The 112,256-nt window shown below is 70.7% G+C and carries 106 protein-coding genes and 1 pseudogene (2 of these 107 running past the window's edge); 50 read left to right on the top strand and 57 right to left on the bottom strand.

What is annotated here, in order from left to right; genetic code table 11:
• From J8M51_RS46405 to J8M51_RS42535, 3 genes and pseudogenes are all read right to left on the bottom strand, one after another.
• On the bottom strand, positions 1 to 551 hold the 5' end (the start) of the coding sequence (locus J8M51_RS46405) for a tyrosine-type recombinase/integrase (protein WP_086755929.1). 589 nt of this gene lie to the left of the window's left edge; only the first 551 of its 1,140 coding nucleotides appear in the window; the start codon lies at positions 549 to 551; its stop codon lies off the left edge, out of view.
• Positions 551 to 763, bottom strand: coding sequence for a helix-turn-helix domain-containing protein (locus J8M51_RS42540; RefSeq protein ID WP_086755931.1), 213 nt, complete (start codon positions 761 to 763; stop codon positions 551 to 553). The genes J8M51_RS46405 and J8M51_RS42540 overlap by 1 nt, the downstream gene beginning before the upstream one ends.
• Positions 759 to 1,787, bottom strand: a pseudogene (locus tag J8M51_RS42535) (replication initiator); the annotation flags it as partial. The gene J8M51_RS42540 and the pseudogene J8M51_RS42535, both read right to left, overlap by 5 nt.
• A 61-nt stretch (positions 1,788 to 1,848) precedes the next feature.
• On the opposite strand from J8M51_RS42535, the gene J8M51_RS42530 reads away from it, so the two are divergent.
• On the top strand, positions 1,849 to 2,226 hold the full coding sequence (locus tag J8M51_RS42530) for a hypothetical protein (protein WP_267300026.1): 378 nt from the start codon (positions 1,849 to 1,851) through the stop codon (positions 2,224 to 2,226).
• A 570-nt stretch (positions 2,227 to 2,796) separates the two neighbouring features.
• Entirely contained in the window at positions 2,797 to 4,122 is a 1,326-nt protein-coding gene (locus tag J8M51_RS42525) for a serine/threonine-protein kinase (protein ID WP_086755921.1), read from the top strand.
• 480 nt (positions 4,123 to 4,602) lie between these two features.
• On the opposite strand, the gene J8M51_RS42520 is transcribed toward J8M51_RS42525, so the two are convergent.
• Positions 4,603 to 4,731: a hypothetical protein gene (locus tag J8M51_RS42520; RefSeq protein WP_256964744.1), complete on the bottom strand. Its 129-nt coding sequence runs from the start codon at positions 4,729 to 4,731 to the stop codon at positions 4,603 to 4,605.
• Between the two features lie 105 nt (positions 4,732 to 4,836).
• Here J8M51_RS42520 and J8M51_RS42515 point away from each other — a divergent pair, with 105 nt between their 5' ends.
• Positions 4,837 to 5,541, top strand: coding sequence for a hypothetical protein (locus tag J8M51_RS42515; RefSeq protein ID WP_179203107.1), 705 nt, complete (start codon positions 4,837 to 4,839; stop codon positions 5,539 to 5,541).
• Positions 5,542 to 5,546: 5 nt separating this feature from the next.
• Here J8M51_RS42515 and J8M51_RS42510 read toward each other — a convergent pair whose 3' ends face one another.
• From J8M51_RS42510 to J8M51_RS42500, 3 genes are read right to left on the bottom strand one after another with little or no spacing between them, the layout of a single operon-like run.
• A complete protein-coding gene (locus J8M51_RS42510; protein ID WP_143673188.1) occupies positions 5,547 to 6,551 on the bottom strand; it encodes a hypothetical protein in 1,005 nt (334 codons plus the stop codon).
• Positions 6,548 to 8,935 carry a coiled-coil domain-containing protein gene (locus J8M51_RS42505; RefSeq protein ID WP_143673189.1) on the bottom strand — a complete coding sequence of 796 codons (2,388 nt, stop codon included), beginning with the start codon at positions 8,933 to 8,935 and terminating at the stop codon, positions 6,548 to 6,550. The genes J8M51_RS42510 and J8M51_RS42505 overlap by 4 nt, the downstream gene beginning before the upstream one ends.
• Positions 8,919 to 9,071, bottom strand: a complete 153-nt coding sequence (locus J8M51_RS42500) for a hypothetical protein (RefSeq protein WP_179203108.1) — start codon at positions 9,069 to 9,071, stop codon at positions 8,919 to 8,921. The genes J8M51_RS42505 and J8M51_RS42500 overlap by 17 nt, the downstream gene beginning before the upstream one ends.
• A gap of 634 nt (positions 9,072 to 9,705) precedes the next feature.
• Here J8M51_RS42500 and J8M51_RS42495 point away from each other — a divergent pair.
• Both J8M51_RS42495 and J8M51_RS46495 read left to right on the top strand, forming a co-directional pair.
• Positions 9,706 to 10,176, top strand: a complete 471-nt coding sequence (locus tag J8M51_RS42495) for a hypothetical protein (RefSeq protein WP_143673190.1) — start codon at positions 9,706 to 9,708, stop codon at positions 10,174 to 10,176.
• Between the two features lie 102 nt (positions 10,177 to 10,278).
• A protein-coding gene (locus J8M51_RS46495) for an IS630 family transposase (RefSeq protein WP_434976782.1) occupies positions 10,279 to 11,363 on the top strand; the annotation gives its coding sequence in 2 pieces (ribosomal slippage) (positions 10,279 to 10,804 and positions 10,804 to 11,363; 1,086 coding nt in all).
• Positions 11,364 to 12,332: 969 nt separating this feature from the next.
• Here J8M51_RS46495 and J8M51_RS42480 read toward each other — a convergent pair.
• The 3 genes from J8M51_RS42480 to J8M51_RS42470 all read right to left on the bottom strand — a co-directional run bounded on the left by J8M51_RS42480 (position 12,333) and on the right by J8M51_RS42470 (position 15,724).
• A complete protein-coding gene (locus tag J8M51_RS42480; RefSeq protein WP_086764629.1) occupies positions 12,333 to 13,784 on the bottom strand; it encodes an FG-GAP and VCBS repeat-containing protein in 1,452 nt (483 codons plus the stop codon).
• Positions 13,785 to 14,257: 473 nt separating this feature from the next.
• A complete protein-coding gene (locus tag J8M51_RS42475; RefSeq protein WP_086759568.1) occupies positions 14,258 to 14,857 on the bottom strand; it encodes a hypothetical protein in 600 nt (199 codons plus the stop codon).
• A 600-nt stretch (positions 14,858 to 15,457) separates the two neighbouring features.
• Positions 15,458 to 15,724, bottom strand: a complete 267-nt coding sequence (locus J8M51_RS42470) for a DUF6959 family protein (protein WP_086759563.1) — start codon at positions 15,722 to 15,724, stop codon at positions 15,458 to 15,460.
• A gap of 191 nt (positions 15,725 to 15,915) precedes the next feature.
• Between J8M51_RS42470 and J8M51_RS42465 the strand changes: the two genes are divergently transcribed.
• The gene (locus tag J8M51_RS42465) at positions 15,916 to 16,164 is read left to right on the top strand and encodes a DUF7660 family protein (RefSeq protein ID WP_086759561.1); all 249 of its coding nucleotides are present in this window, start codon (positions 15,916 to 15,918) and stop codon (positions 16,162 to 16,164) included.
• 129 nt (positions 16,165 to 16,293) lie between these two features.
• Here J8M51_RS42465 and J8M51_RS42460 read toward each other — a convergent pair whose 3' ends face one another.
• Positions 16,294 to 17,382 (bottom strand): Clp protease N-terminal domain-containing protein, encoded by a 1,089-nt coding sequence (locus J8M51_RS42460; RefSeq protein ID WP_267300025.1) that lies wholly within the window; start codon positions 17,380 to 17,382, stop codon positions 16,294 to 16,296.
• 275 nt (positions 17,383 to 17,657) lie between these two features.
• Here J8M51_RS42460 and J8M51_RS42455 point away from each other — a divergent pair, with 275 nt between their 5' ends.
• From J8M51_RS42455 to J8M51_RS42440, 4 genes are all read left to right on the top strand, one after another.
• Positions 17,658 to 18,380: a hypothetical protein gene (locus J8M51_RS42455; RefSeq protein WP_267300024.1), complete on the top strand. Its 723-nt coding sequence runs from the start codon at positions 17,658 to 17,660 to the stop codon at positions 18,378 to 18,380.
• A 54-nt stretch (positions 18,381 to 18,434) separates the two neighbouring features.
• Positions 18,435 to 18,728: a zinc-ribbon domain-containing protein gene (locus tag J8M51_RS42450; RefSeq protein WP_086763585.1), complete on the top strand. Its 294-nt coding sequence runs from the start codon at positions 18,435 to 18,437 to the stop codon at positions 18,726 to 18,728.
• A 144-nt stretch (positions 18,729 to 18,872) separates the two neighbouring features.
• The gene (locus J8M51_RS42445; protein ID WP_086763587.1) at positions 18,873 to 19,250 is read left to right on the top strand and encodes a glycosyltransferase; all 378 of its coding nucleotides are present in this window, start codon (positions 18,873 to 18,875) and stop codon (positions 19,248 to 19,250) included.
• Positions 19,247 to 21,385 carry an ArnT family glycosyltransferase gene (locus tag J8M51_RS42440; RefSeq protein ID WP_267300023.1) on the top strand — a complete coding sequence of 713 codons (2,139 nt, stop codon included), beginning with the start codon at positions 19,247 to 19,249 and terminating at the stop codon, positions 21,383 to 21,385. The genes J8M51_RS42445 and J8M51_RS42440 overlap by 4 nt, the downstream gene beginning before the upstream one ends.
• On the opposite strand, the gene J8M51_RS42435 is transcribed toward J8M51_RS42440, so the two are convergent.
• The 3 genes from J8M51_RS42435 to J8M51_RS42425 form a co-directional block, all read right to left on the bottom strand.
• Positions 21,386 to 22,228, bottom strand: coding sequence for a hypothetical protein (locus J8M51_RS42435; RefSeq protein WP_216591562.1), 843 nt, complete (start codon positions 22,226 to 22,228; stop codon positions 21,386 to 21,388).
• Complete coding sequence (locus J8M51_RS42430) at positions 22,225 to 22,845, bottom strand: sigma-70 family RNA polymerase sigma factor (protein WP_179203000.1); 621 nt, start codon at positions 22,843 to 22,845, stop codon at positions 22,225 to 22,227. The genes J8M51_RS42435 and J8M51_RS42430 overlap by 4 nt, the downstream gene beginning before the upstream one ends.
• Before the next feature lie 432 nt (positions 22,846 to 23,277).
• Positions 23,278 to 23,517, bottom strand: coding sequence for a hypothetical protein (locus J8M51_RS42425; RefSeq protein ID WP_086754766.1), 240 nt, complete (start codon positions 23,515 to 23,517; stop codon positions 23,278 to 23,280).
• 430 nt (positions 23,518 to 23,947) lie between these two features.
• Between J8M51_RS42425 and J8M51_RS42420 the strand changes: the two genes are divergently transcribed.
• Positions 23,948 to 24,859, top strand: coding sequence for a hypothetical protein (locus J8M51_RS42420; protein WP_267300022.1), 912 nt, complete (start codon positions 23,948 to 23,950; stop codon positions 24,857 to 24,859).
• Between the two features lie 35 nt (positions 24,860 to 24,894).
• On the opposite strand, the gene J8M51_RS42415 is transcribed toward J8M51_RS42420, so the two are convergent.
• Positions 24,895 to 26,151, bottom strand: a complete 1,257-nt coding sequence (locus tag J8M51_RS42415; protein ID WP_267300021.1) for an MFS transporter — start codon at positions 26,149 to 26,151, stop codon at positions 24,895 to 24,897.
• 98 nt (positions 26,152 to 26,249) lie between these two features.
• Here J8M51_RS42415 and J8M51_RS42410 point away from each other — a divergent pair, with 98 nt between their 5' ends.
• The 4 genes from J8M51_RS42410 (at position 26,250) to J8M51_RS42395 (ending at position 30,691) form a co-directional block, all read left to right on the top strand.
• Positions 26,250 to 27,266 carry an ArsR/SmtB family transcription factor gene (locus J8M51_RS42410; RefSeq protein ID WP_267300020.1) on the top strand — a complete coding sequence of 339 codons (1,017 nt, stop codon included), beginning with the start codon at positions 26,250 to 26,252 and terminating at the stop codon, positions 27,264 to 27,266.
• Positions 27,263 to 27,769: a glutathione peroxidase gene (locus J8M51_RS42405; protein WP_236067926.1), complete on the top strand. Its 507-nt coding sequence runs from the start codon at positions 27,263 to 27,265 to the stop codon at positions 27,767 to 27,769. The genes J8M51_RS42410 and J8M51_RS42405 overlap by 4 nt, the downstream gene beginning before the upstream one ends.
• A gap of 120 nt (positions 27,770 to 27,889) precedes the next feature.
• Positions 27,890 to 28,759: a MerR family transcriptional regulator gene (locus J8M51_RS42400; RefSeq protein ID WP_216590827.1), complete on the top strand. Its 870-nt coding sequence runs from the start codon at positions 27,890 to 27,892 to the stop codon at positions 28,757 to 28,759.
• Between the two features lie 159 nt (positions 28,760 to 28,918).
• Entirely contained in the window at positions 28,919 to 30,691 is a 1,773-nt protein-coding gene (locus J8M51_RS42395; protein WP_398857994.1) for a hypothetical protein, read from the top strand.
• Between the two features lie 114 nt (positions 30,692 to 30,805).
• Here the strand turns inward: J8M51_RS42395 and J8M51_RS42390 are convergent, their stop codons facing one another.
• A complete protein-coding gene (locus tag J8M51_RS42390) occupies positions 30,806 to 33,745 on the bottom strand; it encodes a D-alanyl-D-alanine carboxypeptidase (protein WP_409003421.1) in 2,940 nt (979 codons plus the stop codon).
• A gap of 293 nt (positions 33,746 to 34,038) precedes the next feature.
• Here J8M51_RS42390 and J8M51_RS42380 point away from each other — a divergent pair, with 293 nt between their 5' ends.
• The 3 genes from J8M51_RS42380 (at position 34,039) to J8M51_RS42370 (ending at position 36,603) form a co-directional block, all read left to right on the top strand.
• Positions 34,039 to 34,797, top strand: a complete 759-nt coding sequence (locus tag J8M51_RS42380) for a GOLPH3/VPS74 family protein (RefSeq protein WP_059084037.1) — start codon at positions 34,039 to 34,041, stop codon at positions 34,795 to 34,797.
• 487 nt (positions 34,798 to 35,284) lie between these two features.
• Complete coding sequence (locus tag J8M51_RS42375) at positions 35,285 to 36,142, top strand: helix-turn-helix domain-containing protein (RefSeq protein WP_086760709.1); 858 nt, start codon at positions 35,285 to 35,287, stop codon at positions 36,140 to 36,142.
• A 269-nt stretch (positions 36,143 to 36,411) separates the two neighbouring features.
• Positions 36,412 to 36,603, top strand: a complete 192-nt coding sequence (locus J8M51_RS42370; protein ID WP_086760707.1) for a DUF397 domain-containing protein — start codon at positions 36,412 to 36,414, stop codon at positions 36,601 to 36,603.
• A gap of 135 nt (positions 36,604 to 36,738) precedes the next feature.
• On the opposite strand, the gene J8M51_RS42365 is transcribed toward J8M51_RS42370, so the two are convergent.
• Complete coding sequence (locus tag J8M51_RS42365; protein WP_086760705.1) at positions 36,739 to 37,620, bottom strand: hypothetical protein; 882 nt, start codon at positions 37,618 to 37,620, stop codon at positions 36,739 to 36,741.
• Positions 37,621 to 37,709: 89 nt separating this feature from the next.
• Here J8M51_RS42365 and J8M51_RS42360 point away from each other — a divergent pair, with 89 nt between their 5' ends.
• Together J8M51_RS42360 and J8M51_RS42355 are read left to right on the top strand one after the other, a co-directional pair.
• Positions 37,710 to 38,498, top strand: coding sequence for an SDR family oxidoreductase (locus tag J8M51_RS42360; protein ID WP_086760711.1), 789 nt, complete (start codon positions 37,710 to 37,712; stop codon positions 38,496 to 38,498).
• 209 nt (positions 38,499 to 38,707) lie between these two features.
• Entirely contained in the window at positions 38,708 to 40,291 is a 1,584-nt protein-coding gene (locus J8M51_RS42355) for a sodium:solute symporter family protein (RefSeq protein WP_086760702.1), read from the top strand.
• Positions 40,292 to 40,546: 255 nt separating this feature from the next.
• On the opposite strand, the gene cpt is transcribed toward J8M51_RS42355, so the two are convergent.
• The 4 genes from cpt to J8M51_RS42335 all read right to left on the bottom strand — a co-directional run bounded on the left by cpt (position 40,547) and on the right by J8M51_RS42335 (position 45,601).
• Positions 40,547 to 41,080, bottom strand: a complete 534-nt coding sequence (cpt, locus tag J8M51_RS42350) for a chloramphenicol phosphotransferase CPT (protein WP_086763781.1) — start codon at positions 41,078 to 41,080, stop codon at positions 40,547 to 40,549.
• Between the two features lie 52 nt (positions 41,081 to 41,132).
• A complete protein-coding gene (locus J8M51_RS42345; RefSeq protein WP_267300018.1) occupies positions 41,133 to 41,579 on the bottom strand; it encodes a GNAT family N-acetyltransferase in 447 nt (148 codons plus the stop codon).
• A 47-nt stretch (positions 41,580 to 41,626) separates the two neighbouring features.
• On the bottom strand, positions 41,627 to 42,742 hold the full coding sequence (locus J8M51_RS42340; RefSeq protein WP_086763808.1) for an ADP-ribosylglycohydrolase family protein: 1,116 nt from the start codon (positions 42,740 to 42,742) through the stop codon (positions 41,627 to 41,629).
• Between the two features lie 255 nt (positions 42,743 to 42,997).
• On the bottom strand, positions 42,998 to 45,601 hold the full coding sequence (locus J8M51_RS42335) for a tetratricopeptide repeat protein (RefSeq protein ID WP_086763810.1): 2,604 nt from the start codon (positions 45,599 to 45,601) through the stop codon (positions 42,998 to 43,000).
• 129 nt (positions 45,602 to 45,730) lie between these two features.
• Between J8M51_RS42335 and J8M51_RS42330 the strand changes: the two genes are divergently transcribed.
• Positions 45,731 to 46,252, top strand: coding sequence for a DUF2165 domain-containing protein (locus J8M51_RS42330; protein ID WP_086763812.1), 522 nt, complete (start codon positions 45,731 to 45,733; stop codon positions 46,250 to 46,252).
• Between the two features lie 60 nt (positions 46,253 to 46,312).
• Here J8M51_RS42330 and J8M51_RS42325 read toward each other — a convergent pair whose 3' ends face one another.
• The 3 genes from J8M51_RS42325 to J8M51_RS42315 form a co-directional block, all read right to left on the bottom strand.
• Positions 46,313 to 48,925 (bottom strand): bifunctional FO biosynthesis protein CofGH, encoded by a 2,613-nt coding sequence (locus tag J8M51_RS42325; protein ID WP_086763814.1) that lies wholly within the window; start codon positions 48,923 to 48,925, stop codon positions 46,313 to 46,315.
• A 228-nt stretch (positions 48,926 to 49,153) separates the two neighbouring features.
• Positions 49,154 to 50,011, bottom strand: coding sequence for an LLM class F420-dependent oxidoreductase (locus J8M51_RS42320; protein WP_086764223.1), 858 nt, complete (start codon positions 50,009 to 50,011; stop codon positions 49,154 to 49,156).
• A gap of 59 nt (positions 50,012 to 50,070) precedes the next feature.
• Positions 50,071 to 50,946, bottom strand: a complete 876-nt coding sequence (locus J8M51_RS42315) for a serine hydrolase domain-containing protein (RefSeq protein ID WP_267300017.1) — start codon at positions 50,944 to 50,946, stop codon at positions 50,071 to 50,073.
• 175 nt (positions 50,947 to 51,121) lie between these two features.
• Between J8M51_RS42315 and J8M51_RS42310 the strand changes: the two genes are divergently transcribed.
• The 3 genes from J8M51_RS42310 (at position 51,122) to J8M51_RS42300 (ending at position 54,182) form a co-directional block, all read left to right on the top strand.
• Complete coding sequence (locus J8M51_RS42310; RefSeq protein ID WP_267300016.1) at positions 51,122 to 51,529, top strand: hypothetical protein; 408 nt, start codon at positions 51,122 to 51,124, stop codon at positions 51,527 to 51,529.
• 153 nt (positions 51,530 to 51,682) lie between these two features.
• Complete coding sequence (locus tag J8M51_RS42305) at positions 51,683 to 53,221, top strand: CehA/McbA family metallohydrolase (protein ID WP_086761413.1); 1,539 nt, start codon at positions 51,683 to 51,685, stop codon at positions 53,219 to 53,221.
• A 127-nt stretch (positions 53,222 to 53,348) separates the two neighbouring features.
• Complete coding sequence (locus J8M51_RS42300; RefSeq protein WP_086761407.1) at positions 53,349 to 54,182, top strand: SAM-dependent methyltransferase; 834 nt, start codon at positions 53,349 to 53,351, stop codon at positions 54,180 to 54,182.
• A gap of 46 nt (positions 54,183 to 54,228) precedes the next feature.
• Here the strand turns inward: J8M51_RS42300 and J8M51_RS42295 are convergent, their stop codons facing one another.
• Positions 54,229 to 55,095, bottom strand: a complete 867-nt coding sequence (locus J8M51_RS42295; protein ID WP_086761409.1) for an endonuclease/exonuclease/phosphatase family protein — start codon at positions 55,093 to 55,095, stop codon at positions 54,229 to 54,231.
• A gap of 83 nt (positions 55,096 to 55,178) precedes the next feature.
• On the opposite strand from J8M51_RS42295, the gene J8M51_RS42290 reads away from it, so the two are divergent.
• Positions 55,179 to 55,592, top strand: a complete 414-nt coding sequence (locus J8M51_RS42290) for a nitroreductase/quinone reductase family protein (protein WP_086761411.1) — start codon at positions 55,179 to 55,181, stop codon at positions 55,590 to 55,592.
• 18 nt (positions 55,593 to 55,610) lie between these two features.
• Here the strand turns inward: J8M51_RS42290 and J8M51_RS42285 are convergent, their stop codons facing one another.
• From J8M51_RS42285 to J8M51_RS42275, 3 genes are all read right to left on the bottom strand, one after another.
• Complete coding sequence (locus J8M51_RS42285; RefSeq protein WP_267300015.1) at positions 55,611 to 55,910, bottom strand: hypothetical protein; 300 nt, start codon at positions 55,908 to 55,910, stop codon at positions 55,611 to 55,613.
• A gap of 61 nt (positions 55,911 to 55,971) precedes the next feature.
• Positions 55,972 to 56,784: an alpha/beta fold hydrolase gene (locus tag J8M51_RS42280; protein ID WP_267300014.1), complete on the bottom strand. Its 813-nt coding sequence runs from the start codon at positions 56,782 to 56,784 to the stop codon at positions 55,972 to 55,974.
• Between the two features lie 49 nt (positions 56,785 to 56,833).
• A complete protein-coding gene (locus J8M51_RS42275) occupies positions 56,834 to 57,580 on the bottom strand; it encodes a class I SAM-dependent methyltransferase (RefSeq protein ID WP_216591011.1) in 747 nt (248 codons plus the stop codon).
• Positions 57,581 to 57,745: 165 nt separating this feature from the next.
• On the opposite strand from J8M51_RS42275, the gene J8M51_RS42270 reads away from it, so the two are divergent.
• From J8M51_RS42270 to J8M51_RS42255, 4 genes are all read left to right on the top strand, one after another.
• Positions 57,746 to 58,705 (top strand): Vgb family protein, encoded by a 960-nt coding sequence (locus tag J8M51_RS42270; RefSeq protein ID WP_086755671.1) that lies wholly within the window; start codon positions 57,746 to 57,748, stop codon positions 58,703 to 58,705.
• Between the two features lie 126 nt (positions 58,706 to 58,831).
• Positions 58,832 to 59,362: a hypothetical protein gene (locus tag J8M51_RS42265; protein WP_086755672.1), complete on the top strand. Its 531-nt coding sequence runs from the start codon at positions 58,832 to 58,834 to the stop codon at positions 59,360 to 59,362.
• 140 nt (positions 59,363 to 59,502) lie between these two features.
• Positions 59,503 to 59,733: a hypothetical protein gene (locus tag J8M51_RS42260; protein ID WP_143673178.1), complete on the top strand. Its 231-nt coding sequence runs from the start codon at positions 59,503 to 59,505 to the stop codon at positions 59,731 to 59,733.
• The gene (locus J8M51_RS42255; protein WP_086755674.1) at positions 59,709 to 60,029 is read left to right on the top strand and encodes a type II toxin-antitoxin system PemK/MazF family toxin; all 321 of its coding nucleotides are present in this window, start codon (positions 59,709 to 59,711) and stop codon (positions 60,027 to 60,029) included. The genes J8M51_RS42260 and J8M51_RS42255 overlap by 25 nt, the downstream gene beginning before the upstream one ends.
• Positions 60,030 to 60,066: 37 nt before the next feature.
• Here the strand turns inward: J8M51_RS42255 and J8M51_RS42250 are convergent, their stop codons facing one another.
• The 4 genes from J8M51_RS42250 to J8M51_RS42235 all read right to left on the bottom strand — a co-directional run bounded on the left by J8M51_RS42250 (position 60,067) and on the right by J8M51_RS42235 (position 65,353).
• Positions 60,067 to 61,539, bottom strand: a complete 1,473-nt coding sequence (locus tag J8M51_RS42250) for an aldehyde dehydrogenase family protein (protein ID WP_086755675.1) — start codon at positions 61,537 to 61,539, stop codon at positions 60,067 to 60,069.
• Entirely contained in the window at positions 61,536 to 63,266 is a 1,731-nt protein-coding gene (locus J8M51_RS42245; RefSeq protein ID WP_086755676.1) for an N-acyl-D-amino-acid deacylase family protein, read from the bottom strand. The genes J8M51_RS42250 and J8M51_RS42245 overlap by 4 nt, the downstream gene beginning before the upstream one ends.
• Positions 63,267 to 63,378: 112 nt before the next feature.
• A complete protein-coding gene (locus J8M51_RS42240; RefSeq protein ID WP_086755677.1) occupies positions 63,379 to 64,497 on the bottom strand; it encodes an LLM class flavin-dependent oxidoreductase in 1,119 nt (372 codons plus the stop codon).
• 100 nt (positions 64,498 to 64,597) lie between these two features.
• Positions 64,598 to 65,353 (bottom strand): SDR family NAD(P)-dependent oxidoreductase, encoded by a 756-nt coding sequence (locus tag J8M51_RS42235; protein ID WP_086755678.1) that lies wholly within the window; start codon positions 65,351 to 65,353, stop codon positions 64,598 to 64,600.
• A 197-nt stretch (positions 65,354 to 65,550) separates the two neighbouring features.
• Here J8M51_RS42235 and J8M51_RS42230 point away from each other — a divergent pair, with 197 nt between their 5' ends.
• Together J8M51_RS42230 and J8M51_RS42225 are read left to right on the top strand one after the other, a co-directional pair.
• Complete coding sequence (locus tag J8M51_RS42230) at positions 65,551 to 66,288, top strand: hypothetical protein (RefSeq protein WP_086755679.1); 738 nt, start codon at positions 65,551 to 65,553, stop codon at positions 66,286 to 66,288.
• Positions 66,289 to 66,349: 61 nt separating this feature from the next.
• Positions 66,350 to 67,141: a hypothetical protein gene (locus J8M51_RS42225; protein WP_086762579.1), complete on the top strand. Its 792-nt coding sequence runs from the start codon at positions 66,350 to 66,352 to the stop codon at positions 67,139 to 67,141.
• Between the two features lie 244 nt (positions 67,142 to 67,385).
• On the opposite strand, the gene J8M51_RS42220 is transcribed toward J8M51_RS42225, so the two are convergent.
• The 5 genes from J8M51_RS42220 to J8M51_RS42200 form a co-directional block, all read right to left on the bottom strand.
• Entirely contained in the window at positions 67,386 to 68,276 is an 891-nt protein-coding gene (locus J8M51_RS42220) for a hypothetical protein (protein WP_086762577.1), read from the bottom strand.
• A 362-nt stretch (positions 68,277 to 68,638) separates the two neighbouring features.
• Complete coding sequence (locus J8M51_RS42215) at positions 68,639 to 69,415, bottom strand: response regulator transcription factor (RefSeq protein ID WP_086762575.1); 777 nt, start codon at positions 69,413 to 69,415, stop codon at positions 68,639 to 68,641.
• A gap of 125 nt (positions 69,416 to 69,540) precedes the next feature.
• Entirely contained in the window at positions 69,541 to 71,736 is a 2,196-nt protein-coding gene (locus tag J8M51_RS42210) for an eCIS core domain-containing protein (protein WP_086762573.1), read from the bottom strand.
• Between the two features lie 83 nt (positions 71,737 to 71,819).
• Complete coding sequence (locus J8M51_RS42205; protein ID WP_179203444.1) at positions 71,820 to 71,978, bottom strand: hypothetical protein; 159 nt, start codon at positions 71,976 to 71,978, stop codon at positions 71,820 to 71,822.
• Positions 71,979 to 72,157: 179 nt separating this feature from the next.
• The gene (locus J8M51_RS42200) at positions 72,158 to 73,135 is read right to left on the bottom strand and encodes an LLM class F420-dependent oxidoreductase (protein ID WP_267300013.1); all 978 of its coding nucleotides are present in this window, start codon (positions 73,133 to 73,135) and stop codon (positions 72,158 to 72,160) included.
• A gap of 144 nt (positions 73,136 to 73,279) precedes the next feature.
• Between J8M51_RS42200 and J8M51_RS42195 the strand changes: the two genes are divergently transcribed.
• Positions 73,280 to 74,050, top strand: coding sequence for a sulfite exporter TauE/SafE family protein (locus tag J8M51_RS42195; RefSeq protein ID WP_267300012.1), 771 nt, complete (start codon positions 73,280 to 73,282; stop codon positions 74,048 to 74,050).
• A gap of 218 nt (positions 74,051 to 74,268) precedes the next feature.
• On the opposite strand, the gene J8M51_RS42190 is transcribed toward J8M51_RS42195, so the two are convergent.
• On the bottom strand, positions 74,269 to 75,531 hold the full coding sequence (locus J8M51_RS42190; protein ID WP_267300011.1) for an amidohydrolase family protein: 1,263 nt from the start codon (positions 75,529 to 75,531) through the stop codon (positions 74,269 to 74,271).
• A 188-nt stretch (positions 75,532 to 75,719) separates the two neighbouring features.
• Here J8M51_RS42190 and J8M51_RS42185 point away from each other — a divergent pair, with 188 nt between their 5' ends.
• From J8M51_RS42185 to J8M51_RS42175, 3 genes are all read left to right on the top strand, one after another.
• Positions 75,720 to 78,725 carry an AfsR/SARP family transcriptional regulator gene (locus J8M51_RS42185; protein ID WP_256966203.1) on the top strand — a complete coding sequence of 1,002 codons (3,006 nt, stop codon included), beginning with the start codon at positions 75,720 to 75,722 and terminating at the stop codon, positions 78,723 to 78,725.
• Between the two features lie 203 nt (positions 78,726 to 78,928).
• On the top strand, positions 78,929 to 79,120 hold the full coding sequence (locus tag J8M51_RS42180) for a sigma-like protein (protein WP_267300010.1): 192 nt from the start codon (positions 78,929 to 78,931) through the stop codon (positions 79,118 to 79,120).
• Between the two features lie 96 nt (positions 79,121 to 79,216).
• Positions 79,217 to 79,573 (top strand): DUF6247 family protein, encoded by a 357-nt coding sequence (locus J8M51_RS42175; protein ID WP_086762108.1) that lies wholly within the window; start codon positions 79,217 to 79,219, stop codon positions 79,571 to 79,573.
• Between the two features lie 72 nt (positions 79,574 to 79,645).
• On the opposite strand, the gene J8M51_RS42170 is transcribed toward J8M51_RS42175, so the two are convergent.
• A complete protein-coding gene (locus tag J8M51_RS42170) occupies positions 79,646 to 81,304 on the bottom strand; it encodes a fatty acid--CoA ligase family protein (RefSeq protein ID WP_267300041.1) in 1,659 nt (552 codons plus the stop codon).
• 126 nt (positions 81,305 to 81,430) lie between these two features.
• On the opposite strand from J8M51_RS42170, the gene J8M51_RS42165 reads away from it, so the two are divergent.
• Genes J8M51_RS42165 through J8M51_RS42155 form a run of 3 tightly spaced genes read left to right on the top strand, consistent with a single transcriptional unit; the run spans position 81,431 to position 83,800 of the window.
• Complete coding sequence (locus tag J8M51_RS42165; protein WP_267300009.1) at positions 81,431 to 82,579, top strand: lipid-transfer protein; 1,149 nt, start codon at positions 81,431 to 81,433, stop codon at positions 82,577 to 82,579.
• Positions 82,580 to 82,592: 13 nt separating this feature from the next.
• Positions 82,593 to 83,009 (top strand): Zn-ribbon domain-containing OB-fold protein, encoded by a 417-nt coding sequence (locus J8M51_RS42160; protein WP_216591505.1) that lies wholly within the window; start codon positions 82,593 to 82,595, stop codon positions 83,007 to 83,009.
• Positions 83,006 to 83,800 carry an enoyl-CoA hydratase/isomerase family protein gene (locus J8M51_RS42155; RefSeq protein ID WP_267300008.1) on the top strand — a complete coding sequence of 265 codons (795 nt, stop codon included), beginning with the start codon at positions 83,006 to 83,008 and terminating at the stop codon, positions 83,798 to 83,800. The genes J8M51_RS42160 and J8M51_RS42155 overlap by 4 nt, the downstream gene beginning before the upstream one ends.
• A 12-nt stretch (positions 83,801 to 83,812) precedes the next feature.
• Here J8M51_RS42155 and J8M51_RS42150 read toward each other — a convergent pair whose 3' ends face one another.
• The 5 genes from J8M51_RS42150 to J8M51_RS42130 form a co-directional block, all read right to left on the bottom strand.
• Positions 83,813 to 84,337, bottom strand: coding sequence for an FxLYD domain-containing protein (locus tag J8M51_RS42150; protein WP_179203550.1), 525 nt, complete (start codon positions 84,335 to 84,337; stop codon positions 83,813 to 83,815).
• A 111-nt stretch (positions 84,338 to 84,448) separates the two neighbouring features.
• Entirely contained in the window at positions 84,449 to 85,687 is a 1,239-nt protein-coding gene (locus J8M51_RS42145; protein WP_267300007.1) for a CU044_5270 family protein, read from the bottom strand.
• Positions 85,684 to 86,271, bottom strand: a complete 588-nt coding sequence (locus J8M51_RS42140) for an RNA polymerase sigma factor (RefSeq protein WP_267300006.1) — start codon at positions 86,269 to 86,271, stop codon at positions 85,684 to 85,686. The genes J8M51_RS42145 and J8M51_RS42140 overlap by 4 nt, the downstream gene beginning before the upstream one ends.
• A gap of 89 nt (positions 86,272 to 86,360) precedes the next feature.
• Positions 86,361 to 86,555 carry a DUF397 domain-containing protein gene (locus J8M51_RS42135; protein WP_267300005.1) on the bottom strand — a complete coding sequence of 65 codons (195 nt, stop codon included), beginning with the start codon at positions 86,553 to 86,555 and terminating at the stop codon, positions 86,361 to 86,363.
• Positions 86,540 to 87,421 carry a helix-turn-helix domain-containing protein gene (locus tag J8M51_RS42130; RefSeq protein WP_086758055.1) on the bottom strand — a complete coding sequence of 294 codons (882 nt, stop codon included), beginning with the start codon at positions 87,419 to 87,421 and terminating at the stop codon, positions 86,540 to 86,542. The genes J8M51_RS42135 and J8M51_RS42130 overlap by 16 nt, the downstream gene beginning before the upstream one ends.
• A 183-nt stretch (positions 87,422 to 87,604) precedes the next feature.
• Here J8M51_RS42130 and J8M51_RS42125 point away from each other — a divergent pair, with 183 nt between their 5' ends.
• Both J8M51_RS42125 and J8M51_RS42120 read left to right on the top strand, forming a co-directional pair.
• The gene (locus J8M51_RS42125) at positions 87,605 to 88,027 is read left to right on the top strand and encodes an ATP-binding protein (RefSeq protein ID WP_086758053.1); all 423 of its coding nucleotides are present in this window, start codon (positions 87,605 to 87,607) and stop codon (positions 88,025 to 88,027) included.
• A 211-nt stretch (positions 88,028 to 88,238) separates the two neighbouring features.
• Positions 88,239 to 88,427: a hypothetical protein gene (locus J8M51_RS42120; protein WP_086758051.1), complete on the top strand. Its 189-nt coding sequence runs from the start codon at positions 88,239 to 88,241 to the stop codon at positions 88,425 to 88,427.
• A 34-nt stretch (positions 88,428 to 88,461) separates the two neighbouring features.
• Here the strand turns inward: J8M51_RS42120 and J8M51_RS42115 are convergent, their stop codons facing one another.
• The 4 genes from J8M51_RS42115 to J8M51_RS42100 all read right to left on the bottom strand — a co-directional run bounded on the left by J8M51_RS42115 (position 88,462) and on the right by J8M51_RS42100 (position 92,817).
• Positions 88,462 to 88,881 (bottom strand): PIN domain nuclease, encoded by a 420-nt coding sequence (locus J8M51_RS42115; RefSeq protein WP_086758050.1) that lies wholly within the window; start codon positions 88,879 to 88,881, stop codon positions 88,462 to 88,464.
• Entirely contained in the window at positions 88,881 to 89,147 is a 267-nt protein-coding gene (locus J8M51_RS42110; protein WP_086758048.1) for a type II toxin-antitoxin system VapB family antitoxin, read from the bottom strand. Before J8M51_RS42110 ends, J8M51_RS42115 begins: the two co-directional genes overlap by 1 nt.
• 84 nt (positions 89,148 to 89,231) lie before the next feature.
• Positions 89,232 to 91,565 carry an outer membrane protein assembly factor BamB family protein gene (locus J8M51_RS42105; RefSeq protein WP_267300004.1) on the bottom strand — a complete coding sequence of 778 codons (2,334 nt, stop codon included), beginning with the start codon at positions 91,563 to 91,565 and terminating at the stop codon, positions 89,232 to 89,234.
• A gap of 349 nt (positions 91,566 to 91,914) precedes the next feature.
• Positions 91,915 to 92,817 (bottom strand): VOC family protein, encoded by a 903-nt coding sequence (locus tag J8M51_RS42100; protein WP_267300003.1) that lies wholly within the window; start codon positions 92,815 to 92,817, stop codon positions 91,915 to 91,917.
• 314 nt (positions 92,818 to 93,131) lie between these two features.
• Between J8M51_RS42100 and J8M51_RS42095 the strand changes: the two genes are divergently transcribed.
• Complete coding sequence (locus J8M51_RS42095) at positions 93,132 to 93,779, top strand: TetR family transcriptional regulator (RefSeq protein WP_086764877.1); 648 nt, start codon at positions 93,132 to 93,134, stop codon at positions 93,777 to 93,779.
• A gap of 129 nt (positions 93,780 to 93,908) precedes the next feature.
• On the opposite strand, the gene J8M51_RS42090 is transcribed toward J8M51_RS42095, so the two are convergent.
• Both J8M51_RS42090 and J8M51_RS42085 read right to left on the bottom strand, forming a co-directional pair.
• On the bottom strand, positions 93,909 to 94,397 hold the full coding sequence (locus J8M51_RS42090; protein ID WP_086764880.1) for a nitroreductase/quinone reductase family protein: 489 nt from the start codon (positions 94,395 to 94,397) through the stop codon (positions 93,909 to 93,911).
• A gap of 35 nt (positions 94,398 to 94,432) precedes the next feature.
• Entirely contained in the window at positions 94,433 to 95,686 is a 1,254-nt protein-coding gene (locus J8M51_RS42085; RefSeq protein WP_267300002.1) for an acyl-CoA dehydrogenase family protein, read from the bottom strand.
• Positions 95,687 to 95,810: 124 nt separating this feature from the next.
• Here J8M51_RS42085 and J8M51_RS42080 point away from each other — a divergent pair, with 124 nt between their 5' ends.
• The 4 genes from J8M51_RS42080 to J8M51_RS42065 all read left to right on the top strand — a co-directional run bounded on the left by J8M51_RS42080 (position 95,811) and on the right by J8M51_RS42065 (position 98,566).
• Positions 95,811 to 96,992 (top strand): thiolase C-terminal domain-containing protein, encoded by a 1,182-nt coding sequence (locus J8M51_RS42080; RefSeq protein WP_267300001.1) that lies wholly within the window; start codon positions 95,811 to 95,813, stop codon positions 96,990 to 96,992.
• Positions 96,993 to 97,106: 114 nt separating this feature from the next.
• Entirely contained in the window at positions 97,107 to 97,451 is a 345-nt protein-coding gene (locus tag J8M51_RS42075; protein WP_256966072.1) for a type II toxin-antitoxin system RelE/ParE family toxin, read from the top strand.
• Positions 97,448 to 97,786 carry an XRE family transcriptional regulator gene (locus tag J8M51_RS42070; RefSeq protein WP_086761457.1) on the top strand — a complete coding sequence of 113 codons (339 nt, stop codon included), beginning with the start codon at positions 97,448 to 97,450 and terminating at the stop codon, positions 97,784 to 97,786. Before J8M51_RS42075 ends, J8M51_RS42070 begins: the two co-directional genes overlap by 4 nt.
• Positions 97,787 to 97,840: 54 nt before the next feature.
• Positions 97,841 to 98,566 (top strand): pyridoxine/pyridoxamine 5'-phosphate oxidase, encoded by a 726-nt coding sequence (locus J8M51_RS42065; RefSeq protein ID WP_236067911.1) that lies wholly within the window; start codon positions 97,841 to 97,843, stop codon positions 98,564 to 98,566.
• Between the two features lie 53 nt (positions 98,567 to 98,619).
• Here J8M51_RS42065 and J8M51_RS42060 read toward each other — a convergent pair whose 3' ends face one another.
• The 4 genes from J8M51_RS42060 to J8M51_RS42045 are packed head-to-tail and all read right to left on the bottom strand — an operon-like array spanning position 98,620 to position 100,959.
• Positions 98,620 to 99,444: a class I SAM-dependent DNA methyltransferase gene (locus J8M51_RS42060; protein WP_216590743.1), complete on the bottom strand. Its 825-nt coding sequence runs from the start codon at positions 99,442 to 99,444 to the stop codon at positions 98,620 to 98,622.
• Positions 99,431 to 100,042: a GNAT family N-acetyltransferase gene (locus J8M51_RS42055; RefSeq protein ID WP_216590744.1), complete on the bottom strand. Its 612-nt coding sequence runs from the start codon at positions 100,040 to 100,042 to the stop codon at positions 99,431 to 99,433. Before J8M51_RS42055 ends, J8M51_RS42060 begins: the two co-directional genes overlap by 14 nt.
• Positions 100,043 to 100,066: 24 nt before the next feature.
• On the bottom strand, positions 100,067 to 100,510 hold the full coding sequence (locus J8M51_RS42050) for a Zn-ribbon domain-containing OB-fold protein (RefSeq protein WP_267300000.1): 444 nt from the start codon (positions 100,508 to 100,510) through the stop codon (positions 100,067 to 100,069).
• Positions 100,510 to 100,959: a DoxX family protein gene (locus J8M51_RS42045; protein WP_267300040.1), complete on the bottom strand. Its 450-nt coding sequence runs from the start codon at positions 100,957 to 100,959 to the stop codon at positions 100,510 to 100,512. The genes J8M51_RS42050 and J8M51_RS42045 overlap by 1 nt, the downstream gene beginning before the upstream one ends.
• A 251-nt stretch (positions 100,960 to 101,210) precedes the next feature.
• Between J8M51_RS42045 and J8M51_RS42040 the strand changes: the two genes are divergently transcribed.
• The 4 genes from J8M51_RS42040 (at position 101,211) to J8M51_RS42025 (ending at position 106,725) form a co-directional block, all read left to right on the top strand.
• On the top strand, positions 101,211 to 102,443 hold the full coding sequence (locus J8M51_RS42040) for a flavin-containing monooxygenase (protein ID WP_086754892.1): 1,233 nt from the start codon (positions 101,211 to 101,213) through the stop codon (positions 102,441 to 102,443).
• A 256-nt stretch (positions 102,444 to 102,699) separates the two neighbouring features.
• On the top strand, positions 102,700 to 104,970 hold the full coding sequence (locus J8M51_RS42035; protein ID WP_086754893.1) for an acetate--CoA ligase family protein: 2,271 nt from the start codon (positions 102,700 to 102,702) through the stop codon (positions 104,968 to 104,970).
• 67 nt (positions 104,971 to 105,037) lie between these two features.
• A complete protein-coding gene (locus J8M51_RS42030; protein WP_236067912.1) occupies positions 105,038 to 105,904 on the top strand; it encodes an enoyl-CoA hydratase/isomerase family protein in 867 nt (288 codons plus the stop codon).
• 110 nt (positions 105,905 to 106,014) lie between these two features.
• The gene (locus J8M51_RS42025; protein WP_256964269.1) at positions 106,015 to 106,725 is read left to right on the top strand and encodes a flavin reductase family protein; all 711 of its coding nucleotides are present in this window, start codon (positions 106,015 to 106,017) and stop codon (positions 106,723 to 106,725) included.
• Positions 106,726 to 106,981: 256 nt separating this feature from the next.
• On the opposite strand, the gene J8M51_RS42020 is transcribed toward J8M51_RS42025, so the two are convergent.
• Both J8M51_RS42020 and J8M51_RS42015 read right to left on the bottom strand, forming a co-directional pair.
• Entirely contained in the window at positions 106,982 to 108,280 is a 1,299-nt protein-coding gene (locus J8M51_RS42020) for an RICIN domain-containing protein (RefSeq protein ID WP_216590751.1), read from the bottom strand.
• 100 nt (positions 108,281 to 108,380) lie between these two features.
• Entirely contained in the window at positions 108,381 to 109,811 is a 1,431-nt protein-coding gene (locus tag J8M51_RS42015) for an endo-1,4-beta-xylanase (protein WP_086754897.1), read from the bottom strand.
• Between the two features lie 641 nt (positions 109,812 to 110,452).
• Between J8M51_RS42015 and J8M51_RS42010 the strand changes: the two genes are divergently transcribed.
• Positions 110,453 to 111,919 (top strand): non-reducing end alpha-L-arabinofuranosidase family hydrolase, encoded by a 1,467-nt coding sequence (locus J8M51_RS42010; RefSeq protein WP_086754898.1) that lies wholly within the window; start codon positions 110,453 to 110,455, stop codon positions 111,917 to 111,919.
• A 75-nt stretch (positions 111,920 to 111,994) separates the two neighbouring features.
• On the opposite strand, the gene J8M51_RS42005 is transcribed toward J8M51_RS42010, so the two are convergent.
• Positions 111,995 to 112,256, bottom strand: the final stretch of a protein-coding gene (locus J8M51_RS42005; protein WP_256964267.1) for a hypothetical protein. Its footprint extends 287 nt past the window's final position; the window shows 262 of its 549 coding nt (coding positions 288-549); the start codon falls outside the window, past its right edge; the stop codon is at positions 111,995 to 111,997.

Raw genomic sequence — 112,256 nt, 5'->3', positions numbered from 1 at the left:
GCGAAGACCTCGGGCACCGTGAGGACCGGCCGCTCGGGCACGTCGTAGCGGTCCGCCCCTTTGACCCGGCATGGGTTGCGCCGGATCAGCTCATCGTCCACGGCCGTGTTCATCAGGGCCCTCGGGAGTTGGTAAGCCTTGACCACGGTCGGCTCACCGATGCCGGCCGAGAGGAGCCTGCCGCGCCAGCTGCGAACCCGAGCCGTCGTCACGTCGGCCACCGATCCGGCCCCGAAGGTGGGCAGGATGTGCAGCCGCACCACCGACTCGTTCCGCTCTCGGGTGCAGTCGGCGAGCTTCCGGTCCCGTAGCCACGCGGTTGCGTACTCCTCGAAGCTCACCGCCGACGCGTCCGGGTCCGACCACTGCCCGCGCGTGATGTCGGACTCGATGTGCGTGAGAGCGGCTTGAGCATCAGTCTTGGTCGGGTACGTCTCCTCAGCCGGACGCAACTGGCCCGTCTCCGGGTCACGGTAGCGGACCTGCCAACGGCCAGACGGAAGCTGTCGGACCGATCCGAAGCTTCTACGCCGCCCTTTCTTGTTGGCCATCAGGCGACCCTCCGCAGAGAGCCGCGCCGGTAGCCGATCGGCTGCACCGTGTTGGCGTCGATGAAGGCATCCACCGCGCTCTCTGGGATGCGGACGTGTCGGCCGACCTTGACGAACGCGATGTGTCGCTCGGCGATCAGTCGGCGCGGGAAGCGTTCCGTGGTGCCGAGGAGTTCGGCCACCTGCGCCACGGTGAGGTAGCGGTAAGCCACGGGTGGGTTCCCCTTCCGTTCCGGGGGCCGGTGCGAGGGATTCGGCAAGCCAGGCTTCGGTGTCGGAGAGACCGGTTCCGGCGAAGACCCAGTGCGCGAGGACGTACGTCGTCTCGGGCCCGGTGTCGGGTGTGTTGGCTGCGGCTTGTGCTCGGCGCCATTCGGCGCGGGCGTCGCGGAGGGCGCCGAGGGTGGTGGAGTAGCGGCGGGATTTGGTGGAGAAGTGGCCGCGGAAGCCGAGCATGTGGGCCCAGGCGCGTAGGCGGAGGTGTTCGAGATCCTTGCGTGCGCCGAGGAACCAGGCGGTTCGGATGAGTCGGCGGGCGTGGTCGCTGATGTCGAGCTGGGCCAGCTCGGCGGCGAACTTCAGCGGCCGGTCGAGAGCTCCCGTAGCGGTCTCGGCGCCCTTGGTGGCGTACTTGGCGATGTACGCGGCGACGGCGCGTTCGGTGAGTTCCTGGCCGTCGTTGAAGTCGGCGGAGCGGATGGTGCGGACGTCGAGTTGTCGGCCGAAGGTGAAGGTGTGGGTGCGTCCGTCGACGGCCGGGCCCTCCACGCGGACCTTGGCTGCTGCCGTCTCGATGGCATCGGCGAGCAGTTCGGCCGTTGCCCAGGCTGGGGGTGGGGTGTCACCGCCGGTGGGGCCGTCGATGCGGATGACGGCGTGGAAGTGGACGGCGCCGCGCTTCTGGTACTCGGCGACCTTGGCGAAGGAGACGCGGGCGTGGTCGCGAAAGCAGCGTTGTGACAGGCCCGCGCGCTTGGCGACCTCGCGGCGCAGGTACGTGGAGAAGCGTCGCCAGAGCGGACCGGCGTGCGCGTTCCAGAGCACGGCCGCTTCGTAGTCGTACGTGTCCGGGTCGAGCGAGGTACCGAGTACGGCGTCGTCCTGGTCGTGGCGGGTGCCGCAGCGGCAGGGGCGCCCGCTGGAAGGGCGGTTGTGGACCGGGCCGAAGCTCGGTGCGGTGAAGGTGGCGAAGACGCGCGGGTGGGTGGCGACGTGTTCGGGGACGCCCTTGCCGCCGCTGACTTCAAGCCGCTCTACGGCGGCCACCAGCGGTGACGGTCTCCACTAGCGTGGCTCTATGACAGAGACGGGGAAGGCCACACGTGGGCCCAGACAGCTCAGCGAGTTGGCGGATGTGTATGACTTCCTGGACGAAGTCAGGCTTCGCCCGAGCATGTGGGTGCGAGGCAAGTCGCTCCTGCACTTGGAGTCCATGCTGATCGGTTACACAGCGGCCCTCGGCGTCCACGGCATCGACGAGGATTGCGACCTCCACCCTGGAAGTCTGGGGCCGTTCGCTCAGTGGCTTTCGCGCCGCCTGGGGATGACGTACCCCAGCTCACTGGGTTGGGCGGTCGAGATCGAGCGCAGGGCGGAGCAGACCGACGTGCCTGCCATCGAAATGTTCTTCGAGCTACTGGACGAGTTCCGCGCCGCAGGCCACGGTGCCCACTAGGTGAAGCTGGACAGCCCACCATCCACCGAGGCTGAACAGCCTCAGCCGTCCGACTAAGTTACAACTTTCTCTACTGGTTCAAGGCGGCTCGCTCCGCTCCCCGCGCGCAGGCCCGGCCCCCGGCCGGGCCTGCGCTCCTAATGGCGCGGTAAGACGCTGGGCGATCTCTCATCCGAGCGTCTTTGGGTGGGTCGGTATGTGGTGATCCGTAGCCGCTCCTGAGGCCTGACCTCTCAAGACAGAGCCGGCCCCACGTGCCTGCCCGCCCGGTGAAGGGGTACGCCGTGGCTGAGGCGGTCGGCTCCACGGCTTTAGCCACCTACCCGGTCAGGGTCCCGCGTCGAGCAAGACCAGGGGGCCACTCGTGCTAATTGCGGTCAGGCCCAAAGCCTGCCCGAGTTGCCAGCCAGCGTACGGCCCCCTGGTCATGCGACCCCAGACCGGGCAGGCCACCGGCCAAACCCGCTCCGCCGCCCGTGGTTGACGCTGTCTCAATCTCGCAACTCATGGAGGGACCAACTTCCGCTGGAGACCTCGTGGATGCAGCCATTGGCGTCGTAGGCTGCTCCCATGGGGGCTGATGAGACAACCGTAGACCCGCGATCCCTCTACCGACTCGACGGGAAGACTCTCGGGCCAGGCGGATACGCAGACGTGCGACGGGCGTGGCACAGAGGATCAAAAGAAGAGGTCGCTCTTAAACGACCACTCCCAGTCCCTCAAGCAAAAGAGAGGATTCGGCGGGAGATCGAAGCGCAGACCTCACTACACCACCCCAACATCATGCCCATTCGCGATCACGATCCCGGCTACGAGTGGTACACAATGCCAATCGCGGATGGCAGCCTCACAAAACTCAGAGGCGAGCTAGATGAAGAGAACCTGGTTTCAATACTACTGAATCTCGCCGAGGCTCTCGAAATAGCACACAAAAGGAAACTTGTCCATAGAGATATTGCGCCGGGCAACATCCTCGCACTTCCCGAATCAGGAACCGTAAAGAGGCGTTGGGTCGTCGCCGACTGGGGAATGGTTACGCGCCCTTACTCTCCCAATTCTTCTCCGCTGACCCGAACAAATCAAGAAATAGGAACAGACGGGTACGCAGCACCAGAACTCAGCGAAAATCCTCGTGAAGCAACCCCGGCAGCGGACGTCTACAGTCTGGGCCGTGTGGCTGCATGGTTTCTCACAGGTCAACGACCTAAGGCAGGACGACCACTGCTACCTGATGGAACCTACCTCCACTGGCGACCTTTCATTTGGGAATGCACTCAAGAGGAAATCGCTCGCAGGGTGAAAGACATGCCCGCCCTGCGTAAATTGCTTGCGAGAGTTCCCGAGTCTCGCGATGAACCAGTAGAGGCGAGAGCCGAGAAGATAACGGAGGATATCCTGCTCGGGAAAACCACGGAGATTGAAACCCTGGTGACACTGGCAATGGCTTACCCAAATAGTCACGCAATATTTTTCGATAACCTGGCACCACTCACCTCTTCCCTGGTGGCCGAGTGGACGAGAAAAAACCCAGACCGCGCCAGCGAATTGGCAATCACGATGGCGCGACACCTCAGTGAGAGCCCATGGGAAGATCGCGATAGGGACTACATGGGGACGCCTCTCTCTTTCATACACACGATCCTTCGAACTCTGATTAGTGCCAAACAAATCGGACTCGCCCAGGATGCCGCACCCTCATTCTTTGCCGCCGACGCACATTGCGGGTATTTGGAGCAAACCAGGCGGACGACCGAGTGGCTTGACGAGCTAGAGGGGCAGGCGGAACGGGCCATATCTCGGGCGCTGACCGGCTCGGGCTCGACAGTGCTGGCCTACTACGGGGCTCTCGGCTGGACGCCACGAAGCGCAATCCTGGCAACTTTGATTAATCCGTGACGTCCGTATCTCTCAGGAACTGTGTCAGTGGGCACGGCGCCGTGGTGCAATGGAAACGTGTTGACTAACGAGACTCAAGCTGGACAGCAGCTCCTTGCCGACCTCACTCTCGATGCCTCCTGGAAGCCTCAGTCTCTTCCGACCCCCTCATCAGGCCGCGGAAGAGCACACGGTACGAGCAGGAGCGAGCCATTCGATCGCTGGTTCCGGTACCCGGCTGGCTTCGCCTCTGACTACGTCGCCACTCTCCTCTCTCATCTTGAGCTTGATCCAGAGAGTTTGATACTCGATCCATTCGCCGGCTCAGCCGTAACAGGAACGGCAGCTCGCCAGGCGGGCCACTCATTCTTTGGCGTTGAAGCCCACCCACTAATCGCGGAACTGGGCCGGTTGAAACTGCAGGGTCGGCCGCGCGCCACAGATAGGACCCTCGGTGAAGTAGCCCGAACACTAGCTGTCGCAGCAGCCCAGCAGAGCTCTTCAGCGGAGCGCCGAGTCGACCAGGAACCAGACCTCGTAGCGCGCTGTTTCAGTAGCAGCGTCCTCGGGCAACTCGTAGCCCTTCGCGACCTGATTCGCGCCGGAGCAGGTGGGACGTGGAATCTCCACGTTAAATGGGCACTCTTGGGAACCCTCCGCGATGTTGCCTCAGCACGCGTCGGCTGGCCCTATCAAAGACCAGGAACAGAACGAAAGCCTATCCATCGCGATCCATTGGCGCGCTTCGTCCAACGCGCAGAATGGATGGAACAAGACATTCGTGAAACAGTCGATAGCCCCAACCATCTTTCCTACCAAGTTGTTCAGGGCGACTCGCGCGGAAAAATCGCATGGGAAAGTTTGGGGCCTGAGAGCGCTCACGGTTGCGTCTCATCTCCGCCGTATCTCAACAACTTCGACTACGCGGACGCAACCCGTCTCGAGCTCTATTTCTGGGGGGACATCTCTAGCTGGGCTGAAATGTGCACAGAGGTTCGCTCAGAAATGCTGACGGCAACAACACAGCAAAGCAGCGTATCTGCAGCACGCATCGCCGCTGAAAGGCTCGAAGAGTACGGAGAGATCGCTGAATCAGTCCTTGCTATAACCTCTAAACTTTTGGCCGAGCGCAATAAGCGTCCCAGAGGTAAAGAGTACGACCGAGTCCTCCCCGATTACTTCTTGGCCATTGCTCAAGTGCTCGAAAATATGGCCACCGCTTTGAAGCCTGGATCCCCTGTCGTATGGCTCGTCGGCGACAGTGCACCTTACGGAGTATACATCGACACTCCGCGTCTAATTGGCGACATCGCCCAAGGTCTCGGATTCTCATTCGAGAAGGACCTAACCCTCCGCAAGCGGGGCCAGCGATGGCAAAGCAACAATGTGCGGCATGACGTCGAGCTTTCGGAAAGGCTTATCCTCTTCCGTAAAAGCTAGACAATTTATTCACTTTCGCGTTCGTTGCGAGCCCGAGCTTCTGCGAACGCGGAAATGAATTGTGTCTTCAGTCGGCGAGTGTCTGCAGGGCGCTCAAAAATAAGAGACCCATGAGCAAGAGCGTCCCCGGTTTCGCGAAATCCTGCGATCAGTTCATCAAAGGCCTCTGTCAAAGCTTCTTCGGCCAACGAAGACCTTCGCGCCAGATCCGCCGCGAGGTAGAGAATGACCTCGCCTTTGTATTCCGCGGCTACATGGACGAACTCGCCGCTTGATCTCTTTTCAGTCACCAGGCGATGAGCCAGTCGACGTCTGGCTTCGCTGAGGCCATAGCCCCCTTTGAGGCTTCTCTCGCCAGCAGAGCGTGAGCTCTTATTAGGCATTACCACCTCAGCGAACCGCTCTGCCCCGCTGTAGATGGCTGAGTTGAGGCGGCGCCCTTCTGGCGAGTCCGTAGACAACTTTGGAATGGCTCGTTCTGGCGAGTCGGATCGATTAACCAGGAGCGCAATGACTAGACCTACCGAGATCGCCTGCATGACCTCAATGGCCTTGCCGGAACGCAGCGCAATGACCTGATTTAGTCGGGCTGTAGACCACTCGCGATACTTATCAAGTGCGCGTCTCTCCATAGCTGCAATCGACACCGGAGAAAGGACCAAATAGTCTTCTCCCGCGGCGTCTTGCAATAGGTCTAGAAATAGTCGCGCCTCGACTCCGACAATGCATGAGTCGGATCCCACGTCGATTACGAGTGGTTGCGCATATGAAGATCTCCTGATCTTCATAGGTGTTTTCTCAAGAGAGGCTAGCCGCTCACGGAGCGTGCCACCCCGCGCCAGCGGGTCAAAGAACTTCCGGCACAATTCAAGGTCCGACTCCACATCCTTAGGCGGGCTACTGTAGGTCAGCTTCCATAGTGTCGTGAGATCTTCCACGAGCACAGAAATCTCTGATCCAGTAAGAACCGCAGGAACGCCAAAAACTGTGCGATGCCCAGATTCATTCACGTGCGAAGCTCCTCCGCAAAGTAGCCACGCTGTTCCAGACTGCGGATCTGATCCTGGACCACACTGTCTTCGCCACCGCGCCGGCGGGGCGCGTTTTCTTCCAAAGGAAGAATCACGAGTACTTGATCCTTCGTCGTCCCGCGTTCGCGAGACTGTAGAAAGTCAACCAGGCTAGACATGCGATCCCAGTCCAAGAAGGATCCGAACTCATCGAGAGCGATCAGCCTGTTGGCTGCTGGGAGGCCCTCACGATCAAGCTTGGCAACCTGTGCCTGTGTATAGGCGAATACTTGTTGCCCGCTCGAGAAGGCCGAGAGCGGACGACGTTCCTCTTCACCGTCTTCATTAATCCAGCAAATCGTCATGTCGGTCGGGTCGAGGCGTATATCGCTGCCGCCGCCGAAAAGAGCCTTTCGGACGAGTTCATCATCGAACCACTTCCGGACATCCTCGCCCAGCCAAAGACGCACAGAGTGGTCGACTGGCTCGACTCCCGCCGGGAGTCCACCCCTGCTGTCCATGCTGTTATGAAGCTCGCCAAGTGCTCGTCCAGTACCTCTGACCAGCCCATCGATGCGGTGGAGTTTATTCCTTGCCTTCTCCACATTATTCAAAGCAGTCATCAGAGCGGCAGCTTGACTTTCCTCATCAGCGTCGGCGAGGTCAGCAAGGCGTGGCACGGCTTCAACAAGCCAACGATTCTTCGCATCCTGCGTAAGTTGAATGATTACGTTCTTCATAGCTGATGAACGTCTCTCAACTGCTACGCTTGCACGTTCGGCTTGCTGAGATGCCTGTGTATCGCTGCGAGCGATCTCCTCTAGCTTCGCCGCTTCTGTCATTAAGTGACCTTTAACGCGTGAGGCCTTAACATCCATGGTTTGACAGAGTTGCACGAGTTCCGCATTCAGAGACTGCTCATCGAGCCCTCCACCGAGCAACTCGCGCGCGTGGGAAAGCCTAGCGTGATTCGATTGAACCTGTGCCGAATCCTTATCTAGCTTATTTCTGTGCTCCATGAGTTCGTCTAGCGTCCGCGCCGTCTGCTCAGGAAGACTGTCGACCGCATCTTTCAGACGTTTCTTGGCCTTTACCAAACCGGCCTCAGCCAGCTCGAACGCGCCAAGGGCATCGGAAGTTTGCGTCAGATTATCGAGGAGATTACGCGTGTCCGAAATATCCTCATTGAGCTTAGCTGCGTCAGCAGACGGAGTGCGTTTCCGAAGCTTTTCACGATCTGCCGACAAAGAGCGATTCAAAGACGACACGGAGTAGATCTCCGTACCTTCTGAGTTCGTCAGCAGGGTGGCAGAGCCAAGTTCCTCATCCTCTGCTGCAGTCAGACGACGAATCAGGTCGTCGAGAACTTCAAGGATCAGTGGGGCCGAATGCACACTCGGTAGTTGGCTCGTCAACGCGCCGAGGCGTTCGCTGGCTTCGCGTTGTGCCCGCTCTATGACGTCACGCCGAGGCTCGATGCCTGCGCCCGCTGCAGCATTCTCCAGTGAGCGACGTGCCGCTCGCAAGGATCGATCATGTCGATCCAAGTAATTCTGAGCGTTTTTGAATTTTTTCTCGGCCTCTGCATCGCGATGCTTCCGAGCACTAGCATCCGCGATTTTCTGATCTAGCGATTCCTTTTGGCTATCGAGATCAGCAAGGCGCCCCGCAAGTTCGGCGAGTGTCGCGTCCATTTCCGGCCCACGCCCTCGAACCTGAATCAGCCGGTCTGCTACTTCAACCGCCCGCTTGAGAAGCTTCATGCGGCGGCTAGCTTCTGCTAGCTCGCCTGCAATCTTCTCCGCCCGTTGCCTGGAATCGCGCATGATCACAAGTTCTGCTGCGAAATTCTCCGGTCCAGCATCGACAATCAGCTCACGAACAGTGTCGATTGATTCGTCAAGGGCATTTAGGCGCGCCTGACGCTCCGTGGTCCATCCCAGAATTTCTTTTTGCGCTTCCAGGATTCGCGCAGACAGGACATTCTGCGGCGTGTCTGCAGCTAGAATGTGATATACGCGAAGAATCTGCCTTACATCGTTGTGGCTAGATTTCTTCCCATTGATCCAAACGGACCCGATCGCTTCATTGAGTGACTCTGCAGGGTCGAGCGGCCACTGCTCCGGGGTCAGATCCCATCTGATTTCTTCTCCGTTGCGGAGGCCTGAGATCTCTACGCTCCCACCCAAGAGCTGCTCTCTGAAAGACGGCCACGCCGCAGAATCACTGCGAAAGGGTGTTTCGCCAACGCACAATGCTAGCAGCTTGATTGCATTGGTCTTGCCAATACCGTTGTATCCCTGAATCTTGCAAAGCTCGATGTCAGGGATTTCCTCGATTATGCGAAGGCCTCTGCGGCGTTCGGTTTCAATCCTGATGTGCATCAGCCATCAACTCCTTGAGGGTAAGACTCAAGTCGAACGGCTCCGTTGCCAACAGTTTCAGGAGTGCCAATTCATCCGAAGTCAGCGCGTCAGCATCGGGGGCATGGGCCTCGGCCGCTGCCGATACCTCACTCATCACACCCAACATCCGTTGGCCAAGGTTTGACACTGCGCGCCCCCCACTGCCGCAACAATTCGTCAAGTTGGTCAGCCAGTCTACTGCTGCCGGTCGCATCATGGTCCACTACTCGACCCGAATCTGACACATCCTCACCATCCAGCAACTTAAAATAGGCAGAATCGAGAAGATGGCGAGTTTTGCAACTTAGGCATCTTTTGCCCCAAATGCGGCGTTTGGTTTATTTGCGACCTGGTTACTGAAGGGGCAGGGTGTGGAAGGCAGAGCATTCCCATCTGCGGCGTCAGTCACCGAGTCCCCCACGCTCGGATTCGCTCACGCGGGAGGGGCACATCGTGCCGTCGCCATCCTCCGCCTTACAGGGTGCACGCACCCTGCCCGCTCGGGCCGGCCTGCAAGGCACCGCGCCCTGACGCCGCCTGATCCAAACGACAGGCCCTCGCGCGGACATGAGCGGGACGCTGTGGACCATACGCGGACGAGTCACGGAAAGCTGACTCGTTGGACAGCCTTGACGTGCACTTATCTATCTCTGGTTGCGGCCTCCGAGCCGCGTGCCCGCAGGAACCTCCGTACTGCCCCCACAGACATGGCCCGAGCTCTAATCTGAACCGGTCGTTGAGGGGGGAACATGGCCGAGGTCAAGCACACATGCCCACACTGTGGTCACGGCGTCGGCCGCCTGATGCGCGTCAAAGGAGAAGGTGTTTCGAGCTGCGCGAGCTGTCACAAGAGTGACTGGTCCCGCCGGTTCCCCTTCCCCGAACCGGACGCTGTCCGAGCGCAACGGGAGGCGCGCGAAGCCCGCCGTGAACAATTTGAGGCGGTCCACTTCGATTCCTTGTCGAGTGACGAGGAATCCGCCAACGACGAGTTTGCCGACGACGACGGCTTCACCCTTGCGGAACGACGCCAACAGGAGCACGAAGACCTCATCCAGCGCGTCCGCGATGAGGAGTCCATGAGGTGGGCCAAGGGCGTCGTGATCGGGTTCCTCGCGCTGCTGGTTCTGATCGTGTGGTCGCGCGCCAGCGGCAACGAGCGGGGCCACCCCGACGACCCGACCTGTCAGTACGTCGGGAGATCAATGGAGTGCTGGTGAGCACGGTGGTCCCGCGCAGGGGGAGCAGTGAGTGTCTACTGACCTTGCTGGGGTGATGTCGCGGGGGCTGACAAGCGGTGGTTGTCGCGGTAGGCCGGTTGTATGAGGTATCCGCAAGGGGGCGGGCTGACCGCGGAGCGGCGGGTCTTTCGTGAGCGCATCCGGATGCGGGCGGCCGAGTTATTCGCTCTGGGACGCGACAATGCCGCGGTCGCCAAGGAGTTACGTGTCAGCGTGCGGTCGGTACAACGATGGCGCCAGGCATGGGAGCACGGCGGGACGTCAGCGCTGGAGTCGGCGGGGCCGGCGTCCAGGCCCAAGCTGAGCGAGGCGTTGTTTGAGGTGCTCGAGCAGGAGCTGGCCAAGGGGCCGGTCGCACACGGCTGGCCGGACCAGACCTGGACGCTCTCGCGGATCAAGACGCTGATCGGACGCCGGTTCCACAAGAGCATGACGCTGTCGGCCATCGCGCAGATGCTGCACCGGCACGGCTTCAGCCACCAGGTGCCGGCCCGCCGCGCGACCGAGCGTGACGAGGAAGCCGTCACCGGCTGGGTGAAGGAGACCTGGCCGCAGGTGGAAACGCTATGGCGGCGCTCGGGGCCTGGCTCTGCTTCGAAGACGAGGCCGGGTTCTCGATGACGCCGCCCACTGCCCGCACCTGGGCCAGGCGCGGACACACACCCGTCATCCGGGTGCGGGGACGCTCCCAGCGCCGCTTCTCCATCGCCGCTCTGACCTGCTACAAGGAGGGCGAGCGCTCACGGCTGATCTACCGGCCCAAGCGGCACGCCGACCACAAGCGGGGCGGCAGACGCAGCTTCACCTGGACCGACTACCGCGACCTGCTGACCGCCGCCCACCAACAGCTCGGCGCGCCGATCGTGCTCGTCTGGGACAACTTGAACGTGCACAAGGACCGCCGGCTGCGGGAGTTCATCGACACCCACGACTGGATCACCTGCTACTTCCTGCCCGCCTATGCACCGGACCTCAACCCCGTCGAGGGCATCTGGTCACTGCTGCGACGCAGCAGCCAGGCCAACACCGCCTTCACCGACCCCGACCATCTGATGCGCACCCTTCGCCAGGGCCTCCGCCAGATCCAGTACCGCAGCAACCTCGTCGACGGATGTCTCACTGAAACCGGCCTCACCTTGACGACATCACGCCAGCAAGGTCAGTAACTGCGTGACAACGCCAGCGGACAACGGCGAACAACCGCGAACGGCTGCGGACCATCCACGCAGGTGAAAGCCCCGCCATCTCAAGGCCGAGCCCCCGCCCAAGTTGCTTCGGGACGAAGAGGTCCTGGCACTCAGGTCAGCCGTAGGGTGAGCGCGTGCGAAACGATCGACACGACGAACCGCTCTCCGGCGAGGAACTCGAACTCTTCTTGCAGTACCTCCATCGGTTCGTCCAGCACGACGTCGATCAGTTCGCACTCATGGAGGTAGGCGACCCTGAGTACCCCTGCTCCGTAACTCTCTCCCGGGCCCCGCTACCCGGAACCGACCGCGCCGCCTACCGCCGTCCGTAGCCCAAGCAAGCGGCGCCGCCTGACATCCACAGCTGACATCAACGGCGCCGGACGATCACGTACGCCAGCGTCTCTGCCCGGCCGTCCCACCAGTCGCCGGCCGCAGCCGGAACGTGCCCGGATCGAACTCCTAAAGCGGGTGTCGCAGGTTCGAATCCTACCGGGGGCACCGCCTGCACCAGCAGGACAGAGGGTCAGCGGCCTCTCGTTCGCTTCGAACGGGAGGCCGCCTTTCATGATCGACTGCCATGTGGATGCCTCATCCACCCGCCAGGCGAGCTGATCGCGAAGGGGCTCGCGGACGTCGTCAGGGAGCGGCGGGCTGCCGCCCGGCGAGGGCGTCGCCATCGTCGGCAGCGCTCACCGTGCCTTCGCGCAGGTCACCGGCGACGGCCTCATCGAGGTCAGCCGGGACGCCGAGTCGTCGTCCGGCAGATCCCCCACCTTGAGGATGGCGTCAGAGGATGGCCTCATCGGATCCGGCGGTGTGTGGGGTGTCCACCATTGCCGTCGGGGCGCGGTCGCCCGGCGCAAAGTCCCCGCCTGCGGGCTCGGTGCCGGCAGGCGGGGGGCGGCTGTGGACCGCTCTCAGCGGTAGCCGCAGCGGTCAGTGGGCTCAGCGGGCGAACGGGCCGCCCAGGCGGGCGTAGGACAGCTTCAGGGTTGTCACGGAGTATGTCTTGGAGCCCTTCGTCGTGATGCCCGACGTGGAGCCCTTGAGGTGGTGGACGAGGCCCCAGCGGTCCTCGTACCCGAGCTGCTCGTTGGTGTCGATCATCAGGTCGGCGCGGCCGTCGCGGGTGTAGTCGGTGAGCTTGAGGTGGGCGCCGAACTGGTCCTCGGTCTCGGGGGTGCCCGTGACGCCGGAGGTGTCCTGGGTGTAGGACTTGGCGCCGGTGCCGGTCAGGCCGCCCGCGCGGCCGAGCAGGACGGTGACCGAGCCGGCGTTGTGCTTGGTGCCGAGGTCCTCGCCTCGGGCGCCGACGGCGAGGTCCGCGTAGCCGTCGCCGTTGACGTCGCCGGCGGCGATGGCGGAGCCGAAGTAGTCCTCGTTCTCCGAGGAACCGGGCACTCCGGTGGTGTTCTGGCTGAACTTCACCGGCTTGCGGGCCTTGTCGGGGCCGCCGGAGCCGCCGTACTGGACGGTGACATAGCCGCGCTCGCCGTCGCCCGGCTCGTAGCCTCGGCCGATGGCGAGGTCGCCGTAGCCGTCCTTGTCGAAGTCGCCGATGGCCAGGATGTCGCCGCCCTGGTGGCCGCCGTCGTCCGGCACCAGCACATCGCCCGCGCGCTGGGTGAAGGTGCTGCCGCCGCGGTGGAAGTAGGCCCGCAGGTTGGTGCCGTCGTCCGCCTGGAGATCCGAGCCGAGGATGTACAGGTCGGTCGCGGCGTCGGCGGTGACCCGGCCGGCGACGAGGTTGGGGGCGTGCAGATAGCCGTAGCCACCGCCCAGGGAGTCCGAGCCGCTCTTTCCGCCGGTGCGCGTGAAGGGGCCCTTCAGGAGGACAACGCCCACCCGGCTGCTGCTGGTCACGGCGAGGTCCGGGTCGCCGTCGCCGTCGAAGTCGCCCGAGACGACGTCCTCGCCGAAGTGGTCGCCCTGGTTCTCGTACTCCTGCGGGACCGGCGAGTTGAAGACCGTGCCCGAGCCGAGGCCGCCCGCGCCGCCCCAGACGACGGTCAGGCCGCCCCGGGACTGGATGGCGCCGACGTTCTCGCCGGGCGAGGAGACGACCAGGTCGGCGTAGCCGTCCCGGTCGAGGTCGGCGGTGGTGGCGGCGGTGCCCCACCCGTCGTCCTTCTCCACCGCGCCGGGGATGCCGGGCGAGTCCTGGTGGATGGTCTGGACGCGGGTCCCGGGGCCGGTCGACGTGCCGTAGACGACCGTGACCCGGCCGTCCTTGCCGTGCGAGCCGCCGAGCATGACGAAGTCGCGGTAGCCGTCGCCGTTGAAGTCGTCCGACAGCTTGGCGGGGGCCGCCGACACCGCGGGGGCCGTCAGGAGCGGTGTGCAGACCGCTGCCGCGAGGGTCGCGGCAGCGGCGAGGGCGGTACGTCTGGCGCGCATGGGTCTCCGTTGTCGAGCTCGTGCTGTGAGCGACCTGATGACCTGATGATCTGATCGACTGCGCTCTACGACGGATGCTGCGGCCGAATGGTTGTACGTACGCTCGGGGACGTCTCGGGGACGTCTCGGGGACGGGTCGGGGACGGGTCGGGGACGAGTCGGGGACGAGTCGGGGACGGGTCGGGGACAGGATTCGGGAAAGGGCTGCACAACGTGCGGTGCCTGCCCCATACGGTGATGGGCGCTGTGTGTGACCGTTACTGGCGCCCACGGTGGGCTGCTGCTCGGCCGCACCGCATGCGCACCAGAACGAGCGGGGAACAGCGGGGAACAGCGGGGAACAGCGGGGAACGCAGTCCCGCCCGAGGAGTGCGCCGCCTGGATGTTCGCCGAGGTCAGCACTCGAAGCACCGCACATGCTCGCGGCTTCCCAAGCTGAAGGTATCCGCCGTCTGCCCGGACTCCTCGAGGAGTCAGAGGAGGTCCCGCCAGAAGGGGACTGTCGCTCGTGGATTCCAGCTGTCGTCGACCTCGCCCCGCGCCTCGTCGAACTCCTGGTGCACGTAGTCGGCCAGGTCCAGGCCGTAATGGATGATGTCGGTCTGCCACATCGAGAGCACCGGATGCCCGGAGCTTCCTCGGCCGGCAGGCAGGTATCGGTGGGCATACACGGGCACCATCACCGGCGCCTCCGCCAGATGACGCCGTGCCGTATCCAGTGCCGCCGTTCCGTCGACCGGACGATCACCCCACCCCTCGTACCAGAACGCGTTGTGCTCAACATCGAGCAGAACGCCCTCGCCCGGCCAGTCGAGTTGTCGACGCAAGCTGTCCAAGTCGCCGCCGCGCCACTCCGGCCAGGGCCTGGACCAGGTCTGCCCGTCCTCGGGAGGAACGTTGATCGGTAGCCCGGCGGCAAGGAATGCTCGGTGATCGTCCGCGAACTCGAAGCCGTACTCGCGCTCGATGCGCGTGAACTCGCCCTCCGTCAGCCCTGCCTCGAACCCATAGAGACCCGTCCGTGCCAGGCGATGTGCGGCCTCCGCGCCCAGCCGTACTCCCTCCAGAGTCATGCGCGGGCTCCGTCTCTGCAACCCACGCGCGGGCCGCCCATGAACGCAGGTGAACGCCCCTGCACGCGCCCCGATACCCCACCACCACAGTTGGAATCCATACGAGTAAAAGAGCACAGCGTGATGAGCGGAACCGCTACTCCTGGACGGGAAGGTCCGGGTGGGTGGCTAGAAAGATCATGTAGGCGATCGCCGCCGCTCCTCCCAGGAGGGACAGCACACCACCCGCTACGGCTCGCGACCTGCTCGCTCGGCCATGCAGTGACGCCTGGTGCTCGACGTAGGCCCGCACAAGGCCGACCAGGGCCATGGGCAGAGCAAGGTAGCAAACGAGTGTCCAGAAGGGGCAACAGAACCAGCACGCCACGGACGTCCCGCCGAGCCAGACAGCGAGTTCCTTCACCTCTCGGTTCTCGTCCGATGCTCCAACGGAAGTCATGGGCCGATTCAAGCAGGCCCCCTACGGGAGCTCCGCAGCGGGAAGCCGCCGTCGGCGACAGAGATCGGCGTGCCAACGCCACCAGTGCCAATTCACGCTCCAGACGTATCCGTCGAGGTCGGCGCCCGGCCGATGGAAGCTCGAAGCTCTGCGAGGCCCGGTCAGTACGGTCGCTGGATCTCGTGCCGTTCCAACGCCGTGGCGTAGCGCGTCAGCAAGGTGTCGAGGCTCGCCAGCAGTAGAGCGGCCGAATCCCCGGCCTCGGTCAGGTCGCCGCGTTCGCAGGCCTCGACCACCTCGGCCATGTCGCTGCGGAGGATGTGCAGGGAGTCGCCCTGGATCAGCACTCCGGGGAACCTGCGACCGGGCAGGCGAACCACGGCGTCGTTCCCGCCGTCAGTGAACAGCTCTGCCTCGACGTGTTCCATTCGGGCCATCCTGGACCATCCCGTCTGACATCGCCAGCTGCTGTCAACGAGGGCGGACTCAGGCGGCCTTGGGTGGACGCGAACCGTGTGTCGTCCCGGAGGCGGGGCCCCGTGCAAGCCGCCCGATTGGGCTCCTGGAGCGGTGCTCACCAGCCCGGGAGCCCGCGCACGTGCCAAGTAGGGTGCCGCGTATGACCGCTTCTCCTGATCATGTCGACAGCAGGGAAGACCTGGTTGCCTTCTTCCGTGTCCTCCGCCGGAGCCACACCGAGGAGGGTCACTCGTGGGAGAACGCGGATCTCAGGAGTTTCTTGGAGGCGCTGGCCGCATGGATCGATGACGCGGACGGCTGGTACGCCAATGTCGCTCGCGATCTGCCTGCCGACGGTGACTGGAGCTTCTTCGCACAGGCGCTACGAGCTGCGACCAACTACGAGTAAGTACGAGTAGCACGAGGCTCGCGGCAGACGGGCGCGTCGGACGCCCGCGCCCGTGACGAACCGGGCCGCGGGGATCGCCGGGGCAGGGGGCATGCTCGTGCGCTTGGATGCGTCGGTGGAGGGGTTCGGTCAGGGGCTGGGGGGCGTGGTCAGGGCCTCGATCAATTGGCGGGCTCGGGTCTGTTCGGTCAGGAGGGTTTCGAGGAGGGGGCCCGTGCCCGGGTCGGGCCAGGGTTCGTCGGTGGGGGTGGGGGTGGGTGGGGTGGTGGCGGCGTCGAGGTACTGCTTGAGGGGGCGGGCGTCGGGGGACAGGGGGATGCGGGCGGTGGTCAGGGCCTGGTGGACCTTGGCGTGGTCGAGGCCCAGGCGGGCCAGGCGTTCGCCGCCCGCGTAGCGGAGGTCGGGGGTGGGGGCGTTCTCGCGGGTGAGGTGCGGGTGGCGGAGCGCTACCTCGTGGGTGGCCAGGATCGCCAGGAGGAGGTGTTCCGTGCCGAGGGTGCGGCTGCCCAGGCGGCGCGCCTGCTCATGGGTCTCCAAGGCGGCCCACCAGGTGGGCCTCGACGCCCAGTTGACGCCGGAGGCCTTGACCAGCCACCGCTTCCAGAAGGGCAGGTGGCGGTAGTGGGCGCGGCCGAGGAGCATGTCGCGGGTGGGGTGCAGGAGAGGGGGCAGGTCGTCCTCGCGGGCGGTCCGGTCGGCCTGGCCTCCGCTCACGTCCCGTGCGGCTGCGTCCCCGGAGTCGGCCGCGACCCCGTCCAGGTGGGCTCGTACGGCCTCGGGTGTGATGCCGCAGGCCGCCAGCAGTTCCACCGCGTGGTTGTCCTCGGCCAGCAGCGCGCGCAGCAGGTGGACCGTGCCGAACTTCTCCGCCCCCTCCTGGTGCGCCTGCCGCATCGCCGTGGTCAGCGCCCTGGCCGCGGCGCCCGTGAAGCGGTCGCTGCCGTCCTCCCCCAGGACGTCCCGGGTGGCGACGCTCGTCCCGGTGTCGTCGGTGCCGCTCCATGCGGCGTCCCGGTCCCTCCTGTCCCGCAGCACCGCCAACAGCGCGGTGCGGGTGGCCCCTTCGTGCTCCAGCGCCTCGCGCGCGGGCCCCTTGGACATGGTGATGCCGGCCAGCAGATGCTCCGTGCCGATGTCGCCCCCGTCGGCCGCCCGCGCGCCCCGGGCGCCGCCCAGGGCTCCCACGGTGTTCCAGTCGGGCTCCTTGATCGCTTCCATGAGGACAGGTTTCCGGAACGGGGGCACACACCGCATCGCTCCGCAGGGGGAACCCCTTCTGCCTCTCAGGTTGCACTCGGCGGGACCCGGTCGTACGCGGCCGACCGCACGCGACCGCCGCCCCCTCTCACGCCGTCCGCCTTCGTCCTCCTCCCTCGCCCCTCCCCCCGCCGCCTCCTCCTCCGCGCCACCATCACGATCCAGCCACACACTCTCCAAAAAAATGCTCGCGTACGGGATGATTCATCCTTCAACTGCACCATCGTGGGGGGACCATGAGCCACGACATCACGCCACCACCACCGCCACCGCCACCGCCGCCACCCATGCCGGGTTACGGGCCGCCCGTCCCGCCCCAGCCGCCGAAGCCGCCGGGCCGGAACCGGACCAACCTGGTCATCGTCGGCTGTGCCGTCGCCGTCGTCGCGAGTGTCATCGGAACGGGCATCGTGGTGACGAACGACGGCGACGGGACCGCCTCGCCCGCGCCGACGGTCACCGTCACGAAGACGGTCGCGGCCGAGGACGCCGACACCACCGGTGACGACAGCGGTGAAGAGGCCGAGGACTCGTCCGGTGACGTGAGCGACACCTCGTCCGACGACGACGGCGTCTTCGCTCTGGACGACACCGTCGTCTACGACAGCGACGTCGAGGTCACCCTCTCCGGGTTCGAGCGCGGGGTGTCGAACGACTACGCGGCGCCCGAGAACACCCCGTACGCGAAGTTCACGATCAAGGTCGTCAACGGGTCGGACGCCACCGTCGACGCCAACGAGATGACGGTCGACTGCGCCTACGGCGACGAGGGCAAGGAGGGAGAGGCGATCTACGACGACGGGCTCGACGGGCTCCCCGAGACCCGTATCCTCGCGGGACGCTCCCTCACCGTTCCGTGGGCCTGCGAACTTCCCAAGGACGAAACGTTCCTCCAGGTCGAGGTCTCCCCCGACTACGACTCCGAGGAGGCGGTCTTCACCGGCGAGGTGAAGAAGTAAGGGACGGGCACACTGGAGAGCAGTGCGTCGATCGACAGCCCCGGGAAGGATCAGATGTTCATCATCTTCGGCACCAAGGGATACCTGTACCAGCTCGCGATACTGACGCTGGTCTGCGGGCAGTGCGGGAACCCCGCCGCGCACACGCTCAGGAAGCGGGTCACGAAGTTCACGCTGTTCTTCGTGCCGCTGTTCCCGTTCTCGACCAAGTACCAGACGCAGTGCACCTTCTGCGGCGCCGAGCAGAAGATCGACGCCGAGCAGGCCGAACGGCTGCAGCAGCAGAACGCCGGCACCCACGGGGGCCAGCCCCACGGCCAGCCTCAGCAGCAGCCGTACCAGTCATGAAGCCGTGACAGCCGTGACCGCATGGACGGTCATGAGAACGGGCTGAGCCCTCCCGCTGTGGGGAAGCTGTGAGTTCGCTGATTCTCATTCTTCCCTCAGTACTCGCTCAGCGTCGCCCCAGAAGCGGCCTCGACAGTCGCTGCCATGAACGAAATGAACGCGGGAGGCGTCCGGCAGCGCTCGGTCGAGATCGTGGTGCCGGTCCACAACGAGGCGCACGTCCTCGCCGGCGGCATCGGCCGTCTCCACGCATACCTCGAGGCGTCCTTCCCGTTCCGGTTCCCGTTCCAGTTCGGGATCACGATCGGCGACAACGCGAGCACGGACGCCACCCGGGAGTCGGCCCGCGCCCTGGCCGAACGGCTCCCCCACGTCCACACCGTCCGGCTGGAGCGGAAGGGGCGGGGGCCGAGGCGCGCCCCGCACATCGAGGGCACCGCCTGGTTCTTCGACACCGACAGCCGGGTCGACATCGTCCGTACCGCCGTCGACGACCTCAAGGGCATGGAGTACGCGTCATGACGACCCTCGCCCCGCCGCCCGCCACCGGGCGGGACCGTGGCCCGAGGCATCGGGCCGAAGCTCCTTCCGACGGACGCCCCGAAGCCGGCGGTGGTCTCGCCGTCCGGGCACGCCGGCTGTTCACCGGCGCACCGGACGACCCCCGCTGGGCGCGCCCGGCCCTGTGGGCGATCCTCGTGCTCGCCACGGCGCTGTACGCCTGGAACCTGTCCTCGATCACCGGCAACACCTTCTACAACGCGGCCGTCTACAGCGGCACGAAGAGCTGGAAGGCGTTCTTCTTCGGCGCGCTGGACTCGGGCAGCTTCATCACCGTCGACAAGCCGCCGTTCGCGCTGTGGGTGATGGGGTTGTCGGCCCGGGTGTTCGGCTACGGCACCTGGCAGATGCTGCTGCCGATGGTCGCGGTGGGCGTCGGGTCCGTGGCGGTGCTGTACCGCATGGTCAAGCGGGACTTCGGGGCGGTCGCGGGCACGGTCGCCGCGCTCGCGCTCGCCCTGACGCCCATCACGGTCGCCATCACCCGGGACACCAACCCCGACCCCGTCCTCGTGTTCCTGATGCTGCTCGGTGCCGCGGCGCTCACGAAAGCCGTCCGCACCGGCCGGCTGATGCCGCTCGTCTGGTCCGGCGTCGCGATCGGGTTCGCCTTCAACACGAAGATGATGCAGGCGTACGTCGTCCTGCCGGTCTTCTTCCTGGTCTACCTGTGGGCGGCGAACGCCTCGCTCGGCCGCCGTATCCGCAACCTGGCCGTCGGCACGGTCGCGCTGGTCGTGTCGAGCGCCTGGTGGATGGTGGTCGTGGATCTGATCCCCGCCTCCTCCCGCCCGTACATCGGCGGTTCGACCGACAACACGGTCTGGGACCTGGTCATCGGCTACAACGGCTTCGGCCGGATCTTCGGCGCGAGTTCGTCGGTGGGCTCGCAGGGCAACGGGGCGAGCTTCGGCGGCGACGCGGGCGTCTACCGGATGTTCAACGAGATCATGGGCGGCCAGATCTCCTGGCTGATCCCGTTCGCGGTCGTCGCGCTGGTGGGCGGTCTGGTGCTGCGGGGGCGTGCTCCGCGTACGGACGGCAAGCGGGCGGCCCTGATGCTCTGGGGCGGCTGGTTCGTCCTGCACTACCTGACCTTCGCCCTCGCCGAGGGCACCTTCCACCCGTACTACGTCACCGCCATGGCCCCCGGGATCGCGGCCCTCGCCGGTGCGGGCGGGGTCATGCTGTACGGCGCCTTCAAAGAGCGGCCGGTCGTGAAGTGGGGGTGGGTGCTGCCCCTGGCGGTGGCGGTCAGCGCGGTCTGGGCGGTCGTGCTGCTGCAGCGGGTCTCCGGGTCCGGCACGCTCTACACGGTCGCGCAGGTGGTGGCCGGTGTCGCCGGTGCGGTCGCCGTGATCGGGCTGCTCGTCGGACGGTTCATGCGGCGCCGCAAGCTGGTCGGGCTGGCGTCGCTCGCGGCGGTCGTCGCGCTGCTGGCCGGGCCCGCGGCGTACTCGGTCTCGGCCGCCACCACAGCCTCGACCAACGGCACCAACCCGACGGCCGGTCCCAGCACCGGGGGCGGCATGGGTGGGGGCGGTACGGGCGGGGGTGAGCGGCCGAGCGGGGACGCCCCGAGCGGGAACGCGCCCGGCGGTACGGGCAACTCGGCTTCCGGCAACTCAAGTTCGACTTCCAGCGGCTCCGCCAGCCGTCAGGCCGACGGCGATGGCGGTACGGACGATGGCGGTACGGACGGTGGCGGAATGGGCGGCGGCGGAATGGGCGGCGGCTCGCAGGTCTCGTCCGAGATGATCACGTATCTGAAGAAGAACCAGGACGGCGCGACCTGGCTGGTGGCGGTGGCCACCGACCAGACGGCTTCCTCGATCATCCTGGAGTCCGGTCAGCCCGTGATCTCCATGGGCGGCTGGTCCGGCAGCGACGAGGCCATGACCCTCGCCAGGCTCAAGGAACTGGTGAAGGCGGGCGAGCTCCACTACATCGTCGTCGGCGACAGTGACAGCGGCCGGGGCGGCGGCGGCAGCACCGCCGCCTCCGAGATCGCCGAGTGGGTCAAGGCGAACGGCAGCGCCGTGAGCGACTACAGCGACAGCGGGCTGTACCGGCTGGACGCGTCGGACGTCAGCTGATCACCAGCCTCCCTCTCCCCCTGTCCGGGGTCGGCGCGGCAGACGGGGGGAGGTGGGGTGGAGGGGCGGGGGTGTCATCCAGGTGGCCGCGGCCGAGGCGGCGGCCACCAGGATGCTGATGTGCTCGGCGAAGTCGGGCCCGGGGAGGGGGAGTTCGAAGTCCGGGTTGTCGACGTAGCCGAGGGCCACGGCCTCCGGGACGTAGTGCATGACCGCGTCGACGAGTTCGGTGCGGCGGGGCGGAGTGGCGCGGTCGAGGTGGGAGAGGGCGCGCAGGACCGTGGGGAAGCTGGCGTCGTACGCGGTGGGGATGCCCGGGTCCGGGACGGCCATCAGGGGTTCGGGGGCGGGGCGGGTGGCGATGTTCGTCTGCTCGCGCCACCACGCCGCCGCCTCCGTGTCGCCGAGGATCAGATGGTGGAGGTAGAGGCAGTACGAGGCGAGGTCGTCGCCCGCGCCGGCCGCGTACTGCCACCAGGAGCGGGCGCTGTCCTCGGCGTCGGCGAGCTGGAGGATGCAGCCGAGGACGCGGGCGCCGGGCGGCTCCGGCAGGTGCTCGGTGACGAAGTCCTGGAGGGACTCGGGGGTGATGTGGGCCAGGACCGTCTCGCACAGGGTGCGCAGATCGCGGGCCGCCATCGTGCTCGTACGGTGCCGGGCCGCCGTCGTGCCCGTACGGTCCGGGTGGCCGGCCGGCGGCAGCGGCAGCGGGGAGTCCGGGCGGCGGGCGCCGGGGACGACGTCGTGCGGGACGTGCGGCGCGTCGAGGAGCAGGGCGCGGGCGAGGAGTTGGTCCAGCGGGCCGGTCGGGGTCATCGGGGTCATCGGCGGGGTCGGGATCATCGCGGGGTCTCTCCCAGGTCGTTCTCGGGGTGGAGAGGTGGGGTCGGAGGGGCGGCTGCGGCGGTGGCTGTAGCGGTATCGGTAGCTGTAGCTGTAGCTGTGGTGAGAGCTGTGGACAGTGTCTTGCGGGCGTAGCGGTCGGCGGTGTGGACCGAGGCGATCGGGACGCCGAGGACGTCGGCGACGGCGGCGTGGTCCATGCCGCGCAGATAGGTGAGGACCATGACGTCCAGCTGATGGGCGGGCAGTCGGCTGATGGCCTTGAACAGGCCCATCGACTCCTCGATCTGCGCGAACCGCGCCGCGGGCGTGGACACCAGGCTCAGGGCGACGGTGTCGAAGGCGGTGCGGGCCAGTTCGGGGCAGCCGTCCGTGTGACAGGCGCGGGCCATCACGCTCCGGCGCAGCACCGACCACGCGAACGGCACCACGTCCGCGCTGGCCAGCGCCTCGTCCCAGCGGAACCACAGCACGTCGAACGTCTCCGCGACCACCTCGCGCGCCTCCGCCTCGCTCACGAAGAGGCGGGCGTAGGCGAGATAGGGGGCGCGGTTGAGTTCGGTGAACGCCTGGTGCTCCAGCGGGGGGGACGGCCGCGCCGGCCCACAGGCCCGCACCGGGGTGCCGGTCCGGGCCCCGGTCCTGACCAGGGGGGTGCGGCGGGCGGCTCTGGTGGTTCTGGTGGTTCTGATGGTTCTGGATGCAGCCGTCTATCCAGTCCGGCTTCTTCCGCGCCTCCAGCGCGGCGGCCATCCACAGCCGCCGCATCGGCCAGGTGGGTACGTCGAGGACGTCCAGGAGGCCGTAGGTGATCTCCCAGCGCGGGTAACGGCCCGTGCCGCGCAGCAGTTCGGAGATCTTCGACTTGGCCCAGCCCGAACGGTCGCTCAGCTCACCGATCGTCAGCCCGCTGGCCAGGAACCGGCTGCGCAGGGGCTCCAGCCAGGCCCGGTGCGCCCGGCCCACGCCCTCGGCTATCGGCCCCAGCTTCCGGCCCGGCTTGCCCGCCGGCGCGCCCCCACCGGGCCGCCGCGACAGGGACGGCGGGGTCACCCGGCGCGCTCCTCGTCATCCGGTACGCGTACGGGTTGCTCGGCCGTGGCCGTCGTGGCCGCCGCAGTGGTCGTGATCGCCGTCGTGGTCATCGACGTCACGACCTGTTCCGCGCTGAGCACGAGCGCGGGGACCGCGGCGGCTGCCGCGGCCGTCTCGCCGACGGCGACGAGCACCACGCTCCACCCGAGAACCGTCAACAACACCACGACGGATAAGAGTTGCCTTCTGGACATCGGTACCTTCCGAGACACACACGTACGTACATGCATACGTTCAGCCGGACGTCAGCATGGCGGGCCCGGTCCCCCGCACGCCATGGCATCGGTGAATCGCGGAACAATGCGACACCCGTACGACAGCGCGCAAGGACCGGGCGGGAGCCGGGCGGCGGGGCGGCGGGGCGGCGGGGCGGGACGGCTCGCCGGGGGCTTGTGCACGAGGGGCCGGTGGGCCGCCGACTCCCCCAAGAACCGGGGGAAAGAACTACCCGCCCACCCACCCTCCCTGGCCAGGAGGGGCGCGTCACCCGTCCGGGTGACCGGCTTGCAGGCGTGGGAGGCAGGCGGTTACGTTCGCCGCGACAACCGAAGACAGATACGGCCCCCGGCCGGGACTGGCATCCCGATCGAGGGCCTGACCAACCAGGAAGAAAGCACCTTCCCGATGGCTGAATCGCAGTCTAACGCGCGCCTGCGCGCCGACGCCGGAGCTCCGACCTCCGGTGTGATCCATGTACGCACCCGGCTGACGGCCGACTTCACCGTGCTCTCCAACGCCCTCGCGCAGCGGCGCGGCAGCGCGGTCACGGTCGGGGTCGCGGCCTACATCTCCTCGCTGCCCACCGGCACTTGCGTGAGCATCGCCGCCCTGTGCGCGCACTTCGACGAGGGCGAGATCCGCATCTCGCGGGCGCTGAGGGAGCTGGAAGCGGCCGGATACCTGGAACGCCGCCGTGAGCGCACGACCACCGGTCAGGTCCGCACCCGTACGTACTTCCACGACATCCCCGGCATCGCCCCCGAACCGACCCCCGACCCGGACGGAACCCCCGAACCACCCAGGCCGCCCAGGCCGCGTGGGCCCCGGCGGCAGCCCGCCCCCTCCCCCGCGACCGCGACCGCGCGGCGGGAGACGACGCGGGAGGAGCCGCGCGCGCGGGCCGAGGCCGAGACACCCCTCCCGCTCACCGACGCCGACCCCCGAGCCGTCGCCGTCCTCGCCCGCCTTCGCCACATCGACCCCCGCCTCGTCCTCTCCGAACGGGAGGCCGCCCGCCTCGCCCCGGCCGTCGGCCGGTGGCTCGCGGCGGGCCTGCTGCCCACGCACATCACCGACCACCTCACCACAGGGCTCCCGGACCACCTCCTGGTCCGCCCGGCCGGCATCCTCGCCTACCGCCTCAAGGAGACGCCGCTGCCCGCCTCCTTCAGCAGCACCACACCACCCCCGACAGGCCCGGCCCCCACGACCATGCGCAACTGCGACGGCTGCGACCGGGGCTTCCGCTCGACGGACCAGAGCCACTGCCGCGACTGCCGCCAGGACGCCCAGCGACACCTCCCGGACGCGGCCTGAGTCCAGCGCTCCGCTCAACTCGTCCGAAACACTACTCAGTTGGCATGCGACTCGTCGGCACGCTCGGAGAAGTCCGGGCGGATCGAGTCCTGCATCGATTCCTGTGATGAGTCCTGTGACGTGCGGCCCGGCCTCTCGTCGCCTCGGCCCGCCGCCCACAACCCCAGCGTCACCGTCATCGACGCGCCCGCCATCGCGGTCATCGCCGTGGCCGGTGACGTCAGTTGGGCCAAGCCGCCTGCCAGGGCCGCGCTCAGGCCCTGCATCGTGAGCATGCCGGAGGAGTGCAACCCGAGCGCCTGGCCGGTGAGTTCGGGTGGGGTTCGGGCGAGGAGGTGGTGTTGCTGGATCAGGCTCGCGCCGAAGCCGATGGAGGCGAGGGTGGCGCAGGCCGCCGTGATCGGGGTCGGTGGGGTGAGGGCGAAGAGGAGGTAGGGGGCGGCCAGGAGCAGAAGGAGGGGGGTGGCCAGGCGGTCGCGGGTGTGGGGCGGGAGGAGGCGGCCCACCGTCACGTCGCCGATCAGCATGCCGAGCGCCGCGCAGGCGAAGAGGAGGCCCGCGCGGTCGGGGGCGTACGCGATGAACAGGGACTCGCAGCCGACGACCAGACCGTTGGGGACCCACAGGCCCAGGTAGAGGCGGCGGCGCGGGGCCGACGACCAGAGACGGGCGTTGGTGCGCCAGGTCTCGGCGACGGACGGGCGGCCGGTGGCGCGCGGGGCGCGGCGGGTCAGGCCCAGGGCCGTGCACAGGGCCGCCGACGCGTACAGGGCCGCCGACACCAGCAGCGTGATCGACGGGGAGAGCAGTGCCACCAGGGCGCCGCCGGTCGCGTAACCGGTGATCTGGGTGAGGCCGTGCAGCATGTTGAAGACCGAGCGGCCGAGCAGATAGCCGTCCTTCGGGAGGATCTCGTTCAGCAGGCCCCAGCGGACCCCGCCGCCCAGGGAGGCGACCAGGCCCTGGGCGGCGATCACCGCGAAGACCGTCCACAGCGGCAGGCCGGGCAGCGCGAGGCACGCCGTGCTCGCCGCGAAGACGAGGGCCAGACCCGTCGTCGTCGCCCTCGGCGGGAGGCGGTCCGCCGCCGAGAGCAGGGTCGTGGCGCCGACCACCTGGGCCAGGGACGGGCCGAACATGCTGAGGGCGGAGAGGAGCGGGGAGCCGGTCGCGGCGTAGACGGAGGTGCCGAGCGCCAGGCCGCCGATCGTGGAGGCGGCGACCTGGAGGGCCGAGGAGAGGAAGAGAGGGGTGAACTCCCGTGTACGGAAGAGGTCTTGGTAGCTACGCATGGACAAGACCCTCCGGTCCGGCGCACGCCCGCCGTAATGTTTCGCACACAGGCGAAAGCCCCGCCGGAGCCGGGGGGGGTGGGACGGGAGGTGCCCGCATGGGCTGGTGGCAGGTCAACGCCGACACGCTCGCCGGGAGCCGGTTCGTCGTCTCGCCGCTCGCGGAGACGTTCGCGAGCCTGAAGACGCTGCACGCGGGGGCGGGCGTCCATCCCGGGGAGCAGGCCTGGCTGGCGGCCCATCTGCCCGCCTATCGCAAGGAGTTGGCCCGCGATCCCGTCACCGCGTCGCTCGTCCGCGCCGGGCTCGGCAAGGAGTGGATCGCCGACTTCCTCACGCCCACACCGCACGAGGACGAGACCCTCGCCGACGAGATCGCCCGCGTCCGGGCCACCGACCCCGCCGCCGCCCGCGCCCACCTCGCCCTGTCCGTGCGCGGCCCCGTACCCGCCGACCTGTGCCGGGACGACCTGCCGGGCCGCGCGGCCGACCTCCTGACGTATGTGTGGGAGGAGACCGTACGGCCGTACTGGGAGCGGCGGCGACGGGTGCTGGAGGCCGATGTGCTCGCCCGGACCGCGCGGCTCGGGCAGGGCGGCTGGGCGGCGGTGCTGGACGCGATGCGGCCGGGGATGCGGTGGCTCGGCGACAACCGGCTGCAGGTCAATCTGCACGAGTACCCGCCGCGTGAGATCTCCGGGGCGCGGCTGGTCTTCGTGCCGGTCACTCCGCAGCGGACGGGGTGGGTGGCGTGGGAGGAGGGGGAGCGGTACGCCGTCGTCTACCCCTGCTCGGGCGTCCTCGCCGACGGGAACGGCATGGATACGACCCCCACGCCCGCCGCCCTCCGCCGCCTCCTCGGTGACAGCCGTGCCCGGATCCTCGTCCTCCTCGACTCCCCGATGAGCACGACACAGCTGTGCGCGGTGACCGGGCAGGCCCTCGGTTCCGTCGGGCGGCAGCTGCGGGTGCTGCTGGACGCCGGGCTGGTCCGGCGGGGGCGGGCGGGCCGCTCGGTGCTGTATGTGCGGACGGCGGAGGGGGAGGTGCTGGTGCGGGCCGCTCCGCACCCTCGCGGGGGCGAAAATCCTTCCGGAGATAGCATCCGTTTATGACTACAGACAACGCCACCCCCTCCGTCCTCGACGTGGAGATCGGCGCCCTGAAGGGCGGCTCCGCGGACCTCGCGCAGTACGCCGGCCAGGCCGTTCTCGTCGTGAACGTGGCCTCCAAGTGCGGCCTCACCCCCCAGTACACCGGTCTTGAGGCGCTGCAGGCCCGCTACGCCGCGCAGGGCTTCACCGTGCTCGGCGTGCCGTGCAACCAGTTCCTCGGGCAGGAGCCGGGTTCGGCCGAGGAGATCGCGGAGTTCTGCTCGGCGACGTACGGCGTCACCTTCCCGCTGACGGAGAAGGTCGAGGTCAACGGAGAGGGCCGGCACACGCTGTACGAGCGGCTCGTGGACCACGCGGACGCCGAGGGCCACACCGGCGACATCCGCTGGAACTTCGAGAAGTTCCTGATCGGCCGTGACGGCTCGGTCGTCGCCCGCTTCTCCCCGCAGACCGAGCCCGGGTCGGCGGAGCTGGTCGCCGCCGTGGAGAAGGCCATCGGCTGACGCCCGCCGGGGCCTGCCGCAGGGCCACCGTTGACCTTGCCCCTGGGGCAAGGGGCACCGTCCCTCTCGCCGGGCGGAAGGCGCCCGGTGACGGAGGATGACCCGGTGACCCCCCTGGACATGGACGACGATCTGCTCACCATCGGTGCCTTCGCCGCCCGCGCGCGGCTGTCGGCGAAGGCGCTGCGGCTGTACGACCGGCTGGGACTGCTCCCGCCGGCGTACGTCGACGAGGCGAACGGCTACCGGTACTACCGGGCCGAGCAGTCCGGACGTGCCCGTCTGGTGGCCCTGTTGCGGCAGCTCGACATGCCCCTCGCGCGGATCGCCGAGATCGTGGACCTCGGCGAGCGGGACGGCGCCGGGGCGGCCGAGGCGCTGGCCGCGTACTGGGCCGGGGCCGAGGAGCGGTTCGCGTCCCAGCGGACCCTGGTCGCCTACCTCCGTGGACGGTTGACGCATACGGAGTCAGGCATGGAAGAGACGTACGGGACTTTCGCCGTCGAAACGGTCGATGTCGCCCCCCAGGTGCTGCTGACCCAGTCACGGCACACCCTCGCCGACGAGCTGCCGGCGTGGATCGGGGCGTCGCTGGGGCGGCTGGAGGAGGGGGCGGCGGCCTGCGGCGGGACCACCGGCGCGCCGTTCGTCGTGTACCACTCCGAGGTCTCCATGGAGAGCGACGGGCCCGCCGAGGCGTGTGTGCCGGTGGCCGACGAGGGCGCCGCGCGGGCGTGGGCGGCGGAGCACGGGCGGGCCTGGGAGACGAGGGTGCGTGTGGAGCCGGCGGGACGGCTCGTGTACACCCGGATCAGCAAGGCGCAGGTGGCACATCCGCAGATCCTCGCGGCGTTCGAGGCGGTCGAGCGGTGGATCGCCGGGCGGGGCCTGGAGGTCACCGGCCCGTGCCGCGAGATCTACTTCGCGGACTGGGACGCGGCGGGTCCCGAGGACCCGGTGTGCGACGTGGCGTTCCCGGTCGCATCCTGAGCGGTGTGATGCGCGCACCGGCACGGCCGTAGGGGTTTCCCTACGGCCGTGCCGGATCGCACGGCTGCTGTCGGCCAACTGTCAGCGGGTGATTAGCGTCTACACCAACAAACGAGGAACACCCGCCCGCACGAGTCGAAACGGAACGGACGAGCCGCAGTGGCCTTTGCCGAGCTGACCCCACGACGACCGGTCTCGCGTGCGGACAAACCGTCGCCGTCGCGCGAGCCGTGGCGGCAGCGCCACCGGGTCCCTCTCACGGCCGCCCTGTGCGCCCTGCCGCTGTATTTCGTGTGGTGGGCGGTCTTCGCGACCGGCGGCGGCGACCTGGCGGCCCAGGTGGCGTGGGCGGAGTTCGCGAAGACGTACCCGGACTCCGCGGTCAACCTGTTCTGGTACGGGGGGCTGCACGCGGCGAACTACAGCGTGCTCTCGCCGTATCTGATGGCGGCGCTCGGCGTCGTCCCCGTGACGCTGGTGTCGGGGCTCTCCGCGTCCTGGCTGGCCGGCGCGGTCGTCACTCGTACGGGTGTACGTGCGCCGGTGCCGGTCGCGCTGGCGGCGACGTTCTCGCTGTGGTGCCAGGTGGTGTCGGGCCGCTCCACGTTCATGCTGGGCACGGCCTTCGCGATGGGCGCCCTGCTGGCGGTGCTGAGCGGGCGCGGCCGGCGGCAGCTCGCGGCGGCGGCGGTGTGCGCGACGCTGTCCACGCTGGGGAGCCCCGTCTCCGGGCTGTTCCTCCTCGTGGTCGGCGCCGCGTATCTGCTGTGCCGTGAGTGGGGCCGGGCGGCGGCGCTGATCGCGCCGCCGGTGACCGTGGTCGCCGTGACCACGCTGCTGTTCCCCTTCGAGGGCGAGCAGCCCATGGCGTTCAGCCGGATATGGCCGCCGGTCGTGCTGTGCGCGGTGGTGGTGCTGGTCGCGCCGAGCGCCTGGCGGGTGCTCCGCCTGAGCGCCGCGATCTACGCGCTCGGCGTGGTCCTCTGCTACCTCATCCCCACCCCCATCGGCACGAACGTCGAACGCCTCCTGGAGCTGGCGGGCCCGGCGGCGGCCCTGGCGATCTGTCTGTACCGGGGCGAGGCGCGTACGGCCGAGGACCGGCTCCCGCTGTCCTGGTTCACGCCCCGGCGGCGGACGGTGGCCGGCGCGGTGGCCCTGGTGCTGTCCGTGACCTGGCTCACCGGCAAGACGACCGCCGACATCGTCACCAACACCAAGGTCCCCGAGTGGGCGGTGAAGACCGACGGGGTGGTGAAGGAGCTGAAGCGGCTGGGCGCGTGGAAGACCCGCGTCGAGGTGGTCCCGGCCCGCGACCACCGGGAGGCCGCCATCCTCGCGCCGTACATCAACATGGCGCGCGGCTGGAACCGTCAGGCCGACGTCGAGCGCGGCCGGCTCTTCTACGAGGGCCACGGCGGGACCGAGGTGCCCGAGGGCGCGTTCACGCCGTCCGCGTACAAGGCGTGGCTGTCGCAGTGGGCGGTCGGCTTCGTCGTCCTCGTCAACGGCGAGCCGGACGGGCCCGCCGAGCTGGAGCACGCGCTGGTGACCAGCGGGCCGGACTATCTGGAGCCGCTCTGGCAGGACGCCAACTGGAAGATCTACCGGGTGAAGAACGCGACCCCGCTGGTCGACCGGCCGGCCACCGTCGTCAGCGCGGACGGCGCCAACCTCGTCGTCCACATGCCGAAGGCCGGCGAGGTCACCGTCCGGGTCGCCTACTCCCCCTGGCTCTGGGCCGACAACGGCTGCCTCACCGCCGACCGCGAGTCCGACGGCGACCTCACGGAGTTCACCCGCCTGACCGTGCACGAGCCGGGGAACGTCCGGATCAGCTCCCAGTACGGCGGGCCGTCCCGGCAGACGGCCCTGGAGTGCGAGAAGGAGGCGGACGAGAAGGCAGAGCGGGGGAACGGGGCAGAGGAGTAACGGGGAGACGAGGCGAGGAAAGAGGCGGGAAAAGAGGCTGGGAACAAGCCCCGCACACGTCACGGCGCCCCTTCCGACCCTGCGGTCGGAAGGGGCGCCGTGGCGTTCGGCCGGTCAGCTCACTCGGGTCAGCTTGGTGAGAAAGTCGGGCTCGGTGAGGTCCTGCTGGAGGGCGACGGGGACCTCCACGCCCTCGCCGGAGCCCTCGCCGACGATCAGCTTGCCGACCTCGGTGCCGGACTTCGCCTCGTGCGCGATGGTCGCGCTCGTGTCGAGTTCGACCTTGACGGTCTTGCCCGCCCAGCCGACCGCCGAGACGTTCTTCGTGACCACCACCGGGGTCCGTCCGCCGAGCCCGTCGTCCACGTATCCGACGACGTCGCCCTTCTTCAGGATCGTGTCGGAGGTCAGGGCGTCCTGGGCGGCGATCATCGCGGTCTTGCTGACCGCGTTGACCGTGTCGATGATCGGCGGGGTGTGCTGGCCGAGGATCGCACCGACGACGATCACCGTCTCGCCGCCGACCTCCTGGGTGCCCGCGAAGAGCAGGTTGCCGCCGGCGGCCGTGGTGGAGCCGGTCTTGATGCCGATGGCGTTGTTGTACGGGACGAGGGTGTTGTAGTTCCGGTGCTTCAGACCGGAGGGGTCCTTCCACTCGGGGAGCCTGGTGATGTCCGTCAGGGCCTTCATCTTCACCAGCGCGTTGCCGAGCTTGACCTGGTCCTCGGCGGTGGAGACGGTCGTCTCCTTCAGCCCGGACGGGTCGGTGTACGTCGTGTTCGTCATCCCGAGGTCCTTGGCGGCGGCGTTCATCTTCTTGACGAACTCCTCCTCCGAACCGTTGCTGTCCCAACGGGCCAGCAGCCGGGCGATGTTGTTCGCGGACGGGATCATGATGGCCGCGATCGCGTCGTACTGGGTGAGCTCGTCGCCCTCCTTGACGGTGTTGAGCGTGGACTCGCCGTCCTTGTCGTAACCGCCCTCGGTCTCCGCCTTCGCGTCGACGGGGATGGTCGCGCCCTTCGCGCCGGGCTTCATCGGGTGTTCCTTGAGGATGACGTACGCCGTCATCGCCTTGGCGACGGAGCCGATGGCCACGGGCTTCTGCTCGCCGAAGCTGTCCACGGTGCCGATGCCGTTGACGTCCATCCAGCCCTGGCCCTCGCCGGGCCACGGCAGGGTGACCTTCTCGCCCTTGAACGCGTACGACTCGTCGGCGGTCAGGGTGAGCGAGGGGGTGGGGAGCGGACGGAAGTTCTGTGCGATCGCGAATACGATGACGAGCAGGATCGCCAGCGGGGTCCAGATCTTGACCCGGCGGATGATCGTGCGCACCGGGGTCTGGCGCGGCGGGGGTGTGTTCGTCAGCTCCGCCAGCAGGTCCAGCGGCGGCTTCGGCGGCAGCGGCTGCTGTGTCGTCCGCTCCGGGCCCACCTGCGGGAGGGCCCGCGTCGCCTCCGCGGGGGCCGGGGCCGGGGGCCTGGGCGGGGCGGTCCTGTCCAGCGGCTTCAGGGCTACGAATTTGCTGGTGCGCTCAGCGGGGGGTGCGGCCTCGGCGGATGCCGCGGCCTCGGCTTCATCGGCGCCCTTGGCTCCGGCGACAGCCTCGGCCCGACCGGCAGCCTCGGCTCCGGCGCCGCGCTCGGCGCTGTCGGCGCCCTCGGACGTACCGGCACCCTCGGACGTACCGGCGCCCTCGGCTGCGGCGTCGGGCTCGGCTGCGGGCTTCGGGACGCTGCCCAGCTTGAGCATGGTGGTCGGCTGGTCGACCGCGGGCACCCGGGGCGCCCGGAAGATCGCGGTCGGCTGATCGACCCCCCGCCCCGCCTCGGCTCCGCCCTCGCCCTCGGACTCCCCACCCGCACCACCCGTGCGGCTTTCGTCGTCGCCCGCGGGCGGCCCCTGCGGGGCGCCCTCACCGTCGGCGGCCTCCGGCCCGTCACCTGCCGCTCCGGGCCGCCCGGCGTCGACACCACCGGCCTCGGGGGCCTTCGGCGCGGGGGCGGGGGCACCGGCGGAGCCGGCACCGGCAGAGGGCGCGGCGTCCCGGACATCGCCCCGCGCGGCGCCGGGAGCGTCGTCCTCGACATCGGCCGACGCGGCCTCGGCGGCTGCCTGCGCGGCATCGACCGGGGTCACCTCGGAAGCCACGGCGTCACGCGCACCGGGCCCAGCAGCCCCGGCCGCGGTGGCACCGGCGGAGGGGGCGGCATCTTCGACATCGGCCCGCGCAGCGCCGGGAGCCTCGTCCTGGACATCGGCCGACGTAGCCTCGGCAGCCGCCTGCGCGGCGTCGACCGGGGCGTCGGCCTCGGCCTCGGGGCTCGTGCCCTCTCCCGGGGTGGCGTCACCGGCCCCGGCCGTCGGCTTCGGGTCGGCCGCCTCGTCGCCGTCCGCGCTCCGCCCGTCCTCGTCCGCCCGTGCCTCCGGGGAGCCGTCCGAGCCCTCAGGGCCCCCGGCAGAGTCCGTGGGCTCCCCGGTCGAGCCCACGCCGCCACCCGACCCGGCGTCACGCGCGTCCATGCCCGAGCCCTCGGAGCCCTCGGAGCTCTCAGAGCCCTCAGAGCCCTCGGTCGGACCCGTGCCCTCACCGTCGGCCGTATCGGCACCCGTGCCACCGGCAGCCGCACCGCGCCCAGGCGCATCGTCGGCCGCCTCGGCTCGCGCCGGGACCTCAGCGGCGGCCGAAGCCCCGGCCTCAGTCGGCTCGCCCGTGCCCGAGTCCGCGCCCGTGCTGGAGTCCGAGTCCGAGCCCGTGCCACCCGGGTCCGTGCCCGTCCGGGGCTGCGTAGGGGCCGCCGGCTCGCGGGACGCGGAGGTGTCCGGCGTCGTGTCCTCCGGCTCCGTCCGGGCCGGCAGCGAGCGGCGGGTGAAGACCGCGGTCGCCTGGTCGGGCTTCGGGGCGGTGGGGCGGGACATCGAGAGGCGTGGGTCCGGAGCGGAGGGCCGGGCCGGGGCCGCGTCTCCGGGGTCCGGAACCGCCGGTTCGTTCCCCGACGTCGACTCCGTCGACGACTCGTACCGCTTCGACCTGTCGGGGGACGTGCCCGCCACCGATGCCTCCTCCCGCGCGCCGCCCGTCCAGGGAGCGCGCGCCCAACCGAACCGTGAATCCAGCGTCCGCGATCCGGAATCCGTGAAATCCCGCCGCCCCGGACACTAGTCACCGCCGCGCCACCGCGCCGCGCCGCTGTCCGAACCATGTACCAGTGTCCTGTGTGCGGGCTTAACCACTGCGGTAGACGAGAACGACATACCTACCGGTTCCACTACATTCCGGTCACGCACCCTCGACAGACCAATGTGAGAGGGGTCACCCTGTCTTTCATCCACGCGGGGAGGCATGGATGGGCAGGAGCCGCAGAACACTTCCGGAGGAGCTTCTGCTGCTGGCGTTGGACCCGGCCACGGGTACCACCGCACAGCCGCAGTCGCTCGACCTTGGTCTGGCCGGAGCGCAGCTAGTGGAGCTGGCGCTGGCCGGACGGATAGCCCCAGACGGGGATCGTATCGCCGTGGTGTCCCCACGGCCGACTGGAGATCCGACACTGGACTGCGCGTTGGAGTTGCTGCGAAGGCGTGGCGCTCCGGTGCGGGCGGTCCACTGGATAGGCGGGCCCCGTCTCGGGCTCCGCCAGATCTACCTCTCGCATCTGGAGCGGTGCGGCATGGTGCATGCCGTGGCGGGCCAGATGTGCGGAGTGCTGCCGACGACTCGCTACCAGGCGAGTCAGACCGAGATCAGCCGGGAGATCCGTGCCCGGTTGGACTCCGCGATCCGCACCGGCGTACCGCCGGACCCGCGGACCGCGGCGCTCGCCGCCCTGGCGCACGCGGTCGGCCTCGGCAAGCACCTGTATCCGGGGAACGAGGGACGCTCGTCCCGCTCCCGGCTGCGGGACCTGATCCGGCACGACCCCATGGGGGGCCTGGTGGCCCACGCCGTCATGGACGTGCAGAACGGCGTGGCCGCACAGCCGCGCCGCAGCCCGGCACCGACCGGCCGTCAGGCCGCCCCCGGCGCCAGGCCACCCGCACCGGAACCCGCACGCGGTGTTCCGATGCAGCCACGCCGCGGCTCGATGGCCCGCGTAGTGGCGCACTGAGCAGCGGCACGCGACGCGACGCACCGAAGCACGCGCCGACGCACCGAGGTGCGCGTGGGAGCCGGACCCCGGAGCCGCGGGTCCGCGCCCACCGCACCACGTGCGTCATGCGCGCCGCTCGCCCGCGCCGCGCCCGCACAGCTCGCACCGCCCGAACTACTCGCACCGCCCGCACCACTTGCACCTTGCACTTGCACCGCCGGCGCCGAACCGCCGCAGGGACCCCCAGGACCCGGTTCGGGAGCCGCCGGTTCGCGCGGGGCGTGTGCGGCCGTACGTACGGCCGCACACGCCCCGCGCGACCGCATGTTCGCCCCCGTCGGCGCACATGTCCGGCGGAGATCCCTCCACGGCGGAAAAACACCGGCGCGAACAGCGCGTGCGCAGCGCATATCCGCCGTTTTCCAGCGGTACCACGCACCTTGGTGGCAATCTGCTCAGCAGCAGATACGCAAAGCAGAGGCCCGCAGCCGGAGGTGCACGTCCCGTGGCGTCCAATGTCAATCCCACCGTCAGGCGACGCCGGTTGGGCCAGGAGCTGCGCAGGCTCCGCGAGCTCAAGGGCATGACCGCCGAGGAGGTCGCCGAGCGGCTGCTGGTCTCCCAGTCGAAGATCAGCCGCCTGGAGAACGGCCGGCGCAGCATCAGCCAGCGGGACGTCCGCGACCTCTGCGGCGTCTACGAGGTCGAGGACCAGCGTCTCGTCGACTCCCTGATGCAGATGGCCAAGGACTCGCGCCAGCAGGGCTGGTGGCACGCGTTCGGCGACGTCCCGTACAGCGTCTACATCGGTCTGGAGACGGACGCGGAGTCGCTGCGCGTCTACGACCCCCAGGTCGTCCCGGGGCTGCTGCAGAGCCGCGCGTACGCCGAGGCCATCATCCGGGGCGCGCTGCCGGAGACGTCGGCGACCGAGATCGACAAGCGTGTCGAGGTACGGATACGGCGCCAGGACCGCGTCACCACCGACAACAACCCGCTGCGGCTGTGGACGGTGCTGGACGAGGCCGCCCTGCGCCGGGTGGTGGGCTCCAAGTCGGTGATGCGCGAACAGCTGGAGCATCTCATCGAGTTGTCCGAGGTGCCCCATGTCACGGTGCAGGTCCTGCCGTTCGAGGTGGGCGCCCATCCGGGCATCAACGGCCAGTACGCCATCCTGGAGTTCGTCGACGCGGCCGATTCGAGCGTGGTGTACATCGAGGGCGTGACCAGCGATCTCTATCTGGAGAAACCGCACGACGTGCAGAAGTACACCGTCATGTACGAGCACCTGCGGGCGCAGGCCCTGAACGTGGAGCAGTCGCGGCAGTACATCGAGAACGTGGCGAAGGAGTACGCGCGCTGAGCGGCGGGAGCCCGGTGGCAGGAACGGTCACCCTGGACACTCCTGCAAAGCGAGGCGCCGGAAGATACACCCTCCACATACTTCAACGGAAGACCAATATGGAATATGCCACCCGCACGAGTGAATAGTCGCTTCGTCTGCCGATGCTGACGAGTAGCGTCGATCACGCCAAGAGGTCAGCAGTCTTGGCGCAATCCGCACCGCGGGTTCCGGGTGGAACGCGCGGTGCGGCGACAGCAAGTCAGCGACGAAACAGCACCGGAGCAGAAATGGCAATTCAGCAAGGCGCCACGGACGGGTGGGTCAAGTCCTCCTACTCCCAGGGGAACGGCGCTTGCGTCGAGATCAAGTCCCCCGTCCCGTCGGCCATGGCAGTCCGGGACTCCAAGGTCACCGACGGTCCGACCCTCGCGTTCCCCGCCGACACGTGGAACACCTTCGTCACCTCCGTCAAGGCCTGAGCCACCGTTCCGGCCCTCGACCGAGCGCCTGAACGACAACTCCACAAGCATCACCGACAGAGCCCTCTCGACCGGCCCGCCGTCCTGGCCGAGGGGGCTCGGCTTGTGCCCGCGGCGCCCCAAGCTCCGGCCCGGTCAGCGAAGTTCGGCCACATGACGGTCCGTGCCCGGGACCGTCGGGACGAAGGGCGCCAGCAACTCGACCCGGCCGAGGCCGCCTTCGCCGACCGCTTCCGGCAGACCGGCGAAGTGCGACTCCCAGCAGTCGCGGGGGTCCGCCTCCAGGAACCACAGGAGGGTGAGGCGGGTGTCGACGCCCTCGACCTGCTTCACGTACGACATCCGGTCCAGGGGCAGCGGGGTCGGCCGGAAGACGGTGACCATCGCGGACGGCGAGCCGGCGAGCCGCTTCGGGAGGTGACGGGCCCGCAGCCACTCCAGCAACTCCGCGCGCTCCTCGGGCCCTTCGGCGTCGATCACCTGGAGGACGAGGCCCGCGTACGGGTGGTCCAGGGCGTGGAAGTCACGGGGCCCGGCGGCGCCGTCGCGGTAGACGGTCGCCTCGTGGTCCTGGAAGGCCGTGAAGACATGCGTACGGTCCTGGTAGACGCGAGCGTCGCGATTCAGCCGTTTGTTGATGGCGACGGTCCAGCGCATGTGGTCGTCGTAGCGGCCGTCGGTGATCCAGTACGTGGAGAGATAGCAGCCCGCGGTGACCGGCTCGGCGATCGCCGACTTCTCGGGCGTCCGCAGGAGTTGGAGGTCGCGGGTGGCGACCCAGCGGCGGCCCGCGAACATCCAGGGCATGGCCATCGCGCCCGCGTAGTAGTGGTCGTCCTCGTACCAGCGGTTGTACGCGTACTCGTGCCCCGGGTGCGGCTCGACCATGGTGATCAGGGCATGGCCGGGGCGGACGCCGTACGGGCCGACGGCGGCCAGTTCGGCGTACGTGGCGCTGCGGGTGTCCTCACCCGTGCGGTCGCGGGCACGGTCGTACGCGCGGTCGCGGTCGCTCATGTGCTTCCCCTTCCGTCCACCTGCGGTCGCCCATACTCTGACGCTCCGTCAGATAATGCGCCAGAGCCGGGAGGTCCTCGATGTCCGCGATGCCACTGCTCGCCGGAAAGACCGTCGTCGTCTCGGGGGTCGGGGCCGGGCTCGGCCAGCGGGTCGCCGCGGCGGTCGTACGGGACGGCGGGAACGCCGTGCTGGGGGCGCGTACGGAGGCGAATCTCGCCAAGGCCGCGGCCGAGGTGGACCCGGACGGCGCGCACACGGCGTACCGGGCGACCGACATCACCGACGAGGCACAGTGCGCGGCGCTCGCGGCGCTCGCGCGGGAGCGGTTCGGGGGTGTGCACGCGGTGGTGCATGTCGCCGCCTGGGACAGCTACTTCGGGGGGCTGGAGGACGCCGACTTCACCACCTGGCAGGCGGTCCTCGACGTGAACCTGCTGGGCACCCTGCGGATGACCCGGGCCTGTCTGCCCGGTCTGCGGGCGGCGGGCGGCGGCTCGGTCGTCATCATCGGTACCCAGTCGTCGGTGGCCGCGCCCTCGCAGGTGCGGCAGGCGGCGTACGCGGCGTCCAAGGGCGCGCTGACGAGCGCGATGTACTCGCTGGCCCGGGAGCTGGGGCCGGACCGGATCCGGGTCAACACCGTGCTGCCGGGCTGGATGTGGGGGCCGCCCGTGGAGGCGTACGTACGCTTCGCGGCGCACGGTGAGGGCGTGCCCGAGGCGGAGGTGCTGGCGCGGCTCACCGAGCGGATGGCGCTGCCGGAGCTGGCCACGGACGGGGACGTGGCGGACGCGGCGGTGTTCCTGGCGTCCGACCGCGCACGGGCGATCACCGGCCAGTCGCTGCTCGTCAACGCCGGGGAACTGATGCGCTGACCTCGGCCTCGTCACACAGAGCCCTGAAGGGAGGGTGATCCTTTCCGGCCACTCGCCATTCATGTACATGAACCGAGGTCATCGCTCGGAACTTCTTTGCCCCCTCTTGACCTTCCCCTTCCTTGCCGTGGGCATGCCGTCGAATCCAGAGTTCACATGCCTGACCATGCACATGACCGACTCTGGCGGCGGACCCTGGAAGGGGGCCCATGAACAGTCTCGACTGGGCCGTGCTCATCGGCTACTTCGGTGTGATGGTCGCCATCGGCGTCTGGTCGCACAAGCGCGTGGACAACGTCAGTGACTTCTTCACCGCCGGCGGCAAGATGCCCTGGTGGCTCTCCGGTATCTCGCACCACATGTCGGGCTACAGCGCGGTGATGTTCACCGGCTACGCCGGCATCGCCTACACCTACGGCGTCACCTCCTTCGTGACCTGGTCGTTCCCGATCGCGCTCGGCATCGCCATCGGCTCCAAGCTGTTCGCGCCGCGTATCAACCGGCTGCGCTCACGGCTGCATGTGGCCTCCCCGCTCGAATATCTGAAGAACCGTTACAACCTGGGCACCCAGCAGGCGTTGGCCTGGTCCGGGATGCTGCTGAAGATCGTGGACGTCGGCGCGAAGTGGGCCGCGATCGCGACCCTGCTGTCGGTGTTCACGGGCGTCTCCCTGAACCAGGGCATCCTGATCACCGGCTCGATCACCGCCGTCTACTGCACGATCGGCGGCCTCTGGGCGGACGCGCTCACGGAGTTGGGCCAGTTTGTCATCCAACTCCTCGCTGGCATCGCGATGTTCATCGCCGTGGTCGCGAAACTGGGTGACTACGGCGGCTTCTTCGGCGTCTGGGACCGCCCGGAGCTGAAGGGCCACGCCGAACCGCTGGTCGGCCCCTACGGCACGGTCTTCCTGCTCGCCTTCCTCTTCATCAAGCTCTTCGAGTACAACGGCGGCATGCTCAACCAGGCCCAGCGCTACATGGCCACGGCGACCCCGCACGAGGCCGAGCGCTCCGCCCGGCTGTCGGCGGCCCTGTGGCTGGTCTGGCCGCTGGTGCTGTTCTTCCCGATGTGGATGTCACCGCTGCTGGTGACGTCGGAGAAGGGCGACGGCTCCGACTCGTACGCCCTGATGACCGAACAGCTGCTGCCGCACGGGCTGCTGGGCCTCGTCATCGTCGGCTTCTTCTCCCACACGATGGCCATGTGCTCCTCCGACGCCAACGCCATCGCCGCCGTCTTCACCCGGGACTGCGCGCCGGTGATCTGGCGCCGGGCGCGGACGTGGAGCGAGGGGCAGGGGCTGCGGGTCGCCCGGATCACGACGGTCGTCTTCCTCGGCCTGTCGATGGCGGCGGCGACCCAGGTCAACTCGCCCGCCTTCAAGGACATCATCACCGTCGTCATCAAGTGGGTCGCCGGGCTGATGGGCCCGATGGCCATCCCGATGATGCTGGGCCTGCTGCGGCCGTTCCGCCGCTCCGGTCCGACGGCGGCGCTCACCAGCTGGGCGTGCGGGCTGTTCGCCTTCTGGCTGGTGAACTACCCGATCGACTGGAGCCTGGAGGACGGGGTGCCGCTCCAGTACCAGGTGTCCATCCCGTTGGCGGTCTCGCTCGTCCTCTACATCCTCATCGGCTTCGTCAAGCCCGAGGACACGCCCGAGCGGCTCGCCATCATCGAGCAGATCAACTCGGACGGCGACGGGGACGGCAAGGGCGGTGCCGGGGCCGCGGCGGCGGTGCCGGCCCAGGAGGACCAGAAGAACGCGGCCCGGCCCAGCGGGGTCTAGGGCCTGCGTCTTCAAATTCCCGCCTGCCCCGCGACGCCATGCACGCTCCCCCACTCTCGGCTTCGCTCGACCGGGAGGTACCCCCACGACGCCGCGGGGCCGCCCTTCGGGCGACGACGGGAATGTGAAGACAGGCCCTAGAGGGCCCGCTCCGGCGACGACGGGGTCCGCTCGTCCGTGCCGAGCCCGCGAGGGCCGTTCCCGGGAGGTGACCGGGGGCGGCCCTCGCGGGCTGCCGGGGGGCGGTCCCGGTGGTCAGGCGAGGTGGGTGGTGATGGCGCGGGCGCAGATCAGGGGCTCGGTGCGGGTGGTGTCGACTTCGAGGTCGTAGCGGACGCCCTCGTGGACGAGGTCGGCCTGGGCGGCGGCCATGCCCGGGACCCGGTCGCCCCGGGCGATCTCGCGGCCGGCGGCGACGGCGCTGTCGCAGCGGACGCCCACCCAGAGCACGTCCACACCGTCGAGCAGCTTCTCCCAGCGCCGCTGGGACGCGGCTCCGCCGAGGAAGACGTCGTCGACGACGATCCGGGCGCCCGCCCGGGCCATCGCCACGACGCCCTGCGCCCAGGCCTGTTCGAGGGCGCGGAAGTCCGCTCCGATGCTGACCTCGCCGTCGGCGGAGATCCCGATGCCGTCGTCCGCCCGCTGCATCCTCGCGGGCATCGCCTCGGTGAGGGTGTCCACCCCGAACGCCAGCCACTGGTCCGGCAGTTCGGCCTGCAGGCACCGTACGATCGCGGACTTGCCCGCGCTGGAACCGCCGTTGAGGATGATCATCTGAGTGGCCACCGGACCACGGTAGGGCGCGCCGCGCCCGACCGGAAACCGTTTCCGCTACGGCTCAGGTGCCGTCCGGCGCTCGCACCATGAACACGTCCACCGGGTCCTCGGACTCCAGCCGGAAGCCATGGCGTTCGTAGAGGCGTCGGGCGGGGCTGCCGCGGAGGACGTTCAGGCGGACGGGGACGCCGGTGGGGGCGTGGCGGGTGAGGAGGTCGTGGAGTACGGCGGTGCCGATGCCGGTGCCCTGGAGGTGGGGGGCGACGTAGAAGTGCTCCAGCCAGTGGGCGTCCGGGGCCGGGCGGAGCGCCACACAGCCGGCGAAGGCGCCGCCGACCTCGATGATCCAGGTGTGGGACGGGTCGAAGGCGTCGCGGAGGCGCCGGCGGACGCGGTCGGGGTCGTAGCGGCCGAGGCGTTCGAGGTCGGGGCGCATGACCACGGCGCGCAGCTCGGCGACGGGCTCGGCGTCCGCCGCCGACGCCGGACGTGTGTTCCAGTCAGCCATGCCCCTCACGCTATCCGGCGTCCGGACCGTGCCCCGCTGCCGGAGGGTCAGGCGCGCGGGTAGCGGGTGAGCCAGCCCGGGACCGCTCCGCCGGGGGCGTGGAGGGACGGGCCCTGGGTCATCTCCAGGGCGAAGTCGTCGGCGAGGACGAGGATCGTGGGGCGGCCCTCCAGCTCCGCCAGCCAGGCGGGGGGCAGGGCGGTCTCGCCGTGGAGGGCGCCGAGGAGGCCGCCCGTCAGGGCACCGGACGCCCCCGAGGGCCCCCCGTGGTTGACGGCGAGGCACAGACCGTGGCGTACGTCCTCGCCGACCAGGGTGCAGTACACGGCGACGGCCAGTACCCCGGCGGCACAGCCGTCGCCGGCCAGCTGCTCGACCGCGGTGGGCGTCGGTGGGCCCTGGCGCACGGCGGCGAGGGCCTGCTGGAGGGCGTCGGCGACCTGCTGGTGGCCGGGGCGGGCGGCCAGCAGGACCAGGGTCTTCTGCACGGCCGCGTCCAGGCTCTCGCCGCGCGCGAGGGCGTGCACGATGACGGCGTACGAGCCGGCGGCCAGATACGCGGTGGGGTCGCCGTGGGTCTGGGCCGCGCACTCGACGGCCAGCTGGAAGACCAGCTGGGGTTCCCAGCCGACCAGCAGACCGAACGGCGCGGAGCGGGCGGCGGCCTCGGCGCCGGACGCGCCGGGGTTCTTGGGGGCGTCGAGGGTGCCCATGGTCCCGTCGGCGAAGCCGAGGAGGCAGATGAGGGAGGGGTCGCGGCGCGCGTAGAGCCACTCCTCACGGGCGAGCCAGCCGTCGTCCTTGCGGCGTTCGTCGGGGCCCCAGTCTCGCTGGGTCGCGGCCCAGCGCAGATACGCGCGGTGCAGATCGGTCGGCGGGTGCCAGGCGCCGGTGTCGCGGCGGACCTGGGCGCGGATCAGACCGTCGACGGTGAACAGGGTGAGCTGGGTGAGGTCGGTGATCGCGCCGCGTCTGCCGTACGCGGAGGCCAGATCGGTCAGCCACTCCGGGCCGTACGCCTCGCCGATCTGCGCCAGGGTGAGCTGGTCGACCGGCGCGCCCAGCGCGTCGCCGACGGCCGCGCCCAGCAGCGTCCCGCGCACCCGGCTGCGGAAGTCCTGCTGCTCGACCCGCCCCCAGACGGCACCGGCTGTCGCACCCACCCCGGCCTCCTCATGGCCCCTATCGACCCGTACGTCCATACGTCCGTACATCCGTACGCCCGTACGGCTCGACAGTCCAGCACTGTAATCGAACAGGAACGGTCCGTTCAGGGCTCTTGGTGAGCGTTAAACGTCTCTTAGGACACACCCGACCGGGCCGCTCGACCACCGGACGAACAGATCTGAACAGACGGCGTACCAAAGTCCAACTTTCGAAGAAACCGTGCGCCCGCGCAACAGCCAAGGCGGGTCAGTTCACTCCGGACGGTCCGGTCGCGTCGTGGTCGCGCGGGCGGCCCGGTCGTGCACGGCCGTGATCAGCGGGTCGTCGGGGCGGAGCGTGCGCGCCCGCACCGCGTCGGCCAACGCCCGTTCCGGGTCGCCGAGTTCGAGGTGGAGGGCGGCTCGGTGGCGCAGGGCCCAGGCGTAGTCGGGGAGCAGCGCGAGCGCGGCGTCGAGGTCGGTGCGGGCCTCGTCCAGGCGGCCCAGCCCGAGGTGGGTGGCGCCCCGGCTGGCGTACGCGGAGGCGTACAGGGGATCGAGGGCGAGGGCCCGGTCGTAGTCGGCGAGGGCCTCCTCGTCGCGGCCGGCGGCGCGCAGGGCGTCACCGCGTTCGCAGCGGGCCCAGGGGGCGTCGGGGTCGAGGGCGACGGCGTGGTGCAGATCGGCCAGCTGCCGCTGGTGCTCGCCCCGGGAGCGCCGTACGCGCGCCCGGCGCACCAGCGCCCAGACGTACTCCCCGTCCAGCTCCAGGGCGCGGTCCAGGTCCGCGAGGGCCTCGTCGAGGCGGCCCAGCGCGTGCCGGGCGGCGCCCCGGGAGGCCCAGGTCGATCGGCGTACGGGGTCCAGGGCGACCGCCCGGTCGAGGTCGGCGACAGCCGCGTCGGGGTCGCCGAGGAGGCGGTGGTAGTCGCCGCGCAGGACGAGGGTGGTGGGGTCGTCGGGGGCGAGCGCGTCGGCCCGGTCGAGATCGGCCACGGCGGCGGCGTGGTCCCCGGTGTGCGCCCGCGCGACGGCCCGGCCCTGCCAGGCCGTGGCCGACCCGGGGTCGAGGGCGAGCGCCCGGTCGTACTCGGTCACCGCCCGCTCGTGCGCCCCGTCCCGGTGCAGCGCGCGCCCGCGCAGGGCGTGCGCGTACGCCTCCCGGGGGGTGTCGAGGCCGGCCCGGAGCAGCAGCGCGCCGAGCGCGTCGTGGACACCGCCCCGCTCCAGCGCGGTCAGCAGGTCCCGGCCCCAGCGGGCCGCGTCCGCGTCGTCGGTGTCCTGCCCCGCCTGTGCGAGGGCCTCGGCACACCGCCGGGCCACGGCCACGCCCTGCCCGCACGCCTCCACGGCGTCCCGCAAGACCTCGGTGAGCGCCCCGCGCTCCCCCGCGCACAGCCGGTGGTACATCTCGGCCAGCCGCAGCTCACGCCACCGTGCCGCGCTCCACGGCTCCTCCCCCGCCGGCCCGGCTCCGACCTCCGCCCGCCATCCCGCGAACGTCTCCGCCAGGCCCCGGTGCCGCTCGCGCCAGCCCCGCGGCGACCGCATCCGCTGCAAGCGCACCATCGGCGCCCGCACGACCTCGTGGAACACGACCCGGTCGCCGCGGTCGGCGACGAAGGGCAGGGCGCGCAGCCAGGCGAACAGCGCGTCGGTGCCCGCCTCCGGCCCGGCTTCGCCTCCGGCTCCCGTCACGGCCGCCCGGAACACCTCCGCGTCCAGCCAGCGGGGCAGGGCGCAGGTGAGGGCGGCGGCCCGGCGTACCGGGTCCTCTTCCCAGCGCAGGAAGCGTTCCACGGCGGTGGCGCTCGCGTCGCCCGCGTCGGCGAGGTCGTCGAGGCCGGCGGGGCGGGCCTCGGCGAGGGTGGAGACGAGGACGGGCAACCCGCCGGTGAGCCGCAGGACTTCATCGACGACGGGCTCGGCGAGGACGCCCTTGGCCGCGAGGAGGCCGCGTGACTCGGCCTCGGTGAAGGGCCGCAGGGGAAGGTCGAGGACGAAGTCGGTGAGGCCGCCCCAGCGGGTGGCGTCGCGGGGGCGCTGCCCGGCGGTCACGAGGATCAGATTGCCGGGGAGGGGGTCGTGGCGGTCGCCGGAGACGATGTCGTGGAGCCAGGGGTCGAGGAAGGCGCCGGTCCGCTCGTAGGTGTCGAAGAGAAGGACCAGCCAGGGCACTTCGGCGGCGGCCCCGCTCAGCTCCTCCAACAGCGCGGGGGTGAGCGCGAGTTCGGGGTCGAGCAGCAGTCCGGCGTCCTCGTGGCCGCGCGGCCGTACGCCGCGTCCCGTACGCAGACGGTCCGCCTGGCGGGCCAGTTGGGCCGGGTCGACGGCACCGGCGAAGGGGCCGACCACCGGTACGAGGCCGAGCGCGACGAGGGTCGCGCGGGCGGCGGCCATGCTCGCGGCGGAGGGCTCGGCGACGACTCCGCCGGCGCCTCCCGGCGGCCCGGGCTCCCCCGCGCCTCCCGCCTCCCCCTCGGGCAGTGCCACGGCGGCGGCCAGCTCCGCCTCGTACCGGCGCTCGCGGTGGACGGTGAGCAGGCGTTCCAGTTCCTTGAACCGCCGCCCCTGCCGGGCGAACCGGTCGGCGACCACGGCCATGGCCTCCGGCACGCTGCCGACGCCGTCGTCGACGTACGCGGTGAGGGCTCCGTGTTCCTGGGCGATCTGCTCCAACTCCCGCACCAGGAAGGTCTTTCCGATACCCGCGTTGCCGTGGACGTGGAAGAGGAAGCGGCGCCGCTCGTCCTCGATGGGAAGGTCGAAGTTGGCCCGGAACGCCGCGCGTTCGGCGTTCCGGCCGATGAAGCCCTGGCGGGTGCGCCGCCGGATCAGCTCCCGCATCGTGGGAATCGGCGGCTGCGCCCGTCCCATGCGTACCCCTCCGGCCTGTCTCGGTCGCCAGATCTCTCCACGGTTTTCCGCCACCCGCGGCTTCCATTGTGATCCAACGCGCCGAAAAACACCTGGGGATGATCGGGGACCCGCACACATAGTGGGACCATGGCTGAATCCCAGACCCCCCGCGGCTCACTCCTGCCCCTGGCCTCGACCCTGCTCGTCGGCACGGTCGCCCTGTACATGGCGCTCGTGGCGTTCGGCAACATCACCGACTTCGGCACGAACCAGCAGTTCGTCCGCCATGTCCTCGCGATGGACACCACGTTCAAGGACGAGGATCTGATGTGGCGGGCCATCGAGTCGAAGGGCGTCCAGGACGCGGCGTACGTCCTGATCATCGCCTGGGAGACCGTCGCGGCCCTCGTCCTGATCGCGGCCACGTACTTCTGGGCCCGCGCCCTCGGCCACCGCGCCTTCCACACGGCCCGCCGCTACAGCACCCTCGGCCTCCTCATGGTCCTCCTCCTCTTCGGCGCCGGCTTCATGGCCATCGGCGGCGAGTACTTCGTCATGTGGCAGTCCGGCGACTGGAACGGCCTCGACGCCGCCCTCCGGGTGTTCCTGCTGAGCGGAGTGGTGCTGCTGGTCACGTACCTGCCGACGAACGACCGGGCGGTCGACTGAGCGACCGCCCGCGCGTTGTCCGGCCGGCGGCCCGCGCTGCCCACACGCCTGCCGCCGAGCTCACTCCAGTACCGGCAGCAGCTCCGGCAGGTGGCCGTCCGAGACGGCCGCCGCCCGCTGTCGTTCCTCCGGGACCTCGCCGTAGAGGGTGGTGCGGGGGCGGGCGGGGCGGCCCGCCGTGTCGGCCACGGCGATCAGGTCCTTGACCGACTTGTAGGAGCCGTAGGAGGAGCCCGCCATACGGGAGATGGTCTCCTCCATGAGGGTGCCGCCCAGGTCGTTCGCGCCGGAGCGGAGCATCTCGGCGGCTCCCTCGGTGCCCAGTTTGACCCAGCTGGTCTGGATGTTGGGGATGTGGGGGTGGAGGAGGAGGCGGGCCATGGCGGTGACCGCGCGGTTGTCGCGCATGGTCGGGCCGGGGCGGGAGATGCCGGCCAGGTAGACCGGGGCGTTGGTGTGGATGAAGGGGAGGGTCACGAACTCCGTGAAGCCGCCCGTCTGTTGCTGGATGCGGGCCAGCGTGCGGAGGTGGCCGAGCCAGTGGCGGGGCTGGTCGACGTGGCCGTACATCATGGTCGAGGAGGAACGGATGCCCAGTTCGTGGGCGGTGGAGATGACCTCGATCCAGGTGGCGGTGGGGAGCTTGCCCTTGGTGAGGACCCAGCGGACCTCGTCGTCGAGGATCTCCGCCGCCGTGCCGGGGACGGAGTCGAGGCCCGCCTCCTTCGCGGCCGTCAGCCACTCGCGGATCGACATCCCGGTGCGGGTCGCGCCGTTGACCACCTCCATCGGGGAGAAGGCGTGGACGTGCATCCCGGGGACACGGGTCTTCACGGCCTTCGCGATGTCGAAGTAGGCCGTGCCCGGCAGGTCCGGATGGATGCCGCCCTGCATACAGACCTCGACCGCGCCGAGGTCCCAGGCCTGCTGCGCCCGGTCGGCGACCTGGTCGAGGGAGAGCGTGTACGCGTCGGCGTCGGTGCGGCGCTGCGCGAAGGCGCAGAAGCGGCAGCCGGTGTAGCAGACGTTGGTGAAGTTGATGTTGCGGGTGACGATGTACGTGACGTCGTCGCCGACTGCCGACTTCCGGACGTCGTCCGCGATGCGGGTGAGGGCGTCCAGCGCCGGGCCGTCCGCGTGCAGCAGGGCGAGCGCCTCGGCGTCCGTCAGCTTCGTGGGGTCGTCGGCCGCCGTCGCCAGGGCCGTACGGACGTCCGTGTCGATGCGCTGCGGCGCCATCCCCGGAGCCGCCGCCTCCCGCAGGGCGCCCCAGTCGCCGTAGACGGAGTCGAAGTCGTCGCGGCGGTCTGACGTACGGCCCTCGGTGTCGATCGTGGTGTGCAGATCCGTACGGCCGGTGGAGACGAAGACCTCCTCGGGCTCCTGCCACGGGTGGCCCTCGACGACCGCGTCCGGGCGGGCGAGGCCGGTCTCCGGGTCGGCCAGCGCCCGTACGTGCGGGAGCAGGCGCGGGTCGAGCCAGGGCTCGCCGCGCGAGACGAACTCCGGGTAGACGCAGAGGCGTTCGCGCAGTTCGAAGCCGGCGGCGCGGGAGCGCTCGGTGAGTTCCTCGATCTGCGGCCAGGGGCGCTCGGGGTTGACGTGGTCGATGGTGAGCGGGGAGACCCCGCCCCAGTCGTCGATGCCGGCGCCGATCAGCCGCTCGTACTCGCTGTCGACGAGGTTCGGCGGGGCCTGGATGCAGCCCGCCGGGCCCATGAGGAGCCGGGCGACGGCGACGGTGGCGACCAGTTCGTCCAGTTCCGCGTCGGGCATGCCGCGCATCGCGGTGTCCGGCTTGGCGCGGAAGTTCTGGATGATCAGCTCCTGGACGCCGTGGTAGGCGCGGGAGACCTTGCGGAGCGCGAAGAGGGATTCGGCGCGCTCCTCGTACGTCTCGCCGATGCCGATGAGGACGCCCGAGGTGAAGGGGACGGACGAGCGCCCCGCGTCCTCCAGGACACGCAGGCGCACCGCCGGTTCCTTGTCGGGGGAGCCGTGGTGGGGGCCGCCCGGCTCGGACCACAGCCGGGTCGCGGTCGTCTCCAGCATCATGCCCATGGAGGGCGCGACGGGCTTGAGCCGCTGGAAGTCCGTCCACGACATCACACCCGGGTTGAGGTGCGGGAGCAGGCCCGTCTCCTCCAGGATGCGGATGGAGATGGCCCGGACGTACGCGATCGTGTCGTCGTAGCCGTGCGCGTCGAGCCACTCGCGCGCCTCCGGCCAGCGGTCCTCCGGCTTGTCGCCGAGGGTGATCAGCGCTTCCTTGCAGCCGAGGGCGGCACCCTTGCGGGCCACGTCCAGCACCTCGTCCGGCGACATGAACATCCCGTGGCCGGCCCGGCGCAGCTTGCCCGGCACGGTGACGAAGGTGCAGTAGTGGCACTTGTCCCGGCAGAGCCGGGTGAGCGGGATGAACACGCTCTTCGAGTACGTGATGACGCCGGGCCGGCCGGCCGCCTCCAGGCCCGCGTTCCGCACCCGGGCCGCCGACGCGGACAGGTCCTCCAGGGCCGCGCCGCGCGCCTGCAGCAGCACGGCCGCCTCGGTCACGTCCAGCGCGACGCCGTCACGGGCCCGTTTGAGCGCGCGCCGCATCGCGTTCTCGGTCGGGCCGGTGGAGCCGTCGGGGCCGGTGGGTCCGTTTCCAGAGGTCGCGGAAGTCGTCATTCGTCGAGCATACGAGCGACTTGGCTCCGCCGGTGGAGGGGGCGCCTCATAGCTCGGGGCTGCGGGTTTCATCGGCGGGTGCGGGTGCGTGGGGCTTCTCGCGCGGTTCCCCGCGCCCCTGAGAAGCAGGGGCCGCGCCCCGTGCTTCTCGGGACCGCCGCCGGTCGTCCTTCAGACCCGTCGGCGGTCGCCCTCCAGGCCCACCGACGAACCCCGCACCCCGCACCATCAGGCACCCTCCCCCAGGAACGCCTCGAACTCGTCCAGCATCCCCAGCACCTCTCCCTCGCCCGCCGGAGGCAGCTGCAGTACGACCTCCTCGACGCCCAGCTCGGCGTAGTACGCCAGCTTCCCCGCGCTCGGCAGCACCGCGTACGGCACCACCCGCAACCCCCCGGGATCGCGCCCCGCGTCGGCCCACACCTGCCGCAGCACCGGCAGCGCCTCCCCGAGCCCCCGGCCCCCGATCGGCAGCCATCCGTCCGCGTACTCGGCGATGTGGGCGAACAGCTTCGGCCCCGCGGCGCCGCCGATCAGCGTGCGCGGCCCGACCACCGGCCCACGCGCCTTCCGCACCGGCTTGGGGTACGCGGAACTCGCCCGTACGCTCCCGAACTCCCCCTCGTACGCCGTCGGTTCCTCCGCCCACAGCGCCCGCATCAGCGCCATGCGGTCGCGCACCAGCTCCCGCCGGGTGCGCCACTCCACCCCGTGGTCGGCGGCCTCCTCCACGTTCCAGCCGTAGCCGAGCCCGAGGGTGAGACGGCCGCCGGAGAGGTGGTCGACGGTGGCGATCTGCTTCGCCAGGTCGATCGGGTCGTGCTGCGCGACCAGTGTGATCCCGGTGCCGAGCCCCAGCCGCTCGGTGACGGCGGCTGCCTGGCCGAGCGCCACGAAGGGGTCGAGGGTGCGGCCGTACTCGCGCGGCAGCTCGCCGCCCGCCGGGTACGGGGTCGTCCGCTCGACGGGGATGTGCGTGTGCTCGGGGAGGTAGAGCCCCGCGAAACCGCGTTGCTCCAGCTCGCGGGCGAGCCGGGTCGGGGTGATCGTCTCGTCGGTGAGGAAGATCGTCACGGAGATGCGCATGTGTCATCTCTAGCGGCTCGGGACAAGGATGTCCATACCGACCGGTCGGCCCGGTGTCGTCAGCCGTGCTCGGTGCCCTGGGGTGCCGTGGTCGCCAGAAGGGCGCGCTTCGCCAGGGTGCCGGTGCGGGACAGGGTGCCGAGGCGGTGGACGAGGACCCAGCGGCCGTCGTCGTACGCGGCGGCCACGACGGACGAGGCACGGGTGGCGCCGTCGTGCCAGCGGAGCGAGGGGCCCCGCTGCCAGGAGGGCGCCGGTTCGCCGAACCGGCGGTCCACGAGCAGGGCGACCACGAGATCCGCCAGCGTCCGGCTGCCGGACCACAGTCCGCCGGCCGGCAGGATCGCCCCGGTCATCGTCCACAGCGGACGCGGCCTGCCGAACAGGTCGCGCGGCACGAGGCGCCGCTCCTCCGGCGGGCTCCCCGTCATCGACCCCGCCGCCAGCCCGAGCGGCAACAGGACGTGGGTGTCCACGAGTTCCTGGTACGAGCGTCCCGTGACACTCGTGAGCGCGAGCCCGAGCACGGCGTACCCGAGGTTGGAGTACTCCTCCTCTCCCGGCCGTCCGGTCCGCAGCCGGTACACATCGCGCAACTGCTCCCGCAGGGCCGTCTCCGTGAAACCGGCGTACGGGTCGTCCGGGAAGCCGGGGGTCCCGGCGGACGCGTGGGACAGCCGGGGCAGGCGAGGCAGGCCCGAGGTGTGCTCGGCGAGATGCCGGAGGGTGATGCCGGTGCCGCGCGGCACGTCGTCGAGGCACTCCTCCAGCGGGGTGTCGAAGCCGACCCCTCCCCCCGCCTCCAACCGGGCCAGGACGGTCCCCGTGACCACCTTCGTGAGGGAGCCGATCTCCACGAACCGGTCCGCGTCGTGGCCGTGGGCCACCCGGTCGCTGATCCCGGCTCCGCCCAGCCGGCAGATCGGTGTCCGCATGTTTCTGTGTCTCCTGCATCTCCCGCTCGGGCGGGGTCGGATGGATGAAGAAGCGTAGGTGTAGCGGGCTGCACCATCGATCCGGGAGGCCGGTCCCTCGTGACGCAGGGCGGGTGAGGAGATCGTGGTCGTCAGAGATCGCGCAGCCCACGCCTCCCACCGGAAGGTCCACCTCATGCCCGCCAACCGCCCCCGCCGCCGCCGTACCGCCGCCCTCGGCACCGGCCTCGCCGCCCTCGTCCTCTCCGCGGGGCTGCTCACCGGCTGCGAGTTCGGTGACTCGCTGGACTGTGTCTCGAACGCGGACACGATCGCCGAGAGTCTCCGGGACATCCACCGGGCCGGGCTGGAGGCGGCGAACGATCCCGCCCGGACCGGCGAGTCCGTCGACACCATCGAGAAGAACCTCGACGAGATCAGCGGCCGGGCGGCCGACGACGACAGCGAGGTCGACAAGGCGGTGGACGATCTCACCACGGCCGTCAGGGACTACAACCGGTCGGTCCTGAACGGCGACACCGACCCCGACACCAGCCGTATCGACACGGCGGCCGACGAACTCACCGACGTCTGCACTCCGTGACGCACCGGACGACGTCCGCACGCCGTAAGGAAAACCGGCGATTTCCCTCCCTTGTCCCCCAGTTCACCACCGCATAGGAAGGTGGCACGCACCACCTCCGCACCACGCATCACCCACGCCATGTCACTCACGGCCGACCTGGGGAGCAGCAGCATGTGCGACGACCATCACGGGGACGGGAACGGACTGGGAAGGCGCGCGCTGTTCGTGACGTCGGCGGCGGCCGCGCTTACGTTGGGAGGCGTGACCTTTGGGACGAGCGGCGCCGAGGCCGCGCACGGTGACCAGGAGACGAGGGCGATCCGGGGGACGCTTCCCCCCGGCTCCCCCGACTTCGTGTATCTGCCGGTCGAAGTTCCGTCCGGTGTACGGGAGTTGAAGGTCTCGTACAGCTACGACAGACCGGCCGTCCCGGCCGGCACGATGGGCAACGCACTCGACATCGGTGTCTTCGACGAGCGTGGCACGGAACTCGGCGGCAAGGGCTTCCGGGGCTGGTCGGGCGGCGCGCGCACGGAGTTCTTCATCCGCGCGGACGAGGCGACCCCGGGGTACATCCCGGGCCCGGTCCGCCCCGGCACCTGGCACATCGCGCTGGGCCCGTACACGGTGGCCCCGGACGGGCTGCCGTACGAGATCACGATCACCCTCACCTACGGCCGGCCGGCCACGGCGGTGGCCCCCGTCTACCCTCCGGAGCGGGCCGAGGGGCGGGGCCGGGCCTGGTACCGGGGCGACTGCCATCTGCACTCCTGGTACTCCGACGGCCGCCGCACCCTCGGCGAACTGGCGGCGCTGGCCCGCGCGGCGGGGCTGGACTTCATCAACAGCTCGGAGCACAACACCCAGTCCGCGCACGCCCATTGGGCCGAGCACGCCGGTGACGACCTGCTGATCATGCTGGGCGAGGAGGTCACCACCCGCAACGGCCATGTCGTGGCGCTCGGGGTCGACCCGGGGACCTTCGTCGACTGGCGGTACCGGGCGCGGGACAACCGGTTCGGCCGGTACGCGCGGCAGATCCGGCGCGCCGGGGGCCTGGTCGTCCCGGCGCATCCGCACGCCACCTGCATCGGCTGCAACTGGAAGTTCGGCTTCGGCGAGGCGGACGCGGTGGAGGTGTGGAACGGCGCGTACTCGCCGGAGGACGAGGTGGCGCTCGCCGACTGGGACGGCATGCTCGTCGCCGCCGTGCGCGAGGGCCGCCAGGACTGGATCCCGGCGATGGGCAACAGCGACGCGCACCGCGACCCCGATCCCGTGGGCCGCCCCCAGACGGTCGTCCTCGCCGACGACCTGACCCGGGAGGCCATCCAGGAAGGCCTGCGGGCGGGCCGCTCGTACGTCGCCGAGTCCAAGGACGTGTCGGTGGCGTTCACGGCGTCCGGGGCGCGGGGCGAGCACGCGGGCATCGGGGAGCGGCTGACGGTGGACGCGGACGCGCCGGTCACCGTCCGGCTGGAGGCGACGGGTGCCGCCGGCTGCACCATCCGCTTCGTCACCGACCAGGGCGCCCTGTTCACCTCGGCCGAGATCCCGGCGTCCGGCGACGGCTCCGGCTCGGCCCAGTGGCGTACGACGGCCTCGTACGCGGCGTACGTCCGCGCCGAGGTCCGCCGGCCGCCGATCGTGCCGGGCTTCCCGGGCCCGCTCGCGGCCTTCACCAACCCGATCTTCCTCGGGCGGCGATAGCAGCCACCAGGAAGTCCGGGGAGAACCCGCGTACGAAACACCTGTGTTGGGCCTTAGGTTTGGCTCGACACAGTACGTGCGTCTGTATGTGTGACGACGCATCTGCATGGCCAAGGAGACGGCGCCCATGACCGACAACGCGACCACGCCCGACCCGGTGGCTCCGACGGCGAAGGAGAAGGTCGACACTTCGGTGCCCGCCTCCGCCCGCATCTGGAACTACTGGCTGGGCGGCAAGGACAACTACGCCGTGGACGAGGCGGCCGGCGACGCGTACGCCGGCGCCTTCCCCGGCATCGTCACCATCGCCCGCAGCAGCCGCGCGTATCTGCGGCGCAGCATCCGGCATCTGGTGGAGGTGGAGGGCGTCCGGCAGTTCCTGGACGTCGGCACCGGGCTGCCCACGGCCGACAACACCCACCAGGTCGCCCAGCGCAGCGCGCCGGAGGCCCGGATCGTCTACGTCGACAACGACCCGATGGTCCTCGCCCACGCCCGCGCGCTGCTCTACTCCGCCCCGGAGGGCGCCACCGCGTACATCGACGCCAGCCTCTACGACCCGGAGCGCATCCTGGAGGCCGCGGCGGCGACGCTGGACCTGTCCCGGCCGACCGCGCTGATCCTCAGCGGCATCCTCGGGCATGTCGCCGAGTACGAGGAGGCGCGGGACATCGTCCGCCGTCTGCTCGCCGGTCTCCCGTCCGGCAGCTACCTCAACATCAACGAGGGCTCCCGGGGCACCGACCCGGACTACGAGCGGGCCCAGGACGCCTACAACGAGACCGGCGCCGTCCCGTACTTCCTCCGCCCCATCGACCAGATCACCGGCTACTTCGACGGCCTCGACCTGGTCGACCCCGGCATCGTCTCCGTACCGCTGTGGCGCCCGGAGGCCACGGACGCGGACGCGGGCGCGCCGAAGCCGATCGGGCAGCACGGAGGGCTGGGCAGGAAGCCGTAGGACAGGAAGCCGTAGGGCACGTGGACGGGGCGCGCGGCCGGGACCCTCAGCGGGTGCCGGCCGCGCCGCCGTCCGCGAGGTCGGCCACGACCGCCATGTGGTCGGAGGGCCATACACCGCCGACGGGGGCGTCCCCCGCCCTGCGGACGGCGCGTACATGACCGAGTCCGCCGGGGCCCGGCGGCCCGACGTGGATGTAGTCGATCCGCACGCGCGGGCCGAACGACTCGGCGACATACGGGTTCGCGGGGTCCCAGGTGGCGGCGGGCGCGCCCGGTTCGGCGTACTCCCAGGCATCGAGGAAGACCTGCCCGAGGACGGCGGGCGCGGTCCGGTAGCCGCCGAAGAGCCGGACCTCGTCGGAGTCGGGCCAGGCGTTGAAGTCGCCGGTGATCACGGGCGGGTGGGTGCTCCTGTCCCGGTGGCGGGCGACGAGCGCGGCCAGTTCGGTGACCTGGCGGCAGCGCAGCGCGGAGGCGTCCATCTCGGAGCTGAGGTGGGTCGTGAAGAAGGGGACGGGCGCGCCGGGGGCGTCGAGAAGGGCGTAGAGGGCACCGCGCGTGGTGCCGCCGTCCGCCGCGGGCAGTCCGACGGCCTCCCGCTCCAGCACGGGCCACCGGCTCAGCACGGCGGTCCCGACCCCGACGGACGGGTCACCGATCCGGCGCCGCCAGCGCCCGGTGTCGCCGTACTCGCCCCAGGCCCAGTGCATGCCCAGCTCGGCGGCGAGCCACCCGGCGAGGTTCTCCCCGCCGTGCTCCCCGGCGTCCCCGTGCTCCCCGCCGTCCCGCTCCCAGACCTCCTGCAACCCGACCACGTCGGGCCGCAGTTCACGCAGCACGGCAAGGATCGCCTTCTGCCGCTCCTGCCACGGTCCGAACCGCCACCACAGGTTCCATGTCACGACCCGCACCGGCCGACCACCGCCCTCACCCCGTACCCGATCCTGTAACCCGTACCTCCCGTATCTCCCACACCCCGAGGGGAACCAAGCCGATGTCCCACGACACGGATCGCAAACAGCGCGTCGTCACGGCCTTCCAGCGCCATGTCGCCAACCCTGTCCTCCGCCGGCTCCCCCTCCAGACCGTCCTGGAGACCACCGGCCGCACTTCCGGCCTGCCCCGCCGCACCCCCATCGGCGGACGCCGGGTCGGCGACACGTTCTGGCTGGTCTCGGAGTACGGCGAGAAGTCCCAGTACGTCCGCAACATCAAGGCGAACCCGTCGGTCCGCGTCCGCGTCCGGGGCCGCTGGCACGAGGGCACGGCCCGCCTCCTCCCCGACGACGACCCGGTCGCCCGGCTGCGCACCCTGCCCCGTATGAACAGCGCGGCGGTCCGGCTCCTGGGCTCACGGCTGCTGACGGTACGAGTGGACCTGCGCGGGTCCGGGCGAGCCGCGGACTGAGCCCGTGCCGGAGCCCGGTCAGCTCTCCTCGGGCTCCGGCTCGAACGTGAAGTAGACGCTCAGGGTGCAGGGCTCGTCCTCGTCGTGCGCGAAGTCCCAGGAGACGTCGACCAGGAAGACATCGTGCTCCGCCACCCACTCCTGGGCCTTGCGGAAGGCGTCCGCGGCCGTGACGGCCGGGAACAGCTTCCTGGCCATGGGGTGCACCTGGGTCTCGGCGTCGGAGTCGTCGAAGCCTCTCGGAACGCTCAGACAGAGGTCCGGATCGGGAGCGGAAGCGGGGGCGGGGGCGGGGGCGGAAGCGGGATCGCGTTGCATGGACTGCGCCCTTCGGTCGGTGACGTCCGGTAGGACCGCCGCGTCCCCGGGAGGGGTTGCCTCAGCCGGCGCGCTTGCACAGCTCCTCGATGAAGTCCCGTACGGCGTCGGGGTCGCGGAGGGTCGGGAAGTGGTCGGCGGTCGGGAGCCGGACGAGGTGGCAGTCGGGGAGGCGGGCGGCGATCGCCTCGTTGCAGCGGACGACCTCCGGCTGGTCCTGCTCGCCGAGGAGGAGGGCCGCGGGGAGGCCGAGTTCACCGAGGCGGTCGAAGGCGGGCGGTGCCGGGGTGTCGTGGCCGTACGTCGTGAACCAGGCGGGGATCGCCGCCCGCAGCGCCGCCTCGGCCTCGGTGTCGGGGGACGGGCCCGCCGCGCCCCACACGCCCAGCGCGAGCGCCACCAGGCCGTCCATGTCACCCTCCTTGGCGAGTTGCCCGATCCGCTCCGTGAACTCCGCCGACTCCAGGCCCGGGTAACCGCTGACCCCCGGTACGAGCAGCCCGAGCGCCGCCACCCGCGCGGGCTCCTCCAGGGCGAAACTGATCGCGGTCGAGCCGCCCATGCTCGACCCGACGACCACCGCGCGGGCCACGCCGAAGTGGTCCAGGACCGCCCGGAGGTCGCTCGTCTGCGTGTACGACGTACCCGGCCGCGGTGACTTGCCGAAGCCGCGCGCGTCGTACCGGATCACCCGGTGCCGGGCCTCCAGGCCGCCCGACACCACCCGGTCCCAGACCCGCGAGTCCCCGACGCCCGGGTGGAGCAGCACGAGGGGAGGCGCGAGGGGAGATCCGTCCGCTCCGGCTCCCGTGCCCGTGTCCTCCGCCCAGACCTCGCCGCCCTCGACCCTCACCATGCACTCCATGCGCTCCATGGCGATGACTCTGCCCGCCCCGCCGAGACGGCGAAAGGGGCCGAATCGGTCAGAACGCCGATGGCCGACACGCCACGAACACGAACTCCCGCCCCGGGCGGTCAGGGGCGTCCCGTACGTCCTCCAGCTCGTATCCGTGCGCGAGAAGATCCGCCTCGATCTCCTCGCGCTCGCGGAATCTGAGGGTGGAGTCGGAGGTGAGCGCGGTGCCTCCGCCCTCGAAGGCGCAGTGCCAACGGAAGGTCACCAGTTGGGCGGCGACCTCGATCAGCTCCACCCAGCTCTCCACCGTGCCGCACCCCGGCACCCCGGTGGTGACCGTGTACGAGTCCTCGCGGTTCCACGCCTCCCAGGCTCGCGCGGCCGGGTCGCGGGTCTCGAAGACCAGGTGGCCGCCCGGCCGCAGGGCCTCGTGGGCGGCGGTGAGGGTCCGCCGCCAGACCGCCGGGTCCACGATCGCCTGCGCCACGTTGGCCGTCATCGTGACGAGGTCGGTCCGGAGCGGAGGGAGCGGGGCGAGGGCCGTCGCGTCGCCGTGGATCCAGCGGACCCGGTCCGCGCCCGGCTTGGCCCGCGCGACATCGAGGGACGCGCCGGCCGGGTCGAGCCCGACGACCTCCACCCCGCGCTCCGCCAGCAGCAGCGCGAACACGCCCGTACCGCAGCCGATGTCCAGCACGCTCCGCGCGCCGAACTCCTCCGCGAGCGCGAGGTAGGCGTCCAGGTCGCCGCGGTCGGGGTCGAGCGGGTCGTACAGCTCGGCCAGCCGCCGGTCACGGAAGATCTCGTCAGCCATGCGGTTCACGGTAGGGGCGGGGGCGTCCACTCCAACAGCCCGTCCCCGCACCAGAATTCAGGCGACACGGCACGAATGGTCTGAAACCCTGTGCGTCGACGACCTGCCTACCGATCACCGGCTGCCGACCACCGACTGCCGACCACCGACTGGGGAACCGCATCCATGCCCTCTCGCTCGACGTCCCTCGTGTCCCTCACGGAGTTCCCCGTCTCCGACGCCGAGGCGGGGCCCTACGGAATCGCGGCCGGCCCGGACGGCGCGCTGTGGTTCACGCTGGTCCACGCCGGGCGCGTCGGCAGGCTCACGCCCGACGGTGAGGTGACGTCGTACGCCCTCGGATCCACGACCGGCGGGCCGTCGGTCATCACCGCCGGGCCGGACGGCGCCCTGTGGTTCACGGAGTTCCGGGGGCATCGGATCGGGCGGATCACCACGGCCGGGGAGGTCACGTCCTACGCCCTGCCGACGCCGGACGCGGGGCCGTTCGGGATCGCCGCCGGGCCGGACGGGGCGCTGTGGTTCACGGAGGCGGGGGCCGACCGGATCGGGCGGATCACGACCGAGGGGGAGGTCACCGAGTTCCCGCTGCCGCTCGCCGGGGCGTTCCCCTCGGCCATCGCCGCCGGGGCGGACGGCCGGCTGTGGTTCACGATGAACCAGGCGGACGCGATCGGCGCCGTCTCCCTCGCCGGGGAGATCACGGTCCATCCGCTGCCCACGCCGGGTGCCGCGCCCGTGGGTATCACCGCCGGTGGGGACGGGGCCCTGTGGTTCGTGGAGATCGGCGCGGGCCGGATCGGGCGGATCACGGTGGAGGGGAAGATCGACGAGTTCCCCCTCCCCGACCCGGAATGCCGCCCGCACGCCATCGCCGCCGCGGCCGGTGGCGACGGTGACGGTGACGGTGACGGGGGCTGCTGGTTCACCGAGTGGGGGGCGAACCGCGTGGGCCTGATCACCTTCGACGGCCACCACCACACCCTCCACGAACACGACCTCCCCACCCCGTCCTCCGAGCCCCACGGCATCGCCCTGGGCCCGGACGGTTCGATGTGGACCGCGCTGGAGATCGGCGCCCTGGCCCGCGTGACGACCGTGACCGGGGGGCGTTCGACGGGGTGAACCGTCCCGGGGCGCCAACCTCAGATCCTGCTCTGAACCCGCCGCTCCGCCTTGTCGCCGTTCTCGCGCCGATGCCACGATCACGGCCTCGCCCGCCGCCAACGGGCCTACTGACGGGGGTCATTCATGTCACGCGCGTCTCGCACGACTCGGTCGTCCCGCCCCACCGCCGCCGCGCTCACCCTGCTGTCGGCGGCGGCCCTCCTCTCCCTCGCCGCCTGCTCGTCGAGCGGCGACGCCGGGGCGGACAGGGAACCCGTCCGCGCGGCCGAGCGGAGCCCGGCGCAGGCGAAGGCGATAGCGGAGGCGCAGGAGGGCGGCACCCCACGGGAGTTGGCGGAACAAGCCCTCGACCCGCTGACCGACCGCGTCGTCCTGCGTCAGAACCGGACCCGCAACGGCGCCCACCTGGAGTTCGACAAGGCGAGACAGGGCGAGGGCAAGGCACTCACCGTCGTGGTGAGCTGCGAGGGCGAGGGCACGATCGACGTGGCACTCCGCCCCCTGGGCGCCTCCTTCCCCATGGACTGCCTGGAGGGCGAGGTGAGCAGCATCCAGAACGTGTTCGCCGTCGACGAGGCGGCCCGCGCGGGCACGGTCTCCGTCACCGGCCCGTCGAGCGTCCAGTGGTCCCTGGCGATCGGCCGCGACCGGTAGGCGGGGCAGGACCACTTCACCGGGTGACACGGCCCGCACCAGCGCACCCGGCGGGAACGCGGAGAGTGACCAACCACCGACGGACGGTCCGGTCGGCGGTTCGATCATGGCGTGAATCGGGTCCGAGTATGATGCCCGACATGACGGTCAACATGACGATGAGCCTGCCCGACGACGTGGCCGCCTTCGTGAAGGCGAAGGGGAACGCCTCCGCGTACACAGCCCGGATACTGCGCCGGCAGATGCTCAGCGAGGAGCTGGACAGGTCCGCCCGGATGCGGGCCGAGGCCGGGATCACGACGCTCTCGGCGGAACCCGCCGAGAGCGAGGAGGACACCCTGGCACGATGGGCACGGGTGGCGGGCAGGTGAAGCGCGGACACGTCTATCAGCTGTCCTTCGCCGGAGGCCCCGCACACGTCCTGGTGATCTCGTCCGACGCGCTCAACGCGCAGAACAAGACCGCCACCTGCGTCCTGGTCTACCCGCAGAAGGTGCGCGAGGCCACACTCGTGGACATTCCGGTCGGCTCTCCCTCGTCGGGGACGATCGTTCTCGGCGAGTTCCGCACCCTGTCCTCGGCCCGCTTCACCGAAGACCTCGGGCCGGTGGACGAACGCGTCATGGAAGCAGTGGAGATCGGCCTCCGCGCTGTCTTCGACCTGTAGCCCGTATCACCTCACCCGGACCACCACCTGGGCCATCTCACCCCGGCCACACGATCGCCTGCACCTCGCTGTACGCGTGCAGCGCGTACGAGCCCACGTCGCGGCCCACTCCGCTCTGTTTGAAGCCGCCGAACGGGGCCTCCATGTTGCGGCCGACCGTGTTGACGCCCACGCCGCCCGCCCGGAGGCGCCGGGCCACGCGGAAGGCCCGGGCCACGTCGCCGGACCAGACGTAGTCGATGAGGCCGTAGTCGGTGTCGTCGGCGAGGGCGACGGCCTCGTCCTCGTCGTCGAAGGGGAGGACGACGACGACCGGGCCGAAGATCTCCTCGCGGACGACCCGCATGTCGGAGGTGCAGTCCGCGAGGAGCGTGGGCGCGACGTAGAAACCCCGGTCGTACGGCGGCCGTTCACCACCGGCCACCACCCGCGCGCCCTCCTTGCGCCCGAGTGCGACGTACGCCTCGACGCGGTCCCGGTGGGCCGCCGAGATCACCGGCCCCACCACCGTGCCGGGCGCACGCGGGTCGCCCACCGGCAACCGGGCGGCGTACGCGGCCAGTTGGGTCACCAGCCGGTCGTAGACACCGCGTTGGGCGATCACCCGGGTCGGGGCCGTGCAGATCTGTCCGCTGTAGAAGGTGAAGGTGGTGGCGATGCCGGCGACCGCCGCGTCCACGTCCGCGTCGTCGAAGACGATCGCCGCGCCCTTCCCGCCCAACTCCATCAGCTGGCGCTTCATCCCGCGCCCGCACACCTCGGCGATCCGCCGCCCGACCGCCGTCGACCCGGTGAAGCTGACCATGTCGACGTCCGGCGAGTCCACGGCCGCCTCGCCGACGTCCGCGCCCGACCCGCTCACCACGTTCACCACACCCGGCGGAACACCGGCGGCCTGAAGGGCCTCCGCCATGCGGTAGACGGAGAGCGGGTCCTGCGGGGCCGGCTTCACGACCACCGTGTTGCCCATGGCCAGGGCGGGCGCGATCTTGCCCGCCGGGTTGGCCCAGGGGTTGTTGTACGACGTGACGCAGGTGACCACGCCGACCGGCTGGCGGATGGCGAGCGCGCCCATCACGGCCGCCTTCCCGAACGGGCCCGCCTCGTTGATCTGGGGCGCGATCGGCTCCTCCACCGGCTCCACCCGCGCGTACCGCTGGAAACGGGCCGCGCCGATCCCGACCTGCATGCCCCGCGCCGTCCCGGTCGTCGCGCCGGTCTCGGCCTGCGCGAGCGCGGCGTACGGCACGAGGTGGCGCCGTATGTGGTCCGCCGTGCGGGCGAGGATCGCCGCCCGCTCGGCGGCCGGGGTCCGCGACCACGGGCCGAAGGCGGCGCGGGCGGCGGCGGCCGCCTCGCGCACCTGGTCCGGTGTGGCCTCCGGCGCCCACCCGACGACGTCCTCCGTCGCCGGGTCGACCACCTCGTAGTGCCCGCCGCCGGGCTCCACCCAGGAGCCCGCGATGAACAACCGCTCCCGCTCCCGCTCCGCGGACCCCGCGGTACTCACCTCGTACTCACCGTCCGTGTGTCGCGCCCGCTCCGCAGCACCTTGCCGGGCACGGCGCCGGTCACCGTGTCGTCGCGGATCGCTTCGACGCCGTTGACCCAGACGGCCCGTATGCCGATCGCCTTGGAGTCGAGGCGCGGACTGTCGCCCGGCAGGTCGTGCACCAGGGTGGCCTTGCCGGCGTCGACACGCTCCGGGTCGAACAGGACGAGGTCCGCATGCCACCCCTCCCGCACCTGTCCCCGTTCCCGCAGGCCGAAGAGGCGTGCCGGGTCGTCGGTCAGCATCTTCACGGCCTGTTCGAGCCCGACCAGTTTCCGGCCGCGCAGACAGTCCCCGATGAACCGGGTGGTGTACGGGGCGCCGCACATCCGGTCCAGATGGGCGCCCGCGTCGGAGCCGCCGAGGAGGACGTCCTCGTGGCGCCAGGTCTCGGCGCGCAGGGTCCAGGAGCCGGGGTCGTTGTCGGTGGGCATGGGCCACAGGACCGTACGGAGGTCGTCGGCGGCGCAGATCTCCACCAGGCACTCGAACGGTTCCTGGCCGCGCTCGGCCGCGATGTCCTTCACCACCCGCCCGGTCAGGCCCTCGTTCGCCTCGCTGTAGGTGTCGCCGATGACGTACCGCCCGAAGTTGGCGAGCCGCCGGAAGACGCCCGCCTCCTTGCTGTCCGCGCGGCGCAGCATCTCGGCCCGTACGGCGGGGTCGCGCAGGCGCTCGATCCGCTCGGGCACGGGCAGGCCCAGGACCGGGCCCCAGCCGGGGATCAGGTTCAGCGCGCAGAAGGTGCCGAGGGACATGTTCATGGGCGTGAGGATCGGCATCGTCAGGGCGACCACCCGGCCCCCGGCCTTCCGTGCCCGCTCGCTGGCCTCCAGCTGGCGCGGCACGCGCTCGGGGACGGCGGCGTCGATCGTCAGCACGTTCCAGTTGAGGGGACGCCCGGCGACCGCGCTCATCTCCACGAAGAGATCGATCTCCTCGTCGCTGAACTGGTCCAGGCATCCGGCGACGATCGCCTCGATCTGGGTGCCCTCGTGCTCGCCCACCGCCCGGGACAGCGCGATCAGTTCGGCGGGCTTCGCGTGCCGTGACGCGACCGGCTGTCCGTCCCCGTCGCTGTGCGTCGACGACTGCGTGGTGGACAGCCCCCACGCGCCCGCCTCCATCGCCTCGTGGAACAGCCGCAGCATGGCGTCCAGTTGCTCGTCGCTCGGCTGCCCGCCGATGGCGTCCGGGCCCATCACATACCGCCGCAGCGCGCAATGTCCCACCATGAAACCGGCGTTGACCGCTATCCGGCCTTCGAGGGCGTCCAGGTACTCCCCGAACCCGTTCCAGTTCCAGGGCGCCCCCTCCTCCAGCGCGACCAGCGACATCCCCTCGACCTTGGACATCATCCGCCGCGTGTAGTCCGCGTCCTCGGGACGGCCGGGGTTCAGCGGCGCGAGCGTGAAACCGCAGTTCCCGCCCGCGACCGTGGTGACCCCGTGGTTGAGGGACGGTGTGGCGTACGGGTCCCAGAACAGCTGGGCGTCGTAGTGCGTGTGGGGGTCGACGAAGCCGGGCGCGAGCACCAGCCCGGCCGCGTCCTCGGACGTACGCGCCTCCTCGGTGACGCTCCCGACGACGGCGATACGCCCGTCCCGTATGCCCACGTCAGCGGTGTACGCGGGGGCGCCGGTCCCGTCGACGACGGTCACCCCTTTGATGACATGGTCGAGCACCGCGACACCCCTTCCGCACGGTCACTGGAAACGACGGCTGTGCTGCCGCGCCCTTCAGGGGCGCGGGGAACTGCGCGAGATGCCCCACCGGGCCCGCACCCCGCGACGGCGCTCACCCGGCAGCCCGGAAGCGGGACGTCCGGTGCACAGGATCCGTGTCGATCTTCGGAATGACATGCTCCCCGACCAGCCGGATCGTCTGCAGGGTCTCCTCCTTCGGCACCCCCACCGGCAGCCCGAAGCTCAGCTGATCCGCCCCGGCCTGCTCCCACCGCTTGCACTGCCGGACCACTTCGTCCGGGTCCCCGCAGATCAACAGCTCTTCCTCGATGAGCAGTTCGATGAACTCCTCGTTGTACTCGGGCAGCGTCTCCGGCCACACGGGGAACCCGTCGGGCCGGGGGAACGTGTCGTGGTACCGGAAGACCAGCGACGGCAGATAGTGCAGCCCGCCGTTGACCGCGATCCGCACCGCCTCGTCGTGCGTGGGCGCGCAGATCGCGGTGGTCGTCACCATGACGTTGTCGTTGACGAAGTCACCGATCGGTTCGGCGTCGACGATGGCGGTCTTGTACTTCTCCAGCACCCACTCCATGTCGGAGACCTTCTGCACACTGAAGCCGAGCACCCCGAGCCCCTTGCGCGCGGCCATGGAGTACGAGGGCGGCGACCCGGCGGCGTACCACATCGCGGGGTGCGACTTCCCGTACGGCTTGGGCAGGATCTTGCGCGGCGGCAGCGACCAGTGCTTGCCCTGGAAGCCGACGTACTCGTCCTGGAGCCACATCTTGGGGAACTCGGCGATGGTCTCTTCCCAGATCTCCTTGGTGTAGTTCATGTCGGTCACCCCGGGGATGAACCCGAGGATCTCGTGCGAACCGGCCCCGCGCCCGCTGCCGAACTCGAAGCGCCCCTCGCTGAGATGGTCGAGCATGGTCACCTTCTCGGCGACCTTCACCGGGTGGTTGACCTGGGCGAGCGGGTTGAAGATGCCGGATCCCAGGTGGATGCGGTCCGTCGCGTGCGCGAGGTAGCCGAGGAAGACGTCGTTGGCGGAGAGGTGCGAGTACTCCTCCAGGAAGTGGTGCTCGGAGGCCCAGGCGTACTTGAAGCCGGACTTGTCCGCCTGGATGACGTACTCGGTCTCCTCCATCAGCGCCTTGTGCTCCGCGAGCGGGTCGGTCTCGGCCCGCTTGCCCACGTACCCCTGTACAAAGAGCCCGAATTCCACGGAGGTTCACCGTCCCCACGGCCCCATCTGACGGATCGTCAGATTCTGATGGTCCCGACTGTTCCATCGGCTCCATGGACGGTCAAGAGCTGACGCGTCGTCAGACAAGACTCACCCCGGCCAGCCACCCCCCGTCGATCACGAACGGCTGCCCGGTGATGTACGAGGAGTCGTCGCAGGAGAGGAAGAGCGCGAGCCGGGCGACCTCCTCGGCGCGGCCGATCCGGCCGAGCGGGACCCGCTTGCGGTAGAGCCTGGCGACGGCCTCGGCGGACGCCTCGTCGCCCGGGTCGGTCATGGCGGTGTCGATGGAGCCGGGGCACACCGCGTTGACCCGGATGCCCTTGCGGGCCAGCTCCAGCGCGGCGACGCGGGTGAGGCCGACGATCGCGTGCTTGGTCGCGGCGTACGCGCCGACGTACGCCATCCCCGTCATCCCCGTGTACGAGGCGGTGTTGACGATGGTGCCGCCGCCGGCCGCCTCGATCTCGGGGGCGAGGGTCTTGACGCCGAGGAAGACGCCCACCTGGTTGACCCGTACGACCTGCATGAACTCGTCGAGGGGGGTGTCGACGAGGGAGTTGAAGCGCAGCACTCCGGCGTTGTTGACGAGGCCGTCCACCCGGCCGTACGCGCCCTTGGCGGCGGCGACGGCGGCCGTCCAGTCGTCCTCGGCGCTCACGTCCAGGTGGACGTAGAGCGCGCCGATCTCCTTGGCGAGGGCCTCTCCCTGATCGTCGAGGACGTCGGCGACGACGACCTCGGCCCCCTCCGCCCGGAACAGCCGGGCCTCCTGCTCGCCCTGGCCGCGCGCGGCACCTGTGACGAGGACGACACGTCCGTCGAGCTTGCCCATGAGGACTCCCTTCGGGGTGCGTTGGCCGAGGTCAGCGTACCGCCTGATCTGATGAAGCGTCAGATGTCGGTACGTCAGTCGCATATGCAACGCGAAGTGACCCCGAAGTAGGGATATTTGACCCTGCCGAAAAGCCGGGAGTGACCTCAATAATTCTCCAAAGGAAGGCAAAGCCACCCCCAAGGAGAGAACCGGTCATGGCCAAAAGGCGCTTCAGGAACAAGAAGGTCCGTTACGTCACGATCGGCGCCTCCGCCGTGACCGTCACCGCCGTGGTGACCGTCCTGCTGCCGTCGGCCAACGCGGCCGACGAGAAGACGCCCGAGCAGATCGTCTCGATGTGTGAGAGGTCCGCCGTCCTCAATGGAAAGCAGCAGTCGGTGAGGGATTTCGGAGGCGGGTTCGCCGACGGTTTCGCCGCCGACAACTGCGATTTCGTCGAGACGAATTTCGAGACCTTCGACGGCCCCACCGAGAAGGTGACGGTCGACTTCCCCAACTGCGAGCCGAACGCCACCGAGCCGTCCGAGGTCACCACCGAGTTCTCCCAGACGGTCGGCCAGGGCCAGGGCCGCTACACCGCCACCCAGCAGGGCGCGCTCGGCGGTCTGTTCGGCGCCATCGGTCTTTCCTGGGTCAAGCACAAGGGCACCCTCGACATGACCACCAAGTCGGCGACGGCGACCGAGTCCGAACAGCGGCAGGTGCCCGTCGGAAAGGTCCTGCACGTCACGTTCACGCCGAAGATGCAGCGGATGACCGGTGAATGGCGGGTCCGGATCGACGCCAACCCCGGTTCCTTCGCCGTGAACCCCTCCCCCGAGCAGAACTTCGTCGCCCCGGACGTCGTCGAGGGACCGGTCATCAACCCCGGCGCGGCGGGCACACCCGGGCTCGTGGACGGCACCTCCAAGGCCGTACTGACCGACTGCTGATGCCCGGCCCTCCGCTCCCCTCCCCCCTCCTCCCCCTCGAATCCCCGCACAGGAGACACGCATGTCACGCACCGGCCGCAGCGGCAACCACCGGAGCAAGAAGAAGCGCATCACCCTCGCCCTGGCGCCGGTCGTGGCCCTCGGCATGGCCGTCCCGCTGATGTACAGCGCCGGCGCCGCGACCCCCGACGAGGTGGCCACGGACTGCCGTACGGACTCGGACAAGCTGGAGAACTGCCAGTTCGTCCCCGTCCAGAACAAGCGCAACAGCTTCGGCCCCAACGAACGGGTCACCACCGTCACCGACAACTGCGGTTTCGACACCGAGGCGAAGAAGGAATTCGGCGGCACGGCCTCCGTGGCCCGGGTCATCCAGCTGGAGGAGGGCTTCAGCGTCAGCGGCGACACCAAGCTGGGGAACTCGTTCTTCGAGGTCGGTGTCACCTTCAACGTCACGGACTTCAACATCAAGACCGACGAGACGTCGTCCTCGTTCACCTTCAAGCGCAGTGACGTGGTCAAGCCCGACCACATCGCCTTCTTCATGTGGTCCCACAAGCGCACCGACGTGAGCGGCTTCCTGCGCGCCACGTACAAGGACGCCCAGGACGGTCAGACGGTGTTCTTCTCCCCCGGCGAGAACGCCACCACCATCCACGCCTTCTATCCGCAGCTCCTCTCCAACGGCACCCCGGACGGCCGTCTCTGGCTCCGCAATGTGCAGTGCGGCACGCCCCAGGCCAACGGAATCCTCAACAGTGAGGGAAGTGTCCGCGCGGAGCCCGGTTTCGGCGAGGGCGGCACGAACGTGACGGACGTCGAGGTCCCGTTGTCGGATATCGCGGTGCAGTAGAGACCGTGCGGTAGAGACGTGCGGTAGAGACCGAGAAGTGAAGCAGAACGAGCCCCCGTGCGATTGATTGCGCGGGGGCCGTTCCATGTGAATTTCTGACCGATCAGGGTGTTCTCAGTCGCGAACTCCGCGTCGTCGGCGGGGAGACCGAGACGTCGGGCGACATCCTTCGCGGGCGCCGTCGACCGGTCGGGCAGGTCCGGGACGGTGTGCCCCGGACGCCCGACGGTCACGGGCGGTCCGCTCAGGCGCAGTCCGCGTCCGTGACGGGACGGTCCTGCGCACGGATCGCACCGGCGGGGAACCCGTTCTTGTCCAGCACGTCAGCCGTCGCGGACATGGTGAAGCCGGACGAGGTGATACGGACGCTGCCGTTGCCCCGCCAGCCGTCCTGGTTCTGGACGTCGTCGGGGGTGATGAGGGTGAACCTCTCCAGGACCGCGACCGGGGTGCTGGTGACGGTGCGCAGCTTCGGTACGCGTTCGAGGAAGGCGGCGGTGCGCGGTGGCACGTCGATCTTGTCCGTCTTGCTCTTGGTGATCTCCTCGCCGAAGGACCATTCGGTGGTCACCTCGGCGCCGCCGCCGATCCCGAAGACGTCCTTGATGATGCTGAGGTTGAAGTCGACACCGACCGAGACGCTGTGCGTGACACTGCTGCTGGTCGTCAGGCCATGGGTGATCTCCTGGCCCGCCTGGACCGCGTTGCCGCAGTTGATGATCAGGTCGGAGGTGTCGGTGGCGGCACCCACCGAGTCCTTCACGGAGGTCGCCGGGTACTCGCAGTGCGCGGCGACTCGGGCGATCGGCGGTGTGCCCGCAGGGGTCGTGCCCGGATCGCCGACGCCGTTCGTCTCGTCCGGCGTCACCTCACCGGTGTCCAGGTTGATGAAGAAGTTGCCGACGTCCTGGAACGGCAGGTCCGAGGTCGGGCCCGGGCAGATCGCCGCCATCAGCTTGTCGGTGTCGAAGGTCTCGGCACCCTTGAGCTGGAACGGCGTGGAGGCCGGCGCGGGCACGAGGGCCGCCATCGCGGCCGGAACGGCGATCACGCCGCCCGCGACAGCGAGTACCGAGCCGATGCCGATGGCGACGACCCTGGAGCGCTTCTTGTTGCGGGCATGTCCTGTGGCCACGAGCTCGCCCTCCTTGAATGTTCGTGCGGGAACTTTTCTTTCCTTATTCTTAACGTCGGAGGCGGCGTGCCGACAGGGTCAAATATCCCTGCTCACGATTCCGCTCGCCCTACCCGGCGAAAACGTCCGGAAAGCGTCGCCACGGAAAGCCCGACAGGCACGAACCTTCTTCGCGACCGATGCCGCCCACTCCCTCATGGGTCCTGACCTGCACGAATGTCAAGTTACGCCCAGCAGCCCCCTCGCGCATACACGGGGGGCTTTTCCGTCACCGTTCCATGAAGTCGCCGAATCGAGCCGCCTCAGAATCTCGTTCCGCGATTTCACCGCGGCGTTCCGGCGGAGTTTTCCGTAATACCTTTTCAGACACGGACTCCAGCCGTTGTCGCCCCGATCCACCGCAGAACGGCCTCCGTGCTTCCCCGGGCGTCGAGTTTGGCGTAGATGTTGCTGAGGTTGTTGCGGACCGTCTTCTCGCTCAGCGTCAGACGCAGCCCGATCTCCTGGGCGCCGAGGCCGGTGGAGAGAAGCTCCATGATCTGGCGTTCGCGGGGCGAGAGCAGTGAGCGCAGCCGCTCCCTCGCCTCACCGTCGCCGGGCGACTGCTGGGCCTGGGCCGCGTCCCGGAGGGCGGCGCAGGCGGCGGGCGAGAGATAGGTGTGGCCGACCGTGGCGGCGACGACCGCCGAGGAGAGCATGCAGGTGCAGTAGTCGCCCTCGACCAGATAGCCGGCGCCGCCCCGAAACACCTCCACGACCGTCTCGGTGTCCCGCCGCGGGCTGACGACGATCACCGGCGCGCTCATCGGCCCCATCGCCTTCAGCAGCGCCGCGAACGACACCGACGGGTCCTCGCAGCGCAGGACCACGACGTCCGCCTCGGTCCCGGGCAGCGCGCGGTACGGCGGCGGGACGTGCAGGGCGCTGCCTACGTACTGGTCGTCGGGGGCCGGCCAGTCGTCGTGCGGCCACTCTCCCTCGGCGCAGGCGAGCGCGACGGCAAGGCCCGGAGCATGGCCCGGACGGGGCTGCGTCGGTACCCGGGGCTGATGCGCGGAGACACGGGACGGACGTGCGGGCGCGGGTGAAAGGGGGGTGCCTGCGTGCTGGGACGTTCTGACGTGCCGGGGGGATCGCACCTCGTGGGTCCTTCCGCCGAAGCCATGACGCCCTTACATACGTGACTCCCGCGTAAGTTGTTCGAAGATTCAAAGACTTAAGACGGCCCGGTTTCCGGACGGGCCCGCACACCGGTCGGCCGCGGTCAGGACTCCGGGCGGTCCCGTGGGCCGACCAGGCCCTCGTACAGGGCCCGCCGTGCCGCGGAACCGTCCTCGGTCTCCGCCAGCGCGGCGTCCCACTGCTTCTTGATCTCCCCCAGGAAGGTGAGCCAGTCCCCACTGGCATGGGCCTTGCCCATCTCCGCCAGGTCGACCATGCGCTCGTTCTTGCCGAGGCCGCCCGAGCCGACCTTGTCGCCCTTGTGGCCGTGGGCGACCGACTCCGGGTTGGCCGTGGCCTCGCTGGAGCGGAAGTCGTGCCGGTAGCCCACGGGGCTTCTGGCGTGCGGCGCGAGGGTCTCGATGCCGATCTGCAGCGAGCCGTCCTTCTTCGTGGTCGGCCGGTGGTGGACCAGCAGCATGTGGCCGTACGACCCGTTCGGCAGGACCACGTCGCCGTTCCAGTCCTTGGAGCCGAGGCCGCCGCCGGAGATGTTCTGTCCCCACAGGTCCGGGCTGGCGGCACCGACGGACACCACGTTGGTGACCGACGCCAGCAGCCCGCCCTTCTCCTTGAACGTGCCGGGTTTGTCCTGCTTGTTGGCCCCGATGGAGGTGCGGTGGGTGGCGAAGCCGCGGTCGATGACGTCCCCCGCGCGGGTGTCCGTACGGTCGTCCTGGGTCACGCCCAGGAAATGGGGCAGCGCGTAGGCCGGGGCGTCCGCGGAACTCAGGGCGGGGATACGGATGTTGACCCGCCCGCCATGGGCGAGGGCCCGGACGACGTCCTTCTCGTGGTCGACGACGTGCGCCTCGGCCGCCGGGTCGTACAGCTTCAGCCCGTTCCGCAGGATGAGCAGCACCTTGGTGAGCATCTCGCGGGCCCGGTCGTCCTGCTCCCCGAAGCCCGAATCCGTGGCCTTGCCCTTGCCCTTGGCCTTGGCCGTCGCGGGAGGCACCTCGGGGACACCGTCCGGGTGCAGGCGTTCGGGCGCGATGCCGGCCGGGTGCAGGGTGTCGACGACCGTGTCCCGGATCTGCTGGTCGCGCTCCCGTTCCAGGCCCTGCCTCTCCTCCGGCGAGGTGCCGGGGGCCTGGGTGAGCATGAACCGGCCGAGCGTGTAGTCCGGCGAGATCGGCGTGGCCCGGCCCGCCTCGCGCACGTCCGGATGGCCGGCGCGCACGGCCAGGGTGGCGGTGAGGACGCGCTTGCCCGCGGGCAGCGTCAGCCAGGTGTCGAACCGGCCCTTGGTGTACGTCTCGGCCTGCTCGTAGGTGCCGATGCCCACCTCTTCGAGCCACTGGGCGTTCACCTGGGAGAGGTGCCTGATGTCGGCCAGGTCCTGGTCGTTGAAGACCGCGCCACGCATCACGCGCCGGTCGAGGGTCTTCCTGAGCCGGGCCGGGCCCTCGACCATCCACTGCTCGGGCCACCAGGTGCCGGGCGCGAAGACGTTCTTCTTCATCTTGCTCTGGACCGTGTACTGCTCGATCGACTGACTCAGCCGGGCGATGACCTCCGCCCCCTCGACCCGCTGCCCGGACGGCCCGGCCCCCTCGGACTGCCCGGCCTGCTCGGCGGCGGACTCCCCGGCCGTGGCGCTCTGCCGCGTCCGCTGGACCGTCGTCGGACCGGCGTGCGGGTGGCCGTGGGCGCCCGGCTGGTCCGCGGCCAGGCGCTGGACGGGTGCGACGGCGCCCATGACCTGGTCGGCCGTGGCGACGGCCCGGCGTTCACCCTCGTCACCCGGGTTTGAGATACGCAGCCCCGCGCCGTTGTCGGTGCCCGGCACGGGTCCGGCCGCCTGGTCGAGGGTGTGCGCCAGCTCGTGCGCCCAGTCCTTCCTGGACATCCCACCGCCGTCGACGATGTGCGCCCCGCTGGTGAACGCCCTGGCCCCGACCGCGGCGGCGGCCCGTCGCGCCACGGGCCCGTCGTGCACCTGTACGCCGCCGAAGTCGGCGCCGCCGAACCGCTGTTCCATCTCGCCGCGCAGCGCGGGATCGAGGGGCCGCGCCGACGACCGCAGGCCTTCGTCCACCGCGGCCCGCTGCACCTGGGACCGATCGGTGCCCTCGGTCTCCCGGCCGGCTCCGGGGGACGACGAGCGGTCCCCTCCGTCGGCCACGCGCTGCAGATGCCGTATCCACGCACCGCTCATCGTCGTCGGCCGCGTCGGGCGCGCCGGGGCGGATGCCCGCTCGCCGCTCCTGAGGTGCTCGTGATCGAAGGAGCGCACAGGTGGTCCCCCTTGGCGACTAGCTGACAACCGGGCTGCCCTGCCCACCCGTTGTAGACGGGGTCCCGCCCCACCGGAAGGACCTAGGGGGCAGGATCCGCTGCCCCCGAGGCGTCGTCCCCGGCGCCGGCGGGCGCACCCGTGTCCAGCAGCCGTACGACGGACGCGTTCCCCGCCGCGTCCTGGAGATGGGCCAGCCGGGCGACCACGGCGACCTCCGGAGCGGACCGTGCGATCGTCACGTCCACAGGGGCCCGCGTCTCGTGTCCCTCCCCGGCCCCGGCCGCCGAATCCCGCAACACCCCGCCCTCCACCACGCCCCGCACCGCCTGACGTCACGGCCAACCAGGCTCTTCCGCACGCTCGTTGTACCCCCGCCCGCGTCCCGGGGGAAGGACCGGGCGGGCAGGAACCGGTGTCCCTAGGCCGTGAGCCCTCCCGGAGCCCTGTCGGAGCCCTCCCTGAGCAGCGGCGCCACCTCGGTTCCGAACGCCTCCATCTGGTCGGTGAGTTCGGTACGGCCGCGGCTCCGGAACCGCACCTGGAGCTGGTCCACGCCCATCGCCGCGTACGCCCGCAGCGACTCGGCCAGCGCCTCGGGCCGGCCGGTGAGGGTGCGGCGGCCGACGTCCCGGCCCGGTTCGCCGACGTACAGCGGCTCGGTGATCGCGCCGACGGTGAGGGGAGCGGAGACTCCGGCCTCCTCCCGCAGCCGCCGCAGCCGGGCGATCTGGTCCGGGAGGCGGTCGCGGGGGTCGCCCTGGGGGAGCCAGCCGTCGCCCCGGACGGCGGCGCGGCGGACGGCGGCGGGGGACGAGCCGCCGACCCAGATCGGTACCCGGGTCTGGGCGGGGCGGGGGCGCTGGCCCAGGTTCTCGAAGTCGTACGACTTGCCGTGGTGGGAGGGGAATTCGTCCGGGCCGAGGGCGGCGCGCAGGGCGTCCACGGTCTCGTCCAGGACCGCTCCCCGGCGCTCGAAGTCCACGCCCAGCGCCTCGAACTCCTCCCGTACGTGACCGGCGCCCACGCCCAGGATCAGCCGGCCGCCGGAGAGATGGTCGAGGGTGGCGTACTGCTTGGCCGTGAGCAGCGGGTGGCGCAGGCCGACGACCGCGACATGGCTGAGCAGCCGGACCCGTTCGGTGACGGCGGCCAGATAGGCGAGCGTGGCGACCGGGTCGTACCAGACCGTGCTCATCGCGGGCGCGAGACGGCGCGGGATGGCCACGTGGTCGCAGACGGCGACGTACGCGAAGCCCGCCCGGTCGGCGGCCCGCGCGATCGCCGCCAGATCCTCCGGCCCGGCGTCCGCCTCCCAGGGCTCGGCGTAGAGGGTGCTCTGCGACTGGACGGGGAGCTGTATCCCGTAGACCAGTCGGGCTTCGTCCGGTGAGGGCACGGCCGCTCCTCCGTCTGTCGGACCACGAGTCGGTCGGTCGGAACCCTCATCGTCGTAGCTGACGGTCCGTCAGACAAGGGGTGCGGACGGCATCGTCCCGAGGGCCCGTTGCGGGGGCTCCGCCGCAGGCGTCATGCTCGGCCGATGTCGGAGATCCTTCTCGTGCTGCTGGCCGGGCTCGCCGCGGGCGCGCTGAACGCGGTCGGCGGCGGGGGCACGTTCGTGGCCCTGCCCGCCCTGGTCGCGGCCGGTGTGCCGCCGGTGACGGCGAACGCGGCCTCGACCATCGCGCTGCTGCCCGGCTCGGTGGCCGGCACGTGGGTCTCCCGGCACGAGATCACCCAGGTCGGAGCGGCCTCCACCCGGGCGCTGACCCTGACCAGTGTGTCGGGCGGCGGTCTCGGCGCGGTCCTGCTGCTGGTCCTGCCGTCGTCCTCGTTCGACGCCGCGGTGCCCTGGCTGCTGGCCTTCGCCACGGTCGTGCTCGCCTTCGGGCGTCCCGTGCTGCGGCTGCTCGGCGCGGGTCCGGAGCGGGTGGCCGGGCTGGGGCCCGGGGCCCTGCTGACCGGCCAGTTCCTGATCTCCGTGTACGGCGGGTACTTCGGCGGGGCCGTGGGCATCATGATGCTGGCCCTGTGGAGCCTCGGTCTCGGGCTGGACCCCGCCACCGGCAATCCCATGCGGATCGCCCAGGTCACCGCGGTGTACATCAGCGCCGCCGCGCTGTTCCTGGTGGCCTCGGACGCGCTCGCGGAGCCGGGGCTCCTCACCGCGATGCTCCTGGGGGCGGTCGTGGGCGGCTTCGGCGGGGCGCGGCTCGCGCTGCGGTTGTCGGCTCGGGTGCTGCGGGGGGTCGTGCTGGGGACGGCCGTGACGATGACGGTGCTGTACTTCATCCGGGCCGGCAGGGGCTGACGGGCGGGTCGGGGTGGGGGACGGCGGGTGCGGGTCCGGTGGGGCTTCTCGCGCGGTTCCCCGCGCCCCTGAAAAGCAGGGGTGCGCCCCGTGCTTCTCAGGCCCGCCGCCGGTCGCCTTCCAGAGCCGCGGGCCCCTGGTCTTTCAGGGGCGCGGGGAACCGCGCGACCAGCCCCCACCGACCCGCACCCGACAACGCGCCCCCGACCCCCCACCCCCTACCCCGCCCAGAGCCCCTCCCCCGTCAACCCCAACAACTCGATCGCGTTCCGGCGCACGATGCGGTCGACGACATCCGCGTCCAGATGCCCCATCTGCGCCTCCCCCACCTGCCGCGACTCGGGCCAGGTGGAGTCGGAGTGGGGATAGTCGGTCTCGTAGAGGACGTTGCCGACCCCGATCGCGTCCAGGTTGCGGAGCCCGAACGCGTCGTCGAAGAAGCAGCCGTAGACGTGCTCGGCGAAGAGTTCGGACGGCGGCCGGTGGACCTTGTCGGCGACGCCGCCCCAGCCCCGGTTCTCCTCCCAGACCACGTCCGCGCGCTCCAGGATGTACGGGATCCAGCCGATCTGGCCCTCCGCGTACATGACCTTGAGGTTGGGGAAGCGCTCGAACTTGCCGCTCATCAGCCAGTCGACCATCGAGAAGCAGCAGTTGGCGAAGGTGATCGTGGAGCCGACGGCCGGCGGCGCGTCCGCCGAGGTGGACGGCATCCGGCTGGACGAGCCGATGTGCATCGCCACGACCGTGCCGGTCTCGTCGCAGGCGGCGAGGAAGGGGTCCCAGTCGTCGGTGTGGACGGAGGGAAGACCGAGATGCGGGGGTATCTCGGAGAAGGCCACGGCGCGGACCCCGCGCGCCGCGTTGCGGCGGACCTCCGCCGCCGCCAGTTCGGCGTCCCAGAGCGGGATGAGGGTGAGGGGGATGAGCCGCCCCCGCGCCGCCGGGCCGCACCACTCCTCCACCATCCAGTCGTTGTACGCCCGCACCCCGAGCAGCCCCAGCTCACGGTCCGCGGCCTCGGTGAACGTCTGGCCGCAGAAGCGCGGGAAGGTCGGGAAGCACAGCGCCGACTGGACGTGGTTGACGTCCATGTCCGCGAGGCGCTGCGGGACGTCGTACGAGCCGGGGCGCATCTGCTCGTAGGTGATGATCTCCAGTTTGATCTCGTCCCGGCTGTATCCCACCGCCGTGTCCAGACGGGTCAGCGGGCGGTGCAGATCCTCGTAGACCCACCAGTCGCCGATCGGGCCGTCGTCGCCGGGTGCGCCCATGACGGGCTTGAAACGGCCGCCGAGGAACGTCATCTCCTTCAGCGGCGCGCGGACCACGCGGGGCCCGACGTCCAGGTACTTCTTCGGGAGCCGGTCCTGCCAGACGTCCGGCGGCTCCACCGTGTGGTCGTCGACGGAGATGATCTTCGGGAAGGCCGGGGCGGGGGTGCTGGCGGAATCCGTGGCGCTCGTCTCCAAGGTGTCCATGTCCGTCACGGTAGCGCCGATCTGACGAACCGTCAGCAACGGTTCACCGGCGACCTCTCTGCGAAGACCCCGTGCGGACCTCGTGAACTCCCGCACGCCTCCCTGTGATCGACCTCTCCCACGGCTGACGGATCTGCCATGAACAAGGCAAACTGGCCTGGATATCAGAAGGCCTTAGGGGGCTGTCGATGGGCGGTGAACCGGGAGTGCCGGAGGTCGGTGGGCCGCGAGTGCCGGAGCAAAGGGTTGCCGTGGACGCTGAGATTCCGGAACCGGCCCCCCAGCCCCCGGCCGAGCTGCGCTTCAGCGTGCTCGGGCCCGTCCGGGCCTGGCGCGGCGCCGAGCCCCTGGCCACCGGTTCGCCCCAGCAACGCGCCCTGCTGGCCGCACTGTTGCTGCGCGAGGGCCGGACGGCCACCGCGAGCGAGCTGATCGACGCGCTGTGGGGCGACGAACCGCCCTCGCAGGCACTGGCCGCCGTACGGACGTACGCCTCACGGCTGCGCAAGGCGCTCTCCCCCGGTGTGCTGGTCAGCGAGTCCGGCGGGTACGCGGTGCGCTCGCTGTCCGGCGGCGCGCTGGACCTGGCCGTCGCCCAGGACTTGGCGGCCGACGCGGAGAAGGCCAAGAACTCCGGGGATCTGTGCCATGCCCGCCATCTCCTCAACAAGGCGCTGGGGCTCTGGGACGGGGAGGTCCTGGCAGGTGTCCCGGGGCCGTACGCGGAGACCCAGCGGGCCCGGCTCGACGAGTGGCGGCTCCAGCTCGTCGAGACCAGGCTGGACATGGACCTGGAGCAGGGCTGCCACGCGGAGGCGGTCTCGGAGCTGACCGCCCTCACCGCCGCGCACCCTTTGCGGGAGCGGCTGCGCGAACTGCTGATGCTGGCGCTCTACCGCAGCGGGCGGCAGGCGGAGGCCCTCGCGGTGTACGCCGACACCCGCAGGCTGCTCGCCGACGAGCTGGGCGTGGACCCGCGCCCGGGGCTGCGGGAGTTGCAGCAGCGCATCCTGCAAGCGGACCCGGGCCTCGCCGAACCCTCCGCGCCGCTCGCCCCGGAATCGGCCGCCGCCCCGGTCCGGCCCGCCCAACTCCCCGCCACCGTGCCGGACTTCACGGGCCGCGCAGCCTTCGTGGGCGACCTGAGCAAGGTGCTGGCGGAGGCGTCCGGCGCCGAGGGCCAGGTCATGGCCGTGTCCGCGCTGGCCGGCATCGGCGGCGTCGGCAAGACGACCCTCGCGGTGCATGTGGCGCACGGGGCCAGAGCGGACTTCCCGGACGGCCAGCTGTACGTGGACCTCCAGGGCGCCGGCGCGCGTCCCGCCGACCCGGAGACGGTCCTCGGCTCGTTCCTGCGGGCGCTCGGCACGGCCGACTCCGCGATCCCCGACTCCCTGGAGGAGCGGGCCGCGCTGTACCGGTCCGTCCTGGACGGCCGCCGGGTGCTCGTCCTGCTCGACAACGCGCGGGACGCCGCCCAGGTACGGCCCCTGCTGCCCGGCACGGCGGGCTGCGCGGCCCTGGTCACCGCCCGGGTGCGCATGGTGGACCTGGCCGGGGCCCATCTCGTCGACCTCGATGTGATGTCGCCCGACGAGGCGCTGCAGCTCTTCACGAAGATCGTCGGTGCGGAGCGGGTCGCGGCGGAGCGCGAGGCCGCGCTCGACGTCGTCGCGGCCTGCGGGTTCCTGCCGCTCGCCCTTCGCATCGCGGCCTCCCGCCTCGCGGCGCGCCGGACGTGGACGGTCTCCGTCCTCGCCGCGAAGCTCGCCGACGAGAGGCGCCGACTGGACGAGCTCCAGGCCGGCGACCTGGCTGTGAAGGCCACCTTCGAACTGGGCTACGGCCAGCTGGAACCGGCCCAGGCACGGGCGTTCAGGCTGCTGGGCCTGGCCGACGGCCCCGACATCTCCCTGGCCGCCGCCGCGGCCGTACTGGACCTGCCGCCGGAGGACACCGAGGACCTGCTCGAAACCCTCGTCGACACCTCCCTGCTCGAATCGGCCGCCCCCGGCCGCTACCGCTTCCACGACCTCGTCCGCCTCTACGCGCGTGCATGCGCCGAACGGGACGAGGAGCCGCCGAGCGAGCGGGACTCGGCGATGTCGCGGCTGCTGGACTTCTATCTGGCGACGGCCACCCGGGTGTACGCGATCGAGCGGCCGGGGGACCGGACGGTCGCGCATCTGGAGAGGAGCCGTTACGACGGGCAGGAGTTCACCTCCGCCTCTGACGCGCTGGACTGGCTGCACGCGGAGGCGGAGCCCCTGCTGGCGTGCGTTCAGCAGTCCCTCGGCGCGTCCACTCTGCGACGGGCTGTCGACCTGCTGCTCGCCACCATCGATCTGGCGGAGTCCGGGGCCGGTTCACGGCGTTACGAGACGACCGCGCTCGCCGCGCGGGACGCCGCCGCGGCGCTCGCGGACGCGCGTGCCGAGACCAGGGCGCGCATCACGCTGGCCCAGGTCCTCAGCCAGGCGGGCCGTTTCGAGGAGGCGGAGCGGGAGGCCGAGCGCGCCGACCTGGTGAACGGGACGGCCGGCGACCCCTGGACGAACGGCACCGCCCCCAACCAGCTGGGGATCATCGCCATCTGCACCGCGCGCTTCGCGGACGCCGAGGTCTTCCTGCTCAGGGCCATCGAGGCGTTCCAGGCGGACGGCAACAAGCCCGGTGAGGCCAGCGCGGTGTGCAACCTGTCCCGTTCCCTCGCCTCGATGGGCCGCACCGCGCAGGCGGTCGAGCTCGCGCAGCGGGGCGTGGAGATCTACGACGAGCTGGGGCTGTCCGTACGCCTCGCGAACGCCCGCTACGCCTCGGGGATCGTGCTCACGCAGGCGGGCCGGCTCCATGAGGCCCTGGAGCAACTGGACGCGGCGCTGCGGATCTTCACCGAGAGCCGTCAGCGGCTCTGGGAGGGGACGACCCACTTCCGGGTGGCCCAGGTGCATCTGGCGGCCCACCGCCCCGCCCAGGCCGCCCAACACGCCGAACAGGCGCTGGCGATCGGCTGTATCGGGGGCGACTGGATGAGGGCCAACGCCCTGACGCTGCTGGGCCGGGCTCTGGTGGCCCTCGGCCAGTCGGACCGGGCCCGTGCCTGCTGGCGCGAGGCGCTCACGATGTACGAGCGGAACGGCTCGTCCGAGTCCGACGAGGTACGCGGCCTGCTCCACCCGCTCGCGGCGGCGTGACACCCCTGGGGCGGGGCGTTCATCGAACGTTTATGGGTGACTGACATGCTCCGTGCATCGATCCGTCGCGTCGGGGGGCAGGCGGATCCGCAGGGGTCTCACGACTGTCCGAGGCCACCTCAAGGCCCGTTCGGCGACCCCCGGGGGAGTCGCCGAACGGGCGCTTTGGCCGAAAGCACCGTTCACTCACGGGGAGTGCAGCTATGAGCGAAAAGAAGAAGCAGGGCGTGGAGATCACGACCCAGGACCAGCACGCGCCCGCCCCGCCCAGCGAGGGCGTGGAGATCACGACGATGGACCAGCACGCTCCGGCGCCGCCGAGCAAGGACGCGGAGATCACCACGCTGGACCAGCACGCGCCCGCCCCGCCCGCCCTGGACCTGGGCGGCAAGTAGACCCACCTCCCGACGGGGACCGGCCGCGGTGGCGTGGAGGGGGAGCCACCGCGGCCGAGGTGTGTCCGGGGGAGACGTCTCCAGGGAGGGATCAGGATGATCGCGGCGCAGGCCGGACCCGGTGCTCCCGTCGCCCCGCGGCCGGAGCGGACTCCGACGGCGTTGCGCGCGGCCCTGGAGCGGGTGGCCCCGCATCGCCTGCCCGAGATGGAGCGGCAGAAGGACGAGGCGATCGCCCTGGCCGCCCGCACGAACACCCTCGGCCCGATCACCCGCTTCCTGGAGACCTGGGCCGTGGCCGTCGAGATCGCCCGGGTCCCCGCCACCGCCGCCCGCCTGCGCGCCGCCGAGCACACGGCCCGCACCGTCGGCCACGACGACCCCGCCTGGCGCGCGGCCATGGACGAGATCCACGACCTGCACACGGCCGCCCGGGAGTCTCTGAGCGCCTGAGCCGGGCCCGGGGCCGCGCACGCCGACCCCGCACCCGAAGCCCCGCGCACGCCGGCCCGCGCACGCCGCACCTCACCGCCGCCCCCGCAGCTCCCCCTTCACCACCTTCCCGCTCGCGTTGCGCGGCAGCTCGCTCACGAAGTCGACCGCCCTCGGCACCTTGTAGTTGGCCATCTCGCGGCGGGACCAGGCGATGAGGTCGTCGGAGGTGAGGAGGGACCCCGGCCGTCGTACGACGTACGCCTTGCCGACCTCGCCCAGCCGCGCGTCCGGGACGCCGACCACCGCGACGTCGGCGACGTCCGGGTGCAGGCCCAGCAGTTGCTCGATCTCGGCCGGATAGGCGTTGAACCCGCCGACGATGAACATGTCCTTGATCCGGTCGGTGATCCGCAGGTTGCCGTCCGCGTCGAGCACCCCCACGTCCCCGGTGCGCAGCCAGCCGTCGGCGGTGACCGCGCGGGCGGTCTCGGCGGGGTCCTCGAAGTAGCCGCGCGTGACGTTGAAGCCGCGCACGAGGACCTCTCCGGGGGTGCCGGGCGGCAGGGCGTGCCCCAGCGGGTCGACGACGCGCACCTCCGTCCCCGGGATCGCCCGCCCGGAGGTCGACGCGATCACCGACGGCTCGTCGCCGCGCCGGCACATCGTCACGATGCCGGAGGCCTCGGACAGCCCGTACGCCGTCAGCACGGTCTCCACCCGCAGCTCGGCCCGCAGTTGCTCGACCAGCCGCAGCGGCACCACGGCCGCGCCCGTGACCACCAGCCGCAGGGAGCCGAGGTCGTAGTCGTCGCGGGCGGGGTGGTCGAGGAGGGACCGGTGGAGGGTGGGCGGGCCGGGGAGGACGGAGACCCGCTCGGCCGCCACGTTCGCCATCGCCGTCTCCACGTTGAACACCGGCTGCGGGATCATCGTCGCGCCCCGCATCAGACAGGCGAGCACGCCCGCCTTGTAGCCGAAGGTGTGGAAGAACGGGTTGACGATGAGATAGCGGTCGCCCTGCCGGAGCCCGGCCAGATCGCACCACACCTCGTACGCCCGCAGCGTCTGCGCGTGGGTGATCACCGCGCCCTTGGGGCGGCCGGTGGTCCCGGAGGTGAAGACGAGGTCGGAGGGCGAGTCGCCCGTCAGCTCGGCCGACCGCGCCCGTACCTCCGCCGCCCCCACCCCGTCGCCGCTCGCGAGGAAGTCCTTCCAGGTGCGGAAGTCGGCGGGGGCGTCGTCCGACAGCACCACCACCTGCTCCAGGTACGGCAGTCCGGGCAGCGGCCCCGGCCGCTCGCACACGCTCCCGGCGCCCGGCGCGCGCAGCCGCCCGCCGTCCGCGCCCGCCGCGCGCCGGAGCGAGGCCACGTACGAGGTGCCCAGGAACGTCCCGGTGATGAACAGGAGCTTCGCCCGGCTGCGGGCCAGCACGTCCGCCGCCTCGCCGCCCTTGAAGCGGGTGTTGAGCGGGACGAGCACCGCGCCCGCCGAGACCGCGCCGAGCGCGGAGACGATCCAGTCGAGGGAGTTGGGCGCCCAGAGCGCGACCCGGTCGCCGGTGCGCACCCCGTTCGCGACGCACGCCGCCGCCGCACGCTCGACCCGCGCGCCCAGCTCCGCGTACGACACCCGGGTACGCCCGTCGACGACGGCCTCGACCCCGCCGAACCGTTCGGCCGCCGACCGGACCAGCCCCGGCACGGTCCCCCACACCAGATCTCCGCGCCCCTCCACGTCACCGCTCACAGCGCTCACAGCAGGCCTCCGTACCGAGAAACCAGTAGCTGACTACCCGTCAGATTAGCTGTACGCTGACCGACTGTCAGCAGCCGGAATCCACCCGTGCCCGTACCCGTGCGGAGGTGTGCGCCCATGACCGTGCTCAAGGACACGACGGCGATCGTCGGCATCGGCCAGACCCCCTTCGCCAAACAACTCCCGGAGACCGAAAGGGCGTTGGCGTGCCGTGCGATCCTCGCCGCGCTCGACGACGCGGGCATCGCGCCGGACGAGGTGGACGCGCTCGCCTCCTACACGATGGAGGAGACGGACGAGGTCGAGGTGGCGAAGGCACTCGGCCTCGGTGACCTCACCTTCTTCAGCAAGGTCGGCTACGGCGGCGGCGGTTCGTGCGCCACGGTCGCGCATCTCGCCGCCGCGATCGCCACCGGGCAGGCCACGGTCGGCGTCGCCTGGCGGTCCCGCAAACGCGGCTCGGGCCCCCGCCCGTGGAAGAACACGACCGCCCAACTCCCCACCCCCGCCCAGTGGACCCGCCCCCACGGCCTGCTCCGCCCCGCCGACGAGATAGCCATGCTGGCCCGCCGCCACATGCACGAGTACGGCACCACCCGCGACCACCTCTTCAACGTCGCCCTGGCCTGCCGCAACCGGGCGAACCAGAACCCGGCCGCGATGATGTACGACCGCCCGCTGACCCGCGAGATGTACATGAACTCCCGCTGGATCAGCGAACCGCTCTGCCTCTTCGACAACTGCCTGGAGACGGACGGGGCGTTGGCGTGCGTGGTGGTGAGCGCCGAGCGCGCCCGCGACTGCCGCCGCACCCCCGTCTACGTCCACTCCGCCGCCCAGGGCCTGCCCGCCCAGCACCACGGCATGGTCAACTACTGGAACGACGACCCGCTGACCGGCCCCGCCTGGACCGCCGCCCGCCACCTCTGGAAACACGCGGACCTCACCCCGGACGACATCGACGTCGCCCAGATCTACGACGCGTTCACCGCCCTGATCCCCCTCTCCCTGGAGGGCTACGGCTTCTGCGCGCGCGGCGAGGGCGGCGCCTACACGGAAGGGGGCGCCCTCGAGATCGGCGGGCGGCTGCCCCTCAACACCTCCGGCGGCGGCCTCAGCGAGGCGTACGTCCACGGCTTCAACCTGATCACCGAGGGCGTCCGGCAGCTGCGCGGCACGAGCACGGCCCAGGTACCGGACGCGTCGGCCTGCCTGGTGACGGCGGGCGAGGGCGTCCCCACATCCGCCCTGCTACTGAGGAGTTGAGCGAACCGTGGGCATGCTGACCCCCGTCGTGGACGACGACGGCGCCCCCTTCTGGGAGTACGCCGCCCGAGGCGAACTCCGCGTCCAGGCCTGCGCCGACTGCGGCGAGACACGCTTCCCGCCCCGCCCCTGCTGCCCGCACTGCCGCTCCTTCGCGACCGAGTGGCAGCGGGTCAGCGGCCGTGGCCGTATCTGGTCCTACGTCCGCCCCCACCCGCCCCTCCTCCCCGACTACGCCGAGCAGGCCCCGTACAACGTCGTCCTCGTCGAACTCGTCGACGCCCCCCGCGTCCGCCTGGTCGGCAACCTGGTGGCCGCCCCGGGCGCCCGCCTGGACTCGGTACCGGTGGAGCGGATCCGCATCGGGGCGCGGGTCCAGGTGGTCTTCACCTCCACCGGCCTCCCCCAGTGGGTCCTGGAGCGGCCATGACGACGGCCCCCCGCACCCTGCTCATGACGACGGACAAGGACACGGGCACAGCCCTCGTCACCCTGAACCGCCCGGAGAAACTGAACGCGATCGACCTGACGACGGCGGAGCAACTCACGCTGCTGTGGCGGGAGTTGAGATACGACGACACCGTACGGGCGATCGTCGTGACCGGCGCGGGCGACCGGGCCTTCTGCACGGGCCTGGACCGGGACGCGGCGACGGCGGTCCCCCAGCCGAACTCCCCCTACACGATCGAGGACCCGCTCCTCCGCGTCGGCCCCAGGTCGAACGACCTCTGGAAGCCGGTCATCGCCGCCGTGAACGGCATGGCCTGCGGCGGCGCCTTCTACCTCCTCGGCGAGTCGGACTTCCTCGTCGCCGACCCCGCCGCCACCTTCTTCGACCCGCACACCACCTACGGCATGGTCAGCGCCTTCGAGTCGATCCTGATGGCCCAGCGCATGCCGTACGGGGAGGCCACGCGCATGGCCCTGATGGGCACCGCCGAGCGGATGTCGGCGCGCCGGGCGTACGAGGTGGGCCTCGTCTCCGAGGTGACGGAGCACGGCGGGTCCGTCGCCGCCGCGCTCCGCTGCGCCGAGGTGATCGCCGGGTATCCCCCGGAAGCCGTCCAGGGCACGGTCCGCGCCTGCTGGTCGGCCCGGGAAGCGGCGAGGGCGCACGCTCTCGCGTACGCCCCCCATCTGGTGTCACTGGGCAACCTGCCGGCCGACCGCCAGACGGACCTGTTCACGGGCCGCCGCTCCGGCGGCCACCGGGTGCGGTGACCGCCGGCTCCGCTATGCGGCGGTGCGCTCCAGGTCGGCGAGCTTGCAGGTGCCGCCGCCGACCGTGTGGCCGCCCGCGTCCAGCGTGCTCTGGGGCACCTTGACGTCGAAGGTGGCGGAGGACCCGGCGGGCACGGCGGTGATGACGTTGTCCTCGACGGTGTCGATCAACTGACCGTTCGTGTCCGTGAACTCGACGTCGAACTCATAGCTGTAGATGCTGGTGGAGCTGCTGTTGGTGGCACGGACCCGGGCGACCAGACCACTGTCGTACGCACAGGTCTCGATCTTCAGATCCCGCGCGGCACCCCGGGAGCCGGACGACCCGCCCGTCCCGGTGGTGGTGCTGCTCCCACCCGTGGTGCTCCCACCCGTGGTGCTCGAACTGCCGCTGTCACTGCCCCCGCTGGAGCTGGAGGAGCTGCTGGACGAGGAACTTCCGCCGGAACACCCTCCACCACCGGAGCCGCGGGCTCCCGTGAGTGCGAAGACGGCGATACCGAAGACCGCGACGGCCCGGACATGACGAGACTGCACTTGCTCAACCCCCGTTGAGTAGCGTCGATTTGATGTCGCACCCGCAAGCCGGGGCACTCCCCGATGTCAGGCGCACGACACCCTAACAGCATGTGCGACCGGTCGGACGCCTCAGCCGCGGGCGTTCTCCGGCACCGTGATCTGCCGCTCGCCCCAGCCCATCCGGGTCGTGGCCGAATAGTCGACCGTCGCACCCGCGTCGAGCCCCGCCTCGCGGGCGCTGGCGGAGGGTTCGGTCAGGACGAGCAGCTCGCAGAGCAGTTCGCCGGTGGACGGGTCGACGACGACCCGCTGTTCCACGCTCCCCAGCGGTGTCGCGTGGGTGCCGGGGAAGGCGACGCCGACACCCTCGCGCCCCAGCGGATCGGTGACCTGTCCCAGCCCCCGGACGCCGGGCTGTTCCGCGATCACCCGGTACGCGGCGGCCCGGACGGCGGGCTTCACCGGCATGGTGATGAGGTCGGCGGCCTGGCGCAGCACATAGGCCGTACGGTCGGTGATCTCGGCGCCGCCGCCCTCCGCCACGTACAGGCGCTCCAGCTCGCGACGCAACTCGGCGGTTCCGGAGGGGAGTGCGAGCAGATCCCGGTAGGAGACGTTCCGGGGCCCGACGGCGTAGATCTTGCCGCCGGCGTCCGTCCGCATGACCAGCGGTGACCGGGGGCCCATGCTGTACCCGAGTTTGCCGCCCTGCTCGTTGCCGGGGACCTCGGCCTCCAGGTTCGCGGGGGAACCGGCGGCCTTCCAGCGGGCCTCGTCCGCCGCGGTCCGGGGGGCGGTCTCGGCGTCCAGGCCCGTGACCATCAGGCTCCGGGTCCCCGGGCGCACGCCCACCGACCACTGGGAGGTGCCCGTGTCGCGCACGGCGAAGGGCTCGCTGCCGCCTCCGGCCGCGCGGACGACGTTCACGTTCTCCGAGCGGGTGGTGGTCTGCCAGTACGTCCCCTCATCGGCCGCCGCCCCGGCCTTCTTCGCCGCGCTGAGCAGTTCGAGGCGGACGTCGGCCGTGAACGTGTCCGGCCCGGCGGCGGCCGGGGACCCCGCGGGTGCGCCGGGGCGTACGCCCAGCGGATCCCGGTCGAGCGTGCTCACGACCACCGCGGCCGCGGTGACGGCGGCGAGCGCGACGGCGGCTCCGAGCGGCCGCATCCCGCCCCGGAGGAACCCCGGAGCCCGCAGGCGCGCCGGGCGCTCGTCCGCCGCCTCGGCCATGGCCATGATCCGGGCCAGGTCTTCCCGCTGGCGCGCGGAGCCCGCGAGCCGGGCCGGGTCCAGTTCGTCGGGCCGGGCGTCCGCGAGCACGGTCATCACGTCGGTCCGGCCGTGGTTCTTGTCCCTGCGAGTGTTCACGTGAGTGCTCCCTTTCGGTCGGGGCGGCGCGGGCTGCGGTCGAGGGGTGCGGGTGCCGTCTCCGGCACGGGTGGCGTGTCCGCCTGCCGCGCCGGCTCCGCCAGGGCCTTCTCCAGGCGGCGGCGGGCCCGGTGCAACCGGACGGTCAGCGTCGCGGTGGTGCAACCGAGCACCCGTGCGGCCTCCTTGACGCTCAGCCCGTGCCAGGCGATGAGCGTCAGCAGCTCCCGGTCGGCGTCGGACAGACTCGCGAGCGCCTGCAGCGCGGCGGCCCGGTCGGTCACGTCCGCCGCGACATCCCCGACGTCGGCGTGGGCGCCCCGGCCGATACGCCGGGCCTCCTCGGCGGCGAGGGTGTACTGATGGCTGTCCCTCCGCCGCAGCTCACGCACCAGGTTGCGCGCGACGCCGAGCAGCCACGGCAGCGCGGGGTCGGGCATGTCCCGCACCCGCCGCCACGCCACGGTGAACGTCTCGCTGGTGATGTCCTCCCCCACCTGCCGCCCCACGAGGCTGGTGGCATAGGCGAGGACGCGCGGACAGCACTCCTCGTAGATCTCCCTGAACCGTTGCGCATCCGTCACGCGCCGCCCCTTCATCTCGGCTGTCTCACCGAGAAGTGCGCGCGGGGGCCCACTTCTTACAGGGGAGGGGGGAACTCATACACCTCCGGCTAACCGAAGGCCCCGCCCTTGGCCCCGCCCAGGAAGGCGCACCAGCTGTCGGGGCCGAGGTGGAGGAGGGGGCCGTGGGGGGTCTTGCTGTCGCGGACGGCTCGACCGCCGGTGGAAAGGGGGGCGACTTCGACGCACTGGGTTTCGTTGACCGAGTACGACGACTTCCAGAACGGGCCTACGACCTCGGGCACGATGCGTCTTCCTCGCTGCTTCGAATTGCGCTCCGGATAAGTCTCGCACTGACATCCGGTGCCAGCGCCGCCGATCGTAGTTCGTCGTATGCGTTGGCGTAAGCCGCCAGGTCCTCGGGAGCCTCAAGGACCGACATGCCCCGCAGGTTCTCCAGAGCCACGGCTTCGACAGTCGGCTCGGATTCGAAGCTGAAGGACTGGAAAGCCGAGGTCACGCCCACCAACGGGCCAGCGCTGAACGGCAGGATCTGCACGGTGACGTTCTGCCGCTCGCCGGCCTCCAGGATCGCGGCCAGCTGCTCACGGTGGACCTCGGCGCTGATCAGCGGGTGCCTGACGACCGCCTCCCAGAGGATGACGGTATACATCGCCCCGCCCTCTGCGATCTTCGCTTGCCGGGTGTCCCTCACCTTCACCAGCTGAGCGATGCGTTCTGGGGCCACGTAGTGAGGCGTCGCGGCGATAACGGCCTCCACGTAAGCGGGAGTCTGCAAAAGCCCCGGCACCACGACGGGCTGCCACTCCCGGATGTACGTCGCGTCGTCCTCCAACGCGATGTAGTCGAGGTAGTCCGGGCGCAGGTGCTCCGCGTGTTCGAGCCACCAGCCTCGATGCTTGGACCGCTTCGCCAAGTCCTCCAGCCTGGCGAGGACTTCGGCGTCGTCCACGCCGTACGCGCCCAACAGCACACGGATCTCGACGATGCGCGCGTTCACATGCCCGCTCTCCATGCGGCTGATCCGGGTCTGGTGCACCCCGAGTACATCCGCCGCCTGCGGCTGATCGAGCTTGGCGGCCTGTCGATACCTCTTGAGCGCGGCACCAAGTCGCCTACTGCGCACGGTCGGCCGTCCCCCTGCGGGCATTGCTTCCCCTCTCCGGCGAGGTCTCAGGAACACCACTCTAGGACGGCATTGATGCACAGCAACGCAATTTTCAGCATGCATGCTGAACATCAGGTTGCTGTTCAGCACCCTTCACCTCTAGCCTCGATGTGAGCGCGCAACTACACAGCGCTACTTGACGACACGTCAGGGGGTCCCTTCGCCATGCCCGAACTCACCGCCCGCACCCTCACCCACCCACGCCGCGACTCCTTCCGCATCCCCAAGCGCAGACGACACGTCCCCGAAGCCCGCGCAGCGATCCGGCGCATCCTCAAGGACTGGGGCGTCGACGCCGAACTCGCCGACGACATCGCCACCGTGGCCACCGAACTGGTCACCAACGCCGTACGGCACTGCCGCGTCGCCCTCGCCGAGGTCGAGGTGGTCGTGTCGATCCGGGGCTGCGGGCTGCTCCTGGAGGTGTCGGACCCGGACAGGGACCGGCTACCCGCGCCGCGTACCGGCAGTGACGGCGGACTGGGGCTGCTCCTCGTGGACGCGCTCTCCGAGAAATGGGGCCACGACGTACGGCCGTTCACCAAGTGCGTGTGGGCCTACTTCGTGATGCCGGGGCGGTCGCGGTGAACGCCGCGCTCGACCCGTACCGCGCCCGGTGGCGCCGCTGGGCCACCCGCGCGGCGCGCCACCGGGCCACACATGGCCGGTGGTTGCCGCCACTCCCCCGCGAACCCTGCTGGGAACCCTCGCCCGTTCGGGTCACCACACCCGCCGAGCACCCGACGCGGGACCTCGTACGGCCATACGTGGCGGCCTACTTGGGAGAGAGGCCGCCGAAATGGGCCTGACCGAATCCCATGAGCCGGACCCGGTCAGCGCCACCTTCCACACCTGGCTCGACCACGTCCTCGCCTGCGTCCGATGCCGCCGCACCCCGGCACGCCACTGCTACGACTCGGCAGGTCTGGGCGACCGGCACCGCACCGCCGCCAGAGCCGTCCGCCCAGGCGACCGGGAGAGGCAGTGACGCCTTCCATGAGCCAGGTAACGGAACGGCTCACTCATCGATCGGCGCTGCCAGGCGGGACGACCCACTCGGTGGGCTGGCCGGTCAGGGAGGCGATCATGTCGAAGTCACCGTCGTAGTGGAGGACCGTGCGCCGGTTCAGTTCCGCCGTGGCGGCGATCAGCAGGTCGGGCAGGGACAGAGCGCGGTGGAAGCCGGCGTTGAGCGCGTGGCGCTGGATCTCAAGGGCACGGGTGAAGGTGTCATCGTCCGTGTGGAGGTAGTCGAAGGCGTGCAGCCAGGTGCTGATCCGCGTCGCCTCCGAACTGTCCCGCGCGGAGTGGACCATCTCGAACTCCGTGGGTCGGCACACGGCGAGCAGGTAGCGCTCGTGCAGCGGCCTGAGCACCTCCCGGACGCTCGGCTTCGCCCAGCGAGCGAGGGCCGACTTGTCGACCACATAGCGGTCCTGCATCAGGCGGCCCGGCCTCCGCCACTTCCGCCGTCGCGGTCACCGTGACGCTTGAGGGAACCGTCCGCGTTGCGCGGGCCGGTGTTCTCGACGATCTCGCTGAAGTCGAACTCACCGGCCTCTATGGCGTCGAAGCCCTCCTGCCGCAGATGCCTCTTGACGGCGTCCTCCATCGCGAGGCGGACCGCCTTGGCCTTCGTACGGGTCCCGAAGATGCGCATGGCCTCGGCGACCATGTCCTCATCGAGGTCGATGACGGTTCGGGCCATGAGACAGTCCTTTCCCGGGCTCCCACGCTCTCCCGAAAACGATATCACCACTCGGGACCAACCGATATCGTTTCGCTGGGCGGCCTACGACGTCCGCGCCGTCCCCGTCCCCTTCTCCGCGTCCAGGGCGTACACGCACCGGTCCTTGCTGCACGCGTACACGACGCCGTCCTTCACCACCGGTGAGCCGGTGATCTCGCCGCCGGTGGCCAGCTTCCAGCGGAGGCGGCCGTCGTCGGCCCTGAGGGTGTACAGCAGGTGGTCCGTCGAGCCGAAGTGGATACGGCCCTCCGCCACGGACGGGGAGCCGACGATCTCGCCGCCCGCCTGGAAGCGCCACTTGGGCGTGCCCGTGACCGCGTCGAGGGTGTAGAGGCCCTTGCCGCTGCCGACATGGACGTGCCCGGCGGCGACCAGCACCGGTTCCAGGGAGGCGCGGGACTCCGTCGCGATGCGCCAGCGGTCGCGGCCGTCGGTCGCGTCGAGGGCGTAGACCGTGCCGAGGTAGTCGGCGAGGTAGACGCCGCCGCCCGTGACCGCCGGGCCCGGCGCGAACGTGGGCGCGGACAGGAAGACCGCCGGTGCCTCGAAGTGCCAGCGGACATGACCGCCCGCGATGTCGACGGCGAGGACCCGGCTCCCGGCGGAGATGTAGACATAGCCGTCCGAGGCCGGGGTCAGGCGTACGGGGACGCCGCCGCAGGACGCCGCGTCGCCGATGGGGTACGACCAGCGCTCCTCACCCGTACGGGCCTCCAGCGCGCGCAGCCGGGCGTCCTTCCAGACGTAGACCGTGCCGTCCTGGACGACCGGCCCGGCCTCCGGGGACTCGAAGTCGGTCTGGGCGCCGGTCAGTTCCCACAGCTTCTGCCCGTTGGACGCCTCCCAGCCCTGGACGCCGCCGCCCCGGGTCGCGGTGACGACCGTGCCCCGGTCGGCCTTCAGGGAGTACACCCAGGCCTCCGTGGACAGCCGCCACAGGTCCGCGCCCTCGCGGGCGTCGAGCGCGAAGAGGGTCGGGCCGTCGGAGGCGTGGATACGGCCGTCCGCGACCGCCATCGACCAGGCGACGTCGCGGGTCTTGAAGCGGCGCCGACCGGTGGCCACGTCCAGGGCGTGCACCTCGAAGGAGGTGACGTAGACGAGGTCGCCGGCGACGGAGGGGGTGCCCCAGACGTCGTTCGACATGCGGAAACGCCAGGGGCGCCAGCCGGAGGCCGCCGGTTCGGGGGCGGGCGGGGCGGGCGCGGGGTCGGCGCCGTTCACACCGGCGCGCGGCCGGGACCAGGACGCGGCGAGGCCCGCCTCCGGAGGGGGCGCCTTCACGGCGGCGGCGCGGGCGTCGGCGACGCGCGGACCGGGCCCGATGGGCACCTGGCCGCCGGCGAGCCGCACCGGCCCGGTGTCGGGGGCGCCGAGGCCGACGGGCGCGGGGTCGTACGACGGCGGCGGCGGGGGTACGGGCGCGGGGCGGGCTCCGCCGCCGCTGCGGCCGGTGGAGGCCTGCTGTTTGGGTGCCGGACGGCCGCCGCGGCGGGTCTCGATGAGACTGACCGCCTTCTCCGGCAGCCACGCCGACGCCGTACCGCTGTCGTCCGAGCCGGAGCCGAAGAGATGGGGTGCCAGCTGGGCCTGGAGGTCGGCGGGGCCCGGGCGCGCGGTCGGGTCCATCTGCATACAGGACTCGATGAGCGGGCGCAGGTCCTCCGGGAGGCCGGAGAGGTCCGGTCCCTCTCTCAGCAGCATGAAGACGGTCTCGACGGGGTTGGCCCCGTGGAACGGCGCGTGACCGGTGGCGGCGAACACGAGCATCGAGCCGAGCGAGAAGACATCGCTCGCGCCGGTCACGCTGCGCGAGTCCTTCGCCTGCTCGGGCGACATGTACGCGGGCGTACCGACGGCGACGTTCGTCATCGTCAAACGCGTGTTCGATACACCGGAGGCGATACCGAAGTCGATCACGCGCGGCCCGTCCTCGACGACGAGCACGTTGGACGGCTTCAGGTCGCGGTGGACCAGCCCGGCACCGTGGATGGACTGCAGGGCCTCGGCCACGCCCGCGGCGAACCAGCGGACGGCCTGGACCGGCATCGGTCCGCAGTCGTTCACTATCTCTTCGAGGGAGGGCGCGGGGACGTACGCGGTCGCCAGCCACGGCACGGCGGCACGGGGGTCGGCGTCGACCACCGCGGCCGTGTAGAAGCCGGACACCGCGCGGGCCGCCTCGACCTCGCGGGTGAAACGGACCCGGAAGAGCTGGTCCTCCGCCAGTTCCGTCCGCACGGTCTTGATCGCCACCCGCCGGCCCGACGCGGAGCGCGCCAGATAGACCAGCCCCATGCCGCCGGCCCCCAGCCGTCCCAGCACCTCGAACGGCCCGATCCGCCGCGGATCGTGCTGCGTCAGCTGATCCACCACTTGCCCTGCCACCTCCCCGTACGGACCGCGTCGTCCTCGTAGTTGTACGCGACCCCGTGCAGCGTCTCACCACCGCACCGCCATGGCGGTGCGCACCCCGATTCTTCCTGTACCGGGGGCAGGTTGCGAACCCGGGGGCGGATCGGGGTGTCTCAGGACAAAAGCACGTTGTCCGCCTCTCGGGAAGCGGGAGCCCGGATGGTGGGACAGCGCGGCGGGCCGTGTACCACCGGCGCACAACCCCGTACGTCCGCCCGCGCGACGCCTCGGTCACTCCCCCGTCACGCCCCCCGGGAGAGGGCGACCGGCCCGACGGCCTCCCCCGCCCCTCCCACCGTCTTCCCGCTGGTCAGCCGTCGTCCTCCGGACCGCGCGACGCGTGTTCACCGTCCGCCGGGGGCGCTTCCTCGCCCTCCTCGTCCCCCTGCTGGCGCAGTTCGTCCGGACGCTGTTCGGCCTGATCCGTCTCCTGCGACGCCTCCCGCCAGCCGTTTCCGTCCCTCCGTTGGAGCAGCGCGAACGACGCGCCTTGATTGTCCGTGACGACCGCCACATTTCCGTACGAGGTGTCGAACGGCGGCACCTGCACCCGGCCGCCCAGCCGGCTGACGGTCCCGAGCGCGGCCTCGCAGTCGTCCGTCCCGAAGTGGACCAGGAAGTGCGGCGGCATCTCCGCCGGGAAGACGTCCGTGAGCGTGGCCCGGCCGAAGTCCGGGGCCGCGTCCGGGCCGAAGAGCGCGTCGTGGAAGAGGTGCGCGTAGAAGGAGTTGGCCGCCTGGGTGTCCCGTGTGTACAGCTCGGCCCAGGCGAACGTGCCGGGCTCGTGCCGCCTCCCGAACCCGTGGTGCGCACCGGCCTGCCAGAGAGCGAACACGGCGTTCTCGGGGTCGGTGGCCAGCGCGGTCGTGCCGAGCGTGCCGACCTGGGTCGGCGGGGTGATCACCTGGCCGCCGGCCGCGGTGATCCGGGCGGTGAGCGCGAACGCGTCCGGGGTCGCGAAGTGCACGGTCCACACGGTGGGGAGGCGGCCGTCGGGCTTGGGGGCGAGCGCGGCGACGGGGGCGCCGTCGGTGTACGCCCACACCTCGTGCGCGCCGTCGCCGGGCGCCACCTTGAAGTTCCACCCGAAGAGTTCCCCGTAGAACCGCTTCCCCGCCTCCACGTCCGGCAGCTGGGCATCCACCCAGCAGGGGACGCCCTCGGGGTACACGGCACCCCCCGCCCCGGCATCCACTCCCGTCTCATCGGCCATAGGGCCAAGCTAAGGGCGACCTCTCGGATGCGCGCGTCGGGAGGGGGTCCGGGGGCGCGGGGGAGCTCGGGGAGTGCGGGTTCTTCGGCGTCTGCGGCCCGGTGGGGCTTCTCGCGCAGTTCCCCGCGCCCCTTAAAAGACCAGGCCCCACCGGACCCGCACCCGACAACGCACCCACCCGGAGACCACCACCGGGGCGCAAGAAACCCGCCACGGCACCCGGTGATCCCCACACGAACCCCTTGGTGAAGCCCGCACTCCCCATTTGCAGTCGGCCGAATCGCGCTCAGATCACCCCTCGGTAAGCTGACGGCATGACAGGACAAGTGCGTACCGTCGACGGCCGCGTGGCCGGCCGACGAGGGCAGGCGACCCGGCAGAAGCTGCTCGACTGCCTCAGCGAGATGCTCAGCTCGTCGCCCTACCGGGACGTCAAAGTCATTGATGTCGCCCGGAAGGCGGGCACTTCACCCGCGACCTTCTACCAGTACTTCCCGGACGTCGAGGGCGCCGTCCTGGAGATCGCCGAGCAAATGGCCGCCGAGGGCGCCACCTTGACGAGCCTCCTCGAAGGCCGCTCCTGGGTCGGCAAGGCCGGCTGGCAGACCGCCCAGGAACTCGTCGACGGCTTCCTGGAGTTCTGGCGCAGGAACGACGCGATCCTCCGCGTCGTCGACCTGGGCGCCGCCGAGGGCGACAAACGCTTCTACAAGATCCGTATGAAGATCCTGAACTCGGTCACCAACTCCCTCTCGGAGACGGTCGCCGAGCTGCAGGCCAAGGGCCGCGTCGACAAGGACGTCAACCCGGCGGCCCTCGCCGGTTCCCTCGTCGCGATGCTCGCCTCGGTCTCCGGACACCAGAAGGGTTTCCAGACCTGGGGCGTCAAGCAGGCCGAACTGAAGCCGAACCTGGCCCTGTTGGTCCACCTGGGCATCACCGGCAAGAAACCGACGAAGTAACGCAGGAGCACCCGGGCACGGCCCCGGACGCGATTCCTGTCACGCAGACGGCACCCTCGACCGAGGCGTGCCGCCTGCCGCGTTCAGGGGACTTGAGGGCCGGGGGGCCATCTGGGCCCGGGGGCGCCCTCAGCGCCGTACGATCCGGAACACCCGTATCTCCCGGTCCACCCGGGCCTGATACGTCGAGTACGGCGGCCAGAAACTCAGCAACTCCCGCCACGCGGCGTCCCGTTCCGGACCCGCCAGCAGATGCGCGGTGACGGGGATGTCCTGCCCCTTCCAGTTGATCTCGGCGTCGGGGTGGGCCAGCAGATTGGCGCTCCAGGCCGGATGACCGGGACGGCCGAAGTTCGACCCGACGAGCACCCAACTGCCCTTGCCCTCCTCGGGCATACAGGCCAGCGGAGTCCGCCGGGGCACCCCGCTCCGCGCCCCCGTCGCCGTCAGGACCACCCCGGGCAGCAGCTGCGCGCTGAGCAGCACCCGCCCCCGGGTGACCCGGTGCACGGCCCGGTCCAGCGCGGGGATCACATGCGGTGCGACCCGGGCGAACACCGGAGCCGACGACACCTTCTGCACCACCCGCACACCCGCACGCTTCACTCCGTCCCTCATTCCCACCGCACTCCTCATCGCACTCCGCGAAGCCATCAGCCCCGCACCTCCGCGCGTACGTCCCGCGCACGGGCCGTGGGGCCCCCTGCCGTGAAGACCCCCGCCATGTCGGCCGCCCGCCCCCGCAGCCGGTGCACCGGCCCGAAGAGCGCCTCGTCCCCGGCCGCCCGCTTGAAGTACAGCTGCGCCTCGTGCTCCCAGGTGAAACCGATCCCCCCGTGCAGCTGGATCGCCTCCCCGGCGGCCACCCGCAGGGCCTCCAGCGCCTGGGCCAGCGCCAGCCCGCCGACCCGTTCACCGCCGCCCCCGCCCCCTCCGGCGGCGGAGGCTGCCGCCCAGGCCGCGTAGTACGCCGCCGACCGGGCCGCCCGCACCCCCACGTACACATCCGCGAGCCGGTGCTTCACCGCCTGGAACGAGCCGATCGGCCGTCCGAACTGCTCCCGCTGCCGCGCGTACGCGACCGTCCGCTCCACCGCCCGGTCGGCCGCGCCCACGGCCTCGGCGGCGAGCACGGCGGCGGCCGGGTCCCCGACCCGGGCCAGGGCGCCCGGCACGTCCGCCTCGTCGTCGGCGCCCAGCAGCTCCCCGTCCACGTCCCGGAGCCGCAGCAGAGCCACCGGCCGCGTCTCGTCGATGGAGGTCTGCCGGGTCCGTACGAGCCCGGGGCCGGCGCCCCCGTCGCCCCGCACCAGGAACAGCAGCGTCCGCGAGCGGGCGTATCCGCCGGCGTGCGCGGCCACCAGCAGCAGCCCCGCGCTGTGGCCGTCGAGGACCTGCGCGGCCTCCCCGTAGAGCCGCCACCCGTCCCCGGCGCGCCGTGCCTGCACGCCCCCGGCGCGGCCACCACCGGCCCACGCGCCCCTGTTGTCGCCGGTCAGCGCCAGGGCGGTGGCGAGGGCGGACCCCGGTACGGCGAGGGCCGCGGTGAGGCGGCCCGAGGCGAGGCGGGGCAGCAGGTCGGCGCGCTGCCGTTCGGTGCCGAGGGCGAGGATCAGGGGGGCGACGAGGACGGCGGTGGCCAGCAGGGGGGAGGGGGTGAGCGCCCGTCCCGACTCCTCCCCCGCCAGGGCGAGTTCGGTCACCGAGCAACCGACACCGCCGTACGCCTCGGGGAGCGCGAGCCCCGGCAGCCCGAGCTGTTCGGCGAGGGCGGCCCAGAGCCCGCTGTCGTACCCCTCCCCGGTCCGCACGGCGGCCCTGACGTCCTCCGGGCCACAGCGTTTGATCAGCAACTCCCGTACCGTGCGCCGGATTTCCTCCTGCTCGGCGGTGAAGCGGGCATCCATGACCGGTCCCCCTTCTGCTCCCCCAGCTATACAGTCCCGACGATCTGACGGTCCGTCATATTAGGCAAGAAGGCGCCGGAAGCACAGGGTTGCCGGTACGCGTATCTGATGTACCGTCAGTTTCATGACTGGAGGCCGGAAGGTCGCGATCGTCGGGGCGGCACTCTCCGACTGCGGCCGGTTGGACGACGCGACGCCGCACTCGACCCCGTACGCGCTCCACGCGCAGGCCGCCCGCCGGGCGCTCGCCGACGCCGGGCTGGAGCGCACGGCGATCGACGGCCTGGCCTCGGCCGGTCTGGGCACGCTGGCGCCGGTGGAGGTGGCGGAGTACCTGGGCCTGCGGCCCACCTGGGTGGACTCCACGTCCGTCGGGGGCGCGACCTGGGAGGTCATGGCGGCGCACGCGGCGGACGCGATCGCCGCCGGGCACGCGAACGTCGTCCTCCTCGTCTACGGCTCCACGGCCCGCGCGGACATCAGGGCGGGCCGCCGCACCGGCAACCTCTCCTTCGGGGCTCGCGGCCCCCTGCAGTACGAGGTCCCCTACGGGCACACCCTGATCTCCAAGTACGCCATGGCCGCGCGCCGCCATATGCACGAGTACGGCACGACCCTGGAGCAGCTGGCCTCGGTGGCCGTACAGGCGCGGGCGAACGCGGCGGCGAACCCGGAGGCGATGTTCCGCACCCCGATCACCGTCGACGACGTGCTCTCCTCCCCGCCCATCGCGGACCCGTTCACCAAGCTGCACTGCTGCATCCGCTCCGACGGGGGCGCGGCGGTCCTGCTGGCGGCGGAGGAGTACGTACGGGACTGCCGGCCGGCGGCCCCCGTCTGGATCCTCGGCACGGGTGAGTACGTCTCCCACACGACCATGTCCGAGTGGGACGACTTCACGGTCTCCCCGGCGGCGGTCAGCGGGCGGCTGGCCTTCGAGCGCGCCGGGGTCGCCCCGGCCGAGATCGACTTCGCGGAGATCTACGACGCCTTCACCTACATGACCCTGGTGACCCTGGAGGACCTCGGGTTCTGCGCCAAGGGCGAGGGCGGCGCCTTCGTCGAGAAGAACCGCCTGACCCTCACCGGCGACCTCCCCGTCAACACCGACGGCGGCGGCCTCTCCGCCCAGCACCCCGGTATGCGCGGCCTGTTCCTCCTCGTCGAAGCCGTACGCCAGCTGCGCGGCGAGGCCGGCGACCACCAGATCCACACCGCCGACGGCCACCCGCCCCGTCTGTCCGTCGCCTCGGGCACGGGCGGCTGGTTCTGCTCGTCGGGGACGGTGGTGCTGGGGCGGGGGTGAGATGCGCCCGTCCGGCAACCCGTTCGGGTGAATCCGGGCTGGTCAGAGCATCTGGATTAATGCTTGCATTAATTTCCTGCACATGCTCAATGGGAAGTGATTCTCGTCGCGGAAGTGGCGACATGGTTCGGCGATCTGGTCAAGGCCGACGATGGCAGCGCGGATCAGGTGGAGGACGCCATCGATGCTCTCGCCCTGTGCGGCCCCGCACTCGGCCGCCCGCTCGTTGACCGGATCAAGGGCGCGGAACAGCATCACCTCAAGGAGCTGAGGCCCGGCTCGTCCGGCAGGACCGAGATCCGGATCCTGTTCGCCTTCGACCCTGTGCGCCGTGCCGTTCTGCTGGTCGCCGGGGACAAGGCCGGAAACTGGAGCGGCTGGTACGACACCAACATCCCGGTCGCCGAGAAGCGGTATCACGAGCACATCGCCGAACTGACTACGAGGGAGTACGAATGAGCACCGTTCGCTGGGAGGAAGTCAAGCGCCGTGCCGACGAGCAACGGCGAGCCGCCGGGCTCCCGGTGCGGTCCGCCGAGCAGAAGCGGGCGGACATGGACCAGCTCCTCGCCGAGATCCGCGCCTACAAACTCGCCGAAGTCCGACGGGAGCAAGATCTCACGCAGCGGGACGTCGCCGACTCCATGGGGGTCTCGGCTCCCCGGGTCTCCGCGATCGAGAACGGCGAGATCGACCGCACCGAGGTGGCGACCCTGCGGGCCTACATCCGCGCGCTGGGCGGGGAACTGCGGGTGATCGCGGATTTCGGGGACGCCGCGTACACCGTCGGCTGAGGCCCGAGAGGTGGGTCTCGTCCGATCCGGGGTCGGTGTGAGACCGTCCCACCCATGATCGAGCCCTCTTCCCGGCCCCCTTCCGGGCCGCAGCCCCAGCCCCGGACCGTCTCCGGACCGTCCGAGGTCGTTCAGGCCCTGCGCGGGCTGCGGGTCTGGGACCCGAAGGTCAGCGCCCTGCCGTTGTTCGACCCGGCGGCGGCCCCGGCCGAGCCGGTGGCGCTCTTCGCCGGCTGGTTCGGCGAGGCCGTGGCCGCCGGGGAGGTGGAGCCGCACACCATGTCGCTGGCCACGGCGGACGCGGAGGGCCGGCCGGACGTCCGTACGGTGATGCTGCACGACGTGGACGCGCGGGGCTGGCACTTCGCCTCCCACTCCGGCAGCCGCAAGGGCCGCCAGCTCGCGGCCCGCCCGTACGCGTCCCTCGGCTTCTACTGGCCCCTCCTCGGCCGCCAGGTCCGGGTGCGCGGCCCGGTCACCGTCGAACCCGCCGAGGTCGCCCAGGCCGATCTGCACGCCCGCTCGACGGGGGCGCTGGCCGCCGCCCTCGTCGGCCGGCAGAGCGAAGTCCTCTCCTCCTACGAGGAGTTGGAGCGCGCCTCGGAGGACGCCTGGGCCCGTGCCGAGCGGGAACCGGACGTGGCCGTACCGACCTGGACGGCGTACGTCGTGGAGCCGGACGAGGTGGAGTTCTTCCAGGGGGACGCGCGGCGCCGGCACGTACGGCTGGACTACCGGCGGGAGGGCGGCGGTTGGGCCACGGAGCTGCTGTGGCCCTGACGGGCCGCCTTCCTGGACCGCCCCCTCGGGCGTCCTGTGCCGGGGCCGGACGGTCAGGCCTTCTCCCACACGGACACGTGCGTGGTGCTCTCGTTCGTGAACGGCTCCCCCTTCCACCCCTCCCACCGGTCCCGCAGCCGCATCCCCGCCAGCCGGGCCATCAGATCCAGCTCGGCCGGCCAGACGTACCGGAACGGCATCGACCGGTACACCGGCCGCCCCTCGACGACCGTCATGTGGTGCGACCGCAGCCCCTGGGTCGCCACCTCGTACGTGTCGAACCCCAGCCGCGCCGGGCCGACCCGGAACGGCACCGCGTTCTGCCCTGGCGGCAGCCGCCGCAGATCCGGCACCCCGACCTCGATCACGAAACGGCCGCCGGGCACGAGATGCGCGGCGGCGTTGCGGAAGCAGTCCACCTGGGCGTCCTGGGTGAGCAGGTTGTTGATCGTGTTGAAGACGAGGTAGGCGACGGTGAAGGCGGGCCCGTCCACCCGGGTCGTGGCGAAGTCCCCGATGGTGACGCCGATGTCCGCGCCGCCGGGCTTGGCCCGCAGCCGCTCCACCATGGCCCGTGACAGGTCGATGCCGTGCACCGGCACACCCCGCCGGGCCAGCGGCAGCGCGATCCGCCCGGTCCCGATCCCGAACTCCAGCGCCCGCGCGCCCTCTTCGGCGCCGGGTTCCTCCGCCAGCTGGGCGATCAGCTCGACGACGGGGTCCACGGCCGCCGGGCCGAACATGTCGTCGAAGGGGTCGTCCGAGGGGTCGTCGTAGTGCGCGGCGACGTCCTCGCCGAAGTACCCGTCGGCGTCGGCGACCTCCTCGTAGGCGTCCGGGAAGCCGTCCGCACCGCTGTTTCCGTCATGCGCGCTCATCAGATCCCCAAATCCCCTCGGGTGCCGGGTCCGTGGCCAGCCGTGCGTGCAGATGCGCGTCCCGGAAGGCGTCGTGGCGCCCCGCGTCGAACGCGGCCCCGCGCATGTTCCCCTCGTACGGGAACCCGCACAGCTCGGCGATGCGGCAGGACGCGGCGTGGTCGCCGACATGGTTCAGTTCGAGCCGGTGGATGCCGAGTTCGGTGAAGGTCCAGCGCGTGGCGAGGTCGAGCGCGCGGGTGGCGACACGGCGGCCACGGGCCTCGGGCAGCACCCAGTAGCCGACGACGGCCCGGCGCAGATGCCCGTCGATACCGCTCAGCCCGATCTGCCCGAGCGTCGCCCCGGTCGTCGCGTCCGTGATCCGGAAGGACACGGTCCTGCCCTCGGCGTCGGACTCGACGCGCCGCCGCAGGGACTCCCGGGCGCCCTCGAAGCTCTCGTCCCACAGCATCGGTGTGTTCCACCGCCGGAAGTCCGGATCGGTACGCCCGCGGAACCACGCCTCGACGTCCACGTCGGACCCGGCGTCCCAGGCGCACAACCGCAGGCCGTGACCGTGCGGCTCGGCGGTTGGTCGCTCATCGGTACGGCTCACCGCCCCATTGAAACGCGCGCCTCGTCACGAGCGCGCGCGAAATACGGGCACCGCACAGCCCCCGGCGTCCCGGAAGACCACTTCCAGCCCCATCCCGGCCCACAACCGCGAACCCCCGTCCCCGGACTCCGCCGCCTCCCCCTCCACCACCTCGGTCATCATCCGCGGCCCCTCCACGAGATCGACGACGGCGGCGACGTACGGCGTCCGCTCCCCGAAGGGCGGCAGGTCGTTGCGGTGGACGACGGACCAGGTGTAGAGCGTCGCGTGCCCGGAGGCCTCCTCCCAGCGCACGTCCTCGCTCCAGCAGTACGGGCAGAACTCACGCGGATAGTGGTGGGCGCGCCCGCACCCCGCGGCCGCGCACCGCCGGATCAGCAACCGCCCCTCGGCGGCGGCCTCCCAGTACGTACGGCTGAACCCGTCGGCCTCGGGCAGGTCGAACCGCCCGCCCGTCCGCGCGCCCATCAGAACAGCCCCAGCGCGCTGTCGACGGACCAGGTCTGCCAGGACATCCCGAACAGCGCCACCACCGAGATCAGCGCCATCATCGAGTTCTGCCCCTGCTCGGCCCAGTCGTGGATCATCAGGACGAGGTAGAGGAGGTTGAGGACCAGCCCGCCCACGAGCGCGACCGGGGTGAGCACGCCGAGGACCAGCCCGAGGCCGAGGGCGAGTTCGGCGTACACGACGACGTACGCCATCGTGCGCGGCCGGGGCCTGACCACCACGTCGAACCCGCTCCGCACGGCCGCCCACCGGTGCTTCTCCGCCACCCCCGCCGCCCACGCGATCCCGGACCCCTCCCGGAACCAGGCCTTCTTGTCCTTGTGCCGCCAACTCTCCAGCCACCACAGCCCGAGCCCGATCCGGAGCACGGCCAGCCATTCGGCACCACTGAGCCAGATCGAGTCCATGGGCATCGGACATCGCCGCCCTTCCGCATCCGCGCACGGGGTTTCTGACGGTACGTCAGTTCAGCGGACCGGGGCGGGATGCGCAAGGGATGGGGACGGACAGCCGTCCCGGCCACCACCACACCGCCTCCACGCTCCGGGAGACCTACGCCACAGATCCCACCCACCCCTCCTACAGCCGTGATCAATCCGCAACCAATTCCGGGCTTGACCGAGACCCAACAAGTGAGGGCGTGCATACGCTCAGGCACATGGCCGACTCCAGAACCCCTGTGGACCCCACCGGATCCGCGACCCCCGCCCCCTCCGACCGCCCCGTCTACGTGATCGGCGGCGGCCCCGGTGGGCTGGCCGTCGCGTACGCGCTGCGGGCCCAGGGCGTACGGGCGGTCGTGCTGGAGAAGGCGGACGCGGTCGGGGCGTCCTGGCGGCGGCACTACGACCGGCTGCGTCTGCACACCACCCGGCGGCTGTCGGGCCTGCCCGGCCTGCCCATGCCGCGCCGCTTCGGCCGGTGGGTGGCGCGGGACAACGTGGTGCGCTACCTGGAGAAGTACGCCGAGGTCCACCAGCTGGAGATCGTGACCGGCGTCGAGGTCTCCCGGGTCGAGCGGACCGCCGACGACACCGGCTGGCTGCTGCACGCCACCGGCGGCCGCGAGCTGACCGGCAGCGCGGTCGTCGTCGCCACCGGCCACAACCACACACCCCACCTTCCCGACTGGCCCGGCCGGGACTCGTACACCGGCGACCTGACGCATGCCTCCGCGTACCGCAACGCCGAGCCCTACGCCGGCCGTGACGTCCTCGTCGTCGGCATCGGCAACACCGGCGCCGAGATCGCCGTCGACCTCGTCGAGGGCGGCGCCCGGCGCGTACGGCTCGCGGTGCGCACCGCCCCGCACATCGTGCGCCGGTCGACCGCCGGCTGGGCGGCCCAGTACACGGGCGTCCTCGTACGGCGGCTGCCGGTCGCCCTGGTGGACCGGCTCGCCCGGCCGATGGCGAAGCTCGCCGTGCCGGACCTGTCCGCGCACGGCCTGTCCCGCCCCGACACCGGCCTCTACTCCCGGGTGAACCAGGGCTCCATCCCCGTGCAGGACGTCGGCCTCATCGACGCCGTACGGAAGGGGAAGGTCGAGATCGTCGGCCCGGTCGAGGGGTTCGAGGACGGCAAGGTCGTCCTCGGCGACGGCGGCCGGATCGAGACCGACGCCGTGATCGCCGCCACCGGGTACCGGCGCGCCCTGGAGGGGCTCGTCGGACACCTCGACGTCCTCGACGGCCGCGGCCGACCGGTCGTGCACGGCGCCCGTTCCCCCAAGAACGCGCCCGGTCTCTACTTCACCGGCTTCACCAACCCCATCAGCGGCATGTTCCGCGAACTCGCCCTCGACGCCGAGAAGATCGCCAAGGCCGTCGCGAGGAAGGGCGGCGTCGCCACGCGCGACGCGCTCACGGTCCGCGTCCGCACCACGCCCTGACCGGACGGCCCCGCCACCTCCCGCCCTCGCCTCCGCACCGGTCCCGTCGCCCACGTCTGACCCGCGCCCCGCGCGGGTACAACCCCTTCGAACTCCCTTACCGCCGCGTAACTTTGCTCGCACGCCCATTCCTGACACAGCGTCAGTTCAGTAGTCTTGAATCTGACGTGTCGTCAGATTCGTGAACGCGTCACGTCGCTCGTCACGTCACTCGTCACGTCACTGAATTGGCTGTCACACAGGAGCGGGCGGACCGATGCTTGGATCAACCCACGGCACCCTCACCACCGACTCCCGCCGGGCCCGGACCATCGCGTGCGGCGAGCACCCCGCGCAGGTCGTGCACGGCAGGCCCGCCGAGGCCGGCGAGCTGGACGTCAGCGGGCGTCCGCTGTACGCCGACGTCCCCGATCTGGACCGTTTCTTCCGCCCGGAGTCCGTCGCCGTCGTCGGCGCCTCGGACGCGGAGGGCCGGCCGAACACCGGCATCACCCGGCAGCTCCTCGCCTGGTCGGAGCGGGTCGGCGCCCGGCTCCACCCCGTGCACCCCACCCGCGAGTCGGTCTTCGGCATCCCCTGCGTCCCTTCCGTCGCCGCGCTGCCCGAACAGGTCGACCTCGCCGCGCTGCTCCTCTCCGACCCCCTCCCCGTGATCGACGAACTGGCCGCGGCCAAGGTGCGGTTCGCCGTCGCCTTCGCCTCCGGTTTCGCCGAGACCGGTGCCGAGGGCGCCGCCGCGCAGGAGCGGCTGGCCGCCGCCGTGGCCCGCGCCGGCGGTCTGCGACTGCTCGGCCCCAACACCAACCTCAACGCCTTCGAGCGGTTCCGGGACGACCTCGACGGGCCGGCCATCGCGCTCATCACCCAGTCCGGCCACCAGGGCCGCCTCGTCTTCTCCCTCCAGGAACTCGGCATCCGCCTCTCCCACTGGGCCCCCACCGGCAACGAGGCCGACCTGGAGACCGCCGACTTCATCTCCTACTTCGCCGAACGCCCCGAGGTCGGCGCCATCGCCGCCTACGTCGAGGGCCTCAAGGACGGCCGCGCCTTCCTCCTGGCCGCCGACCGGGCCGCCCGGCGCGGTGTCCCGGTCGTCGCCGTCAAGGTCGGCCGCACCGAGACCGGCGCCCGCACCGCCGCCTCCCACACCGGCAAGCTGACCGGCGCGGACGCGGTGGTCGACGCGGCGATGCGGCAGTTCGGGGTCATCCGGGTCGACGGCCTCGACGAACTCCAGGACACGGCCACCCTGTTGGCACGGTCCCGCCGGCCCCGCACCCCGGACACGGCCACCCCGGGCCCGGCCGCCGACCCCCGGCCCGAGGGCGTCGTCGTCTATTCGATCTCGGGCGGCACGGGCGCGCACTTCGCCGATCTGGCCACCGAGGCGGGGCTGCCCCTGCCCACGCTCTCCGAGGCCAAGCAGACCGAGCTGCACCAGTGGATCCCCGGCTATCTGAACGTGGCCAACCCCGTCGACAACGGCGGCCACCCCGTGGGTGACTGGCGTGGCCCCCGCATCCTCGACGCGATCCTCGACGACCCGCAGGTGGGCGTGCTGATCTGTCCCATCACCGGCCCCTTCCCGCCCATGAGCGACAAGCTCGCCCAGGACCTGGTGGCCGCGGCGGAGCGGACGGACAAGCTGGTGTGCGTGGTGTGGGGATCGCCGGTGGGCACCGAGGCCGCGTACCGCGAGACGCTGCTCGGCTCGTCCCGGGTGGCGACCTTCCGCACCTTCGCCAACTGCATCACGGCCGTCCGCGCCCACCTCGACCACAGCCGCTTCACCACCGCCTACCGCTCCCCCTTCGACGAGGCACCGCGCTCCCCCTCGCCCTCCTTCCGCAAGGCGAAGGCGCTGATGCGGCCGGGGCAGCAGCTGAGCGAGCACGCGGCCAAGCAACTGCTGCGCGCGTACGGGATACGGGTGCCGCGCGAGCAGTTGGTGACCAGCGCGGCGGCGGCCGTCCGCGCGGCGAGCCTGGTCGGCTATCCGGTGGTGATGAAGGCGTCCGGCGCCCGCATCGCGCACAAGACGGAACTCGGCCTGGTGAAGATCGGGCTGACCTCGGCGAGCCAGATCCGCGACGCCTATCGCGAACTGACCGACATCGCCCGCTACGAGGACGTCTCCCTCGACGGGGTGCTGGTGTGCCAGATGGTGGAGCGGGGCGTGGAGATGGTCGTGGGCGTCACCCACGACGACCTCTTCGGGCCCACGGTCACCGTCGGCCTCGGCGGTGTCCTCGTGGAGGTCCTGCGCGACTCCGCCGTACGCGTCCCGCCGTTCGCCGAGGACCAGGCCCACGCCATGCTCGCCGAACTGCGCGGGCGGGCCCTGCTGGACGGGGTCCGCGGGGCTCCCCCGGCCGACGTGGAGGCCCTCGTGGAGGTCGTGCTCCGGGTGCAGCGCATGGCGCTGGAACTCGGGGACGACATCGCGGAGCTGGACATCAACCCGCTGATGGTGCTGCCGAGGGGACAGGGGGCGGTGGCCCTGGACGCGCTGGCGGTGTGCCGCTGAGCGCCACCACGCCCCCAGCACCACCCCCACCACGTCCCTCACCCCGCGTAAGAACAGGAGCACCCACATGCCCGCTTCCCCCCTCGAACAGCCGAAACAGACGGAACAGCCCGAACAGCCGGAAAAATCCCGTGACTCATTGTTACTGCACGCCACTGACAACGCCGTCTCGTGGATCACCCTCAACCGCCCCGAGGCGATGAACGCCCTCACCCCCGACCAGCGGGAACGCCTCATCGGCCTGCTCTCCGACGCCTCCGCCGACCCCGCCGTGCGCGCGGTCGTCATCACGGCCACCGGCCGCGGCTTCTGCGCGGGAGCGGACCTGCGGGGCGGCGCGGGCGGCGGGACGACCGGCGGCGAGGCGCGGGTGCCCGGTGACGTGGCGCGCATGATCCGGCTCGGCGCCCAGCGCCTCGTCGGGGCCGTCCTCGACTGCGAGAAGCCGGTGATCGCGGCGGTGAACGGCACCGCGGCCGGCCTCGGCGCGCACCTCGCCCTCGCCTGCGATCTGGTCCTGGCGGCCGAGGAAGCCCGTTTCATCGAGGTGTTCGTACGGAGGGGTCTGGTCCCCGACGGCGGCGGCGCGTATCTACTCCCCCGCCTCGTCGGCCCTCAGCGGGCGAAGGAGCTGATGTTCTTCGGGGACGCCCTGTCCGCCGCCGAGGCGGAGCGCCTCGGCCTGGTCAACCGTGTCGTCCCCGCGCCGGAGTTGGAGAAGACGGCCCGGGAGTGGGCGGAACGGCTGGCCGCCGGTCCGACGCGCGCCCTGGCCCTGACCAAACACCTGGTCAACACCTCCCTCGACACCGACCGCGCCACCGCCTTCGCCGCCGAGGCCGCCGCCCAGGAGATCAACATGACGACGGCCGACGCCCAGGAGGGCGTGGCGGGCTTCGTGGAGCGACGGACCCCGCGCTTCGAAGGCCGCTGACGATGACGATGGCGCCGACGGCCATGAGACAGCCCTGAGCAAGCTCGCACAACCTCGGCGGGCGACGGCACTTCACTTCTGACGGTCTGTCAGTTTCAATCGTCGACATGATGGGACACGCGGGAATGGCGGCCGCCGCCGTCCGTTACCTGAGAGCGGATCCGGCGGACAGGAGCCGTGGGACGACGAGCGCGCCACCGGTCGTGGACGCGCTCCCCCGCCCCGAGCTGCGCTGCGTCGGCGAGAACGAGCGGGCCCCGGTCGACCAGACCGAGTTCCGCCGCGTCCTGGGCAACTTTGCGACGGGCGTCACGGTCATCACCGCCCCGGCACCGCCCCCGGCGGACGGCGTCCCGGGCGAGACCCCCGACAGCCGCCCCGCCGGCTTCGCCTGCCAGTCCTTCTCCGCCCTCTCCCTCGACCCGCCCCTCGTGGTCTTCATGGTCGGCCGTACGTCGACGACCTGGCCCCGCATCGCTCGCGCGGGTGTCTTCTGCGTGAACGTGCTCGCCGCGGAGCAGGGCGGGTTGTGCCGGCGTTTCGCGGCGAGCGGCACGGACAAGTTCGCCGGTGTCTCCCACACCCCCGCCCCCACCACGGGCTCCCCCCGTCTGACGGGCGCCGTCGCCTGGATCGACTGCACCGTCCACGCCGTCCACACCGGCGGCGACCATCTGATCGTGGTGGGCCGGGTGGAGTCACTGGGGACCACGGGGGACGAGGACGGGACCGGCACTGGGGCCGGGACCGGTGCCGGCCCGGAGGAGAGCGCACCCCTGTTGTTCCACCGGGGCCGCTTCGGCGGGTTCACCACCGGCTAGGGCCCTTCTGATGGATCTCTGTGGGAGAAGGAGCGGCGTTCGGTGCGTGCGCTCGGCGTGCGGCGTGGAGGGTCTTGTGGCGGAGCCACCTGGCCCTTCGCGCCGTGCGGCTGGGGGTCCCCCCACGCCCTTGAGGCAGTGGGGGAGTGCGTGCCGGGCGTCGCGACGCCGCGGAGATCCATCAGAAGGGCCTTAGGGCGGGAAGGCCGCCGGTCAACCCGCCCCAGGTGCGGACACGCTGTCATCCGAACCGTGCTCAGAACTGTGCGAAGAACCTCCAGATCTCCGCCTTGGTCCAGGTCGTGACGCCGCTCTCGCCGGAGGAGCCGTCGACCGGGCCGGGGATGTGGCCTCCGTCGAACGCGGCCCATCGGACCGGGTATCCGGCACGGCAGCCCGAGTAGGCGGTGGTGATGTGGGTGCGGCTGCCCGGCGCGGGCTCACGCGGGCTCTGGGGGGTGCAGCCGTTGTTGCCGACGAACTTGTCGCGCAGGGACCGGCCTTGTCCGATGCTGAGGACGGAGTCGCCGATACCGTGGATGCCGAGGTAGGCGATGGGCTGGGAGCCGCCGTCGCACCCGCTGATCTGGGCGCCGGAGATGACCGCGACGGCCCGGAAGACGTTCGCCCGGCCGCAGGCGAGCGCGTAGCTCATCCCGCCGCCCCAGCTGAATCCGGTGGCGAAGCGCTGTCCCGGGTTGACACAGAGGCCGCCCTCGATGCGTCGGATCATGTCGTCGACGAAGACGACGTCCTCACCGCCCGCGTTGCCCCAGCCGTTTCCGAGGCCCTGGGGGGCGACGAGGATCGCGCTGTTGCCGGACTGTTCCTGCTGGCCGTAGTAGGACCAGGCGCTGCCGCTGGTGCCGCCCGAGGCGACGTCGCCGGCGGTGCCGCCCCGCCAGTGGAAGGCGAAGATCAGCCGGTAGGGGCGGCTGTTGTCGTAGTTGGCGGGAACCCTGAGGATGAAGCTGCGGCTCTTGCCGCCGCTCTGGATCGTGTGCGTACCGCTCGCCAGGGCCGGGGCGTTGCCGCATCCGCCCGCGCCGCCGGACGACATCTTGACCATCTGCCATTGCTGGTTGGCGCCGCCCCAGTCGGTGTACTGGACGACGGCGCCGCCGTCCGCGGTGGAGGCGCCCTGTACCTCCACCGCCTTGCCGCTGGTGCGGTTGACCAGCCGGACGTGGCCCCCGTCGGAGTCGGCCAGGCGGAACTGCTGGTTGGCCCCGTTGTGGTCGGCCCACTGCTGGATCGCGGCACCGTCCGCGGTGGAGGCGCCGGCCACGTCGAGGACCTTGTCCGAATGCCGGGCCCTGAGGCGGTAGAAACCGTCGCCGGAGTCCGTGAACCGCCACTGCTGGTGGGTGCCGTCGTCGCGCGTGCGCTGGCTGACCCGCGTGCCGTCGGCGGTGGACGCGCCGGTGACGTCGAGGGCCTTGCCGCTGTTGCGGTTGACCAGGACGTACCAGGCGTCGGTGTCCACCGTCGCCGCCTCTGCGGGCGCCGGGTGCACCGCGGCGAGCATGCCGATCGTGAGGGTCGCCGCCGCCAGCGCCGCGACCCGGGACCACCAGCGGTGTCGTGCGGGAGCGGCGGGGTGGGCCGCACCGTGGGTCTTCATCGGTTCACCCTTTCGTCGGTGAGGGATCCCCTCAGGCACGGGACCAGCGCTGGCCGCTGCCGCCCGAGCAGGAGGAGAGCTGGATCAGGGTGCCGTTGGCGGTGCCGCCGTTGACGGCGTCGAGGCAGAGACCGGACTGCGCGCCGACGATGGTTCCGTCGGAGTTGACGCGCCACTTCTGGTTGTCGCCGCCCCAGCAGCCGTAGATCTGGACCTTGGTGCCGCCGGCGGTGCCGGCGGCGTCCAGGCACTTGTCGCCGTAGACCCTCAGCTCACCGGCGGCGGTGTGCGTCCACTGCTGGTTGGTGCCGTTGTGGCAGTCCCACAGCTGGAGCTGGGTACCGTCGGTGGTGCTGGTGCCGGGCACGTCCAGACAGCGGCCCGAGCCGACGCCCTTGACCGGCCGGGCGTCCGCGGGCGGCGTGGGAGTGCCGCCGTTGAGTGCGCCGAGGACCGAGGTGTAGGCGGGCTTCTTGCTTCCGTCGCGGTTGAACAGCAGCGGTGTGTGCTCCGGCCGCCAGGAGTCGGAGTCGCGCACGCCCCAGACGGTGATGCCGAGGCAGCGCGGGACGGCCAGACAGTCGTTGGTCACGTTGGCGTACGTCGTGCCCGAGGCGCCCTGGATGTCGAGTTCGGTGATGGCGACGTCGACGCCGAGGGCGGCGAAGTTCTGCAGGGTGGTGCGGAAGTTGCTGTGGTAGGGGCTGCCGTTGTTGAAGTGCGACTGGAAGCCGACGCAGTCGATCGGCACGCCGCGCTGCTTGAAGTCCCGGACCATGGAGTACATGGCCTGGGTCTTGGCCCAGGTCCAGTTCTCGACGTTGTAGTCGTTGTAGCAGAGCTTGGCGGCCGGGTCGGCGGCGCGCGCGGTGCGGAAGGCGACCTCGATCCAGTCGTTGCCGGTGCGCTGCAGGTTGGAGTCGCGCCGCGCTCCGGAACTGCCGTCGGCGAAGGCCTCGTTCACGACGTCCCACTGGGCGATCCTGCCCTTGTAGTGGGCCATCACGCCGTTGATGTGGCCGATCATGGCCTGGCGCAGGCTGCTGCCGCTGAGGCTCTGCATCCAGCCGGGCTGCTGGGAGTGCCAGGCCAGGGTGTGGCCGCGCACCTGTTTGCCGTTCTGCACCGCCCAGTTGTAGACACGGTCGGCGGCGGCGAAGGTGAACTGGCCGCGCTGCGGTTCGGTGGCGTCGATCTTCATCTCGTTCTCGGCCGTCACCGAGTTGAACTCACGGTTCGCGATCGACGTGTACGCCGAGTCGCCCAGCCTGCCGGAGGCGATGGCGGTGCCGAAGTAGCGGCCGCTCTGTGCCGCGGCGGCGCCGAGCGTGCTCTCGGCGGCGTGTGCGGCCGGTGGCGCGATCAGCGCGGCGACCGTGGCGAGGACGCCGGCGAACAGCGTCAGCGACAGGCCGCGGATCTTCGGGCGGACGGCGGGTCCGCGAAGGGCGTACGAGCCCATGACTGTGCCTCCAGACGAGGTGGACATCACGCGGGGATCGAAAGAGCGGGGAACACGTCGTCCGCTCCCGGCCGGCACGGGACGGCGGCCGGTCGGTCGTCTCCACGGCCGCGCGAGCAGCCGGGACGCGCCGGTCTCGAACTCACCGGAACGGGAACGGGGTGGCGCCGATGCTTCGAAGGACGGATCCGCGGATCCGTGTGCGGCTGTGTGGGAGCGACCGTGCGGCGCAGCCGTCGAGGGCGAAGCGGTCCGGAGTCCCGGACCGTGGCCGGCCACTCAGAGAGGGATGATTGAGGGATTGACAGTGAATCGTCAATACTCATCACCAAGAAAGTTTCCGATGACCGATCGAATCTTTCGGAAACATACCGAGCGACCGAGCGTCGCCCACTCAACTCCCCCCACCTTTGTCCCCCTTGGGTTGTCGCGCCTTGCCACCGCCTCCCCGGGGCGCCACAAGGAGCTGTTTGTAGACAGATCGGCGACAGCTCTTGACCGAAGAGGTCCCCATTCCTAGCTTGTGGCGTCAAAGGTTCGGTGCATTCTTCGAATGTTTCGAAGCAGTTCCCCGCTCCCGGTACGACCGCTCCGCTGATGCATCGGCGCCGCCTCACCCCGTCCCCAAGGAGGCCCTTCTGATGTGGTTCCGCCGCCCGTCCCCGATCGGTCCGAGACGCCTGCTCGCGGTCCTCGCGCCGCTGCTGCTCGTGGCCGCCTTCCTCGGCGCCCAGCCCGCCGCCGCCGCGACCGTCGACCCCAACGCCTCGTACGTGCTGGTCAACCGCAACAGCGGCAAGGCCCTGGACGTCCACAACAGGGCGACCGACGACGGCGCCCGCATCACGCAGTGGACCAGGAACGACCAGGCCCAGCAGCAGTGGCAGTTCGTCGACTCCGGCGGCGGCTACTACCGCGTCAAGTCCCGTCACTCGGGCAAGGTGCTCGACGTCCACAACCTGTCCACGGCGAACGGCGGCACGATCGTCCAGTGGGCCGACCTGAACGGCACCAACCAGCAGTGGCGGCTGGCCGACAGCTCCGACGGCTACGTACGGCTCATCGCGCGCCACAGCGACAAGGCCCTCGAAGTACAGGGCGCCGGCACCGCCGACAACGCGAACGTCGTGCAGTACGACGACTGGGGCGGCACCAACCAGCAGTGGCAGCTCGTCAAGGTCGGCGGCGACGGCTCCGGCTCGTGCGACCTTCCGTCGTCCTACCGCTGGACGTCGACGGGCGCGCTGGCGCAGCCCAAGTCGGGATGGGTCTCGCTCAAGGACTTCACCGTCGCCCCCTACAACGGCAGGCAGCTCGTCTACGCGACGACGCACGACACGGGGACGCGCTGGGGGTCGATGAACTTCGGCCTGTTCACCGACTGGTCGCAGATGGGCTCGGCCGCCCAGAACACGATGTCGTCCTCCACCGTCGCGCCGTCCCTGTTCTACTTCGCGCCGAAGAACATCTGGGTGCTGGCCTACCAGTGGGGTGGGACCGCCTTCTCCTACCGGACGTCGAGCGACCCCACCAACCCGAACGGCTGGTCGTCCCCGCAGGTGCTCTTCACCGGAAGCATCTCCGACTCCGGGACAGGCCCCATCGACCAGACGCTCATCGGTGACGGCACGAACATGTACCTGTTCTTCGCCGGCGACAACGGCAGGATCTACCGGGCGAGCATGCCGATCGGGAACTTCCCCGGCAGCTTCGGCGCGACCTCCACCGTGGTCATGAGCGACACGAGGAACAACCTGTTCGAAGCCCCGCAGGTCTACAAGCTGCAGGGCCAGAACCGCTACCTAATGATCGTCGAGGCGATCGGCTCACAGGGCCGCTACTTCCGCTCCTTCACGGCCACCAGCCTGAACGGCTCGTGGACCCCCCAGGCCACGACCGAGAGCAACCCGTTCGCCGGCAAGGCCAACAGCGGAGCCGGCTGGACCAACGACATCAGCCACGGTGAGCTGATCCGCTCCAGCGCCGATCAGACCATGACCGTCGACCCCTGCCGACTGCAGCTGCTCTACCAGGGCCGCAGCCCCAACTCCAGCGGGGACTACGGCCTCCTGCCCTACCGCCCGGGCCTGCTGACCCTGCAGCGCTGACGGTGTGAGAACAGGGTCCGCACAGGTGCCCGGGCCGGGCGGAGACCCGGCCCGGGCACCCGGCCCGGCCCGCTCCTAACCCACCACCGCCACCCCCACGACCACCACACACACCACGGCCAGCGCCCCCCACAGGAGGATCGACGCGCAGGGCTGGACCGGGCGGCCCCGGTCCGCGCGTACGAGGGTGTGGTGGGCGGCCAGGGCCGGGGGCAGGACCGTCGCGTAGAGCGCGAGGGCGGCGAGGTGCCAGGACGGGACGGCGAGGGCGGGCAGGACCCACAGGGTGCAGGCGGGCGGGATCCACCACCAGGCGATACGGCCGGTGAGCTGCCGG

Origin of the sequence: Streptomyces griseiscabiei (assembly GCF_020010925.1) — a bacterium.
Lineage (GTDB): Bacteria > Actinomycetota > Actinomycetes > Streptomycetales > Streptomycetaceae > Streptomyces > Streptomyces griseiscabiei.
Note: the sequence above shows the minus strand (reverse complement) of the source record. Positions and strands in the feature narration are given on the sequence as shown.

Coding starts and splice junctions, on each gene's coding strand:
- J8M51_RS42530 (WP_267300026.1), top strand. CDS start 1,849: ATGACAGAGACGGGGAAGGCCACACGTGGGCCCAGACAGCTCAGCGAG.
- J8M51_RS42525 (WP_086755921.1), top strand. CDS start 2,797: ATGGGGGCTGATGAGACAACCGTAGACCCGCGATCCCTCTACCGACTC.
- J8M51_RS42505 (WP_143673189.1), bottom strand. CDS start 8,935: ATGCACATCAGGATTGAAACCGAACGCCGCAGAGGCCTTCGCATAATC.
- J8M51_RS42500 (WP_179203108.1), bottom strand. CDS start 9,071: ATGAGTGAGGTATCGGCAGCGGCCGAGGCCCATGCCCCCGATGCTGAC.
- J8M51_RS42495 (WP_143673190.1), top strand. CDS start 9,706: ATGGCCGAGGTCAAGCACACATGCCCACACTGTGGTCACGGCGTCGGC.
- J8M51_RS42480 (WP_086764629.1), bottom strand. CDS start 13,784: ATGCGCGCCAGACGTACCGCCCTCGCCGCTGCCGCGACCCTCGCGGCA.
- J8M51_RS42475 (WP_086759568.1), bottom strand. CDS start 14,857: ATGACTCTGGAGGGAGTACGGCTGGGCGCGGAGGCCGCACATCGCCTG.
- J8M51_RS42470 (WP_086759563.1), bottom strand. CDS start 15,724: ATGGAACACGTCGAGGCAGAGCTGTTCACTGACGGCGGGAACGACGCC.
- J8M51_RS42465 (WP_086759561.1), top strand. CDS start 15,916: ATGACCGCTTCTCCTGATCATGTCGACAGCAGGGAAGACCTGGTTGCC.
- J8M51_RS42460 (WP_267300025.1), bottom strand. CDS start 17,382: ATGGAAGCGATCAAGGAGCCCGACTGGAACACCGTGGGAGCCCTGGGC.
- J8M51_RS42455 (WP_267300024.1), top strand. CDS start 17,658: ATGAGCCACGACATCACGCCACCACCACCGCCACCGCCACCGCCGCCA.
- J8M51_RS42450 (WP_086763585.1), top strand. CDS start 18,435: ATGTTCATCATCTTCGGCACCAAGGGATACCTGTACCAGCTCGCGATA.
- J8M51_RS42445 (WP_086763587.1), top strand. CDS start 18,873: ATGAACGAAATGAACGCGGGAGGCGTCCGGCAGCGCTCGGTCGAGATC.
- J8M51_RS42440 (WP_267300023.1), top strand. CDS start 19,247: ATGACGACCCTCGCCCCGCCGCCCGCCACCGGGCGGGACCGTGGCCCG.
- J8M51_RS42435 (WP_216591562.1), bottom strand. CDS start 22,228: ATGATCCCGACCCCGCCGATGACCCCGATGACCCCGACCGGCCCGCTG.
- J8M51_RS42425 (WP_086754766.1), bottom strand. CDS start 23,517: ATGTCCAGAAGGCAACTCTTATCCGTCGTGGTGTTGTTGACGGTTCTC.
- J8M51_RS42420 (WP_267300022.1), top strand. CDS start 23,948: ATGGCTGAATCGCAGTCTAACGCGCGCCTGCGCGCCGACGCCGGAGCT.
- J8M51_RS42415 (WP_267300021.1), bottom strand. CDS start 26,151: ATGCGTAGCTACCAAGACCTCTTCCGTACACGGGAGTTCACCCCTCTC.
- J8M51_RS42410 (WP_267300020.1), top strand. CDS start 26,250: ATGGGCTGGTGGCAGGTCAACGCCGACACGCTCGCCGGGAGCCGGTTC.
- J8M51_RS42405 (WP_236067926.1), top strand. CDS start 27,263: ATGACTACAGACAACGCCACCCCCTCCGTCCTCGACGTGGAGATCGGC.
- J8M51_RS42400 (WP_216590827.1), top strand. CDS start 27,890: ATGGACGACGATCTGCTCACCATCGGTGCCTTCGCCGCCCGCGCGCGG.
- J8M51_RS42380 (WP_059084037.1), top strand. CDS start 34,039: ATGGGCAGGAGCCGCAGAACACTTCCGGAGGAGCTTCTGCTGCTGGCG.
- J8M51_RS42370 (WP_086760707.1), top strand. CDS start 36,412: ATGGCAATTCAGCAAGGCGCCACGGACGGGTGGGTCAAGTCCTCCTAC.
- J8M51_RS42365 (WP_086760705.1), bottom strand. CDS start 37,620: ATGAGCGACCGCGACCGCGCGTACGACCGTGCCCGCGACCGCACGGGT.
- J8M51_RS42360 (WP_086760711.1), top strand. CDS start 37,710: ATGCCACTGCTCGCCGGAAAGACCGTCGTCGTCTCGGGGGTCGGGGCC.
- J8M51_RS42355 (WP_086760702.1), top strand. CDS start 38,708: ATGAACAGTCTCGACTGGGCCGTGCTCATCGGCTACTTCGGTGTGATG.
- J8M51_RS42345 (WP_267300018.1), bottom strand. CDS start 41,579: ATGGCTGACTGGAACACACGTCCGGCGTCGGCGGCGGACGCCGAGCCC.
- J8M51_RS42335 (WP_086763810.1), bottom strand. CDS start 45,601: ATGGGACGGGCGCAGCCGCCGATTCCCACGATGCGGGAGCTGATCCGG.
- J8M51_RS42330 (WP_086763812.1), top strand. CDS start 45,731: ATGGCTGAATCCCAGACCCCCCGCGGCTCACTCCTGCCCCTGGCCTCG.
- J8M51_RS42325 (WP_086763814.1), bottom strand. CDS start 48,925: ATGACGACTTCCGCGACCTCTGGAAACGGACCCACCGGCCCCGACGGC.
- J8M51_RS42320 (WP_086764223.1), bottom strand. CDS start 50,011: ATGCGCATCTCCGTGACGATCTTCCTCACCGACGAGACGATCACCCCG.
- J8M51_RS42315 (WP_267300017.1), bottom strand. CDS start 50,946: ATGCGGACACCGATCTGCCGGCTGGGCGGAGCCGGGATCAGCGACCGG.
- J8M51_RS42310 (WP_267300016.1), top strand. CDS start 51,122: ATGCCCGCCAACCGCCCCCGCCGCCGCCGTACCGCCGCCCTCGGCACC.
- J8M51_RS42305 (WP_086761413.1), top strand. CDS start 51,683: ATGTGCGACGACCATCACGGGGACGGGAACGGACTGGGAAGGCGCGCG.
- J8M51_RS42300 (WP_086761407.1), top strand. CDS start 53,349: ATGACCGACAACGCGACCACGCCCGACCCGGTGGCTCCGACGGCGAAG.
- J8M51_RS42290 (WP_086761411.1), top strand. CDS start 55,179: ATGTCCCACGACACGGATCGCAAACAGCGCGTCGTCACGGCCTTCCAG.
- J8M51_RS42285 (WP_267300015.1), bottom strand. CDS start 55,910: ATGCAACGCGATCCCGCTTCCGCCCCCGCCCCCGCCCCCGCTTCCGCT.
- J8M51_RS42280 (WP_267300014.1), bottom strand. CDS start 56,784: ATGGAGCGCATGGAGTGCATGGTGAGGGTCGAGGGCGGCGAGGTCTGG.
- J8M51_RS42275 (WP_216591011.1), bottom strand. CDS start 57,580: ATGGCTGACGAGATCTTCCGTGACCGGCGGCTGGCCGAGCTGTACGAC.
- J8M51_RS42270 (WP_086755671.1), top strand. CDS start 57,746: ATGCCCTCTCGCTCGACGTCCCTCGTGTCCCTCACGGAGTTCCCCGTC.
- J8M51_RS42265 (WP_086755672.1), top strand. CDS start 58,832: ATGTCACGCGCGTCTCGCACGACTCGGTCGTCCCGCCCCACCGCCGCC.
- J8M51_RS42260 (WP_143673178.1), top strand. CDS start 59,503: ATGACGGTCAACATGACGATGAGCCTGCCCGACGACGTGGCCGCCTTC.
- J8M51_RS42255 (WP_086755674.1), top strand. CDS start 59,709: ATGGGCACGGGTGGCGGGCAGGTGAAGCGCGGACACGTCTATCAGCTG.
- J8M51_RS42235 (WP_086755678.1), bottom strand. CDS start 65,353: ATGGGCAAGCTCGACGGACGTGTCGTCCTCGTCACAGGTGCCGCGCGC.
- J8M51_RS42230 (WP_086755679.1), top strand. CDS start 65,551: ATGGCCAAAAGGCGCTTCAGGAACAAGAAGGTCCGTTACGTCACGATC.
- J8M51_RS42225 (WP_086762579.1), top strand. CDS start 66,350: ATGTCACGCACCGGCCGCAGCGGCAACCACCGGAGCAAGAAGAAGCGC.
- J8M51_RS42195 (WP_267300012.1), top strand. CDS start 73,280: ATGTCGGAGATCCTTCTCGTGCTGCTGGCCGGGCTCGCCGCGGGCGCG.
- J8M51_RS42190 (WP_267300011.1), bottom strand. CDS start 75,531: ATGGACACCTTGGAGACGAGCGCCACGGATTCCGCCAGCACCCCCGCC.
- J8M51_RS42185 (WP_256966203.1), top strand. CDS start 75,720: ATGGGCGGTGAACCGGGAGTGCCGGAGGTCGGTGGGCCGCGAGTGCCG.
- J8M51_RS42180 (WP_267300010.1), top strand. CDS start 78,929: ATGAGCGAAAAGAAGAAGCAGGGCGTGGAGATCACGACCCAGGACCAG.
- J8M51_RS42175 (WP_086762108.1), top strand. CDS start 79,217: ATGATCGCGGCGCAGGCCGGACCCGGTGCTCCCGTCGCCCCGCGGCCG.
- J8M51_RS42165 (WP_267300009.1), top strand. CDS start 81,431: ATGACCGTGCTCAAGGACACGACGGCGATCGTCGGCATCGGCCAGACC.
- J8M51_RS42160 (WP_216591505.1), top strand. CDS start 82,593: ATGCTGACCCCCGTCGTGGACGACGACGGCGCCCCCTTCTGGGAGTAC.
- J8M51_RS42155 (WP_267300008.1), top strand. CDS start 83,006: ATGACGACGGCCCCCCGCACCCTGCTCATGACGACGGACAAGGACACG.
- J8M51_RS42130 (WP_086758055.1), bottom strand. CDS start 87,421: ATGCCCGCAGGGGGACGGCCGACCGTGCGCAGTAGGCGACTTGGTGCC.
- J8M51_RS42125 (WP_086758053.1), top strand. CDS start 87,605: ATGCCCGAACTCACCGCCCGCACCCTCACCCACCCACGCCGCGACTCC.
- J8M51_RS42120 (WP_086758051.1), top strand. CDS start 88,239: ATGGGCCTGACCGAATCCCATGAGCCGGACCCGGTCAGCGCCACCTTC.
- J8M51_RS42115 (WP_086758050.1), bottom strand. CDS start 88,881: ATGCAGGACCGCTATGTGGTCGACAAGTCGGCCCTCGCTCGCTGGGCG.
- J8M51_RS42110 (WP_086758048.1), bottom strand. CDS start 89,147: ATGGCCCGAACCGTCATCGACCTCGATGAGGACATGGTCGCCGAGGCC.
- J8M51_RS42100 (WP_267300003.1), bottom strand. CDS start 92,817: ATGGCCGATGAGACGGGAGTGGATGCCGGGGCGGGGGGTGCCGTGTAC.
- J8M51_RS42095 (WP_086764877.1), top strand. CDS start 93,132: ATGACAGGACAAGTGCGTACCGTCGACGGCCGCGTGGCCGGCCGACGA.
- J8M51_RS42090 (WP_086764880.1), bottom strand. CDS start 94,397: ATGAGGGACGGAGTGAAGCGTGCGGGTGTGCGGGTGGTGCAGAAGGTG.
- J8M51_RS42085 (WP_267300002.1), bottom strand. CDS start 95,686: ATGGATGCCCGCTTCACCGCCGAGCAGGAGGAAATCCGGCGCACGGTA.
- J8M51_RS42080 (WP_267300001.1), top strand. CDS start 95,811: ATGACTGGAGGCCGGAAGGTCGCGATCGTCGGGGCGGCACTCTCCGAC.
- J8M51_RS42070 (WP_086761457.1), top strand. CDS start 97,448: ATGAGCACCGTTCGCTGGGAGGAAGTCAAGCGCCGTGCCGACGAGCAA.
- J8M51_RS42065 (WP_236067911.1), top strand. CDS start 97,841: ATGATCGAGCCCTCTTCCCGGCCCCCTTCCGGGCCGCAGCCCCAGCCC.
- J8M51_RS42060 (WP_216590743.1), bottom strand. CDS start 99,444: ATGAGCGCGCATGACGGAAACAGCGGTGCGGACGGCTTCCCGGACGCC.
- J8M51_RS42050 (WP_267300000.1), bottom strand. CDS start 100,510: ATGGGCGCGCGGACGGGCGGGCGGTTCGACCTGCCCGAGGCCGACGGG.
- J8M51_RS42045 (WP_267300040.1), bottom strand. CDS start 100,959: ATGGACTCGATCTGGCTCAGTGGTGCCGAATGGCTGGCCGTGCTCCGG.
- J8M51_RS42040 (WP_086754892.1), top strand. CDS start 101,211: ATGGCCGACTCCAGAACCCCTGTGGACCCCACCGGATCCGCGACCCCC.
- J8M51_RS42035 (WP_086754893.1), top strand. CDS start 102,700: ATGCTTGGATCAACCCACGGCACCCTCACCACCGACTCCCGCCGGGCC.
- J8M51_RS42030 (WP_236067912.1), top strand. CDS start 105,038: ATGCCCGCTTCCCCCCTCGAACAGCCGAAACAGACGGAACAGCCCGAA.
- J8M51_RS42025 (WP_256964269.1), top strand. CDS start 106,015: ATGGGACACGCGGGAATGGCGGCCGCCGCCGTCCGTTACCTGAGAGCG.
- J8M51_RS42015 (WP_086754897.1), bottom strand. CDS start 109,811: ATGGGCTCGTACGCCCTTCGCGGACCCGCCGTCCGCCCGAAGATCCGC.
- J8M51_RS42010 (WP_086754898.1), top strand. CDS start 110,453: ATGTGGTTCCGCCGCCCGTCCCCGATCGGTCCGAGACGCCTGCTCGCG.